Genomic DNA, 83759 nt, shown 5'->3' with positions numbered 1-83759 from the left:
TCGAACAGTAACAAAAGGATATGAGAAAATAACGACTCTATCCAGAGTCGTTATTTTCTTCCTATCTACTGAACAGCAATATATAGAGATATAGAAATATAGAGGAAAAACGATATACAAGGTATTAGGAGGAGAGAAATGAAAACACTTAGAAAAACGTGGCCGTTCCATGTGATGTTGCTACCATCTATGATTTTCTTGCTTATTTTTAGTTATGTACCGATGGCTGGGATTGTAATGGCATTTCAAGATTATAAGCCATGGTTAGGATTTACAGGTTCCGAATGGGTAGGACTGGCTAACTTCCGTTATTTATTTGAACGACAAGATAGCATACAGGTCATCTGGAATACATTAGTTATTGCAGTGTTAAAATTAATCTTTAATTTATTTGTGCCCTTTATTTTTGCGATCTTGTTAAATGAGATTCGTCGTGTGAAATTGCAACGTACGATTCAGACATTAGTATACTTACCGCATTTTCTTTCATGGGTTATTTTAGGTGGTATTTTAATTGATTTGCTAGCAACAGATGGATTTGCTAACCGTATTCTTAGCACATTCGGTGTACAACCGATCTTCTTTCTCGGGGATAATGACTGGTTCCGGTTCACAGTCATTGCATCTGATGTATGGAAGGAATTTGGATACAATACGATCATTTTCCTGGCAACATTAGCAGGTATTAATCCTTCTCTTTATGAAGCAGCAGAGATGGATGGAGCGACTCGATTCAAACAAACATTGTACGTAACGATCCCTTCAATGATTCCTATGGTAGCGGTAGTTGGTACGCTGGCACTTGGTAATGTATTGAACGCTGGATTCGATCAGATATTTAACTTATACAATCCGCTTGTTTATGCGAAAGGCGATATTATCGATACCTTCGTATATCGGACAGCGATTTTGAATGGTGAAATGGGCTTTGGTACAGCGATTGGATTATTCAAATCAGTTATCAGTATGATTCTTATTCTCCTGTCTTACCGTTTGGCATACAAATGGGCGAATTACCGTATATTCTAAAGGTTATGCAGTAACCTTCGTACCACATCAACGGATCATTTAAAAAGCGAAACGTAAAGGAAAGAGGGAGAATATGTATTTCAAAACTAAAGGATATCGCGTTTTTAATGTATTTAATACTATTTTGCTTATCCTATTATCGATTATGTGTATCATACCTTTAGTGCATGTACTGGCTATTTCACTTAGTTCCAAAGCGGCAGCAGATGCGAATCTAGTCGCTTTGTGGCCGATTCAATTTTCATTAGAAGCATACAAAAAGACCATGTTTAATCCAGTATTTTTGCATTCGATCTGGATATCGGTATTACGTACAGTTATCGGTACAGCGATCACATTATGTCTAACCTTTCTAGCTGCTTATCCATTGTCTAAAGACAACTCGGTATTCAAAGGACGTAATATTTACTCTTGGATTTTTGTATTCAGCATGGTATTTACAGGTGGATTGGTGCCATTCTATATCGTTATTCAGAAATTAGGCTTGATTGATTCATTCTGGGTACTGGTATTGCCTGGTGCTGTCAATACATTCCTTGTGATTCTAATGCTTAACTTTTTCCGCGGAATTCCTAAAGAACTGGAAGAAGCCGCATTTATCGATGGAGCAGGCCCTTTCCGTACATTGTTTACAATCTACTTACCGATCTCATTACCATCGATCGCAACGATTACATTATTCAGCATGGTATTCCACTGGAACTCGTGGTTCGATGGACTATTATATCTAAACAATGCGAGCCAATTCCCGCTAGCAACTTTCTTGCAAACCGTTATTATTCAACAAGATATGAGTTCAATGAGCTCAAGCCCGAAAGAAATGGAATTGATCTCTCAAACAACCGTCAAAGCCGCTCAAATCTTTATCGGCGCAGCACCAATCTTAATCGTATATCCGTTCCTACAAAAATTCTTTGTTAAAGGAATGACTTTAGGTTCAGTAAAAGAATAGTAACCAAAATCTTTTAAGCATCTATCCTTACCCTTGCCACCACCATGCAAAGGGCGCACTTTATCTTTTAAAAAGTTGCTCCCTTATCAGAGCGCAGGGAACAAAATCAATTCTGAAAGAGCGAAGCGTTCGCCTTTAAAGTCAGATATCGACTGCCTAGCAGTCAATCAAGATATCTGACTTTACCAACGACGACAAGAATGATTTTGTTCCCGGAGCGGTCTAACTAAGGCAAATATTTAACCATTAAAGGAGCCTATCATGACAACTATTGAACCAACGTGGAACCAAATGCTTCATGGAGCTGATTATAATCCTGAACAATGGCAACATCGTCCCGATATTTTAGAAGAAGATATTCGCTTAATGAAATTAGCCAAATGTAATGTAATGTCTGTAGGCATTTTTTCTTGGGTAGCGTTAGAACCAGAAGAAGGTGTGTATAACTTTGAGTGGTTAGATCGCATTTTAGATAATTTTGCAGCAAATGGCATCTCAGCATTATTGGCTACACCAAGTGGAGCACGTCCAGCATGGATGTCTGCGAAATATCCTGAAGTATTGCGTGTAGAAGCGAATCGTGTGCGTAATCTGCATGGTTTCCGTCATAATCACTGTTTTACTTCTCCAGTCTACCGCGAAAAAGTAGAAACAATGAATACCAAATTAGCAGAACGTTATGGAGAACATCCGGCAGTCATCGGCTGGCATATCTCTAATGAATACGGTGGCGAATGTCATTGTCATTATTGTCAGGATGCGTTCCGCACATGGGTACAGGACAAATACACTACACTGGATAATCTTAATGAAGCATGGTGGACTAATTTCTGGAGCCATACTTATACTGATTGGTCTCAAGTTGAATCGCCTGCACCGCATGGTGAGACTCAAGTGCATGGTATGAATTTGGATTGGCGTCGTTTTGTTACCGATCAAACAGTAGATTTTTGCCGTCATGAAATAGAGCCTTTGCGTAAAATCAATCGTCTATTGCCTGTAACGACTAACTTTATGTTTACTGGTAATTTTGATGGACTCAATTATTGGAAGTTCGCTGATCTACTGGATGTATTGTCATGGGATAGTTATCCAACATGGCATGATCAAGCAGGAGATGCTGTACAAGGCGCAAGTATTGCATTTATGCATGATATCGTTCGTTCGATCAAGCAAAAGCCATTCTTATTGATGGAAAGTACTCCAAGCTTAACCAACTGGCAAGAAGTCAGTAAAAATAAACGTCCGAATATGCATATGTTGTCTTCATTACAAGCTGTTGCACATGGATCAGATTCTGTACAGTATTTCCAATGGCGCAAAAGTCGCGGTTCAAGCGAAAAATTTCATGGCGCTGTTGTAGATCATGTAGGTCATGAGCATACACGCGTATTTCAAGATGTGCAGGATGTGGGACAAGCATTGTCCAGTATGCAAGATATCGTAGGTAGTCATGTGAATGCAGAAGTGGCTGTTATCTATGATTGGGAAAATCGCTGGGCGATTAAGGACAGTCAAGGCCCTCGTAATATCGGGATGAAATACGATGAGACTGTACTCAATTGCTATCGTCCTTTCTGGGAACGTGGTATTCCTGTTGATGTGATCGATATGGATCAAGATTTGTCTAAATACAAAATCGTTGTAGCTCCTATGCTGTATCTGGTACGTGATGGTGTAGGCGAGCGAATGGAGAAGTTTGTAGAAGCAGGCGGAACACTCGTAAGTACGTATTGGTCAGGTATCGTAAATGAGACAGATTTATGTTTCCTTGGCGGATTCCCGGGTCCATTGCGTAATGTATTGGGCATCTGGTCAGAAGAAATTGATGGATTGCATGATCATGATCGTAACCAATTGAAAATGAAAGATCATAATGCATTACAATTGCAGGGTACGTATGAAGTGAAAGAACTTTGTGATTTGATTCATTTGGAAAATGCACAAGCATTAGCTGTATATGGAGATGACTTTTATGCAGATCGTCCGGCACTGACGGTAAACGCATTTGGTCAAGGGGAAGCTTATTATATTGCTGCTCGTACAGAGTATTCTTTCTTACAAGAATTCATTGGAAAATTAACAGAACGTCAAGAAATCAAGCGCACATTAGCGGTCGATTTACCTGAAGGCGTAACTGCTCACTCACGTACAAACGGCAAAGATGAATTTCTGTTTATTCAGAATTACACATCAACTTCCCAACAGATTGTATTGGATCAACATACCTATTACGATCTGTTGGAAGAAGGAGATAACAATGGAATATCCAGTAAATTAGAGGTTCCAGCTTATGGTATTCGTGTTCTCAAAAGAAGTGTATAAATCATAAAAGCAAGGAAGGAATGGAACGTTCATTCCTTCCTTATTTTTATATACGATTCAATTTTAATCTTTATTTTGATATAGATTGGCTATAAATATCACCTTCAGATAAATTATATGTCGAAACAATTAAAATAACATTGAATATTGTTGTACTTTCATATATATTGAAATCTGAAAGAAACGTATATTGCTATATAGAGAAAGTTAAACCGTTTACATTTATTGTTTATTATTCAAATTATCAAGAGGGGGAGAGACATGCCGACCATACATGATGTCGCCAAACATGCTGGCGTCACTCCAACAACAGTATCCCGGGTATTAAATAACAGGGGCTATATCAGTGATAAGACTCGCAAAAAAGTATATTCTTCGATGGAAGAGTTGAACTACCAACCGAACGAAATTGCACGTTCACTCAAAAATAAGCAATCCAATATTATTGGGTTGATCGTACCGGATGTGTCGCATCCTTTTTTTGCTTCATTTGCTAGTCATATTGAGTATTTTGCTTATGAAAAAGGAATGAAGGTCTTACTATGTAACTCGCATCTTGATCCGATCAAAGAAAAAGAATATATCGATATGATGCGTGGTAATCGAGTCGATGGCATTATTATGAGTAGCCATACACTGGAAACAGAACAATATCTAAATGTGCAAAGCCCTATTGTTACATTTGATCGTCAAATAGGGGATATTCCTTTTATTTCTTCGGATAACTATATGGGAGGCAAGCTGGCAACCGAATTGCTAATTCGTAAAGGATGCCGTAAGATTGCTCATATTTGTGGAAACTTACAGTTGAATCTACTTGCCAATGAGCGAAGTAAAGCTTTTTTGGATGTGGTCAATGTACATAATGTTGAACATATTGTAATCGAAACAGATATCAATGTTTTCCATACGCGAGAATATCAGCAATTGATTCGCGATATGTTATTAGATCATCCAGATCTCGATGGAATATTTGCGACAAGTGATATTATTGCAGCTTATGTAATCAAAGAATGTATGGAAATGGGAATTAGTGTCCCTGAACAAATCAAAGTCGTTGGTTATGACGATGTAAGTGTTGCTCCCTGGATTACACCATCCCTTACAACGATTCGTCAGCCGATTGAAGAAATAGGAAAGTTGTCGATCACATTATTGAGCCAACAAATTAATAATGAAGACTATGTCATCCAAAATCAGCTAGATGTCACTTTGATTGAGAGAGCTTCCACCATGTAGTGTGGAGGTTTTTTTATAAAAGATATGTTAACCGATTGATACGCAATAAGGGATAATGACTACCTTGATATGACACCTTGTCACTTTGCCAGTATTTTATATAGAATACACAAGCCGTAATGTGTATGATTTACTTCAATAATAAAAAACTTTCTTATTCAATCAAAGAAGGGGAAGATTACTGATGAGCTACAGTATTGAGCGAGCTAATTCATTTATTGCTGAATCCAAGCATTTATTAGTAGATCAATATCGTTTACATTATCATTTTATGGGCGAGTTTGGTTGGATCAATGATCCGAATGGCTTTATTCAATACAATGGAGAATATCATTTATTTTATCAATATCATCCGTATCAACCGGTGTGGGGGCCGATGCATTGGGGACATGCGGTAAGTAAAGATTTAGTAGAATGGAGACATCTCCCTGTTGCTTTGGCGCCGGATCAACCATATGATCGTGACGGTTGCTTTTCAGGAAGTGCGATAGAACATAATGAAAATCTTTATCTATTATATACAGGTCATATTATGACAGGGCCTGATATCACTAAAGACTATTACCAAGTTCAGAATATAGCCGTATCTCAAGATGGTATTCTTTTTGCAAAAGATGCTCATAATCCGGTTATTAATACAGATCAGATTCCGGCTCATACCAGTCAAAAAGATTTTCGCGATCCTAAAGTATTTGTACGGGATGGACAATTCTATATGGTACTCGGCTCTAATGATGATCAAGGCAAAGGATTGATTTTGTTATATCGTTCTGCTGATTTGCATACATGGGAATATGTCAATGTAATGGCGCAAAGCGATGGTACACTGGGCGATAACTGGGAATGCCCTGATGTATTTGAATTAGATGGGGTAGATGTATTAATGATGTCCCCGCAACGAATGGCACCTCAAGGCAATAATTATCATAATTTGCATTCTACCGTCTATATGATCGGTAAGCTAAATACCGATACAGGTGTTTTTGATTATCATCAGTATATTCCAATCGATTATGGTTTTGACTTTTATGCTTGTCAGACGACCTTAGATGATCAGGGTAGACGTATTATGATCGGTTGGATGGATAGCTGGGAAGCATCGATGCCTACACAAAATGGGCATCATTGGGCAGGGGCTATGACATTACCGCGTGAAGTGATTCGTGAAGGCGAACACTTATTGTTCCGTCCTGTAGCAGAGTTAGAACAATATCGCTTAGATGGATTACATGCCGAATCATTTGAAGTTCAAGGACAACAAGTACTTGAATACACAGGTGAAAGTTACGAGATCGAACTGAACGTTGATGTTACCAAAGCCGAAGAATTTGCTATCCATTTACGTACAGGCGAAACAGAAACAACAGTACTTAGTTACTCACCGTTAGAGCAATTATTCCGTTTCAATCGTGATCAATCCGGTATCGGACCCGGTGGCGAACGTATTACTTCATTAGCCACACCAGCAGGAAAGCTACACTTACGTATTTTTGTAGACTTGTCTTCTGTCGAAGTGTTTTTACAAAATGGTGAAAAAGTAATGACCGGACGCATTTACCCACAACCAGAATCACAAGGAATAGCTTTATATTCCAACGGCATCACGCAAGTACAATCTTTACACATCTGGAACCTAGCCAAACCCGAACAGATATAATCTATTTTATCTAAAAAAAAGAGCTATTGTGCTGTCAACAACACAGCCTCAATAGCTCTTTTTCCTTTGTCCACATGATGTCTGCTCAATAGATTACTTCCATCCAAATGTACCTCATTATACAATCGGAAAGGAAAGTATAGTCCTGAACAAGCGAAGCGCTCGCCTTTGAAAAAAAAGCCGACTGCCTGGCAGCTATTCAAAGCATTCTTTTTCAACAGCGACGACAAGCATATTACTGCTCCTGAAGCGACTTCTCTTTTCAGCACTAACCTAATGATCATTCAAGCTTTTAGTTCAAAAACGCATCCAAAGCAATCGTTACTTTTCCTTTAGAATCAAAAGCGCCTTTAGTGTAAGCGTACCATGTACCATAAGATTCAGGTTCCCAGTAGAATACGCCTAACCCTTTACCACCGGACACCGAACGTGTTTTGTTCAAAATATCAGTCAAAAATGCTTTGGAAGTCGTAGGATCGCTTGCATCCATACCTACTTCACAGACCATAACTTCTTTGCCATAACGAGCAACCATATCATTCATATTGGTCAACGTCTGTTGATTCAAAGTTTGCCAATTATTTTTCTCTGGGTAAAGCGACATTCCGATGACATCATATTTAGCACCATTAGCTTTGAGCCCGTCAAACATCCAGCGGTATAACGAATTATCATATCCATTTGATAAATGCACGATCACTTTTGTGCTACTATTTACCGCTTTGGTAGCATCATAACCTGAATTAATCAACCATGCGAAATTTTTCATATTGGCTGAAGCGCGTCCTTCTTCCCACAACATACCATTGTTCGTTTCGTTACCTACTTGTACCCATTCTGGAGTCACACCTTGAGCTTTGAGAGCGGTTAGAACATCATACGTATGATCATAGACAGCTTTCATTAATCCGTTAAAATCTTTATTCGCCCAATCTTTTGGTTTGGTCTGATTAGCAGGATCAGCCCATACATCGCTATAATGGAAATCGATCATAATGCGGAAGCCCATTTGTTTAGCACGAACAGCTTGCTTGATCACATCTGCTTTATTAGAAAAGTTTTTAGCTGGATTCACCCATACACGTAGGCGAATCGAGTTCATCCCATGATCTTTTAAAATTTGCAGAGCATCTTGTTTGACACCAGCATCATTATAAAAAGCCCAGTTGTACGATTCCATCTCAGATAACCAGCCCACATCAGCACCTTTAGCAAAAGTCGCTGCATCGACTGTAGGAGTAAGCGGAGCGACACTATAACTTAACCCTGTAAGAATCGAAAGACTAAGTACAACCCCGGATATACGCTTCATGATTTTACCAGACCACTTGAACATAAATAACCTCCTAGAATTTTATTGTATGCGTTTACATTTAACTTCTAAAAATTATTCCTTTCAGCAAGGAACATCATTTATTGTAGCTTGACTGTCTTTCCAATGTAACCTATAAAAATTCAATATTTTAGCACTTTTGACAATAGAGATTCGCAAATTACGTTTTGTATACTTAGGTATACGTTGTAGCAATATGTAGGATATCAAGATAGCTAGTATACAATACGTTAAAAATTACACTGATGATTTACAATGCAACAGATACGCTTTATGATATAACTGTTGTTACATAGTAAAGATTACGTATAACCAAGTTGATTTTGCTGACAAAGTTGTTTTTTTAAATAAACGATTTTTCTTTTTAAAAGGAGTTGTATATGTAATTGGCGAAATAAATAACAAGAATGTTATAAAAATGTTGCAATCGCTTAAAGGTTACGTCTGAACTTACCGATAAATAAGGTATTCAGTCTTTCCTTTTGACTACACAATGGAGCTTTTTGACATGCAGTTGTATCACAATAATGACTGGGACATCGCATCATACATAATGTGAACCAGGGAATGGTAGGGATAACATGAAAAAAACAGGTTTGTGGATGCTAACTTTAATAATGATTTTAATGATAGTATTGCCTTCTACAGGACATGCTGCAATTACAGAAAGCACTCATATTAATTTGGATGGGCAAGAGTTAGCTTTACCAGCAAGCGGGCAAGTGGAGACGGTTAATGGCACAGTCATGGTACCGTTACGTGTCATTGTTGAACAATTGGGCTATAAAGTAAGCTGGTCGAACCGTACACAAACAGCCACAATTAAGCAAAACAAAACGACATTACAACTGGCGGCTGGAAGTCATACAGCTACAGTAGATGATAAAGCGATTGATTTGCCAGAAGCTCCTTTATTGCAAAATGGAACAACACTTGTACCTCTTCGATTTATAAGTGAAAATACAGGAACTACTGTGAAATGGGACAATACAGCCAAAACGGTATACTTGACTACTCCCAAAAAAGTAGTAACTCCTGCTAAAGGTAACACTACAGACACAACAACACCGGCAGATACGACCGATCAATCTGCTTTGCAAGCGATTAGCTTTAGTGACAGTCGTTTAACCGTCACTTTAAATGGAACAGCATCACCTAAATACAGTGCTTTGACCAATCCTAATCGAATCGTGCTTGATTTGCCAAAAACAGCGTTCTCGGAATCATTTTTAGATGGTAAAGTAATGAACTTGGGAAATGTAGGTAAAGTAGATGTAACAGGTGATCCCGATGTAGCTGGTATCCGATATTCATTATTTAGCAATCAACCTTCTACAGTACGTGTGGTCATGGATCTGAACAATGCACAGAAATACAAAGTGATTAACAATAACAAAGGTGTAGTGATTGTAGAATTAGACGGGGCAGTGAAGCCAGCTTCTACGATTACGAATGGAAATGGTACAGCTAATAATGGCAATACACAAGTCTCAGGTAATCCTAATACGTCAACAGATCCAGTAGTCGTAACCAATCCAGATGGTTCACCATCTACTGATCCGAATAGTGATCCTACTACAACACCAACCGATACCCCTTCCAAAGCAGTACCAGTTACACCAGGTTCTGGGCCTGGTAAAGATGGCAAAAAATTAGTAGTGATTGATGCGGGTCATGGTGGCAAAGATTCAGGAGCCATTAGTATTACAGGCAAATATGAAAAAGACTTTACATTACCTGTGGTGCTCAAAATTCAAGCGTTACTCGAACAAGAGCCCAATATTGATTTTGTATTAACACGTAGTGATGATAGTTATCCTACTTTGCCGGATCGCGTGAAAGTTGCTAATGATCTGAATGCAGATGTATTTGTATCGATTCATGGAAATAGTACGACTTCTGCGGTTTCTCCAAGTGGTACAGAAATGTATTATAGCCGTGCAAGCAGCTTAACACTCGCGCAAATTGTGCATAAGCATGTAGTAGCTGCGCTAGGATTATCTGATCGTGGTATTCATCAGAAGAGTCTTCATGTGACAAGAGAAACAACGATGCCTGCGATATTAATCGAAGCTGGATATTTGAGTAATCCAACCGATGAAGCGTTGATGTATACAGATGCTTTTCAAGAACAATTGGCGGAAGCTGTTGTAGCTGGAATTAAAGAATATTTAGGTGTTTCCTAAACAGGTTGTAGGATCGCGATGAAACATTAATGTTTCATTTTAAAGAGTGTGTGGTAATGAACCACGGTAAACTAATGACGAACTTGTCATTTTTGGTGGTTCATACATAACTCTACATATCAGACAGAAGGCAACAGCATTTTCAAGGAGGGCATCTATGAAACGAAATCTCATTACTCTGGTAACCGCAGCGCTGTTACTTACTTCTACGCCTCAAATGATAGAAGCAGCAACTACAACAGTACCTGTTGGTAAAGTCAATCTTCCTGTTAACTTCCGTTCAGGCCCTACAGCAGATAGTACAGTGTATGGCACACTTCAGCCTGGTACGAATATTAAGATTCTGCGCGAAGTTAACAGTTACTGGTTACGGGTAAAAGTAGGAGTAAAAACAGGCTATGTATCGGCAAGCTATATTAATTATACGCCTACGCCAAAAGAAGCTAATCCGGTGAGTACACCATCCACATCGAATACAGTTTCTAGTCAAGAACAGTCTTCAAAATTGCAGACTGCCAAAGATACACCAACTGCTCCAACAATTACTCAAGCAAGTGCACCGACACCTGCAAGCACACCACCGGTCACACCTGTACCACGCAACAATGATCCTGGTACAGGTATTGTAGAACGCGGAGTTAACTTTCGTGCACAACCTACAACAGGAAGTGATGTGTTACGAGTATTGCCTGTTGGCGAGACGTTCAAAGCGTTAGAACAGCCAAGTGTATCATGGATCAAAATCAAAGATAGCACTGGAACGGTAGGATATGTATCTACAGATTATGTTTCCTATACATTGCCTGCATCAGCGACTCCTGTTTTAACAAGTTTACCTGTAGATGCTATTCCAGAAGTGGATGATGTGCCTTTTCAACCACCTGTAACAGTTACACCTCCGCCTACACTTGCAACAGGTTCACCGTTAAATGAAGCAACGGCTGATCTTATTTTAGGTAGTGCATTAGCATTACAAGGTATTACACATTATGGATATGGTAAAAATGAAGCACCTACGTTATTCGATTGTTCTTCATTTACACGATATGTATTTGGACAAGCAGGGATTGATCTTGCCTGGGGTACACAATACCAGAAAAATGTAGGTATTGAAGTAGAACGTGGACAATGGCAAAAAGGAGACTTACTCTTTTTCTCAGGTGGCGACCCTAATGTGATTTCTCATGTAGGCATATACGCTGGCGATAATAAGCTAGTTCATAATAGTGTGAGTTTGGACGGCGTTGCGATCTCTAATCTCGATTTAGATTATTGGGTGAAGCATTATGTAACAGCTCGTCGCGTTTTACAATAAATAACAACAGTGTTAAATCACTGGAAACGATAAAAGCAAATCGTTATTTTCTTTACAAAATGTAGAGAAAGTAGCGGATTGCTTTTTTTTATAAAACTATTGTAAGCGTTATCAAAAATGTGTATACTACACATCATATAAAGGATTGTTACTGCGCTTAGCAGGCAAAACCTAATTTAGCTATAGAAGGGCACATTACTGTGTACCTCTAAGTGCTGAGTTAGGTTTTTTTATGTTCATTTGTGATGAATATAGCTCAAGCATGTACCTTTCTTTGTATATTCACTTGATGTGATTTTTTGCTTTACATAATGAAGGAGGTAGTCAAATGAAAATGAACAAAAAAAGAATGTGGTTGTGGTTGCTCATATTAATATGTGTATTGTCTAGCAACAGTATTGCTGAAGCAGCCGCTCCATCTAACCAGACAAAGAGTGATACGATAAACTATAAATATCAAAATAATGTGAAGCAACCAACAAGTGTTGGTATATTTACAGGGTTACAAACAGGTAACAATAATACATTAGTCTGGTCAGGTATTCCTTATGCACAAGCTCCTGTAGGTGATTTGCGCTGGAAAGCTCCTCAACCACTATCCTCGTCTGCTACTGAAAATTATAACGCACGTCAGGCAGGTAATATCTGTACTCAATTAGCAGCCGGCAAAGTAGTAGGTGATGAAGATTGTCTCTATCTTAATATTTATCGTCCACATACTACAGCTACAGATCTGCCTGTGCTTGTATTTTTACATGGTGGAGGTAATGTTACCGGTAGCTCTGCCGCTTTGGAAGCAGAGTCATTAGCGACCAGTACCCAATCGGTTGTAGTCACTGTGAATTACCGCTTAGGATTGTTGGGATGGCTTAACAATACTGCTATCAAAAGTGGTAATCGGTTAGAAGATTCAGGCAATTTTGCACTGTTAGATCAGATTGCAGCATTGAAATGGGTACAACAACAGATTGGTAGTTTTGGCGGTGATCCAGACAATGTTACACTTGGCGGTCAATCTGCGGGTGCACGTGATGTATTAGCATTGGTTATTTCACCGCTGTCTAAAGGACTATTCGCTAAAGCAATGCCTTTGAGTGGCGGGATGACTACAGCTACACCGGCGGAAGGACAAGCTTATTCTGATAGCAAATTAGCCGGAGTACTGGTTCAAGCAGGTAAAGCCAGTACGACAGCAGAAGCATTGAGCTATCTTAAACAAAACGATGCTTCAACTTTACAGCACACGCTTCGTTCATTAGATAGCAAACAATTGGTACAAGCAGTAGGAAGCGTTATGATTCGGATGTCTGAATTTCCACATTTATTTGCCGATGGTTATGTATTACCGAAAAATGGATTTGACGTTGTGCAGAGCGGAAAATACAATCGTGTTCCGATGTTGATCGGTAGTATGAAAAACGAATTTAATGCATTTGCTGCATATGATCCACAGTTTAGCGAGCATTTCGCTTCCAATTCATGGACAACAGCAAAACAAAAGCAGTTCTGGCAAGCCACGCAGTATGGCAGTCAGCTATATTCTGCTTTTAATGCAGATCAAGTAGCAGATACATTTACAAAAGATACACAAGCGTTACCGATCTATGTGTACCGTTTTGCATGGGGCACCAAAGTAGACGGTCTACAAGCACCGGCTAAATATTTAGCTGCTACGCATGGGGTAGATATGGACTTTTTGAGCGGTCATTTTGCTGAAAGTAATTACGCATCACTATTTAAAAATCAATTTTACAAAAACGATAACGAAGCAGGAAGAATACAACTAATGCATCGTTATCGTCAATATATTCGTCATTTTTTACATGATCAATCGATGAAAACAAGTGCTACACTTGCCTGGACATCATGGCAACAATCACGTAAACTGCTACAATTCGATGCTACCAATACAGAAGCAACATTGAAAATGATTGAGCCAGCACCGACTTCAGCCCAAATGATGTCTACCATTCAATCCTCATTATCTAAGACTTCAACGTCTGTAGTATGGGATAAGGTATTAAAAGGTAGATTTTTTATGGATGCTCAATATTAAAAAAGATACATTTTTTTGTAAAAGTACTGGATTAGTGAGTGATTTTCACTTATTCAGTACTTTTTATTATAGATTTGTTATAGAAATTCGTTTAAATCATCATATACTTGTTTAAATTTAGCTATAATTATATGATAGATATAACTAATGGTTAAGGTTGATATTAATATTTGGGAGGCACCATGAATATAGATCCTAAAATAGCAGCAGTCGATTGGGAATATGTAGTGCAAAACTTAAAATCGTCGGTAACGATTGCTGATGCAAGAAGAAAGGATTTTCCGCTTGTTTTTGTAAATAGCCATTTTACCGAGTTGACAGGTTATACTAAAAATGAAGCGATCGGATATAATTGTCGTTTTCTTCAAGGTGTAGATACCGATCCAGGAGCTGTTAAAAAGATTCGCGAAGCTTTAGCTAAGCAAGAATCTGCTGTGATCGAGATTTTGAATTATACCAAAGAAGGAACTCCTTTTTGGAATGAGATTAATTTAGATCCTATTTTTGACCGGAATGGTGAGTGTCATTATTTTGTAGGTATTCAATTTGATATCACAGATCGCAAAACAGCGGAGCAACAAGCCAAGCGCGCAGCAGAATTAGCAGAAGCAGCTAATCGCGCGAAAAGCCGTTTTATTGCCAATATGAGTCATGAGTTCAGAACACCATTGAACGGAATTATTGGAATGACTGAATTGATCTTGTTAAGTGAGATCGATCAAGAACAACGTGATAATATGAAGATTGTCCAAAATAGTGCGGAAACGTTGTTAACGTTAATTAATGATGTACTTGATTTCTCCAAAATCGAAGCGGAAAAAATGAATCTTGAAAATATAGAATACAATATTCATGAATTGATGGATATTACAATCAAAGCGCATCGTCCATTAGCTTTGGAGAAAAAGATTGATCTATTATTGCATATCGGTAAGCGCGTACCCAAAGTAGTTGTTGGTGATCCGCATCGCCTAAAGCAAGTGCTGAATAACTTGATTGGTAATGCAATCAAATTTACAACTCAAGGTTCGGTTAAGATTTCGATTGAAGGGCAGGAATTGTCCGAAGATAAGTTAATGCTTCATTTCAAAGTAAAAGATACAGGAATCGGTATTGCAGACAAAGATATGCCCAAACTATTTAAAAGTTTCAGTCAGGTTGATGATTCGCAGACACGCGAATTTGGCGGTACTGGTCTAGGGCTTGTGATCAGTCAGCAGATTGTTGAGTTAATGGGTGGACATATTACAGTAGATAGTGATGTGGGCATAGGTTCTATTTTCCAATTCACGATTCCTATGGATTATGCTCATATTTCAACAAGTGACGGAGTAGATCAAGAATATGCTCCTTCTTACCAGCAGATAGAACCACCTGTAGAAATAGCAGATGAATCTAATGCTAGTGGATTGAAGGTATTATTGGCAGATGATGATCGTATTAGTCGTTTGATTACGATGCGTATGCTAGAAAAATTAGGTCATCGGGCAGAGTTTGTCGAAAATGGTCTGGAAGCTGTTCGCAGATTAGAAAAAGATTCTAGCTATGATCTGATACTGATGGATATTCAAATGCCTGTGATGGATGGACTTCAAGCTACAGATGAAATACGTAACTCGGGCAAAGTGAATCATAATCGTATTCCGATTATTGCATTGACAGCTCATGCATTCAAAGATGATCAAAAGCAAATTTTGGCTTCTGGTATGAATGGTGCATTATCTAAGCCATTGCCTATTCAAAAGCTTGCGGAAATGATTGATTCGATTAAACAAGAGCAACACAAATAAAACGATATCACTTATAGATATATAGCATAGTAAAAAGCCGCCTTTGATCTACAAGGGCGGCTTTTTGGCGATCACAAATGAAATACATATGGAAAGTTAATCTTCTATTGTAGAAAGATCACCTGTAGGAAGTTCCAATTCCCATGCTTTCAGTACACGACGCATAATTTTACCACTACGTGTTTTGGGAAGCTTGTCTTTAAATTCAATCTCACGTGGAGCAGCATGAGCAGATAATCCTTCTTTGACAAAACGAGTAATCTCTTGCTTCAATTCTTCGGTAGCCGTATATCCTTCTCGCAAAGAGATAAACGCTTTGATCACTTCACCACGTACAGGATCAGGCTTACCGATAACACCTGCTTCGGCGACAGCGGGATGTTCTACTAATTTACTTTCTACTTCAAACGGCCCTACACGCTCACCAGATGTATTGATTACATCATCTATTCGACCCTGGAACCAGAAGTATCCATCCTCATCCATATAAGCAGAATCTCCTGAAATATACCAACCTGGAATACGTGTATATTCTTCAAATTTGGCAGGATTGTTCCAAATTTTGTACATCATCGATGGCCACGGTGTTTTAATCGCCAGATTACCCATCCGTAGAGGTGGAAGTACATTACCAGCATCATCGATAATAGCAGCTTCTACACCCGGAATAGGACGTCCCATAGAGCCAGGACGAATATCCATGCGCGGATAGTTACAGATAAGCTGTGCGCCTGTCTCAGTCATCCACCATGTATCATGAATCCGTTGTCCATAGACACGATAACCCCAACGAATAACTTCAGGATTGAGCGGTTCTCCGACACTTAATACATGACGAAGGGAAGAGAGGTCATATTGCTGAACCACTTCATCGCCAGCTCCCATCAACATCCGAAAAGCTGTCGGAGCGCTATACCAGACAGTCACTTGATAGCGTCCAATCGTCTCATACCAATCTTGCGGGCTAAATCGCCCTCCACGTACAACATTAGTGACTCCATTTAACCAGGGTGCAAAAATACCATAAGATGTCCCTGTCACCCATCCAGGGTCAGCAGTACACCAATAAATATCATTCTCTTGAAGATCCAATACAATTCTTCCAGTATACTCTTGTTGAATCATCGCCCGGTGGACATGATAGACCCCTTTAGGCTTGCCTGTAGAGCCTGAAGTATAGTGAAGGATCAGACCATCATCGAGATCGACCCATTCAATATCTGCTTCTGTAGAAGCTTCTTGCATTTCTTGTGCAAAATGAATATAAGGAGCTGTAATTTCTTGTTCATCTCCAACAAGAATAACATGCTGAAGTTCAGGTAATTCATGACTAGGCACTCGTTCGACTAATTTGGGTGTAGTAATTATAGCGACAGCACCACTATCTGCCAAGCGATCTTTAACAGCCGTTTCCATAAAGGCTTCAAATAATGGGCCAGCGATAGCACCAATTTTAATAATACCAAGTAGTGTGAAATACAGTTCAGGAGTACGAGGCATAAAGATAAACACACGATCTCCTTTGCCTATGCCTAGCTTGCGTAACATATTAGCAGCACGATTCGATTGTTGGCGCAATTGTTCAAATGTATACGACTCACTACGTACAGGATCACTATAATGCAAAGCGATATGATCACGACGTTCTGAAGCAGCATGACGATCGATCGCTTCGTAAGCAAGATTAACCTTACCTGTTTCATGCCAGGAAAATCGTTTTTCTACATCTGCCCAGTCAAAAGAACGACTAGCTTCCTCATAATCCATCATATTGGCTTGTGTAGCTTCTACAGCAATGATTTCCACGTTATCTTTTCCCATAATGACCTCCATGATTATTGAGATACGATCTTGTGTTTCGATTACCATATATAGCGCTTACAAAAAACAATACTACGATTTCACAAATTGTTCAATTTTATATTTTCCTGTAGTATAGCATAGCGAAATATTATTTTTTTTACAATTCATTTTGCATCATAATTATGAAAAAAATCATGAATTTACATTTTGACTATAAATTATGACAACTTTGTAGTAATATATAACGAATGAAAATGATTCAAAGTGAATAATTAAACTGTTTTATAAAAACATAGTAATTCAAAATGAATAATAACCTATCATTGATATCTTCTTTTTGAGCAATATCGCTATGTCTAATATTACAGTAGAACAGAAAGTAAGGAGAGATGCAAAGCCCTATTGTACAGCATTGTATAAATGATGAATTGAAGAGGAGGTTGTTAACGAAATGAGTTTAAACGCTATGTCTGCGAAAAAAACGATCAGCGAAGTAGGATTGATTCGTGCGATCGCTTGTATGAGCGTTGTATTATTGCATTCGATTAAATTTACAACAGGGGAAAGCACAGAAGGTGCTATTCAATTTGGACTGTGGACGCTAGCAGGCTTGCTTTCTTTTGGAACATCGACTTTTGTTTTTATTTCAGCGCTTGTGCTGGCTTACTCGTATCCCAATAAGTTACCCAAGCAATTTTATAGCAAGCGTATTAAGTTTCTTTTGATTCCTTTTGCATGTATGGCTGTATTTTATGCGGTAATGTCAGGGATATTGAATGGGTGGTCGATTCCCAAGCTAGTGGTCTACAATCTGCTAGGAGCTTATCATGGCTGGTTTGTATTGGTTATTTTTCAATTTTATATTCTTCATCAATTGTTTAATAAGTATATTGACCGTTTTGATGTACGATGGGTTCTAGGTATTGCTCTTATCATTAATGTAGCTTATCTTGCTTTCTTTAATCTGGTAGCACCGCCAAGTAATAATCAATATATTACTTATATTTGGGATCGCGGATACTGGATGCCATTTACAGGGTGGGTATTTTATTTTGCTCTAGCGTATTATTGTGGTAAACATTATCAAACCTTTATGCAGTATATCGAAAAATATAAAGTATGGATTTATGCTGCTTTGCCTGTATCGTTAGCAATCATTATATATAACAATATGTATGCCAGCTTTGGATTTGGATCGAAGCGAATGGATATGATTTTGTTTACAGTTTTGTTAATTTTCGTATTGTTTTTAGCTTTTCGTAATGTGACAAAAATGCCGGCTATACTGTCTATCGTTAGTCAGTATTCATTCGGAATCTATTTATTACATTGGTTCTATCTACAAATGATGGATATAGCAGTTGAGACATTTGCTGTATCACTTGGCTATTTTGAGATTCCTTTACTATTTGTAGGAGGATTGGTCTGCTCTTACGTTACAATCAATTTGCTAAATCGTATAAAGATTGGTAAATACATTGTAGGAAGAGTGAATGTACCTAAATCTTCTGCTCCAGCATCTAGTCGTAGCTTGGTCACTGAAAACTAATTCATAATTTTAGAAAATAAAATAGTAGATTTGTCTATAGAAATCAAAACCTTCTTGCGTGATAAGAGAAGGTTTTTTTCTTGTTTTATTACACATACATTTATCTCAAAAATCAGTATACTAAAAACAGAAGGAAAGCGTTATCATAAAAATGATTATGTTTAATTACAGTATTGAATACTTCTATAAAGAAAGGAATCCCAGTATGGAGCATTTGAAAATTCCACAATCGGAAACACTTGTGTCTTCTCGGTGCACATTACTATTAGAAGGGCCTGTATCACCAGCATATATTCGTACCAAAAAAATGCATCCTCAATTAGACGCATTTCGTCGTCCGGCAGAACAATGGGAAGCACTGATCGAAATTGCTGAATTGGACGAAGGACGCATTATTATGGCCTGTGATGGCGAAGTTATTGTCGGCTACGTAACATTTCATTATGCAGATGAATATGAACGCTGGTCAGAAGGCAATATGGAGGATCTGATTGAACTTGGAGCGGTTGAAGTCGCCAACGAGTACCGGGGACTGGGTCTAGCCAAAAAGTTGATTCAACTATCATTTCGTGAAGAGCAACTTGATCGAATGATTGTATTTACAACAGAGTATTACTGGCATTGGGATCTTGAGAATACAGGGCTTAGTGTGTGGGACTATCGCAAAATGATGGAACAGTTAATGAAAAATGTCGATATGGTCTGGTTTGCAACCGATGATCCTGAAATCTGTTCTCATCCTGCCAATTGCTTAATGGTGCGTGTAGGAAAATATGTACCTCAATCTTCAGTAGAAGCATTTGATCGACTTCGATTCCGGCAACGATTTATGTACTAAATTTGAGTGATAGAAAGGAGAATTGATGTATGGATAAAGCAATATATGTATATCATCCTGATAGCTTGAAGTATGTATTTCATCAAAATCATCCATTTGACCAGCGTAGATTAACGCTTACTCGTGATCTACTACAACAAGTAAATGCTTTATCTGTAGATCAAATCTTTGTGCCTAGTGAATTGCCAGATTCTCATTTGTTGCAACAAGTGCATATTCCTGAATATGTAGAAACTGTGAAACAATTGAGTCTGGAGCATCCATCACAGCAAGCTATTGATCGTGCACTGCAATACGGTCTTCATCAAGGAGATACCCCATATTTTGCAGGTATGCACCAGAGTGCATTGTCGATTGCTGCTGGATCGGTTACTGCTGCGCACATGGTGATGGAAGGTCAGACGACCCATGCTCTTCATTTAGGCGGCGGGCTACATCACGCGATGCCACAAAAAGGAGCCGGATTCTGCATCTATAATGATGCCGCACTTGCTATCGCTCATGTGCGCGAAACGTATGGAGCGAAAGTGCTCTATATCGATACCGATGTGCATCATGGAGATGGCGTAGAAATGTGTTTTTACACCGATCCGAATGTATTTACGTATTCGATTCATGAGACGGGTAAATATTTATTTCCAGGTACAGGACGGGTAGAAGAGCGTGGAGCGGGTGAAGGATTTGGGTACACTGTAAATTTACCTTTAGAACCGTATACCGAAGATGACTCATGGCTAGAGTGTTTTGAGACGACGTTGAATCAAGTGATCGAGCGCGCTCGACCAGATCTTATTATTAGTCAACATGGATGTGATGCTCATGCGCTTGATCCGTTGTCTCATGTGCATTGTTCTATGCGCATCTATCAGGAGATGCCCCGTATGATTCATCAGGCGGCTCATCAATGGTGTGAGGGAAGATGGGTCGCTCTGGGAGGCGGAGGATATGATATCTGGCGCGTCGTACCACGAGCATGGTCGTTATTATGGCTTGAAATGAGCAATCATCCTTTACTGCAACAACTAGATACCTATCCGTTGTTACCTTTACCGCAAGAATGGTTGGATCATTGGCAGACAGAAAGTCCGGTATCTTTACCGCAAACATGGTTAGACGATGTGAAGCGCTGGGAACCGATCCCAAGACGAGAAGAGATCACCCGTAGCAATCGTGTAATGAGTGAAATAGCAGCAACTTATTTGAAATAAAGCATACGTTTATTTGCTAGTATCCAATTGGAGCAAAATTGGTATAAAATAAATGCTATGCCAGTCTGTAACAAAATCGTAATGACTCAAAAGGGACGAAATAGACATTTTCGGGTATATATATTTTGCCGGGAGATTGGCAGATAAGAGATTTTCACATACAAAGCATAAATGGGTAAGTTAATATGAGTGGTAAGCAGGGACAACAGCTACGTATGTAGAAATAGATACTATAATCAAGGAATGAGTATATTTATCATTCATTACTATAGTATGGAATGGTCTGCCAATCCCGAAAGGAAGAGATATGTATGTGCTATATCCTGTCACCAGCGAATGTATATCCGGATCGTTACTGGTTTAAGTACAATTTCAATGATTCACCGGATCATCTGAGCTTCAAAAAAGGCACACCTCAACGAGATTGGGCGAAGACGCCAAAGTTCCATTTGCAAGGAGATATCGATCTTAATCATTTAATGCATTTTGATTGGTTTATGAGCGATGGACCTGATTTGGTGGGACCCCGACTTGCTAGTGTTATCCGACAATATGCTGACAAAGATGTACAATTAGTCGATGCAGAAGTTACTGTTAACGGCAAACCACTTAATGGATTTCAAGTCCTTAATATTTTGACTGTTATCAACTGTCTGGATGTAGAAGAATCGGTTCATGTTCCTTTACTTCCAGGTATTCATGGAAGCCCTGTTCATTATATCTCGGTTGCTTTTCAACCGGATGGACTCAAAGGTCATGGGCTTGTGCGTTCCAATGAAGATATCAGTTTGATTGTAGCATCTTCTGAGTTTGTAGAAGCTTGTCGGATACAAAATATAGCAGGTATTGTTTTTAAGGAAAATCTCTAAGTGTTATCTTGTGCAACATATCCTGATGGACGGTCTCCTTCCTTTTATCAATAGCAATCTTATTGATAAATTATTTATTGTATGGCATCGTCTCTCGGCGCTACATGTCTCTACAAATTATATGACAATCACATGAAGGGGGCTTTTCCATGAGTAAGAAAGAAGTAGTAGCTATGTTGCTTGCCGGAGGTCAAGGCAAAAGACTCAAAGGTTTAACAAGATTCCTGGCAAAGCCAGCCGTCTATTTTGGTGGTACTTATCGCATTATCGATTTTCCTCTTAGTAATTGCGCCAATTCACGTATTGATACTGTAGGTGTATTAACGCAATATGAACCCATGGTCCTTCATGCATACATAGGTGTTGGTAACGATTGGGATATGGATCGTAAAAATGGTGGAGTATTCGTATTGCCACCGCACGAACGCGAAGAAGGCAGTAGCTGGTATCAAGGAACAGCAGATGCGATCTATCGCAACCTGAATTTCGTGGAAAGATTCGATCCTGAACATGTACTTATTTTATCCGGTGACCATATTTACAAAATGGATTATGGAAAAATGCTGGATTACCATAAAGAAAAAGACGCAGATTGCACGATCTCTGTTGTCAATGTCACGCTGGAAGAAGCTAGCCGTTTTGGTATGCTGAATACAGATGATGATCTTAAAATTTACGAGTTTGATGAAAAACCAGAACATCCAAAAAGCACCCTTGCTTCTATGGGTATTTATTTGTTCAAATGGGATGTTCTAAAATCTTATCTTATTCAAGATGAGACTAATCCGACCTCTTCTTATGACTTTGGTAAAGATATTATCCCGTTATTGTTAGATCATGATAAAACACTATATGCGTATCCATTTGAAGGATACTGGAGAGACGTAGGTACTATCCAGAGTCTATGGGAGTCCAATATGGATATGTTGTCCGAACATCCACAATTGGATTTGAATGATCCGAACTGGCGCATTTTTACACGTAGCCCGAATCAACCTGCTCAATATATTTCTCCAGAAGCTAAAGTCAGCGATAGCATCATTAACGAAGGCTGTATTGTTCATGGAGAAGTCAATCATTCTGTTCTATTCTTCGGAGTGGAAGTAGGCGAAGGCAGCGTAATTACAGATTCCGTTATTATGCCTAATGTTAAAATCGGTAAAAATGTTCGTATCCATCGTGCGATTATTGATGATGGTATGGTATTACCGGATGGTACGCAAATCGGTGTGGATCGTGAAGATGAGAGCGAAATCTTACTAATAACGAATGAGTCATTATAAATAAAGAGGACGGTGATGGGAATGAAGGGCTTCGTAGGAGTTATTAATCTCGATCATGAACTAGACCAATTAAATGAATTAACATATTTCCGTTGCGGTGCAGCCGTTCCATTTGGTGGACGCTATCGTCTCATCGATTTTGCTTTGTCAAATATGATGTATGCAGGTATGGAAGATATTGCTTTGTTTGTGCGTCGTAAATATCGTTCTTTAATGGATCATTTGGGTGAAGGTCGCCCGTGGGATTTGGATCGTAAACGTGGCGGATTATTCATCTTGCCACCGGATTGGCATGATCCGACTGATACTTCACTTGGAGATCTGCAACATATTCATAACAACATGGACTATTTCCATCGCAGTTCTGGAGATATTGTAGTGAATAGCGGTACGCAACATGTAAACAAAGTTGATTTCAACGATGTATACAAGTATCACCAAGAAAAAGGCGCAGATGTTACTGTTGTATACAAAAAAGTAACAGAACTTGAGCAAGAACATGGCCCTTGCCGTCGCGTAGAAGTAGATGAAAATGGTTATGTATCCGGTATTCACCATGAGCGCGATCATAACAATATTTATCTAGAAATATTTATTATGGATAAAGCACTGTATTTGGATCAAGTTCGTTACTCTATTGCTCATGGCAAAAGCTATTTCTTCCGTGATGTGATTCAACATAATCCGAATGGTCTCAAAATCGCAGCTTATGAATATACGGGCTACAATGCAGTGATCAATTCAGTGGAAAGCTACTACAAAAATAGTCTAGCTTTACTTAACCCTGATAACTATATGAAGTTATTTCATGAAAAACCTGTTCAAACAAAAATCAAATACGAAGCACCGACTAAGTATCTGGAAAGTGCTCAAGTTACAAATTCACTTTTAGCTAATGGATGTATTATTGGTGGAGAAGTGGAAAACAGCATTTTGTTCCGCGGAGTCAAAGTTGAAAAAGGCGCACGCGTAGTCAATTCAGTCATTTTGCAAAAATGCACAATTGAAGCTGGTGCTGTGCTAGAAAACGTTATTTTGGATAAAGATGTTCGTATTTCAGGAGATCGTACATTAATTGGTGATGTCAAAAAACCATATGTTACAGCGAAGAGTACTTCCATCTAAATGTAGATCAGAATTAGAATAGAGGAGGAACGCCCTTTTGTTTACAAGCAAAGAGTCATTCAAAAGCATATTTCAGAATAATGTAGTTTCCAAGTTGGGAAAACCGTTGGAAGAAGTATCAAGTGAAGATGTATATACGATTTTAAGTCGAATGATCCGAGAATTTGCCGGTAAAGAGTGGGCTGCAACCAACCGCGAATTTCGAGATAATGAGGAAAAACAAGTCTATTATCTATCTCTTGAATTTCTAATAGGTCGTCTACTAGGTAACAATCTACTCAATATGGGTGTTCTTGAAATTGTGCAAGAAGGTCTGGAAGACTTAGGCGTATCTCTTTCTGAAATAGAAGAACAAGAAGCAGACGCGGGACTAGGGAATGGTGGTCTTGGTCGTCTAGCTGCTTGTTTTATGGATTCATTGGCTTCTCTTGGATATGCAGGTCATGGTTGCGGGATCCGTTACAAATACGGTCTATTTGAACAAAAAATAGTCGATGGCAATCAAGTCGAATTACCGGATAACTGGCTGCAAAAAGGAAATGAATGGGAAGTTCGTCGTGATGATCGCAAAGTGGAAGTTCGCTTTGGTGGTAATGTAGAAGTTCAGGAAGAAGCAGGAGAGCTTACGTTTTCACTTCATGATTATGAAGGTGTATGGGCGATTCCTTACGATGTTCCTGTTATTGGATACAAAGGGAATAGAGATTCTTCGCACATGAATACCCTTCGTCTATGGAGCGCAGAACCAATGCGTGAAATGGCAAGTCGTGGTTCTTCTTCAGGAGGTAACTATTATAGCTATCTCGACTACAATCGTTCTGTTGAATCGATTTCGGAGTTTTTATACCCGGATGATTCTCAATATGAAGGGCGATTATTGCGATTGAAGCAACAGTATTTCTTGTGTTCTGCTGGTCTACAAAGTATTCTGCGTACGTATGATAAATTAGGACTTAGCTATGAAGAGTTACCAAAAAAGATAGCAATTCATATCAACGATACGCATCCTACACTGGTTATTCCTGAATTAATGCGTATTTTGCTTGATGAAAAAGGTTACGGATGGGATACAGCATGGGAGATTGTAACCAAGACAGTATCCTATACCAACCATACTATTTTGAGCGAAGCATTAGAAAAATGGCCAACTCATATGGTGCGCGAGCTGTTACCACGTGTGTATATGATTATTGAAGAGATCAATGCTCGTTTTTGCCGTTTGTTGATGGATAAATATCCAGATGATCCCGATCGTGTAGCGCATATGGCTATTATTTTCGACGATCAAGTAAAAATGGCACATCTCGCCATAGCAGGTAGTCACAGTATCAACGGTGTAGCTGCGTTGCATACCGATATTTTAAAACATCGTGAAATGAAAAATTTCTACGAATTGTATCCAGATCGGTTCAATAACAAAACGAACGGTATTACTCATCGTCGCTGGTTGATGCATGCGAATCCTGAGTTATCGCAGTTGGTCAGTGAGTCGATTGGTACTCGTTGGATCACACATCCACAGGAAATGGTTGGCATTTTGAAATACAGTGAAGATGCAAGCTTTCAAGAGCGTGCTGCACAGATTAAGCTGAATAATAAGCAAAAATTGGCGACCTATATTGAACAAAAATATGATGTCAAAGTGAATACCGATTCGATCTTTGATGTACAGGTCAAGCGCCTACACGCGTATAAACGACAATTTTTGAATATTCTTCATATTATCCATCTGTATCATCAGATCAAAGAAATGCCATCACTGGATATGGTGCCACGTACTTTTATCTTTGGAGCCAAAGCGGCACCAAGTTATTACCTTGCAAAAAGTACGATCAAACTGATTAACAGTGTAGCTAATGTAGTGAATAACGACCCTGATGTCAAAGATAAGCTGAATGTTTTTTTCTTAGAAAATTATTCTGTATCTTTGGCTGAAAAGATTATTCCTGCTGCGGATGTGAGTGAACAAATCTCTACCGCCAGTAAAGAAGCATCCGGTACAGGTAATATGAAATTTATGATGAATGGTGCTCTAACTGTAGGTACAATGGATGGTGCTAACGTAGAGATGCATGAAATGTTAGGCGATAATAACATGTTTATTTTCGGATTGAATGCAGATCAAGTGATGGACTATTATCAACATGGCGGTTACAATGCACGCGATATTTACAACAGTGATTCCCGGATTCAAGAAGTGATGAATCAACTGATTGAGCGCGGGCCATTTACTAATCATAATAATGAATTTGATATTTTATACCGTTCGATTCTTGATATGAATGATGAGTATTTTGTACTCAAAGATTTCTCGGCATACACAGAAGCTCATGTTCAGATCGATCTCGCTTATCGTAATCGTAAAGAATGGCTGAAGAAATCGATTCATAATATCGGACACTCCGGTAAATTCTCTAGTGATCTGACGATAGGGCAATATGCGTCAGAAATTTGGAAAATCAAACCTGTGGATCGTACTTGAGTATTGGTCAATGAAGTATGTGAGTATAGAGTGTGAATAAAGGGAATCCTTCTTGGTATTGTGATTGTCTTCGGATGATTACGATAATGGGGAGGGTTCTTTTTCTTTTTTTGAGCGTGGAGGGACATCGCTACGTCAAAGGATTATCCTGCCGATCGCTGTTAAGAATGGATATTTTGAACAACAGCTATCGCAGTAAATATCCATTCTTAAAGGCGAACGCTACGCTTCTTACGGATAATTCCTTTTCCTTCGCTGAGTCGATTTCTGCATCTGATTAAAATCTATTATTAAATAAAAGAATACTAATACAAATAATAGTTAACTATTCTACTATAATGGCAAAGTTACATGCGAATAGATATGATATTAGTGATATATTCTGAAAATATTGAATAATATCAGTGAAAAAGCAAATGCCTGCTATTAATAGAAAAAAAAATTATAAATAATTGAGTTGTATACTCTCATTTAATAGATAGAAATAGCGAACAATAGTCTGGATTGAGGATGAAAATACATAATCAAACCAGTAATATAAATTAAGCACAAGAAGAAAGAATTACTTAATGCAAAATTATTGGAATAGATCATTATAGTAGAATACTGAAAATAAGAAATGCGCATTACTTATGACTATAATGATGAGTATATTTTTTGCTCAAGGTAATGAATATAATTCAGCTTTATTTTAAAAAGATCCAATGTATCTAATGATAAAGTTATACAACTGCACTGAGCGCAGGGAGCGATATTGTTCTGAAAGAGCGAAGCGCTCGCCTTTGTAAATGGATACCTACCGCAAAGCGGTTAATCAAGGTATCTATTTACAACAAGCGACGGCAAGAACAATATCGCACCCGGAGCGCTGTAACTCTAAAACACCCCCACACCCATCCGTTCCCCACCCGTACGATTCTTCTGATACTGCTTCGGCGTAACGCCAGTATACCTTTTAAAAATCTTCGTGAAATAACTCTGATCATGAAACTGCAACAACGTCGAAATTTCAGCTAACGAATAATGAGAAAGACTGATCAGTTTTTTCGCTTCATCAATACGTTGTTGCTGAATATAGACAATAGGCGAACAACCGATTTCTTTTTTAAATAACTGAGATAAATAATCAGCATTCAGTTTGGTTTCTTTTGCTAGATCTTGCAGATGAATCGGTTCATACAGATGGCTGAAAATGTAATGACGTGTCAGATTGACTTCATGGGAATATCGTTGCTTCTGACCTTCCAGTACTCGATCGACAAAGTCAGCATTGCATCGCTGAGTAGTCATATGCACTTGCGCAGGATTTTCACATTCTTCGACTGCTTGAATATAAAAATCACTTAATGTATAAGCAATTTCAGCGTTGACTCCGCCGTCCATTGCCGCGCGTGTGACCAGTGTCACCGAGCAAATGCCTAGATTTTTTTCGTTCCGTAATAGACTTTTCTTGGATAGTACTCCTAATTTCTCTGTTGGAAATCCTAGCTCCCATTGAATCAAATCTTCTTTACGACCTTCTCTGATGTATTGTAAAAAGATACGTTCCATTTCAGGATTATGATGATAACGATCTGGTGTATATTCGGCTTCATCATGACGAGACAATGCGTTAGACGAAGCCAGATGTGGAATCGAATCCAGATGCACACGATGAATAGAAGCGGCTGGAATATGCAAATTATGTTGAATCAATTCTGCCATGTCCAACTCTTTGTGGTAAAGCATAAAATAAATCATAACTGCTGCATTATATATGCGTTCTTTCGAGATCAGCGGAACGTTTTTGTAAAATGCCCATACTTCATCTTGCTGACGAAAAGACAATTGATGATCGACAATAATACCTTTAATTAACTCTTCCGGTACAATCGCATTAAAAAAAGGACCTGCGATTAGAGCGCCTTCGATATCGATGTCAGTATTTTCTTGCGTCTGCAAGCGATCAAGTGAAGAATAGTCGATAGTTTCAGTGACATTTGCTTGATCAGTAGACTGAGCAGGTAAAGGCACAATTAGATATTGTTCTACAAAATTAGTAGCATGAATAAGTGGATAGTTGCCTTGAATATATTGGGTTAAGAACGCAAGCCCTTCGCTTTTACTAGCGTATAAAGGATTGAAATTCTGGGAAGGATATTCTTCAATAAGCGACCCTTGCTGATCGACTATATAGAGTGGAATCTGATATTCAATATGCAAGCATTTCATTATAAATTTGAGGGTATTAAGCCAGGTTGTATTCATATGGTTGTGTAACTCCTATCATTTCAAAGTCCAGCATACCTAATAAGTGAATAAGTATGTATTTATTATTTTACTAAAAAAATAGGAATAATACCATAAATATAATGTCATAACGCTTACATTAAAGCAGTAGACAAAAGCGATCATAATAAAATATAGATATGATCGAAGTACTACACAAACAGAGAATAGTATTGGGAAACGAGGGCATACGAATGATAGGAATATGGAATAGTACATCACAATTACAATCATCAAAATGGAAATTTTTATTTGAGGTTCAGCAAGAGTCTCCTAAGCCAACCCCACAGGACTATTCCTTAACGGTGCAAATGGAGCCACTACCGCTTGCTTTGGATATCAAGCATATACATGTAGAAGGCAATACGCTAAAAGCAACAGGAAGTGTAGTTGTTTTGCCACATGGTGAAGGCGAAGCTACGATTGAAATGGTTTTTGAAGAAGATTGCTTTACAGGTTTTATCTCATTGCCTTTTACAGGTGTAATGAAATTAGATGGTACAAGAGGAAGAGGGCAATCGTTGAGTGAAGAATTGATCAATGTGGTTGCTCCTTATCATAAAAATAATGTTGTCGAACGCACAGCAGAAGATATTAAAGCTCAAGTCGAGCAATTAATTGGACAGATGACAGTTGCCGAGAAAATCGGGCAAATGAGTCAGTGTATGGCTTCTGATTTTGCTTTTGGTGGCGATATCGAAGCAGAATCGGCAGACGTTCTGGTGGAACAAGGACGTACAGGTTCGATTTTGGGTGCTTTTAATAGTAGTCGTGTATTTGAATTGCAAAAAACAGCCGTAGAGAAATCTCGTTTGGGTATTCCATTGATGTTTAATGCCGATGTAATTCATGGTTTTCAGACGATCTTTCCTGTACCGCTGGCATGGTCTTGCAGTTGGGATATCGAAGCGATTCGTGAAGCTTGTGCGATTGCCGCCAAAGAAGCAACAGCTACAGGGATTACGTACAATCATGCTCCAATGGTTGATATTGCGCGTGATGCTCGTTGGGGACGTGTAGTAGAAGGTTCAGGCGAAGATCCTTATCTAGGTTCGTTAATTGCTAGAGCGCAAGTCGAAGGTTTTCAAGGGGCAAGTTTATTTGATAAAGAGACATTGATTGCATGTCTCAAACATTTTATCGCTTATGGTGCTTCCGAATCTGGTCGTGATTACAACACTGTTGATATCTCAGAATGGATGTTGCGTAATCTGTATTTGCCTCCTTTTCAGGCTGGACTTGAAGCAGGTGCGGCGTCAGTAATGAACGCATTTAACTTTTATCAGGGGATTCCGATTGCAGCAAGTGAATTTATTTTGAAAGATTTGCTACGTGATGAATTAGGATTCGATGGTATTCTGATCTCTGATTACGGTGCAGTCGAAGAAATTTATATACATGGTGTTGCTAAAGATCGTAGTGAAGCCGCTCGTTTATCGTTAAATGCAACAATGGATATCGAAATGGTATCTCAGACGTATGAGCAATTTTTGCCACAACTTGTAGCCGACGGTAAGATTCAAGAGCAACAATTGGATGATGCAGTACGACGCATTTTGACCTATAAATATCAGATTGGTATTATGGATGATCCTTTCCGTTATGTACGTCCAGACAAAGAAGTAGAATATCACTTTAACGAAAATCATCTACAAGCAAGTCGAGAATTGGCGCAGAAATCAATTGTACTTCTCAAAAATGAAGCTCAAACGTTACCGTTACATGTGGCTGAATCCAGCGCACGTATTGCTGTCATTGGCCCATTTGGTGATAGCAAAGATTTGTTAGGCCCTTGGCAGTTTTCTAAATATGGAGCAGATACCGTTACTTTATTAGAAGGGTTACAAGCTAAAGGCATACAAGAAGATCGTTTATTATACAGTGAAGGTTCTAAAGTAAACGAACCGATTGCAGGTGGAATCGAACGAGCACTTGAAGTAGCCGGACATGCAGATGTTATTTTGTTAGCATTAGGTGAAAATAGTGAAATGTCTGGTGAAGCTGCTTCACGTATGAATATTACAATCCCTGAGCCACAGCAACAACTGGCTGAAGCTATTGTAGAATTAGCGAAGCAATCCGGTAAAGCGGTTGTACTTGTGCTAACCAATGGTCGACCATTGGTACTGGATTGGTATGAACAGCATATGGATAGTATTGTAGAAACATGGTTTTTAGGTTCACAAGCAGGACATGCGATAGCGGACGTATTAGTCGGCGATTATAATCCATCTGCGAAGCTAACAATGAGCTTTCCGAAGCAATTGGGTCAAGTACCGATCTATTACAACCATTTTAATACCGGTAGACCTGTCACAGCCGAAAATGAACATGAAAAATATATTTCTAAATATTTAGATGGCCCGAACGATCCATTATATCCGTTTGGATATGGTCTTAGTTATAGCCAGTTTGAATATTCAGAGATAACATTAGATCGTCAAGCGATGCAACGTACCGAATCGATAACAGCAACTATTCAAGTGACTAACACAAGTTCTGTATCAGGCGAAGAAATTGTCCAACTGTATATTCAAGACCTATACGGAAGTACTGTCCGACCTGTGAAAGAACTGAAAGGATTCCAAAAAGTGACGTTAGCTGGAGGAGAGACTGCTCAAGTACAGTTTGAAATTACAGAAGAAATGCTCAAATATTGTAATTCACGCTTGCAATGGGTAGCTGATATTGGAGAATTTAAAGTATATATCGGTTCAAACGCCAAAGCTGTACAAACAGCAGAGTTTGAATTGATCGAAAAGTAAGCTCTAAAAAAATTCCCGTTTATATCACCAAAAAGTAAGTGCTTACAAAAAAATGTTGCTAACGTTTTAAGGCTATGTTACTATGGATTCACAGAAAACCAAAAACACACGGATTGTTACTGTTTACTCAGGCAAAACCGAAATTGACGTTCCAAGTCATTTTTGGTTTTGCCTTTTTGACTATTTTGATAGCAAAAGGTGATGGGAATGAAAATAGCACAAGTTCTGAATAATAATGTCGTGACTGTCATCAATCCTGCGGAACAGGAAATGGTTGTTATGGGGCGAGGTATTGGTTTTAAAAAGCACCCTGGCGATCTGGTGGATGAGACAAAAGTAGAAAAAGTATTCAAACTCGAAAATAGGGAAGTCTCACAAAAGTTGATGACATTATTATCAGACATTCCTATCGAATACGTAGATTGTTCAGATGAGATTATTCGTTATGCGCAGACAATATTAGGTAGTAAATTGCATGATAGTATTTATATTTCGTTAACCGATCATATTCACTTCGCAATAGAACGTTATCGGCAAGGGATAGAGATTCGGAACGCGATTCTTTGGGAAATCAAAAAGTTATACCGCAAAGAATATGTGATCGGGATGAAAGCTCTGCAAATGATTGAAGATAAATTAGGTGTAGAACTGACTGAAGATGAAGGTGGATTTATTGCATTGCATTTCGTCAACTCGCAACTAAACGGCGAGATGAGTGAAACGATCAGCATGACCAATATTGTCAAAGACGTGCTACGCATAGTCACCAGACATTACGTATTTGAAATGGATGAAGAATCGCTAAGCTATTTCCGCTTTCTTACACATCTGAAGTTTTTTGCGCAGCGTGTACTTCATGATACGGTTAGTGATTCTGGTGAGAATCCTCTACATGATATGGTCAAAGTCCAATATCCTAATGCTTATGCTTGTGCACAAAAGATTCAATCATATACAAGCAAAATTCATCAGCGTACTCTTTCCAAAGACGAACTATTATATCTGACAATTCATATCGAACGTATTACCAAAGCTGAACAAGCAGAAAGATCAGAAGGGTAGATCATTGAACCGACTGATACAAATAAATACACCAATGAATGGGATTGTGACTTTAATTAGGCAAAACCTGAATGTGGATAGATGACCATGCAATATGCTGTACACGTATTGTATGTACTGTCAGTATAGACTGACTCATTTATAAGCATTTAGGTTTTTTTGTATCTTAATCGTTCTAGTCGCCCTATATAAAAAGGAGAAAGACAACATGGATAAAGAGAAATTATCGCAAGACATACTGGATTTGGTAGGCGGTACAAGTAATATTGATCAAGTGACTCATTGTATGACAAGACTTCGTTTTAACCTGAATGACGATAATCTAGCTAACAAAGCTCAATTGGAAAAAACGCCAGGCGTTATGGGTGTTATGAAAAATGGAGGACAATTTCAAGTTATTATCGGAAATGAAGTAGCAAACGTATACAAAGAATTAGTGAAAAAGATTCCAGGAGCCGGTCAACTAGAAGAGACATCTTCTTCTAAGCCGAAAAAGAAACAAAATCCGATCAGTACACTATTTGATTTTATTTCAGGAATGTTTACACCGATCTTACCAGCGATTACAGGCGCAGGGATGATTAAAGGGATTGTAGCAATCCTTGTGGCATTAGGCTGGATGTCTAATACCAGTTCTACGTATATTATTTTATCCGCTATCGGAGATGGTGCATTTTACTTCTTGCCGATTATTTTAGCGATTAGTGCTTCTCGTAAGCTAGGCAGTAATATGTATATCGGGGCAGCATTAGGAGCAGCTATTATGCATCCTACGATTACGGCGTTATTGGCTTCAGGTCAAAGTGTGACTTTCGCCAGTATCCCGGTAGTTGCAGCAACATATTCTTCTACAGTTATTCCGATCGTTATTGCAATCTGGATCGCTTCATATGTAGAGAAAGCAGTAGATCGTTATACGCATGTCTCACTAAAACTGCTAGTCGTACCTACGATTACGTTACTTGTAATGGTTCCACTTACATTGATTGCGATCGGGCCGTTAGGTTCTATTATTGGTAGTGGCTTATCTGGAGGTATTGCATGGTTATTTGAAAATATGTCGATTGTAGCGAGTATTCTAATCGGCGGCACTATGTCTTTGCTTATTATCACAGGTATGCATTATGCACTAACTCCAATCGTGATCGGTTCGATCACTGCATTAGGATACGATTTTATTATTCCATTGATGTTCGCGGCTAACTGGGCACAAGCAGGTGGAGCATTAGGCGTAGGACTTCGTTCCAAAAACGCTCAAACCAAATCGCTTGGTTTCTCTACAGGCTTAACTGCAATTATGGGTATTACAGAACCTGCTATGTATGGTATCAATATGAAATTCAAAAAGCCATTTATTGCTGCTCTTATCGGTGGAGCAATTGGTGGAGCATTTATGGGTATTTTCCATGTGAAATCGTATGTTATTACAGGTTTAGTAGGTCTACCAAGTGTAGCTGCATTTATTAGTCCATCGATCAGCACATTAATCTATGCTATATTGGGTGGTCTGGTGGCATTAGTATCTGCGACAGCAATCACTTATTTTGTAGGCGTTAAAGAAAGTACAGAAGAGACTGAACCGGCTCCATCCACAGCAAATGAAGGAAGCAACACTTCGGTTGCATCGAATCCGGTTGTAGCATCCAATGTCATTGATATTCATCAACCTGCTGTACAACAAGTGATCGCTGCTGATATTTTCAGTCCGGTTGCCGGCGAAGTGAAGCCACTAAGTGCTGTCAATGATCCTGCTTTTTCGCAAGAAATTATGGGTAAAGGGGTAGCGATCGAACCGACAGAAGGGCGAATCGTTTCTCCGGTCAATGGAACGGTATTCTCTGTTTCCAAAAGCGGACATGCGATCGGGCTTGTCAGCGATACAGGAACAGAAATGTTAATTCATATCGGAATTGATACCGTCAAATTAAAAGGTAAACATTTCACACCTCATGCCAAAGCAGGAGAAACAGTGAAGATCGGTGACCTATTGATGGAATTCGATCTCCAAGCAGTACAAGCAGAAGGATATGAGACTATTACACCTGTAATCGTAACGAATATTAATGATTACAATGATCTTCAATCATCTGCACAGTCCAATACACGTTCCGGTGAATTATTATATAAATTAAGTTAAAATCTATCAAGTTATACGCACACAAAGTGAACAATAGTAGGCTAAGTCTACGCATGTAGTAAATCTGGAGTAATAACCTGCAAGCTAACCGTATGTACTATGTATAAGCAAACGGATATGCTATCTATAAGCAAAAAGAGCTTGAACAATGTCGTGGGTGATCGCTCACTGGCATCGTTTAAGCTCTTTTTATGGTGTTACCATCTTGCTGGCATTACGCCGTTATTGTTGAGTTCAGATTACAAATCTCCGCTGAATGCTTTAATTACAAAAATACCGCCAAATACAATAGCAATACCCAGTACCGCGTACCAGCGTTCTTTCACTACATTGTTCACGAGTAGACTCCTTTAAATCGTTATCGAAATAATTTAGAATAGCTCACATAACCAATCCATATTGTACCAAAATCTGTTGTGAATTCAACCCCTTTAATAAATTTACAAAATTATATAGAAAGCAGAATTTTTTTGATTTATTATAATTAATATAGATTTCTATGCATAAACTGTATGAAAGGGCAATCTATCTTTACCTTCAGATCATGATGCTAGTAAATTAAATATGCTTTTAACTCATTATAGTGATATAAATATGTTAAACAGAGTAAAATTTAGGTTTGAAAATCCACTAGACTAGGGGAAAAAATGAAAATTTGGAAAATAACTAGTAGTGAAAAAAATATTGTGTTGACTATAAGTGAATGGATTGATTTTTTAGATAATATTAGAGGTCAATCTCTCATTAAAGAGTGGATACCATTTGAGGTTTTTATTGAGGGAAGTAAAAAAAAGTATAAAGACTTTCCATCATTTCTTCCTGGTGCACCTGTAATAAACATAGAAGCAAAGAAAAAAATTGAAAGTTTTTTGGAAGGAAAAGTAGAATTTTTATCTCTTATTCATGAGAACTATTCATTTTTTCTTCTTAATATTACTAATGTGATTGACTGTGTAGACCAAAATAAATCAATTGCAGAGTTTTCAAAAAAAGGTAAAAAAACAAATTACAAAAAAATATATTTTAATAAAGAGCTTATCAATACAAATGATAAAATATTTAAAATTCCTGAATTTCCAAGTAAGTATTGTTTTGTATCTGATGAATTTAAAGAGTTTATTGAAAATTCTAGTTTACATGGTCCTGATTTTGATTTGGTATGGGACTCTGAACTAGATGAAGAAACTGAACTTTATCAACAACAGATTTATGATGAATATATTTATAGTATTAATAACAGCGTTGATCTTAGTATGTCTTGGGAAGAGGCTATGAACCATATAAACCAAAACAAGGCTGTGGTCAGTGATCGATGGAAATTAAAATTAGATCAAGATCGTAATATTTTACTTGGACAATTAAATATGGATTTGCAATATGATTTTGTCAGTTCAAAGTATATTCCACCTATTCTTTTAGATCTAAAATGGAAAAAGGCTTAGATGTTGAATAAGGAACTTTAGCAGTTATATAGATCAACAAAAGTATTTTTTGAAAAAGTATGTGATATAGAATGTAGTATTAGTAATTTTCTCTAAATAATTAAAAATCAAAAAGCCTTTCAGCATAACAGACTGAAAGGCTTGTTTGATATTCTATGATATATAAATACAACAACTTATATCTTTCTGATAACGCTTACTAATAACGCTTACATATACTGCTTATCAAGCTACATTATACTTTAGGTACAGCTACCATTCGTTCTTTATTTTGCTTTGGTGTAACGCTTCCTACAGGCTCACGTTTGTTTTTATCATTGGATAGTCCAAAGATCGAAATTACTGTAATCAGTAAGACGATAGCACTCAAGAAGTAATACGTATTTTGAAAACCAATACTGGTGTACATATTACCGGCAATACTTGAGAAAACAACAATCGCAGCTTGCTTGGCAAAGTTAAACGCTAATAAATAGATCGTAGCAGACAATCTAATATCGAATACACCTGTAATGTATTTGAAAATGGATACTAACAACAACGGCATTTCAACTGCAGCAATCAAACGTAGCAATGATAAGCTAACAGTATCGGTTGCGATAGCGGTTCCAAAAATACGGACAAATGTAAGTAATCCGAAAAGTAACAGACCGTTTTTAGCTCCAATTTTGTTAATAATAAATGGCATAAAGATCATTAAGATTGCTTCAATCGCTGTTTGTAAGGACACCAGTTCACTAAAGCGCTGTGTACCCAAAGCAGGAGAAGCAAAGAATTGATTGTAATAGTTCGGGAACTGTTGATCGAATACATCGTACACACTGGCTGTACCAACAATCAGCAGAGACAAGAACCAGAAGTTTTTAAGTTTGAAAATCGAAAATACACGTTCTTTGGTAATCTCGCTAGAAGCTTCATTAGAATCCGCAGGTACACCTGCTGCACTGGCAGAAGGATCAACTTTGGCTGTATGCAATAGAATCCCCAATACAGCGGCAGAACAAGAAGCGAACCAGAAAATACTAATCGGATTGTACAGATACATCATACCGCCGATTAGAGTTGCCGTAGCACCAGCAATTGAACCGAAAAGACGTACACGACCATACTCAATCGAGCTCGCACGACTCGCACGCTCAATATAGGCTTCGACAACACCAACGCCACCCTGGAACACAGCACTCAGGTAAATACCACCAATAATAGCGCCTACCCAAATATTATATTGAAGAAGTGGAATAAACAAAAAGGTGAAGAATGGGCCCATAAATAAAGCAACAATCACAACAAACCAGAATAGATTTTTGCGGAATCCTAGTTTATCCGAGATCACTCCGAAAAACGGTTGATAACATAAAGCAATTAATGAAATTGCTGAAAATACAAGTCCAGTATGGCTAGCATCAAGCCCTGCTTCTTCTTTTAACCAGATCGGTAAGAAAGCAAGTACAACCGCCCAGATTAAAAAGTAGAAAAAGAACAATCCACCGAAATTCCAAAAATTCCATTTTGGTAATTTGATATTGTTTAACTTCATGATTCATTCATCTCCGTATCCATATCGTTGTCTCTATTTATAAAAGAACAAAATCTGTGTTTAAGAACAGTTGTATTTAAGATCAGACAAAGTCTTTACTTAGGAACGAACAAATCCTGCATCTGGAACAGGTTTACCAAAATTAGGTGTACCATCTTCATTCCATGTAATCACTTGTGCACGTGTATGACGGTTAGGATCGTACAATGGATCGCCTGTAATTTCAGTGTAATTACGTCCATGATAGACCAATACATCATGTTGATCGTCTTCTGTGCGCGTAAAGCTGTTATGCCCTGGACCATATTGTCCATTTTCAGCAGCACTTGTAAATACAGGTTGTGTTGATTTGTGCCATGAGTTGATATCTAATAGATCGCTATTCTCGTCAGCAGTCAGTAATCCCATGCAATAATTCTCATCGGTAGCGCTTGCAGAATACGTAATAAAGATTTTGCCATTGCGTTTAAGAACGGCTGGCCCTTCATTAACAAGGAAACCAATAACTTCCCAATCCAGTTCAGGTTTGGTTAACATCGTTTGTTTCCCTGTAAGAGTCCATGGATTTTCCATTTCTGAAATGTACAGATTGGAGTTCCCTGGAATATCATAATCACGTTGTGCCCATACATAATATAATGTGCCATTATGTTGGAAAGTTGTTGCATCCAGTGCAAAAGATTCCCACGCGGTAACAATTTGTCCTTTTTCTACCCATTGACCTTCTAAAGGATTAGCAGCATCGGTCTCAATCACATACATACGGTGATTAAACGTACCATTGACCGGTTCAGGAACATCAGCAGCAGCAAAGTAGATATACCATTTTTCATTAATATAATGAAGTTCTGGCGCCCAGATTAAGTTGCTAAGCGGGCCTTGATCAGGCTTGCGCCATACCGTTACCGCAGGAGCATCTGCTAGTCCCTGTATAGTCTGTGAACGTCTTACGTCCAATCTGTCATACTCCGGTACAGAAGCGGTGAAATAGTAATATCCATCTGTATGTTTGTAGATCCATGGATCAGCACGTTGTTCCACAATCGGATTTTTGAATTCAGGTAAGTTGGTCATGATATCGTCTCCTTGAAATGAGGTATAGCATTGTCCTGATGTATTTTCAGGTAACGCTTACAAATTTAATATTAAAAATATGTACGTACATTTATAGTTTATATAAATATTAATAATAAACTGATACATACACTAATTTTCTAAATAGTAGCACTTATTTAAATATATTTCAAGAATATTGATCAAATTAGATCATATACTTGTCTATAATCATTATTTTTTGTCACGAAATGTACGTACATGTAGAGCGGTATAGAAAGTAGTAAAGAATATGAACCATTTGGTCGATAAAGTATATATATAGGCAAATGTCAGATTATATTGTTCGAGGAGCTAATTATAATGAAAATCGAATTAATTGTATTTTATGTAGCAGGTCAAGCGTACGCTATTAACTTTAATGAAATTGATGAAATTCAAACTGCTAAAAAAGGAACACCATTGCCATTTTCAGAAGATTGGCATGAAGGATTAATTACGATTCGTGGAGCATTGTATCCGCTAGTGAATCTGCGTAAAGTATTAGCTGTGTCTTATGAAGAACCGAAAGAAACAGACAAAATGATTTTGCTTCGTCGTACTCGTGTTGCTTTGCTTGTAGATGAGCTAGACAATACAGCGACTGTAGAAGAATCAGAATTAAAAGAAAACCCAGAAGCAAACAGTCGCGATATTTTACCAAATGCTTTTGAAGTGAATGGCAAAATTATACCGATCGTTAATGTAGAATCGTTGTTGTCTTATACACGTAACGCTTACGTATAAACAGGTGTTTAGTTCACGTTTCATCATAGCTTGTATATAAAAGTAAATACAAAAAACGCCTTATGTATATCACAAGGCGTTTTTTGTATTAAGATAGCTATAATTCTACTATATCTAAATACATTTCAGTACTGCTAATGTGAGAAGCTTCATTTGAAAATAAGAAAGAAAAGATTAGCAAACGGTTCAGATATCTCTAATTCACCATGTATAGCAAAATAGAGACGATAAACTAAAGAAATGTGTCTTCTGTTAATATCGTTTTGAATACATAGGTTCTTCATATGTACCGAGTTCATTGTGAAAAATAAAATTTGTAAAAGAAGGTATGATTATTATGAATAAAATATTATTTGTGACAGATTTATATTATCCGGCAAAAGGAAGAAACTATTATGAAGAAGATTTATTTTTAACTTCAAAATTAAGAGAAACTTTTAATCTGGTTATTTGCCACCCTGAAGATATTGAAGCATTTGAAGATCAGGTAGATTTAATCGTTTTTAGAAATGCAGGCCCAGTTGCCAATTTCAAAATTAAATATGAAGAATTTTGTCAACGAGTGACTTCTAAAAATTTAAATACCTATAATTCGTTTGATGGAAAAGCGGATATGAAAGGGAAAGAATACTTAATTGAATTAACAGATGCTCAATACCCTGTTATACCGACCATTGATACTATCGATCATTTGGACAAACTTCCTGATGTACATATGTATATTATAAAGCCTAAAGATGGAGCAGATTCTGTTGGATTGAAATTTGTTGAAAAAGATAAACTGATTAAAGAAGTTAATTCTAACTCAAATAATACTTTAATACAGCCGTTAATCGATTTTGAATATGAAGTTTCTTTTTATTTTATTGATAAACAATTTCAATATGCGCTTTATGCACCAGATAAAGACAAGCGATGGGAGTTAAAAGAATATACACCCACTGATCAAGACTTGCATTTTGCCAAACGTTTTATTGATTGGAATGACATCAATTGGGGGATTCAACGAATAGATGCTTGTCGAAATGAACAAGGAGAACTCTTATTAGTAGAATTAGAGGACTTAAATCCTTATCTTTCTTTGCTTGAGTTGTCTGAAGAAAAGCGAACCAGCTTTGTAGAAGCGATGATTGACTCTTTACAAAAGGTTTTGAAAAGGTAAAAAAATTATATACTTAGCTTGATATGGAATAGAGATTCGCTATAGAAAACTCTGTTCCTTATTGAGGTTAAGTTGCAATTATATTTTTAATATGTCATTTTGTAAGCGTATACTTTAATTAAATATACAGTGAGGTTATGATAGAAGTAGAAATGAACACGTTAACAAAATAGATTACAGGAGGAAATAACAGATGACCTTGCAGATGAACAAACTCTTTTATAATAATCCTATTATTCATGAAGATTACTCTGATCCTGATGCAATAGCAGTAGGCGACGATTTCTATATGGTTGCTTCTAGTTTTGCTCATGTGCCTGGATTACCTTTACTTCATTCAACTGATCTGGTGCACTGGAAGTTGCTCCATTATATTTTGCCAGAACTCCAATTTCTAGAAGGATCTTCTGATTATGATCAGCCCAGACATGGAGAAGGTGTATGGGCACCTAGCCTTCGTTATCAGAATGGACGCTTTTGGGTATTTTTTAGCACACCGGATGAAGGCATCTTTATGTGTTCCGCCAAAGAACCAACAGGGCCGTGGACAGCACCTCATCTAGTGAAAAAAGTAAAAGGATGGATCGATCCATGTCCATTTTGGGATGAAGATGGGCAAGCTTATCTTGTGCATGCTTTTGCTCATAGTCGTACAGGAATCCGTAGTAAATTACAAGCATTCCGTATGAGCGCAGATGGTCGTGAACTTCAAGGGGAAGGGCAGATTATTTATGATGGCGGATTAGTTCATCCTGTGATGGAAGGGCCCAAATGGTACAAACGAGATGGCATGTATTACATATTTGCTCCTGCCGGTGGAGTCAGTCATGGGTGGCAAGTTGTTTTACGTTCTAAACATATTTTGGGCCCTTATGAAGATCGAATCGTACTTTAGCAAGGTAATAGTCCTATCAACGGTCCTCATCAAGGAAGCTGGGTAGAGACAGCCGCAGGAGAGTCATGGTTTTTACATTTTCAAGATAAATATGCGTATGGACGGATTACGCATCTTCAACCGATGGAATGGAGCGATGGCTGGCCTATAATCGGGCAATACCAACAAGGAGACACAGTAGGCGAGCCTGTGGAGACGTGGCGTATGCCTGTTGTCCCTCAGTCGATAGAATCTGGAGATCACTTGAGTTCCCGTCATTCATTATATGATGAACAGATCGAACTGATAGATGGAATAGACGGAGCATTCGGATTACAGTGGCAATGGGAAGCCAATATTCAAGCAGACTGGTATGCTACCGATTATGAACATCAAGAAATCCGATTATATGCATGTTCATTTCCTTCTCATTTAGAAAATGTAACCGATAAAGCGTTGTTGTATGAAGCACCTCAATTATTATTGCAAAAGCTTCCTTCTACCCATTTTACAGCAACGACCTGCCTACACATCTATCCTCAATCTGTTACCGAACGATTCGGAATTACGTTATTTGGACGAACATATACGTATTTAGCGATAGAGAAGAATGCGGAGCAACAATATCGATTATCTTTGATCCGAGGTTATACCTATCAAGATGAGGATGGACAAGAGCTAGAGCATCCTGTAGAACAAGAAGTCTGGCACACTATACTTGATGATCTGGAAGTCATTTCTTCCCAACCATATATGCCTAATCCTATCTATATGCGTGTATCGGTATGGTTAGACAACGAATCAGCACATCATTTGTCACCGATCAGTGAAGCGAGGGAAGATCAGATTCCTGTTTCTATTCTGCATGCAGCTCAATCTCAATTTAGCTATAGTCTAGATGGAACGAATTTTATAGATATTCCATATGTAGCATCGGTTCATCCGGGGCATTGGGTAGGTGCCAAAGTAGGGATATTTGCTGTTGATCTGAACAGAGTCAGTGAACGAATCGAATTAACGGATCAAGATCAAGGAACGATAGGCTATGCGGAGTATAGTAGTTTTGTAGTGGAGCAGCAGAGTCAATCTATATGACAGATATATAGTATTATTTGATTTCTTATTGTATAGTCATACGCCCAACTTCTTGAACTTGTCATAAGAAGTTGGGCATATGGCTTATTTGTACTCTGATTTAATTGGTATATATCATATGCTATCTTGATTAGATAATAAGAGCAGATTGCCTATTGAAAGGCAGAAGGAGAAATATTGCGAAAAGCATGATCAAATCCACGCTGTGAGCGCTCCCATAATGACGCTATCGAATCTGTGGGTGATTCTTTAGAGAGAATTTCTTGTGCGACCACTCCTGTATAACCGATATCTTGCAAAGCTTGAAGAAAAGCTGGCAAATCAATCACACCTTCAGCAGGATAAAGTCGATCATTATCGAGAACTTGATCAAGCGGTACGTCTCTGGCATCGTTAATATGTACATGTACAATTTGATCTGCGCGCAATTGACGAAGATCATCAGCGGTAAAGTCAGTAGTATAACAATGATAAGCATCGACCAATAAGCCAACATTACTGCGATCGATCCCATCAATCATTGTCAGTGTATCTGCAACGGTATGAATAAATGGATATTTCCATGCGGTACGCAAATGATAAGGCCCTACAAATTCAAGTCCCAATCTAATACCATAAGCATCTAAAATAGATGCAATCTGGCGCAGACGTACAATACTTTGTGCCATATAGGCAGCCGGAGATTCATCAGTAGCAGGTAAAATATATGTACAACAACGTTGGCATCCAAGCAAAGAAGCATGATGAGCTGTGACAGCGAGTGATGTTAATTGTTCACGAAAAGTAGAGTCGGACTGACGCCATTCTACAGGTAGACCGATCGACCCTATAATCACCTGATGATCTTCCAGCAATTGACGCGTTCCTTCTATACCATGATCAGCAATCAGTGTATCGGTATTGATATCTACAGCACCGAATCCATATTGACGTGCAGAACGTACTAATTCCTCTGTTGAAATATGACCTAGCCCAGCCTGACTTATTCCTCTAATCATTGTATGATCATCTCCAAATTGTCCATGATGGTTATACTATTCGTGCCCAAAGGATTGAACTCCTGTATGATATCCAAATTATGGTGTATATTTTTGCACAATTTTGATTACAAAGATCATTCGTTTATAATAGAATGTATTCATTTATTGGCAAATTGCGGTGAAAGCTTTTTCCTTGGTGCCAATTATAAGAATAAGCTCATAAGTACAATATTAGATATGAGCGCAGAATGAATTGGTTTTACAAAGAAAGGGTTTTGCAAATATGACTATATTACGTCACAAACTCAGTCTGATAGGTCTTCTTCTAGTGAGTACAGTGTTGGTAGTAAGCGCATGTTCCAATACTTCAAAAACGACCTCTCCTGAAGTCTATTCGGTTCCTATCCATAAGAACTCCGATGTCTCTTCTACTACTATCCAATCGTCTCCATCTGCTTCTAAAGATACAAACCAAAAGGCAGATACAACGATTGATTATGTATTTACATCAGAAGGACAGAAGCCTGATCAGTTGATTATAAAGCTGATCAATGAATCACAATCTACACTGGATGTCGCGATTTATAATTTGTCACGTGAATCGATTATTCAAGCATTAGTAGAAGCGCAAAAACGTGGTGTACAAGTGCATATTTTGACAGACAAAACAAAAGTAGAAAAAAAATCTCAGATCAAAGCATTACAAGCTTTAATTGATGCAGGAGCAGTAATCAAAATCAATACATTTGAAGGCAAAATTCATGAAAAAATGTTGATTGCTGATCGTAAAATAGCAACTGTAGGATCATTTAATTATACCGATGAATCCAGTGAAGATAATGATGAAGTATTAGTTGCTATTCATGATCTTAATCTGGCAGAACAATGGTCTACTATTTTCAATACTATGTGGAATGATGATCAAAAATACGAGCTATGGACTGCGGATCAATAATATTTGCAGATCGGGAACTGATTACTAATCTAGTTAAAAACACATCTAAATATGATAGTCGTTGTAGACAAATCTTTAGTAAGCGAAATATTCCTTTTATTGTATATTTGACTTAAAAAATGGTTTTTACTACAATAAGAAAATATACTTCCTATGCAGGGAGTATATTTTTATTGATTTTTGTAAGCGTATACAAAATAAAAGGAGGCAACGTTATGAATCTATGGTTTAGAAGGGGAAAATGGTTACCGCTTGTGTGCGGATCAGTATTATTGTCTTCGCTAGTTATGCCTGTACCTATTTCTAATGCGGCAAATTCTAGTATTCCATCAGCAATAAATATAACTGCTAATACATCATTTACTCCTGGTGCTGTCTGGAATGATACCAATGGTGTACCTATTCAAGCACATGGTGGAGGAGTACTGTATAACCAACAAGATCAGACGTACTACTGGTATGGAGAAGATAAAACCAATGGATATCTACCTGCTCGTGGTGTTCATGTGTATGCTTCCAAAGACCTTTACAATTGGGAAGATAAAGGTCTAGCGTTGACAGCAATTGAATCTGAAGATGATTTTAAAAATGATCCATTGATTTCTAAGCTCTATGCCGGACGCAAAGATACGGCTAATATCCTGAATGATATTGGAACGAACCGAATTATAGAACGTCCTAAAGTGATTTATAATGAGCATACTGGCAAATATGTGATGTGGATGCATACTGATGGGCCGAGTGCGACATCGACAGCAAACTATGCTAAAGCTCAAGCAGGATACGCACTATCTGATTCACCGACAGGGCCTTTTGTCTATGGAGAAGGGCATCGCATGGATCGTGCTCCCAAAGATGCAGAATATAATGGACAACCCGATCAACCCGGTATGGCAAGAGATATGACTCTTTTTAAAGATGATGATGGAACAGCATACCTCGTCTATTCTAGTGAAGAGAATTTAACTATTTATATTTCCAAATTAAATGATACTTACACTGATATTACAGGCTGGCACAAAGAAGGCAAAGTAGAGCGTGATCAAGAATATCAAGCTGTATATGGTGAAGATTATGTGCGTGTATTCCCGGGTGCACAACGTGAAGCACCTGCCATGTTCAAGCATAATGGCAAATATTATATGGTGACATCAGGAGCAACAGGCTGGGATCCGAATGTTGCCAAATATACAGTAGCAGATCATATTTTTGGCCCGTGGGCGCCTTTGAAAAATTTTGCACCTGCAAGTCAGACGACATTTGATTCTCAAAGTACACATATTATTCCGGTAGAAGGCGCACCAGATACTTTTATTTATATGGGAGATCGCTGGAAAAAAGATAATCTCAAAGACTCCCGTTATATCTGGTTACCGATTGAGATTGCCGATGATGGGTCTATTGTGCTCAAATGGCGTGATCAGTGGACATTAAACGATCAATAACGTGATAGTGCAGGGGATGATTTACATCTATTTCACATGATTCGTTATCGCCTTTAATCTTAGAAGAGTAGGATAAAGTATAAGCTCTTATTACAGAAAGAAGGCGATAGATCATGATTAGTCAGATGCTGAAGCCCTTGCTGAAACCAATCAAAAAATATGAAGTCACTCCTGTTCAGACAGCTACTATGCCTGATCCTCTTTATCCGCCAGAAGAAATAATAACACTTACCGATCTTCTTCGCAGTGCTCCGCATGTTACGACCAAGCAGACATGTGAACAAACGCTCAAAGTTATGTTCAGTTACCCAGAAGCTGAAAGTATTGTAGTATGTGATAAGTTGCATCGTCCGGTAGGATTGATTATGTGCGGTCGCTTTTTCTTTCGAGTGAATGGACGAGCAGGAATGGATGGATTCTATATGCAACGTATAGTCAAATTAATGACTCAAAAACCTCTTATAGTGGATGTCAGTTCTAGCGTCTCTAATGTACAACAGCAAGCAGAAGAGCGTGCAGAATATTTCCGCAATGATAGTATTATTGTTACCGAGCAAGAACGTGTATTAGGCATTATTACAGCCACTGATCTACGACAAGGATATCGAAGTTAATTAAGATTCGTACTAACTGTAAAGTTGATAAAAGCTGTCCTCAAGGGCGGTTTTTTTTGTATATTATTGTTCATGATTTGGTAGCAACGTTGGAAGCGCATATATGGTAAAATACATATAACCTATTTCAATCAAAGGAGCAGATACATATGAAAATTGAAGATATTTTTGGAGAACTGCCTGTATTGGAAACGGAAAGAATGATTTTGCGCCCGATTACGATGGATGATGTAGAAGACATGTATGCTTATGCTTCTGATCCAGAAGTTACTCGGTATGTCACTTGGCATGCGCATCAATCGATAGAAGAAACAAAGCAATTTATTTCATTTTTGTTAGGGAAATATGCAGAAGGTGCTGTTTCTCAATGGGGTATTGAACATAAAGAATCCGGTCGCTTGATAGGTACAATGGGATTTATTAATTGGAATACCAAGCATTTCAAAGCAGAAGTAGGATATGCGTTATCCAGAGAATTTTGGAATCGCGGCTATACATCAGAAGCGATGGAAGCGATTATTAATTTTGGTTGGAATGAGATGAAGTTAGTACGTATTGAAGCACGCTGTATGCCTGATAATATCAATTCTGCTCGTGTAATGGAGAAAGTGGGTATGAAGTACGAAGGCTTAATGCGCAAAAACTTATATGTTAAAGGTAGATTTCATGATGCCAAAATCTATGCGATTGTTGCTGATTAAGTGACTGGACAGATCAAAGGAGTTGATTCTATGACTATTTCTTCTACAGTAGAGTTAACATTATACCGTCCTGAACACAAGGCAGATCTGACTTTATTTCATTTGCCAGAAGAGCAACTTCAATTTACAGCTTTACCTGTTGATTCACTTGAAGAAGCGCTGACTGATCCTCAGCGTTATCCGATTGTGATTATAGCTGAATATCAAGTTGTTGGATTTTTTGTGTTGCATACAGGACAGGGTATTTTGGAGTACGATCTTTATACAGATACTCCACTTGCTGAAGTGATGCTAATTCGAGCACCACTGATCGATTCCGGGCATCAAGGCAAAGGATATGCAAGTAAAGCGATGCAATTATTACCAGCATGGGTGAAATACCATTTTCCATTTATACATGAATTAATACTAGCAGTTAATGAACGCAATCTAGCAGCGCAACACACCTATACTGTAGCAGGATTTGAAGATTTGGGTCATCGTCCGATCGGATTAGCAGGACCTCAACGAATCATGCATTATTTTGTATAAATAGAGGAGTACGCCTATATGACTATCGTTCGATTTGAACCGATTGCAGAAGAACATTTACCTGAAGTGCTGTCGATTTATAATCATTATGTCGAACACACAACAGTTTCTTTTCATACAGAGACATTATCGCTAGAACAGATGCGTGCGCAGATTATGAATGTACCTGCTCACTACAAATCATATGTGATTGTCGAAGAACCATTTCACGAAACGGAATCAGCGCTTTCGTTATCTGCATCATCTACATCAAGTATTGCCGGATACATATTAATGACTCAACACAAAAATAAGCAAGCTTATGATGTGACGGCAGAAGTAACGGTATATCTCAAACCGGGGCAGACAGGACGAGGGTTAGGTGGCAAATCTCTTTCTTTTCTTGAGCAAGCAGGTATTGAAAGTGGATTTCATGTACTGATAGCCACAGTATGTACAGAAAATGTAAACAGTATTGCTTTATTTGAACGCTACGGTTATGAGAAATGTGCACATTTTCGTGAAGTAGGGTATAAATTTGGTCGCCGTCTGGATATTGCAAGTTACCAGAAAATTATTGGATAATGACGTTTGAAAAAGATAATAAAACTCTCCAGTAAATGTTCATACGATTGATTTGATAAAAGTACCTGATGGATTGAGGTACTTTTATTGTATACTGTAGTCCCTAACTTGTAGTCCTAAAATGAAAGGAATTTGGATTATGTTTTTGAAAAAGCAAAGCGTACACAAGCAAGGTCAACTGTATACTTACTATCGTATTGTAGAATCTTATCGAGATGAGCAAGGTAAAAATAAACATCGTACTATCCAATACATAGGCAGACTGTCAGATGAAGAAGTAGTTACGATCACCCGTCAACTCAAAGAACATTCGTATCCTTTTTTAGAAGGGAGCAGATCATCCAAGCTGGAGAATAAGCAACAAACTCGTCTATTATCGAGTAAAGTGTGGGTTCCTTTATCATTGACTATCGTGACTTATTTACCTGCTCATCTTAAAGAATGGATAGTAGCTGAACACGATACGCTTATGATTGTAAAAGAAGGGCAAGCAGAAGCTCAAATTCAAGGCAGTCGATTATTAATACATGCCAATCAAGTTTTATTTTGTCCTGCGGGTAGTGGAGTATTTCTGTATAATGCTTCTGCTCAACCACTGCAAGTGTTCAAAGTAATGTTTACATCTAATGATTCAACTCTTACTTCTAGCAGGTCGGCTATGAATTTACCTGCTATCATTTCTACTCATTCCCCTTTGGAAATTCAGCGTTTGTGCAAAGAATGGTTAGAGATTACGGAGTATGCGACAGAACTGTCTATGGAAAAGCAGATCTATAGTCAGTTACTATTTTATCAATTGTTACATCTGATCTGGAATGATCAGTCAGTCGCTACCGAAGCAAGTCATCTGACACTGATCGAGCAAGCTGTTCATTATGTAAAAACGCATTATCGTGAAGAGATTCGTCGTGACGTCATAGCTGCTCAATTAGGAATTACACCTGAACATTTTTCAAGAATATTTCGCAAGTATAAAGATTGTTCTTTTACAGAGTATGTGTACCGCTGGCGTATGAACATGGCTAAAAAAGATTTGCAGTCTTCTAGCGCAAGTATCAGTGAGATTGCCAAGCGTAATGCATACCCGGATGATCACTATTTTAGTCGGCGTTTTAAACAATCATTTTCATTGTCACCCAAGCAGTATCAATCTTCTAAAAAGCAGTATGCTGCATGGAATTATCCATTTACAGCAATGCTGTTACATCTGGATATCGTTCCTCAGGCAGGTTACCTAGAATCATGGAAATGGGATATCTATCATCGTAAGCTTGATCTCAGTACGATGAATATTCTTCATACAGATCTAGATCAATCGATCCAGCTTATGAATAAGTTACAACCTGATCTTGTATTTGCTTATCAAGATAATGCAGGTAAAGAAATGCTCGAAGAATATGTACCTTTACAAACGATTGAGATCGACGATTATGACTGGAAACAGCAGTGGCTATGGTTAGCAGAACAAGTAGGAGAAGTAAGGCAAGCAGAGCAGTGGTTACACAATTGGAATACTCAAGTAGAGCAGGCAAGAAAACAATTATTGCAACAGATTCCATCTCATCAGACTGTCGGTATTTACAAAATCGTTTCTGAAAAAATATATGTATACGGTGATCAGCGCAGTATGGGCGGGCCACTGATTTATCAAGAGTTAGGTCATCAGCCACCTGTAATCGTTCAAGAGCGTATTATTGATCAGCATTTCATTTGTCAGCAAATTGAAATATCAGAGCTGAATCTATACGCAGCCGATCATATGATTGTGATTCATTATCCTGTAGAGGGTGAAACAGCGACTCTGATTGAACCTGTGATGGAATCAGAAGCATGGTCTCAATTGCAAGCTGTACAGAATAAGCAGGTATATATGATGGATCGCAATATCTTTTATGGATTCGATCCCTGTTCACTTGAAGCGCAATTACACTTGTGGTTACAACAGTTTCGATCATGATTGTGATAACAAATGATCATATTTGTGCATAGACGTGCTATAGTAAACTTGTTATGATTCCAACTGATAATGATTATCAATTAAATATCAGGGGGAAATTATGAATTATTGGATAAAGAGAAGAAAAAGTATGTTGTCGTATATGATATTGCTACTATCAGTGGTGATTCTTGCAGCTTGTAATAACAATAATAACGTGTCATCTGTAGATGCTAATACCACAGCGACATCAGCTTCAGAGTCAACAAGAACTGTGGAGACTGCTAAAGGGTCTGTAACTATTCCAGCCAATCCACAGCGAGTGGTATCTACTTATTATCATGGTACATTGATTGCTCTTGGCATTACTCCAGTAGGTGCTAACAAAGAATGGTGGATGGGTAGTCCATTTTTGAAAGAGCAAGAAAAAGGAATACAAGATATTGGTACACCTACATCGTTAGAAAAAGTAGTTGAGCTAAATCCTGATTTAATTATTATTAATGATTTTGATGTCGAGAAGTATGATGAATATTCCAAAATTGCGCCAACGATCTATATTCCTTATACGGCATATCACAATCCTCAAGAAGAGATTCAACTATTAGGAAAATTATTAGATCGTCAACAACAAGCACAAGCATGGTTAGATCGTTACCAGCAGACAGCAACCGCTGCTCGCGAAGAAATCAAAAATATAATAAAACCCGGACAAACAGCAACATTGTTAAATGTACGTGGCAAAAAATTATCTGTATTGGGTGAAAATTATGGGCGTGGTGGATATGCAATTTATGACGCTTTGCAATTAAAACCGTTAGATATCGTAAAAAAAGAAGTGATTGATAGCGATGCTCAAATTAAAGAAATTTCATTAGAAGCATTACCTGAATATGCTAACTCTGATTATATTTTTATCTGTTTTAACAATGAAACAGAGCAAGCAGATATTAGCTCAGTGCTAGATAACTCACTCTGGAAAAACTTACCGGCAGTGAAAAAAGGTCATGTCTACACATTACCTTATAACGTATTCTCTTATTACGATCCTGAATCGATTGTTGGTCAGATCGGATTAATCAAAGATATGCTTCTAACTCAAAAATAATTTGACTTTCAGATCATTATCAAAAAAAAAGAACGACAGGATACTTACTATAGCAATAGAGAATGATTTCTATTGTTATAGCAAAGTATCCTTTTTTATTGTGTATTAGTTAGCGCAACAAATGAATTTCGTGAACATCGCATGGTCTGTTATGATAAAGGATAAGTGAAAAAAAGAGTACATGCAGTAACAAGGAGGAACAGAGATTGAAAGAACATATTTTAATTGTAGAAGATGAACATAAAATTTCTCGACTGCTACAGATTGAGCTGGAAGCAGAAGGGTACGATATTTCGCAAGCTTATAATGGAGCGCAAGCATGGGATTTGTATCAAGAACATACGTATGATCTTGTATTATTAGATGTAATGCTTCCTGAAATGAATGGAATAGAAATCCTTAGACGTATTCGCGATATGGGCGGATTGACACCGGTTATTTTATTAACTGCCAAAAGTTCTGTTGAAGATAAAGTATCCGGCTTAGACTTGGGAGCGAACGATTATATTACCAAGCCTTTTCAGATCGAAGAGTTATTAGCTCGTGTACGAGCAGCGCTGCGTCAGCGTCCGCAGACTTCTGCTATAACAGATACCAGTGAGGATGGTACATGGTTAACCGTAGCCGATTTAAGACTAAATGAAGGAACAAGAGAAGTGATAAGAGGAGAACAACAGATTGAACTCACTCCGCGTGAATTTGATTTACTGGCTTATTTGCTCAAAAATAAACGTCAAGTGCTTAACCGCGATCAGATTGTGACTGCTGTGTGGGGGTATGATTATTATGGGGATACCAATGTAGTGGATGTCTATATTCGTTATGTTCGCAAAAAAATAGATCAAGATCCTGAGCGGGAACTTATTCATACTGTTCGCGGAGTAGGTTATGTGATTAAGGATAATAGTTAGAAGAAAGGATACCCGATGAAGTTAAGAAGTAAAATACATTTGTATTCTTCTGTATTGTTTGCGTTGTTATTTATTTTGACTAATTTGCTTGTCTATATCGTATTTAGCCGTCTATCGATTAACGAACAATTGGTAAGAGTAGAATCGCAAACCAATAAAACAGCCGATAATATTAGACAAATCGCAGGCTCAATGACGACTGCTGAATTGCTTCGTGCATATGTTCCTGTTGACGGCATGATTCGTATTGTCACTGAAAAAGGAAATAACTCATTAGTCGTAACGTCTTCTTCAGAACAAGAATTAAGCAAACGTACGGTTACCTATAGCAAAGAAGTACAAGCTGAAAAGATTACGTATCAAGCGAATGGCTATGTATTTGTATCTATTCCTGTCATCTGGACAGACGGTTCTGTCGTCAATGTACAGGTAACAGAAAGCTTGCATCAGACAGAAAATTATTTACAGGTATTAAGGATTGTATTGATTACTGTGACAGGAATAGCAATGATTCCAGTTATTTTGTCCGGTCATATTTTGGGAAGAATTATTATGCGTCCAATCGGAGCTATGACATCGACGATGAGTGATATTAAGCGCAGTGGACGATTCAAGCGATTAGAATTAGATCTTAAATCCAAAGATGAATTGTTAGAAATGGGTCAAACATTTAACGCGATGATTGATTTACTGGAAACCAATTATGATAAACAAAAACAATTCGTATCTAATGCTTCTCATGAACTCAAAACACCGCTCACGATTATAGAAAGTTACGCCAGTCTACTCAAACGTAGAGGGATGGATCGCCCGGAGCTGTTCCACGAATCTGTAGATGCAATTCATTCAGAAGCGGTACGGATGAAAGAAATGACCGAGCAATTATTGTTATTAGCCAAGCACAAAGAACAGTGGAATTTATCAATAGAACCTCTTAATCTAGCAACAGAAATGGATGAATTGGTCAAACGATTCCATAATGCGTATCAGCGTCCGATTGAAGTAAACGTAGCTCCAGAATTGCTAGCTACACCTTCTTCATTACTGATTCAAAATGATGCTGGTAAACTGCGACAATTGTTATTTATTTTGTTAGACAATGCTCGTAAATATAGTGAGGATCGTATTGTAATTGAACTTGAAGAAGATCAGCCGACTTCAGATCATTCAGGTACAGTGAAGATACAGCGTAGATGTATTCGAATTATCGATCAAGGAATAGGGATTCCAGAAGCAGAATTGTCCAAAGTATTTGACCGCTTTTATCGAGTCGATGAAGCACGTAGTCGTACTGATGTAGGTGGTTCAGGGCTAGGTCTGACATTAGCTTTAGAAATAGCAGATGCAATCGGAGCTACGATACGTCTGGAAAGTGTAGAGAAGAAGGGCACAACAGCAATCGTGTCATTACCGACTATTTTTGTACCGGCAACTACAGTATTCTCAGCAAATTCTAATAAAGATTCTGTACAATAACAATGCAATTAGAAATTATATTGGGGGAAGTGATCCTTAGATGCGACGCAGAGAGATGCATAGAACAGTAGCACCGTCATCTACGAATACTTTATCTGCTGTAATTAAAGATAAACGATGGTGGATAGCTGGAGCAGTCGTCATTTTATTAATTCTGATGTTTGTTATGACATTATGGTGGAAGTCTATCGCACAAGCAAGTCCCGCGCTAACCTCTACACAAGCCAAAAATGTAGTGCTCAAGCAATATCCGGGTAAAGTAACTGAAACTGCATTAAATAATGGAATCTATACAGTGCAATTACAATCAGATCAAGGCATGTATCAAGTTCAAGTAAACGGCAATAGTGGAGCCATTCAATCGATTCAACAGATTGGGCAGTCCGCAGTAGCGACAACAACACCAAATAGCACTACCAATACAGATTCATCTAACTCAAGTAACTCAAGTGCAACAAATGATTCTAATTCATCAAGCTCGGCAGTAACAGAGCCAACAACTGCTACCAATCGAACAGAATCAACCAATGATAGCAGTAGTAATAGCAGTTCATCAGTTTCTGAAGATTCGACAGACACTAATAATAATCCACCTGCGTCTACCGATTCTTCACCATCTGCTACCACAAATGAAAATGATGATCGTAACAATAGCAGTAACAGTGGATCAGACAACAATCAACCACAGGTTAATGAGCAACCGGGTGATATAACACCTGATGCTAATGTACCGCCAGCAGGTTCTCCTGTACCGCCTGTAGATAATCGCGATCATAAAGATGATCGTAAAGGCAAAGATAAAGACAAAGATAAAGACAAAAATAATTCACCCCGACCTGCACCTGTATTAATATTGAAAGAAAAAGATGCAGAAAGAATTGCGCTTACTCAAGTACCGGGTAAAGTAGACGATACCGACTATGAAGATGATGAAGATAAAGGTCAATCTTATTATTTAGTCGACATTGATACTCCTGATGAACGAGAAGCAACTGTACAGATCAATGCTGTGTCTGGAGCAGTGATGTCGGTAACATGGGATGATGTAGACGATTCAGATAACGAAAAATAACAGTATTTATAAAGATATCGCTTTTCTCATCAAATTCTAATCTTATTGTCATCGACATCTCATTTGTAAGCTTTATATTAATAACAGAGGCAAGAACAAATGAAATTTAATAACAATATTACTAGGAGGAACTATCACATGATGAACAAAAAACTAGGTATCGGTGTATTATCAGCAGCAATCGCTTTGGGAACAATGGGAACAGTTGCAGCAGCTACAACAACTAATTCAAGTGACTCCATCAGTACAACAGCAACAACAAGCAAGTTAATTGGTGAAAAAAAAGCGAAGCAAATCGCATTAACTAAAGTACCTGGTGGTACAATTGATGGTGTGGATTTGGAACGTACAAATAATGGGAAACTGTATTATGAAGTAGATGTGGACAAAGCAAATTCAAATAAAGATGTAGATGTTCATATTGATGCGGTAAGCGGTACTGTATTAAAAGTAGTCAATGATGATAATGACGATGATGATAACAACAGTCAAGCTACCAATACTGCCAACAATAAAGTAAAAACTGCTGCACAAGCTAAAGCGATTGCTTTAAAAGCAGTTAAAGGAACAGTAACTAAAGTAGATCGTGATAGCGATGATGGTAGAATAACTTATGAAGTAGAACTGAACATTACAGGTGGCGAAGCTACAGTAGAGATTGATGCAGCTACAGGTAAAGTACTATCTGTTGATAAAGACTATGACAACGATAGTGACGACTACGATAACGATTAATCTAATCGATCATAAGGTAATATAAATATTATAGATACTACATTTAAAAGCTCTTATTCTGTAAGTAATCTTAGGATTATTTTACAGAGTAAGAGCTTTTTGCTACACTATAATACATAATTTACTTAACTATCTAATGTAAAAATAGATACTTTAAAAGGGTTTTATTCAAAAAAATAGATGACCACCTAAAATTTATAACTAATAAAACGTTAAATAATTACTTAATAGGTTAATAAATAGATATCTGTTATTGTAAAGGAATAAAAAGATAGTGCCTATGGGAAGGAAGAAAGAGTACTCATGCATAAAATTAGAAGAGAAAAAACAATAGAAGGAACAACTATTCCTGGCTTTATTCGCAATGGACAGTATTTTTATATCAATGTGGACATCTATGAAGATGGCATGGTGAATTGCTGGGAACTGGCTGATCTTAAAGGTGTTCGTGAAAAGATTGATTTGGAATGGTTGACGCCCAAAGTTCCTGATGGAGAATCTATTTCTATTTTTGGCTTAGGAGATTATCAGACAATTGGTGGTACATGGAATTATGATGCACATAGCTACTATGACTACATAACTCAAATGGTGCAGCAATTGAATCCTGGTATGGATAACATCTACGAAATTTCGTTTGCCGAAAAAATGAAAAATGAAAAATATAAAATAGTCCAATCTCCGTATGCACAAGATTTTTATGTGACATCAGAAGTAGGCTATAAAACCGTTACAGGCGAAGGCTTTTTTATTTTTATGCACTATGAAGATGCTAATTATCTAGTGTACTTAACGGTATACAAAGATGGAACAATAGAATGTCAAAATGCGAGCTTTCAAAAAATGCTCAGGTTGGAAGAGTTGGAGGAATTATTTAGCAACGGAACTTTTTTTACGACATTAACAGCACCTACGAACATTACTTTAGATCATCTGGGCGATGTAGTGATGACAAATGGAAGTTATATTATAGATATTACCGATAAATACAAGCAAGTACTCGATATTTATCAAAAGTTAAATAAACATCCGGGATTATTAGATATTTGTCGTAAGCGTTATTATAAATATTTAGAACATCCGATAGAAGAGCATAAAGAAAATCTGCGTATCGCTTATGAAGCGATTCCTGAACACGAGCGTATGTATTTAGGGGATATGGATATTCGAGACGAAGACTATATCCGTATTTTGTATACGGAAGAGAAGAGACAGGTCTAAACATAATAAACCCCTTTTCCCATATATAGTGGAAAAAGGGGTTTATATTATGAACGAATCATCCCTACGGTGAGATCGTTCAATCGTTAGATTGAATGTATTCATAGTCCATCCTTTATTATAGCGTGTGATGTTCAAGCAGATCATACCGATTGCGAAGCTCTAAGTGAAAACGGATGCTTTGCAGCAGAACTGGATTATTCTCAATCTCTGCTTGTTCAATACGTTCTTCTTTCACTGGATCGGGACTGCACAGAAATTGGGTCATCCATAGAGATAAGCTGTTATCATTATTCATTGTAAACCCTCCTCGGATGAAATAGTTGGATCAAATTATTGATATAACACAACAGAAACAATGTTGAGATACTATTGTTATCGCTTCTGTATAGTTATTATATCGTGTCTACTTTAACAAAATGTGATGCGTAGCTTAAAATAACATTAAATTCTAAAATTATTTCATAAAATAAAAGTAAATTTTAATATAAAAACTAAATATTTCCTTTTTGTAGCGACCTGATACTCTATCTATTTTATATTCGCATCATCTATTGTTTTGGATGTATACAGGTATAGTTATTTTTAATCAAAAAAGCGACTCGCCAGATAAAGATTATCCGGTGTAGTCGCTTTTTTGTGCTTATATCATATTATTTATTCTGAATGAGAAGGAGAGAACATAGACGATTCACGTACAATTAGACGATGAGGTACAATATGACGCTGGGAAAGTAGACTATGATCATCACCACGAATCGCTTGAATCAATGCTTGAGAAGCGGTATATCCTAGATGATAAATACCGATATCAATACTGCTTAATGGTGGAGTAGATAACTCGGACAAAGCAATATTATTAAAACTAACGATAGAGATATCTTCAGGAACTTTATACCCTAATTCATGCAATCCGCGCAAAATTCCAAAGCTCACAATATCATCTACCACGACTAATGCGGTTGGGCGTTCTGGCAAATTCATAAAAAAGGACATGGCTCGATAGCCACTTTCTTGTAAAAATTCACCTTCAACGATCCAATCGTCCCGCAGTGGAAGTCCCGCTTCTTGTAATGCTTGTTGATACCCACGCATACGATCAATCGATACCACTAATTCAGAAGGGCCGCTTACAAAACCAATCCGCCGATGCCCTAACTGGATTAGGTGCCGGGTAGCATCTGCTGCTGCTTCTATATTGTTGGTATCAACAGAAAGGACATTTGCATGTTGCTCACTACGTCCAATCAATACAGTCGGGAACTCTTTTTCACTAAGAAAATCAACTACAGGATCATTTTGGCGAGAGTAGAGCAAAATAGCACCATCGATCCGTCCACCAAATACTAACCGGGATACCGCTTCCACTTCTTCTTTTTCACTAGCGCCTGAAGTTAACACTACATCGTACCCACTTCGATTGGCTTGTGTCACAATACCGCGTATTAATTCCATAAAAAAAGTATTCAAAAACAACTCTTCCGCAGGTTTGGGCAAAATTACACCCAGACTTTTGGTTGTTTTGGATACCAGACTTTTTGCCATCATATTTGGATGGTAGCCCATCTCCTCCATGATCTCTCTCACTTTTTCTGAGGTAGCATGGCTGATTCGCGGATGATTAGACAAGACACGCGAAACGGTAGAAGGAGATACGCCCGCTCTTTTAGCGACATCTTTGATCGTAACCGACATGTGTACCTCCCTGGTCATGGTTTTTGAAATATGAAATCACCATCACTATCTGTGTTATCTATGTTAAAACATATGCTATACAGATGTAAACTGCAAAATATACATACTATAAAAGAAAATAGGCGATATTTTATGATTTTCAGAGAAATAGATAGGATATAAGCAATTATACCAGTAAAAAGCCAGAATATGACGTTAAATTGTTTGTGCAAACGTTTTTACAATTTCCATATTTCAGTTATGATGGATTTGCTGGATAAAGCGCTTACTTATAACATCATTTACCTTTAGTGGTGATTATTAGAGTTTTATGGCTGGAGTAAGGGGTATCATATGCTAATATGAACAAACGTTTGCGCAAATGATATAATCAAAGTACATAGGCAACATAACCCTGGATAACAGTACATAATCATAGCGCTCGCCATCATACTATAGAGCGGAGGACAATAAGAATGATGAATCGCAAAAAGTGGGGAATCATGAGTTGCTTGTTAATCATGATGTTACTGGTATCGGCATGTAATAGTGGGGGCGCAGGAACAACACCAGGAACAGCAGCCGATACTCAAGTTCCAGCGGATCAGCAAGAAATGGTACCCGAAGAAGGCGCTAAGCTGACAGTATGGGATAGTGGCGATCAGAAAACATTTATCGAAGAAGCAGCTAAAGCATTTAAAGAAAAATATAATGTAGAAGTAAGCTTTGCTGAAGTAGGCCCGGACAAATCTATGGGACAAATGGTAACCGATGGCCCTGCTGGTGTAGGTGGCGATGTATTCGCTGGTGTCCATGACCAGATCGGTCAAGGGGTATCCGCAGGAGTCGTATTGCCAAATGATTGGTTTGAAGAAGATACCAAGTCACGTAATAGTGAAATTGCGATCAAAGCATTAACGTATGACAACATGTTATATGGCTATCCAAAGTCTGTTGAGACAACAGCCGTTTTTTATAACAAAGATCTGATCAAAGAAGTACCGCAAGATTGGAATGGTGTAATCGATTTTGCCAAAATATTTAACGATACCAAAGCTAACAAATTTGCGATTATGTGGGAAGTGGGTAACGGCTACTATGTATTCCCATTTATCGGTGGATACGGTTCTTATGTATTCGGTAGTGATGGTACAGATGCCAAAGATATCGGTCTGAACAATCCAGCAGCAGTAGAAGCAGCTACTTTTATTCAAGGATTGAACAAAATTCTTCCACTCAAAACATCAGATATTAACGCAGATATCAAAAAATCACTTTTTACTTCTAACAAATTAGCCATGAATATCAGTGGGCCGTGGGATACAGGTTCTCTGAAAGAATCGGTTAAAAATATCGGTGTAGGTATGTATCCAAATCTGCCAAATGGTAAACCGATGACACCTTTCTCCGGCGTGAAAGCTTATTTTGTAAACGCTTATACGAAATATCCAAATGCGTCTAAACTATTTGCAGACTTTATTACTTCAGAAGAATGGCAGACCAAGAACTTTGAAATGAATGGAGCTCTTCCATCCAATACCAAAGCGGCTGCAAGTGAGCAAGTACAAAGTGACCCAATTGCAACGGTATTTTTAAAACAATTTGAAAATTCAGTTCCGATGCCTTCGATTCCAGCAATGGCGCAATTCTGGTCTCCGATGGAAGCAGCAATGTCTTCAATCTGGAATGACAACAAAGATCCAAAAGCAGCATTGGATAATCTAGTTAGTCAAATGAAGAGTAATATTGAGACAGGGCAATAACAATGGGAAAAGTATTAATCCATCCTGAGCGAACAACGGGCGTAGGTAGTGGTCTTATCGCAGCGATCTTATCGGCGCTGATTATGGGACTCGGGCAAATGTATAATCGCCAGTGGGCGAAAGGCATTATTTTTCTTATCGCTGAACTGGTCAGTGTCTATCTCATTGTGACCAGTCTGGCGAATAACATCTGGGGGTTGATCACGCTTGGTGATCAGCCTTCCCGTATGGAGAAAGTCGGTCGACTATATCAAAATGTACCCGGAGATCATTCGATTTTTATGATGATCTATGGACTGGTCGCACTATTGTATATTGGTTTATTGTTATGCTTTTATATTGCGAATATTAAAGACGCTTATCGTATCGGTAAAAAGCGCGAACGTGGCGAAGTAGCCAATACATTCCGTCAGACATGGAAAATGATCGGTAATCAGGGATTCCCATATTTGCTACTGACTTTACCAGCAATAGGCGTACTGGTATTTACCATCGTTCCAATTATTTTTATGGTACTAATGGCATTTACCAATTACTCTGCGCCGGATCATATTCCAGCTAAAAATCTAGTCGATTGGGTAGGCTTTCGTACGTTTACCAATCTATTAACACTCAAATCATGGAGTCATACGTTTATCGGTGTACTCACATGGACGATTATCTGGGCAGTTGTGGCAACAGTGACTACATATTTTGGCGGTATTCTAGTTGCATTACTGATTGAGCAAAAAGGAATTAAATTTAAAGGTATGTGGCGTACACTGTTTATTTTACCGTATGCGATTCCTCAATTTATTTCTCTATTGATTATGCGTAATCTACTTAACTTTCAATTTGGCCCGATCAACCAATACTTGCGTATGATGGGTCTGGGTTCAGTACCGTGGCTCAATGATCCGTTCTGGGCGAAAGTAACCGTTATTCTAGTGAATATGTGGATTGGTATTCCAGTGTCGATGATTCTTGTACTGGGTGTACTGACAGCGATTCCGCGTGATCTATACGAAGCGGCAGAAGTGGATGGAGCGACAGGATTTCAGAAGTTCCGCAATATTACGATGCCATTTGTATTGTTCCAGACAGCACCGATCTTAATTATGCAATTTGCAGGCAATATCAATAACTTTAACGTGATATTCTTGTTAACAAATGGATTACCAGCCAATGGAGATTATGCGTTTGCAGGTAGTACGGATCTGTTAGTTACATGGCTGTATAAGCTAACTCTTGAAAATCAACGGTATAACTTTGCATCAGCGATCGGCATTATTATCTTTATTATTATTGCGGCATTCTCGCTCTATAACTATCGACGTAGCCGTTCCTTTAAAGAGGAGGATATGATCCAATGAGAAAACAACAACGCATCAAATTGGTGTTCAGTTACATCTTGCTTGTACTGATCGCGATTGGCTGTATTTATCCAGCACTCTGGATCATTTTATCCTCACTCAAAGAAGGCGATTCGCTCTATAGTGAGACATTGATTCCGCAGAAGTTAACATTAGAGCATTATATGGACTTGTTCCGTTCGCAATCGGACAAAGACTTGCCTTATCTGAAATGGTATTGGAACACGCTCAAAATTGCGATTACGAGTATGATTCTAGGAACACTGTTCCAAGTACTGACAGCATATGCGATGTCACGCTTCCGCTTCAAAGGCAGACAAACGATGATGTCACTGGTACTGATTCTAGGTATGTTCCCGGGATTTATGAGTATGATTGCAGTGTATGTCATTTTGCTACAAATGAACTTACTGAATTCGCCGTGGGCGCTTGTATTGGTGTATACGTCAGGCGCGGCACTAGGAATGTTTGTCGCTAAAGGCTTTTTCGATACGATTCCTAGAGCGTTAGAAGAATCGGCTTTGCTGGATGGCGCGAGTCACTTTCAAATCTTCAGTCGGATTATTCTACCATTGTCGATGCCGATCATTACGTATATCGCACTGACCACATTTGCTGGTGCATGGGTCGACTTTATCTTTGCCCGCTTGATCTTGCGTTCAAGGGAGAACTGGACGTTGGCGGTGGGTTTGTATGAGTTGGTCAATACGTATTCGAGTACAGAGTTTACCCTATTCGCCGCAGGTTCGGTGTTAGTGGCTTTGCCGATTACGTTGTTGTATATGTTCTTGCAGAGGTTCTTAGTACATGGATTGACAGCAGGGGCGACGAAGGGGTAATTAGGAGTGACAGAATCAGGCTTATCTCGTGGTGTTGAGATAGGTCTGTTTTTGTATTTTTAATTTCAAAAAAAGAATCTGACGCTTGCTCCTTTTTATAAAATAAGACAATACATTATTCGATAAACGCATTGCATCCAATCCTAGAATGCGATATATTGCATATACATGCAATATTTAAAGAGGAGATTGCTTATGCCAGTACCCCACAATTTTTCTTCACCCACTCGAATATCTGCTAAAGAACGAGCATTAACGCAAATCCAAAGATGGATCATAGAGGGTACACTCGTACCGGGTGAGAAATTAATTGATGCTGAACTAGCGGAGTCTTTGGCTGTTAGTAGAACTCCAATCAGAGAGGCTTTTCAGCTTTTAGAAATGCAAGGATTGGTCTCGATGTTTCCTGGTAAAGAAACGAGAGTAACCAGTATAGAAAAAGAAGATATTCTTAAAATGTACCCGACGCTCGCTGCGCTCTATTCTTTGGCTGCTGAATACGCAGCAAAACTCATTTCACTGGAACAAATTGAAGCCTTAAAAGAAATAAATAAGCAATTCGCTCAAGCGATCCAGAGTGGACAGACTTACCAAGCTATGGAACTTGATGAGCAGTTTCATAATTTAATTGTAGATGTATCGGATAACGCATATATCGCCTCATTTAGTACATCTCTCCAAATTCATATAAGAAGGTTTAAATATGTCTTTCTTAAGCAACCAGTTGCAGGAACACTTACCTCTGTGGAAGATCACCTATCTATCATATTGGCTTTGGAGCAGAAAGACTCTGAACAAGCTTCGGCACATATGAAAGAAAATTTAATAAGACCTATGCATGAACTGTATTCCCTAATCTAATAGTGAAAGGATGAATGAGTATGTCTGGTCATAAAGATTTAAGAATTCGGAGCAAAGTTATAAGTGAGGGAGTTAATCGCGTACCTAATCGCGCTATGCTGAGGGCTGTCGGTTTTAAAGACGAGGATTTCAAGAAGCCGATGATTGGTGTAGCGAGTACGTGGAGTGAAGTAACCCCGTGCAACATGCATATTGATTCTTTAGCGCTTGCAGCGAAAAAAGGAATTCAGCTTCATGGCGGTGCTCCTCTGATTTTTAATACTATTACAGTTTCAGATGGAATTTCGATGGGGCATGACGGAATGTTGTACTCACTACCAAGCCGTGAAGCTATAGCAGACTCTATTGAGATTGTTACGAACGCAGAGCGTTTCGATGCGCTTGTTGCTGTAGGTGGATGCGATAAAAATACACCAGCATGTTTAATGGCTATCGGGCGACTGAATTTGCCAGCAGTATATGTATATGGCGGAACTATTCAACCAGGGAAGTTAGACGGTAAAGACGTAGATATTGTCAGTGCTTTTGAAGCAGTAGGGCTGTATCATGATGGTAAAATAAGTGATGAGGAGCTTCACAAGGTGGAGTGCAACGCTTGTCCTGGAGCTGGTGCTTGCGGAGGAATGTATACCGCCAACACAATGGCATCTGCTGCAGAAGCATTGGGCATGAGTATTCCTGGTTCATCCTCTACCTCAGCGATATCACCTCAAAAAGCATTGGAATGTGAAGAAGCAGGTGAGCGAGTACTTGAACTATTGGAGAAGGAAATTTATCCACGCGATATTATGACAAAGAAAGCATTTGAGAATGCGATTACACTTGTAATGGCATTGGGCGGCTCTACTAATGCCTTCCTGCATCTAATTGCGATTGCACACTCTGTCGAAGTAGAGTTAACCTATGATGATTTCGAACGCATTCGTGTAAAAGTACCACATATTGCAGATCTTAAGCCAAGTGGAAAATATGTTATGCAGGATCTAAGTGATATTGGTGGGGTTCCCGGTGTGATGAAGCTTCTTCTTGAGCAAGGTCTTCTCCACGGTGATTGTATGACGATTACCGGTAAAACTTTAGCAGAAAATTTGGCAGTATCAGAACCGTTGCTTGAAAATCAAGACATTATTCGCCCGTTTGATAATCCTTTAAAAACGAGTGGGCCGTTAGTCGTTCTAAAAGGAAATCTGGCTCCAGAAGGCGCAATTGCCAAAATGTCAGGGATGAAAAAGTCTCGTTTCACTGGGACTGCACGTGTATATGATAGCGAGGTAGAGGCTACTGAGGCAATATTACAAAACCAGATCCGCAAAGGAGATGTGTTAGTGATTCGGTATTGCGGACCGAAGGGCGGGCCAGGCATGCCAGAAATGCTTTCAGTTACCGCTTTAATCGTCGGAAAAGGGTTGGGCGGAGAAGTGGCTCTCATAACGGATGGCAGATTTTCAGGTGGCTCACATGGTTTTGTGGTTGGTCATGTTGCACCAGAAGCACAAGTAGGTGGCCCAATAGCTCTTCTGCAAGAGGGTGACATTGTTACTATTGATAGTGAAACGCAAGAAATTGGCTTTGAAGTTTCGGAAGTAGAGTTAGCGAAGAGAAAAAATGAATGGGTTCAACCACCATTGAAATTTACTACAGGTGTGCTTAGTAAATACGCGAGATTAGTTTCATCTGCTTCCAAAGGGGCCGTTACAGATTTATTTGAGTAAGTTGTAAACTCCGTTATGACAAATCAATGATTGAGAAGTGTTATGAAGCTAACGGGAAACATTAGCTTCATAACACTTAAAAGGCATCAGAGTGATTAGCTACTGATTTCAACTAGCGGACTGACTATAGGGATCGTTGCATAATGCAGACGATCCTTTTTGGTATGCTTTTAGGTACATGTTATAAATACGGAGTTTTATGATATCTTATCAGGTATTCAAAATAGGGATTTCTGCAAGTAAATTTTTCAAATTAATCGCATCCCACGGCGTATGTTCGGTTATCCCTAAGCCGACTACCTCTGTTTCCGCAGAAAGTTCTTTCAACAAATGGAGCAATTGAGGGAATTGCATTGTACCGGAAGGTGAGACTAGATAAGGTTCGTAAGGCTTCGCAAATAACAAAGAACGAAATGCTTGAGGATCAAGCACATCAAGATCCAGATGAATGGCTAAGTGCTTAATGCCTTTTTCCTGAATCCACGTTTTGATAGAGTCTAAGCTATTTGCTAGCTCTGCTGTTCCTGCTGTGCGAATACCTAATCGTTCGATCATTTCGGTATCATGTTCCGTTACAGTGATACCTTGTGCTTCAAATGCTTCTGCAATCAATTCGTTTTCCTCTTCTGTCGCAACAGAGAGTCCTGCAATAAAGACATTTTCAGGTTTGAGAGGAACTTTTACATGCTTGGCAAATTCCTGATCACCTTCGCCCAGAAGATTGCCGAGTGGCAGAGTATGTCCGTTATCGTATCCGATATATCTAACCAGATCACTGTGAGCATCAATCCATATCAAGCCTAATTCACCATCGTATTTTTCATTCAAATAAGCAAAAGGGGCTTGTTCGACCAGGCAATCTCCTCCAAACATAATAATACGATCAGGTTGATGTGCTTGAATAAGGTGTTCAGCCGCTTCTAATTGTTGTATCAATTGTGTTCGTCCATACATGCCATCCTCGTTTTGAAGAGGAGTGCCGTCAAAGGATTGAACTGGAACTTGAATAAGAGGTTGATCATTATTAGGAGCGAGCCACGCTAGCAGTTCAGCCCCGAAAGCATAATTTGGATTATTTCCACCTTGCCATTGTGGCATTAAAAGACGTATTGTTTTGGTAGTCATGTTGGATCTCCTTTACTTCAAAGTAAGGCTAGTATAAACTGAACGCAAACATAAAAGTAGTACGCACTATTTAGATAGGTACTACCCGAAAGGATAGTGGTATAGATGAGTATGACTGAATATTATGGCAAAATTAAAAATATTCAAGATACTCCGTTCGGCTACACCTTGTCAATCATTGGCGGGAAATGGAAGATGGTAATTATTTATCTTTTGGCTGAAAATGAAACGGTTCGTTTTAATGAATTAAAAAGAAAAATTGGAGCTATCACATACAAAACGTTAAGTGCTCAATTGAAAGAATTAGAAGCAGATGGAATCATAAAGCGAGAAGAATATCCGCAGATTCCACCAAAAGTTGAATACAGTCTTACACCTAAAGGTGCATCTCTTTTGCCAGGTTTGGAAGAGTTATGCGAGTGGGGAGTCAAGAACCAAACGATGTAATATGAGGTAGTATTGTCATTTGATAAAGTCAGTTTGTATTGCACCTCAATTATATGTTTAAAGTTTAAAATTGATGAAGTGTATACTAAATATAAATGATATAATTATAAGTATAATTATTGTTAAGATAAGGAGGATTTATGATGAAAAAATTCAATCAAGAAGAAGCGAATAGAGCCCTTGAAAATGCAAAAGCAAGTTTGGCAGTAGAAGGCTTGTATCTTCCTGAGAGTGAACAGCAATTAATTAAATTGAAGCTGACAGGCCAGATCACGGAGTTGGAATTTAAGAAAATGGCATTGGAGTTGGCAAAAGTTGTCTCGATATAATCATCAGCAATCCTCTTACTGTTATCAAGGCACAGATATACTGAAAAACAAAGAGAATATTCGTGATTCTGTAATACTAGAACGTTATGAACGTATGATGAGTAGTTTGCGTAATGCTGAATTATATAAGTATCCAGTTGCAGGTCACTTTAATGTTAAGCATATGCAGAATATCCATCTTTATTTGTTTAGAGATATATATTTATTTGCTGGTAAGTTTAGAACCGAGGATATTTCTAAAGATGGATTTGTTTTTGCACTTTCACAATATATTCCTGAACAAACAAAACAATTATTTCAACAACTGAAAGAAGAACAATATTTAACAGATAAATCACTAGATTTTTTTGTTATTCGGGCTGCTCATTATATGGCTGAAATAAATGTGATTCATCCTTTCAGAGAAGGAAATGGACGTATGCAACGAGAATTTATTCGCTGTTTGGCTCGCTATAATGGTTATATACTAGACTGGAATCGTACTGATCCGCAACAGCTACTTCAAGCATCAATCAATTCTGTTATACATATTGACGATCTTAGTCAGCAAATACATAGTTGTTTAGAAAATAAAGAACCTGATTTTGATGTGGCTAGACAATACAAATCTCATATGTAGTGAGAGCATATTAATAAAGACCCGATAGACGAGTTATTAGTCTATCGGGTCTTTATTTTTTAACTCCTAATTTTTTACCTACACTCTAGCCACAACCTGATCGACCAACCCGTAAGTCACTGCTTCTTCAGCCGTTAGAAAATAATCCCGATCGGAATCTTGCGCTACCTTTTCCAGAGGTTGACCGGTACGATCTGCGATGATTTCATTTAATTTGGCTCGACTGCGAAGCAAGCGATCAGCATAAAGGATCACATCTGAAGCCTGACCTTTAGCACCACCAAGAGGTTGATGAATCATAATTTCACTATTGGGCAACGCCATCCGCTTTCCAATTGTGCCACCGACTAGCAGAATCGCACCAAAGCTTGCCGCCATGCCTGTACAGATTGTCGACACATCTGGCTTGATAAATTGCATCGTGTCATAGATAGCGAACCCGGCCGATACCGAACCGCCCGGGCAATTGATATACATTTGAATATCTTTTTGTTCATCTTCGGCAGCCAGATGGAGCAGTTGAGCAACAATAATATTTGCCATCTGATCTTCCACTTCGCCAGACACCATAATGATCCGATCTTTCAATAATCTAGAATAAATATCGTAACTGCGTTCACCGCGATCCGTTTGTTCTACTACATAAGGGATTGTTGTCATATCAAGCACTCCTTGTTAAGCAGCCTTACCTATCTGTAGAAACGGTGATTTGTAAGACTGCTTGTGATATAGCGCAAAGGAATGCACAGTGTTAGAGATGACAGGGGGCGAGCTGTGATGATCGTACGTTACCTGCGAAGGTAACAAGTTGGTCGCAACAGCATGAACATGTTGCGTAGCTTTATTCATCCTCATCAATGTTAACTGCACGATTTTATCTGCATCGCCTGTATAGAGAGCATGTACATAATGATGTAATACCATTAATAACTCTGCATCTTCAGATAACTGGATAGATTCATCATTATTATTTACATTTTTGGCAAGTAGGGTTCTTGCTCGATATAAAGCAGCTTTTACCGCTCCTTCAGTCGTCTCTAACCACTGTGCTGTCTCTGCCGCTGAATAGCCAAATAAATCGCGCAACATAAATACGGCTTGTTGCCAGGGAGATAATAGATGTGTTAATTGCTGTACCGCCAGTTCAATATCTTGTGGACATGGTGGTGCTGAAGATTCATATTCATGTAGTAATAATGCTTGCTGGTCGATATAATCGTTAAAATAATTTCTTCTACGCATCGTATCTACCCACGTATTGCGAGCTGTTCGAATCATATACGCTTCTTGTTGTGAAAAGGTCAAGCCTTGTTGACAGGCAGAAAAGATTTTGAGACAAGTCTCTTGCATAAGATCTTCAGCATCTGCAACATGTCCGGTCAATGATAAACAGTACTTATATAGAGACAGAAGTTTCTGACTCCCATATTCCTCTGTCTGGTAGATAGGTTTTTCCGAGCCATCTGCCCGATGATGCGAAATGTGTACCAGTGTCATTAGTGGGGCGCCCCCTTTATGATCAGAAATCGTCTTGCTACAACGTTGTATATCTTGTAAACGAATAAAGTGATTCAAAAGATACGCAAATCGTCTAACAATAATAAAGAATAAGAATGAGTTTGCCTAAGATCATACAAGAACTTGGCATTTTTTTAAAGGTTTCTTCTAACGATTGATGCTAAACCTATGCTAGTATAGTAAATAATACATAAGTGCGAAATGGGCGGCTATCGAGCGAATAGGAGTGAAAGTAGATGACACCAAGGAAGATACATATTATTGGCGCTCATGCAAGCGGAAAAACCCATCTGGCACGTCGATTATCTCGCAGATTGGGTATTCCTCATTATGTATTGGAAAATTTAGTGTGGAACGGTACAGGGGAAAAGAAACGCAGAAATATACCTGCCCTGCGAGAGCAATTATTATTAGATATTGTCTCGCAAGACTCGTGGATTGTAGAAGGGCAGGATTATGAATGGTTAACATTTAGCTTTGCGATGGCAGAGCAGATCATTTTTCTGACACCGTCTCCATTGGTGCGAGATGGGCGAATGATTTTACGATTTATACGCCAGAAAATAGGAACCGAAGTCGATCAGGATCGCTTTTCATTTGGCACATTGATGAATATGATCGAATGGAATCACCATTTTGAACGACATACTAAAAAGAATATTATCGAAGCATTAGAGCCATACAAGCACAAATTGATTATTACAAAATATGTTCAGTAGATATAGACTATGATGCTTGTCATTTTGAGATAAGCATATAGTTATTGATACTTTTTCAAAACGATAACCGCATTATGACCACCAAAGCCGAATGAGTTGGATAATCCAATCTGAAGATCGGCTTTTCGTGCGACATCAGGTACATAATCCAGATCACAGTCTTCATCAGGATGTTGCAAATTGATAGTAGGTGGAATTATGCCTTCCTGTAACATCTGTACAAGTGCGATAGCTTCTGCACCACCAGCCGCACCAAGCATATGTCCTAACATCGATTTGTTAGCAGTGACTGGAATCTGATAAGCATGTTCGCCGAATAATTGCTTTATCGCATAGGTTTCTGAACGATCGCCTACTCCGGTGCTGGTCGCGTGGGCACTGATCACATCGACTTGTTCAGGAGTAATGCCTGCATTTCGTAGAGCAGATTTCATCGCTTGATGAGCACCACGGCCTTCAGGATGTGTCGCTACCATATGGTAAGCATCTGAACTGGCTCCATAGCCGATTACTTCAGCATAAATGGTCGCTTTTCTTGCCAAAGCATGAGATAGCGATTCCAATACGACAATACCTGCTCCTTCTGCCATAACAAATCCATCGCGTGATTGATCAAATGGACGACTAGCGGCGGCTGGATCGTTATTGCGTGTAGATAATGCTGTCGCATTACCGAAGCTAGCAAGAGCCACTTCATTGATTGCCGCTTCTGCTCCTCCTGCAAGAATCACATCTGCATCTCCATACGCAATCATTCGCATGGCTTCACCAATAGCTGTATTGCCGATTGAACACGCTGTGACAGGCGAAAGCGTCGGGCCCCACGTACCCAGACGAATACTGATCATCGCTGCTGCACTGTTAGCGATCATCATCGGCACAAGTGTAGGACTCACCCGCTCCGGGCCACGTTCTAATAAAATATGATCTTGATCAAGCAGGGATTGGATTCCACCTGTACCCGAACCAACATACACTCCGATACGTTCGCGATCACTTTCTTCTATATTTAAGCCTGCATGAGAGACGGCTTGTTCAGCCGCTGCAATTGCAAATTGAACAAACCGATCCATACGTCTAGCTTCTTTGCGTCCGAATAAAGCATCGCCATCAAAATCACGAACAACTCCAGCGATTTTGGCTTTGTGACGTGAGGTATCAAAAGTATCAATTGCAGTAATTCCCGATTGTCCTTCAACTAAATTTCTCCAAAATGTATCAATATCATTTCCTAAAGGGGACACAATCCCCATTCCTGTAATAACAACTCGTTCCATTCTTTTTATCCTCCTAAGTGTTTGGCAATCAAATGCGATTTATGATAATCAAAAGTAATTTTTGTAAAACAAAATATCCTACCCTCAGCATCTGCAATACTAAAACGTATCGTAAGATATTCTTATTTTGTCATGCGAAATATCCTATTACAAGTTACCGTTTATCCTAGTATAATAAGTAATAGGTTAGCGTTATTTCTGTGAATCATATAGCCAATAATAGATAGATATTAGTATTACAATAGTCATTAGGAGGGGATCAAGTGAATCAACAGCATCGTTTACAAGCATTATCTTCTTTTCTCAAAGCACAGCGTGCCAAGATTCTGCCTCAACAAGTAGGCTTGATGGTAGGGATTCGGCGACGTACGCCAGGCTTACGAAGAGAAGAAGTAGCTCAATTGGCAGGAGTGAGTACAACGTGGTATACATGGTTAGAGCAGGGTAGAGATATTCAAGTATCGGCTTCTGTGTTGGAAAATATAGCTTCGGCGTTATTGTTAACAGCCGATGAACGTAAATATTTGTTTTCGTTAGCATTGGATAAAAGTGCATCGATTGTGCCTTTGTCCGAGGAACTTCCTGCGATTACGCCTGCACTATACAAAATTCTACAACAGCTTCAATACTGTCCTACTATTATTTCCGATCGTCATTGTCATATTGTCGGATGGAATGATGCCGCCAAACATGTTTTTCTCGATTTTGAAAGTATTCCTGAACCCGGGCGTAATATGATTCGGTTGTTGTTTTCGCGTAAAGAATTTCGCCGTTTAGCAGTCAACTGGGATGATTTTGTCGGCGGATTTTTGGCGATTTTTCGTGCGTATTACGGGCAATATGTAGATGATGAATGGTATGAGCAGTTTATCGCTGAGATGAGTGAGTTATATCCTGACTTTTATCATTTATGGGAACAAAGCAAAGTTAGTTCTGCACCGGAAGTGGTGATTGAATTTAGACATGCCAAAGCAGGCAAAATGTTATTTGATCTCACTTCATTACAGGTACAGGGCAACACCGATTTGCGCTGTAGTATTTATACTCCTTTGGAAGATTCAGCAACCGAAGTGAAGCTAAGAACATTAATGGAACGTAGTAAAGAAATTTCATCTGAACAGTAAACAACTTTTGTAATTTTCTGATCGCTATACTATAATTTTCATGTATTCTACAAATGATTGGATTGATCCAAAGATGTGAAAGAGGTGCTATATTGCTAGACTATTTTCCTTTAATTTGCTCATCCTGTATCGTTGTCTTATTGATTTTTCGTTCTGTGTATCATCGATTCCAGAAATATAATCGCGAAAATGCAGGCTTATCTTTTTTAAGTATTCTTGTCTTAATTCTATTTCTATCAATGGATGGACATGCTTCCTGGGAAAAAGACACAGCTTATATATTAATCATTATCAGTTCATGTTTGTTTATACGCTTTTTGAATTATTGGGTTGTACAACGTAAATGGAGTAAATAACAAAAATTTTGAATAAACTCATTATAGGATATTGGATCATTTCTAGTAGCAGAATAGGAGGTTAACAGCATGGATTCAGCGCAAGCGCAACAAGAGCAGGAAGTAACATATGCTTCTTTGCAAAAAAGACTGTCCGAGTGTAGTGAGCAAGATGCTTTACAGTTGATGCGTAGCTTTGATCGCCAGATTACTTTTTGGAATAAGCAAAAAACAAAAAAAGAAGAATATCGTTCTTTTTGGAAAACACCATATCCTTATGTAGGCATCGGCGTAGGTATTGTAGTACCTGTGACTGGATTCGTACTATTTATGTTATTGCCTTAACAATGTAAATAAAAATAATAGCTATACAGAAAGGAAGAGTTATTATGAAATCTATACCAAAAGCATTTCAAGGTGATTATATTCAATCGTTATTAGCTAAAAAGCAGATGTCTGCATTAGAGCCTTACTTGCAAGCACATCACCATCCTGTGGTTCATTTGGAACGCGGACAACAAGGAAGTCAGCAATTAGGAGCGTCACGAATAGGAGGTTACCCTGATCTACCCAAGCATATGAAGTGGCCTCTTACTCAAGATGGTGAGTATATGACTTCAGTGGCTCAATTAAATCTCGCTCAAATCGCCAAAGAAGTAGGAGAAGATCGATTACCTGATTACTTTCCACGTCAGGGATTGCTTTATTTCTTTGTAGGATTGGATGAGCCATCTTATCAAATTGAACATCAGATCATCTATATTTCGGAGCCTGAGATAGCATCGATAGCCTATCGCGAACCAGAAGCAACTACGATTTTGGAAGAAGAGGCTGAACAAGCATTTGTACCGTATGAAGTACATGCTCAAGGTAATATCGAATTTCCTACCTATAGTTATGTCGATTATGATCAGTTAGCGAATTATGATATCTCGGATGAGCAATATTTAGAATGGAAAGAACAAGTTAATGCTGAACCCGATGACATGGTTGGAAAAATATTTGGTTATCCCGTATCCTCACATGGAGATGACTATATGGAAGCCGCTACAGCGATTTTTACCGGTAAGCATACATATGATATGGATAAGCGGCGTAAATGGTTAGTGAAGCAGTGTGACGGAAATGAGCAACAAGCAGATCGAGAAATTGAAGATACGCTGATGCTCTTAGAAATAGAGAGTGATGATGATATCGGGTATATGTGGTGGGATGCTGGCGTTATTCATTTTTTTATCCGCAAAGAAGATTTGATTCAATTAAACTTTGACCGAACCTATTGTTCTGTCTATTCAAGCTAAAATAGATCTATTCACTCTACAAGCTACTTGAGTATAGATGTACATCGCTGAATAATGGATCAATGATAGAAAATGTAAAATAGGCGCCATATACACATAACGTAAATAGACTATTCTGCTCCTTATCATCTTTAAGGAATAGAATAGTCTATATTTGTATTCTGTGAGTTATGAGTCTAATTGATTATGCGTTTGTTTATTTTTGATCGGATAAGGAGATTGTACAGTGATCGCTTGAAAAACATGGAGCTTCCCATTTTCTACTTGTCGCATACGCGGGCCTTTGAATCCACGTTTGACTAATTGCTTACGCATATACAGCATTAATGCCCAGTGACTAACCACCAGAATGTGTTCTTCTTCTGAAGATAAAATAACATCTAATGCTCGATTAATACGTGCTTCGACTTCCCGGATCATACGGCGATATCTTCGACTAAGCAATGGAGCCATTTTGAAAAGAACGCCCCATCCGATAAAAGGAATACGTATATTCGTATTAAAACTTGGAGGTGTAAGCTCACGTAACTCGGGCATTACTGTAATCTCGCCATCATAAATCGAACGTGCCGTTTTGATAGCACGCGGGAGATCACTGGCAAAGCATTTTTCCCAATTAAAACCACGCAAATCAGTTGTGCCATCGTGGATATCAGCAAGATCATACTCTTCAAGCCAGGCGATCAGTTCGCTCACTGTCACAAATTGGCGAAGAGGAAATTCTTTATTTACTTTAAAATGGCGGACAAGTCCGATTGTCTTCGTCATGAGTCTTGTATAATTCCTCCACAATAGTATGGTCGTGCTGTTCCTGTACAAAAAATAAGTAGATAATTTAAGTTTAACATAGTCGTGCAATGAAGGGACACTATTCGCTATTTATTTTAAAATAAAAGTATACTACTTTAAGATGACGTTTTGAAACCTAACACGTAATCGTGTATATTTAGTCGTAAGCTTACAATGAAAGATGAATTTAGGGATGAAAGGAAGAATATAATGAGTCAATGGGAATATCGTACAGTCAAATTACACACCGGAGGCTTTCTCGGTGGCAAAGTAGATGATGCAGAACTACAGGAGCAATTAAATGCCTATGGATTTGATGGATGGGAGCTTGTATCGACATTTGACACCAGTCTTGCACAGGGCAGTTCACGAGAAATCATTTTAATATTCAAACGAAGTGCATTGCTCGATTAATGTCATCATTATACGTATATCTAGAGTACATACTGGGTGATGCCTTTTTTTGCAAATAAAGATCAGTACCTTTAATATCGGTCAATACATGGTATATATGGGGGGATAATGTTTGCATGAAATTAGGTATACGCCATAAGGAACGGTATACTTTAACATAGAACGATGATCATGAGCATAAAGAAAGCCTCATGGAACAGGAGGAAACAACAATGATCGGAACATGGTTGGAAGAAATCAAATCCATATTACGACCAGAATTGAACAGTCTTGAAGAAGCGTTAAAAGCTTCTGCTGGAGATGAAGAAATAGAACAAGCTGAACAGATTATCGGTGTCTCTTTCCCGGATGATCTTAAAGAACTGTATCATATACACAATGGGGAGTCTCGTAGTGGCCCGGGGTTCTTTTTTGGTTTGCAATTTTTGAGTTTGGAAGAAATGATTAGCGAGTGGAAAATATGGTCTGAGCTTGAGCCTGAATATCAGACGATGGGAGATCATTATTCGATTCCATCGGGTTGGATCAAAGAGCAGTATATCAACCGCAACTGGATCCCTTTTTGTCATGATGGCGGAGGCAATCATCTAGGGATTGATCTGTCTCCAGCAGAACATGGGGTAGTTGGACAGGTGATTAATTTTGGTCGTGACGAAGAAATGAAGTATGTGATTGCCCGTAGTCTGGGTGAATTTATTCATTTTATGCGAGATACGGTTCGTCATGGCAATTATACTGTCGAAGAAGAGGATGGATTCAAATATTGGATGTACGGTCGTAACGAACAATCGCGTATGCTCAAAGATGCACAGGCATATGCTTTAGCCGATCTACCCAAAAACAATACATCTTCTGATGAACCAGAGATTCCATTACAACAATGGTTTCAGCAATTAGATCCAGATTGGCAAGAACGAATTATAACTAAATCGAATACGGTCGAAGAGTTTGTCCATGCTCATCAAATCTTTTTGATTCGTGAACAGCTAACAGATATCACGCCGCTTGAACGTTGTCATGAAGTACGTGAATTAATTTTAAGTGTAAATGAGATTCAAGATATTCGTCCGCTTGCGAATTGTAGAGAACTCAAAAAGCTATATCTTGTTCGCAATCCGATTCGTGATCTCACGCCATTACGTGGATTGCCTTATTTGCAAATTGTTAATCTAGAAGGTACGTTGATTGAAGATTTAGATCCGTTAGCAACGTTACCACATCTGTATAATTTGGATTGTACAGATACACGTATTCAAGATTATGCTCCTTTAGCGCAAATGCAACAGTTGACTACACTTGCTCTTTCTTCGCCTTCTCGCGAAGCTGTAGAAGCCTTATCTGCTATTTCAGGGCTACGAGAATTGAAAATATGCTCGCCTAATGCATGGACACCTGAAGACTGGCAACAAATCAGTCAGTCTTTGTCTTTACGCAAACTGCATATCGAAGATGCTTATTTTGCTGATATGAGTTGTCTACAAGCATGTGAACAATTGGAAATGCTGACGATTCATGATACGCGTATTTCTGACATTTCAGCGATTGCGGATCTGCCCAACCTGAAGCAATTGGAATTGAATAGTGGTTGCCAAATCAGCAATATAGAAACGATCTCCAAGTCTGTATCGCTAGAGCAATTTAGCGGTTCGTTTGCTCAATTTCAATTGCTCAAAAATTCGTTCGCTCAATACGTGAAATTCCATAAAATTGTCGGCGAAATGACAGATGAAGAAGAAGAAATCTGGCATAGCCATATACGTTAATACGATATTATAGTTATTTTCAATCATGTCTAAAGACTCTGTACAGCTCAAAAGCGACAGAGTCTTTTTTATGTTTTTTATTATTTTTTACCTAAAATCACAAAAATATAGTTGACTATCAATTTTCTTATTAGGTATAATTTACTAATAAATAACATATTTTTGAAAAAGGAGTGGTATTTTGAAAACAAAATTAGTAGGTATTACGGCGTTACTTGTGACATTAGGCATAGGTTGGGGTGGGGTACAGACGCATGCGCAAACTTTAGCAGTACATAAAGATTTGGGCAATACTACAGCTCTTGTTCAATCTGTTGCGCCAAACAAGGAGCTGACCAGCTCTAAAGATTATTTTGCTAGTAAAACGAAAGAATTGCCACAGTCTATCACTTTGCCATCTTCCACACTTAAACGCAGTACCATTGCAGAAGATACGTATGGTACCAACACCACACCAGATGAAGCTTTATTTATTCAGACAGGACAAGCGTATCAGGGTTATATCACTACAGAAGGGGAAAGTCGCTGGTTTTATACGCAAGTCACGACTCCTGCCAAATTAACTTCTTTTTTGAGTGTAGTAAATTCGGCTGCTATCGATTATGATCTTTCACTGTATTACTTAAATGAAGAGACTTCCCAGATTCAACAAGTCGCTTTTTCTACTAAAGGACCTACACAATATGAACAGCTTAGTCACATTGCCAAAGCAGGTTATTATTTTATTAGAGTTAGTTCGTATCAAGGTGCAGATACCACTAATCCATTTACCGTATTTGCAGTAACATCGGATAGTTATGATGCGAATGAGCCGGACGATAACCCGTGGCTAGCTAAAGATCGCGGAGCTGCTCCTTTTGTCAGTACACAGAATATTGATAATAGTTTTGATGAAGATTGGACAAAAGTAACTTTGACAGCTCAGTCTAAAATGAATTTACGGTTAGACAATACATCGACCTATGGAACGTATCAGTTGCAGTTATTTAATGCTAATCTTGTAAGTCAGGGTACACTGGCACAAAATACAAATGGTCAGGTTACATTACCGGCTGGAACGTATTATATTCAAGTGTTAGCTCCTTCCACATTCGATTTAACGACTCCATACAAATTATCTGTTAATTATCAGACAGCAGATGTATCAAGAGTTGTTATTAGTGATATTACAACAGATGGCGGTGTCTACGGATTTATTAACTATGGTCAAGGCAATAAATGGCGTGTGAAAAATAATATTGTAATCACAGGTCGTGCATTAGATGCAACAGGTAATCCTGTAGGGAATGCGATAGTCACAACCAATATCACTACCATTTTAAATAACAAAGTGATTTCTGGTACAGCGACTACAGATGCTACAGGTCATTTTACAATGCCGGTCTCTATCAATAATCCGGGAGTAGGACAATATACGTTCCAATCGTCCAGATACAGACATTATTATGATATTGTCAGAATTCAATTTTTCAACAATGGAAAACAACTAAATTCAGACATTAGCACGTTGTACCATTTTGCTTACGAAATTTATACAGGTTAACATAACGTAGCAAAATGATAGGATGTTGCGTAATAAATGACATAATCGTTTTCAGAATCTACTGCAAATCAATGATAAATATCATGTAACAAAAATAAAAAAGTAGATAAACGATGAAAAAGAGAGAAAATAGAAGCCTGAGATAGATAAGTTTTCAATAGTTATCTGAAAATGAAAGCTGTGATGATTCACAGCTTTTTTTGCGTTTTTTCTCAGCTTTACAGTTGACAGGTACAGGCGTATTATTCATTGCAGGCAGTTGATGAATAGGATTCAGCAACTGATATAAATGAAGTTTCCAATGTTTTTGATCGCTGAGTTTTCGGTACTAACCGAAAAACGGGGGAACCAAATTGCGACTTCACAAAACGGTGTGAGAGCCGGAATGTGAATCGTTGGGGTGAATCTGCATACTGACTTAACCATGGTACAGTCAGACAATGCAGTAGGGCGACTCTCACCGCCCGAATCCGACAGCTAACCTCGTAAGCGTGGATTAGGAGAGAAGTGTGAAGCTTGTGCCGATCTGACACAGTGTAATACGACTCTGTGTTTTTTGATATGTTAACAATGTCACGACGCTTAATTTTCATATGCATATGAAAAGCGGGGGAACCAATCGTTGATGAAAATAACTGATAGAAGAGTCAGTTACTACACAACATGGGGTGAATTCCGGTATCTACCGGAACGGGCAATCTTCCAGCCCGAATCCGACAGCTAACTCCGTAAGCGTATAGGGGAGAACTCCTAACCAGCAACTTGGCAGGTACACGATAAGTGTGCGTGTTTGTAGAGGGCTGGGGAAAAGTTCTGCTTTTCTCCAGGCTTCTTTTTTTATGCCTTTTTTAGCAAATATTACTTACAAAACGAATGCAGGGAGTCTTATACCTATGATGGATATACTGATGATTGGATTATTATTGATAATGACTTTGGGATTGAGCGGGTTGCTGCAATGGGCATCTGTAGCTATCGGAGAAAGAAGGAATGAGCGATGACTTGGCTGCTGTGGATTATTATTGGTGGGTTAACCATCTATCTATGTTACGCATTGATTTATCCAGAAAAATTCTAAAGGGTCAGGGGAGAACATCGTGAGTATCTTTTCATATATCGGAATTGCAGTCACTTTTATTATCGCTTTAATTATCGCTCGTCCAACCGGACATTATATTGCATATGCTTTTGAAAATAAACCGAATCGCTTAGATCGTTGGTTTTATCCAATTGAGAAATGGATATACAGGTTCGGCGGTATCAAAAATGAAAATCAAACCTGGAAGCAGTATGCAGGCGCTGTTCTTATCAGTAATGCAGTGATCTTGCTGATAGCATATCTGATCTTTCGTTTCCAACACATTTTACCAATGAATCCAGCAGGGATTACCAGTATGAGCCCTGATCTAGCATTCAATACAGCGATCAGCTTTATTACAAATACGAATTTACAGCATTACAGCGGTGAAAGTGGTTTATCTTTATTCTCACAAATGACAGCAATTATCTTTATGATGTTTGTCTCACCGGCAACAGGGATTGCAGTCGCAATTGCATTTATTAGAGGATTGACCGGTAAGCCGCTGGGTAATTTCTTTACGGACTTGGTACGGGCAATCACACGAATTTTGTTACCTCTTACTTTTATTATGGCGCTTGTGTTTGTTGGATTAGGTATGCCGCAGACCTTGCATACAGTCATAACAGCTCAGACTTTACAAGGAACAGAGCAACAGATTGGTACCGGTCCAATAGGATCATTTCTAGCAATCAAAGAATTAGGGAATAACGGTGGTGGATATTTCGGAGCCAACTCTGCACACCCTTTTGAAAATCCAGGCGGATTCAGTAATATGTTGCAAATGTTGATGATGTTATTGGTTCCAATGTCACTGCCATTTACGTACGGCAAAATGGTCGGCAACTCCAAACAAGGTAGAGTATTATTTGTTTCGATGGTCATGATGTTTGTCGTGATGCTTAGTGTATCACTTGTCAGTGAATTTCAAGGAAATCCGTTGATTAACCAATTAGGTATTCAACATCAGTCGGGATCAATGGAAGGGAAAGAAGTACGATTAGGCGAAGCGCAATCTTCATTCTACTCTGTGGTAACAACAGCTTCAGAGACAGGTGCTGTTAATACGATGCATGATACGTTAACACCTATTGGCGGATTGATTTCACTTGGAAATATGATGCTGAATACGGTATTTGGCGGTTCAGGAGTAGGATTGTTAAACATTTTAATGTATGCGATTATTGCTGTGTTCTTATCGGGTCTGATGGTTGGACGTACACCAGAATTTCTCGGTCGCAAAATTGAAGGCAAAGAAATGAAGTTGATTGCAGTAACATTACTTATTCAACCATTATTGGTATTAGCACCTACAGCTATTGCTCTTATGACCCAAGCCGATACGATTTCTAATCCAGGTTATCATGGATTAACACAAGCGCTGTATGAATTTACCTCATCAGCTGCAAATAACGGATCAGGATTTGAAGGGCTAGGCGATAATACGCCGTTTTGGAATATTATGACCGGTGTAGTGATGTTTATCAGTCGTTATTTCTCAATGGTAACGTTGTTAGCTGTGGCAGGGTCATTAATGGCGAAAAAACCTGTTCCAGAAACAAGCGGAACATTACGCACAGATCAAGCATTGTTCGGTGGTATGTTTATTATTTCTGTTATTTTAGTCGGTGCACTTACCTTTTTCCCGGTGGTTGTACTTGGGCCGATTGCAGAGATGCTAACATTGTAAAAAGAAACAGCTACACGTATCTACTATTATAAAATGTGAAAACATAGATAATGGCTACAAAACGAAATATGGATAGAAATAGAATATATAGCATTTATACTGATAAATGCTAAGTGGAGGAACAATGTAATGAAAAGTAAATCATCAATGATGAGCCGGGACTTGATCTCCAAAGCGTTACAGCAGTCTGTGATCAAATTAAATCCTAAACAGATGGCACGTAATCCAGTAATGTTTGTAGTTGAGGTTGGTTTAATTATCAGTTTGTTGTTAATTTTTGTACCTAATGCTTTTGGCGAATCGGTTTCAACAGGTTTTAATATCGCTGTAGCTATTATTCTGTTATTCACTATCCTTTTTGCCAACTTTGCTGAAGCATTAGCAGAAGGTCGAGGCAAAGCACAAGCTGACTCGATGAAAAATACACAAAAAGAAATTATTGCCAATCGAATCGAAGGCGAGCAAATAGTAGCTGTATCGTCTACACAACTTCGTAAAGGGGATACTGTTAAAGTCGTACAAGGCGAAATGATCCCTGGTGATGGTGAAGTGATCAAAGGTTTGGCATCTGTTGATGAATCTGCGATCACAGGGGAATCTGCTCCAGTAATCAAAGAAGCCGGTGGAGACTTCAGTTCGGTAACCGGTGGAACAATGGTTATTAGTGATGAGATTATTGTTCGCATCACAAGCGATCCTGGTGAATCATTTATGGATCGGATGATTAGTCTGGTCGAAGGAGCAGAACGCCAGAAGACACCTAATGAAATTGCGTTAAACACAGTATTGATAAGCTTAACTATTATCTTTTTAATGGTTGTTGTGACATTGCCTTTTATGGCAAATTACTTAAATATTGTTCTTTCGGTTCCTGTATTGATTGCTTTGCTCGTCTGCTTGATTCCAACTACTATTGGTGGATTGTTATCTGCGATTGGGATTGCAGGGATGGATCGGGTAACACGTTTTAATGTATTGGCGATGTCCGGTAAAGCGGTCGAAGCTTCCGGTGATATCAATACGATTATTTTAGATAAAACAGGTACGATCACGTACGGTAATCGGATGGCAAGTGAATTTGTACCGACAGAAGGGCACTCACCACAAGAAGTAGGGGAATGGGCAGCGATTAGTTCTGCTTTTGATGAGACACCTGAAGGACGTTCTGTTCTAGAATTGATGAAAAAGCAAAATTGGGAATACTCGCAATCATTAAGTGAAGGTGCAGAAATCATAGAGTTTCGCGCTGAGACACGTATGAGTGGATTGGATCTGGCAGATGGACGCAAAGTTCGTAAAGGTGCTGTCGATGCAATAAAAAAATGGGTTAGTTCTCAAGGTGGAAATATTCCTAGTAATCTACAAGCGAATAATGATGCTATTGCTTCTGCCGGGGGAACACCGCTTGCTGTAGCTGTAGATCAAGAAATCTATGGATTGATCTATCTCAAAGATACCGTCAAAGCCGGAATGAAAGAGCGTTTTGAACAAATGCGTAGTATGGGGATCAAAACGATTATGTGTACAGGTGATAATCCATTAACAGCAGCAACGATAGCCAAAGAAGCTGGAGTAGATGATTATATCGCTGAAAGTACACCAGAAGATAAAATAGCTGTTATTCGCCGTGAACAAGCAGAAGGTAAATTAGTTGCGATGACAGGAGATGGTACCAATGATGCTCCTGCACTTGCACAAGCAGATGTAGGGATTGCGATGAATAGTGGTACTGTTGCTGCCAAAGAAGCAGCTAACATGATCGATCTAGATTCCGATCCATCCAAAATTATCGAAGTAGTATCGATTGGTAAGCAGTTATTAATGACTCGCGGTAGCTTAACGACATTCAGTATTGCTAACGATATTGCCAAATATTTTGCTATTATTCCAGCGATGTTTATGGTAGCTATTCCGCAGATGCAAGTGCTAAATATTATGAATCTACATTCACCTATGTCTGCTATTTTATCGGCACTAATCTTTAATGCGATTATTATTCCAATTCTGATTCCTCTGGC

68 protein-coding genes and 2 riboswitches (1 of these 70 running past the window's edge) are annotated in these 83759 nt (G+C 38.5%); of the genes, 55 read left to right on the top strand and 13 right to left on the bottom strand.

Translation table 11 applies throughout. The annotated features are described in order from the left end of the window. The first annotated feature begins 138 nt into the window (after window positions 1-138). The 5 genes from ACFSGI_RS12000 (at window position 139) to ACFSGI_RS11980 (ending at window position 7202) form a co-directional block, all read left to right on the top strand. Window positions 139-1029, top strand: coding sequence for an ABC transporter permease (locus ACFSGI_RS12000; RefSeq protein WP_204824359.1), 891 nt, complete (start codon window positions 139-141; stop codon window positions 1027-1029). Window positions 1030-1102: 73 nt separating this feature from the next. Further along, the gene (locus ACFSGI_RS11995; protein ID WP_204824358.1) at window positions 1103-1981 is read left to right on the top strand and encodes a carbohydrate ABC transporter permease; all 879 of its coding nucleotides are present in this window, start codon (window positions 1103-1105) and stop codon (window positions 1979-1981) included. A 261-nt stretch (window positions 1982-2242) separates the two neighbouring features. Then, window positions 2243-4306 (top strand): beta-galactosidase, encoded by a 2064-nt coding sequence (locus ACFSGI_RS11990; RefSeq protein ID WP_204824357.1) that lies wholly within the window; start codon window positions 2243-2245, stop codon window positions 4304-4306. Between the two features lie 261 nt (window positions 4307-4567). Further along, the gene (locus ACFSGI_RS11985) at window positions 4568-5545 is read left to right on the top strand and encodes a LacI family DNA-binding transcriptional regulator (RefSeq protein ID WP_204824356.1); all 978 of its coding nucleotides are present in this window, start codon (window positions 4568-4570) and stop codon (window positions 5543-5545) included. A gap of 184 nt (window positions 5546-5729) precedes the next feature. Further along, entirely contained in the window at window positions 5730-7202 is a 1473-nt protein-coding gene (locus ACFSGI_RS11980) for a glycoside hydrolase family 32 protein (protein WP_204824355.1), read from the top strand. A gap of 292 nt (window positions 7203-7494) precedes the next feature. Here ACFSGI_RS11980 and ACFSGI_RS11975 read toward each other — a convergent pair whose 3' ends face one another. After that, window positions 7495-8538, bottom strand: a complete 1044-nt coding sequence (locus ACFSGI_RS11975) for a glycoside hydrolase family 53 protein (protein WP_379283292.1) — start codon at window positions 8536-8538, stop codon at window positions 7495-7497. A 578-nt stretch (window positions 8539-9116) separates the two neighbouring features. On the opposite strand from ACFSGI_RS11975, the gene ACFSGI_RS11970 reads away from it, so the two are divergent. The 4 genes from ACFSGI_RS11970 (at window position 9117) to ACFSGI_RS11955 (ending at window position 15882) form a co-directional block, all read left to right on the top strand. Next, complete coding sequence (locus ACFSGI_RS11970; protein WP_379283290.1) at window positions 9117-10721, top strand: N-acetylmuramoyl-L-alanine amidase; 1605 nt, start codon at window positions 9117-9119, stop codon at window positions 10719-10721. A 157-nt stretch (window positions 10722-10878) separates the two neighbouring features. Continuing rightward, the gene (locus tag ACFSGI_RS11965; RefSeq protein ID WP_204824353.1) at window positions 10879-12036 is read left to right on the top strand and encodes a C40 family peptidase; all 1158 of its coding nucleotides are present in this window, start codon (window positions 10879-10881) and stop codon (window positions 12034-12036) included. Between the two features lie 328 nt (window positions 12037-12364). Then, entirely contained in the window at window positions 12365-14092 is a 1728-nt protein-coding gene (locus ACFSGI_RS11960; protein ID WP_204824352.1) for a carboxylesterase family protein, read from the top strand. A gap of 182 nt (window positions 14093-14274) precedes the next feature. Further along, complete coding sequence (locus tag ACFSGI_RS11955) at window positions 14275-15882, top strand: ATP-binding protein (protein WP_204824351.1); 1608 nt, start codon at window positions 14275-14277, stop codon at window positions 15880-15882. 96 nt (window positions 15883-15978) lie between these two features. On the opposite strand, the gene acsA is transcribed toward ACFSGI_RS11955, so the two are convergent. After that, entirely contained in the window at window positions 15979-17703 is a 1725-nt protein-coding gene (gene acsA / locus ACFSGI_RS11950) for an acetate--CoA ligase (RefSeq protein ID WP_204824350.1), read from the bottom strand. Between the two features lie 433 nt (window positions 17704-18136). Here acsA and ACFSGI_RS11945 point away from each other — a divergent pair, with 433 nt between their 5' ends. The 7 genes from ACFSGI_RS11945 to ACFSGI_RS11915 all read left to right on the top strand — a co-directional run bounded on the left by ACFSGI_RS11945 (window position 18137) and on the right by ACFSGI_RS11915 (window position 27039). Beyond that, window positions 18137-19234 (top strand): acyltransferase family protein, encoded by a 1098-nt coding sequence (locus ACFSGI_RS11945; protein ID WP_204824349.1) that lies wholly within the window; start codon window positions 18137-18139, stop codon window positions 19232-19234. 205 nt (window positions 19235-19439) lie between these two features. Continuing rightward, window positions 19440-20072 carry a GNAT family N-acetyltransferase gene (locus ACFSGI_RS11940; protein ID WP_204824348.1) on the top strand — a complete coding sequence of 211 codons (633 nt, stop codon included), beginning with the start codon at window positions 19440-19442 and terminating at the stop codon, window positions 20070-20072. A gap of 29 nt (window positions 20073-20101) precedes the next feature. Continuing rightward, complete coding sequence (locus ACFSGI_RS11935; RefSeq protein WP_204824347.1) at window positions 20102-21280, top strand: acetoin utilization protein AcuC; 1179 nt, start codon at window positions 20102-20104, stop codon at window positions 21278-21280. A 311-nt stretch (window positions 21281-21591) separates the two neighbouring features. After that, entirely contained in the window at window positions 21592-22149 is a 558-nt protein-coding gene (locus tag ACFSGI_RS11930) for an imm11 family protein (protein WP_204824346.1), read from the top strand. Between the two features lie 149 nt (window positions 22150-22298). After that, window positions 22299-23432 carry a glucose-1-phosphate adenylyltransferase gene (locus tag ACFSGI_RS11925; protein WP_204824345.1) on the top strand — a complete coding sequence of 378 codons (1134 nt, stop codon included), beginning with the start codon at window positions 22299-22301 and terminating at the stop codon, window positions 23430-23432. Window positions 23433-23453: 21 nt separating this feature from the next. After that, complete coding sequence (gene glgD / locus ACFSGI_RS11920; RefSeq protein ID WP_204825002.1) at window positions 23454-24557, top strand: glucose-1-phosphate adenylyltransferase subunit GlgD; 1104 nt, start codon at window positions 23454-23456, stop codon at window positions 24555-24557. 37 nt (window positions 24558-24594) lie between these two features. Further along, complete coding sequence (locus ACFSGI_RS11915) at window positions 24595-27039, top strand: glycogen/starch/alpha-glucan phosphorylase (RefSeq protein WP_204824344.1); 2445 nt, start codon at window positions 24595-24597, stop codon at window positions 27037-27039. Window positions 27040-27915: 876 nt separating this feature from the next. Here the strand turns inward: ACFSGI_RS11915 and ACFSGI_RS11910 are convergent. Continuing rightward, window positions 27916-29286 carry a helix-turn-helix domain-containing protein gene (locus tag ACFSGI_RS11910; RefSeq protein WP_204824343.1) on the bottom strand — a complete coding sequence of 457 codons (1371 nt, stop codon included), beginning with the start codon at window positions 29284-29286 and terminating at the stop codon, window positions 27916-27918. A gap of 215 nt (window positions 29287-29501) precedes the next feature. Between ACFSGI_RS11910 and ACFSGI_RS11905 the strand changes: the two genes are divergently transcribed. The 4 genes from ACFSGI_RS11905 (at window position 29502) to ACFSGI_RS11890 (ending at window position 36713) form a co-directional block, all read left to right on the top strand. Beyond that, window positions 29502-32072: a glycoside hydrolase family 3 N-terminal domain-containing protein gene (locus ACFSGI_RS11905; protein WP_204824342.1), complete on the top strand. Its 2571-nt coding sequence runs from the start codon at window positions 29502-29504 to the stop codon at window positions 32070-32072. Window positions 32073-32279: 207 nt separating this feature from the next. Then, window positions 32280-33134 (top strand): BglG family transcription antiterminator LicT, encoded by an 855-nt coding sequence (licT, locus tag ACFSGI_RS11900; RefSeq protein WP_204824341.1) that lies wholly within the window; start codon window positions 32280-32282, stop codon window positions 33132-33134. Between the two features lie 208 nt (window positions 33135-33342). Beyond that, window positions 33343-35271: a beta-glucoside-specific PTS transporter subunit IIABC gene (locus ACFSGI_RS11895; RefSeq protein WP_204824340.1), complete on the top strand. Its 1929-nt coding sequence runs from the start codon at window positions 33343-33345 to the stop codon at window positions 35269-35271. 647 nt (window positions 35272-35918) lie between these two features. Continuing rightward, window positions 35919-36713 carry an imm11 family protein gene (locus ACFSGI_RS11890; RefSeq protein ID WP_204824339.1) on the top strand — a complete coding sequence of 265 codons (795 nt, stop codon included), beginning with the start codon at window positions 35919-35921 and terminating at the stop codon, window positions 36711-36713. A 235-nt stretch (window positions 36714-36948) separates the two neighbouring features. Here the strand turns inward: ACFSGI_RS11890 and ACFSGI_RS11885 are convergent, their stop codons facing one another. Continuing rightward, the gene (locus ACFSGI_RS11885; protein WP_379283282.1) at window positions 36949-38250 is read right to left on the bottom strand and encodes an MFS transporter; all 1302 of its coding nucleotides are present in this window, start codon (window positions 38248-38250) and stop codon (window positions 36949-36951) included. A 99-nt stretch (window positions 38251-38349) separates the two neighbouring features. Beyond that, complete coding sequence (locus tag ACFSGI_RS11880) at window positions 38350-39324, bottom strand: glycoside hydrolase family 43 protein (RefSeq protein ID WP_204824338.1); 975 nt, start codon at window positions 39322-39324, stop codon at window positions 38350-38352. Between the two features lie 342 nt (window positions 39325-39666). Between ACFSGI_RS11880 and ACFSGI_RS11875 the strand changes: the two genes are divergently transcribed. From ACFSGI_RS11875 to ACFSGI_RS11860, 4 genes are all read left to right on the top strand, one after another. Then, window positions 39667-40089: a chemotaxis protein CheW gene (locus ACFSGI_RS11875; protein ID WP_204824337.1), complete on the top strand. Its 423-nt coding sequence runs from the start codon at window positions 39667-39669 to the stop codon at window positions 40087-40089. A gap of 337 nt (window positions 40090-40426) precedes the next feature. Next, window positions 40427-41251, top strand: coding sequence for an ATP-grasp domain-containing protein (locus tag ACFSGI_RS11870; RefSeq protein WP_204824336.1), 825 nt, complete (start codon window positions 40427-40429; stop codon window positions 41249-41251). A gap of 193 nt (window positions 41252-41444) precedes the next feature. Further along, entirely contained in the window at window positions 41445-42146 is a 702-nt protein-coding gene (locus ACFSGI_RS11865) for a glycoside hydrolase 43 family protein (RefSeq protein WP_204824335.1), read from the top strand. Between the two features lie 123 nt (window positions 42147-42269). Further along, entirely contained in the window at window positions 42270-43220 is a 951-nt protein-coding gene (locus tag ACFSGI_RS11860; RefSeq protein ID WP_204824334.1) for a beta-xylosidase family glycoside hydrolase, read from the top strand. Between the two features lie 152 nt (window positions 43221-43372). On the opposite strand, the gene ACFSGI_RS11855 is transcribed toward ACFSGI_RS11860, so the two are convergent. After that, entirely contained in the window at window positions 43373-44218 is an 846-nt protein-coding gene (locus ACFSGI_RS11855; protein ID WP_204824333.1) for a sugar phosphate isomerase/epimerase family protein, read from the bottom strand. A 265-nt stretch (window positions 44219-44483) separates the two neighbouring features. Here ACFSGI_RS11855 and ACFSGI_RS11850 point away from each other — a divergent pair, with 265 nt between their 5' ends. The 13 genes from ACFSGI_RS11850 to ACFSGI_RS11790 all read left to right on the top strand — a co-directional run bounded on the left by ACFSGI_RS11850 (window position 44484) and on the right by ACFSGI_RS11790 (window position 57469). Beyond that, on the top strand, window positions 44484-45155 hold the full coding sequence (locus ACFSGI_RS11850) for a phospholipase D-like domain-containing protein (protein WP_204824332.1): 672 nt from the start codon (window positions 44484-44486) through the stop codon (window positions 45153-45155). A gap of 215 nt (window positions 45156-45370) precedes the next feature. Then, on the top strand, window positions 45371-46600 hold the full coding sequence (locus ACFSGI_RS11845) for a glycoside hydrolase family 43 protein (protein ID WP_379283278.1): 1230 nt from the start codon (window positions 45371-45373) through the stop codon (window positions 46598-46600). 125 nt (window positions 46601-46725) lie between these two features. Beyond that, window positions 46726-47214, top strand: coding sequence for a CBS domain-containing protein (locus ACFSGI_RS11840; protein WP_379283275.1), 489 nt, complete (start codon window positions 46726-46728; stop codon window positions 47212-47214). Between the two features lie 149 nt (window positions 47215-47363). Then, window positions 47364-47915 (top strand): GNAT family N-acetyltransferase, encoded by a 552-nt coding sequence (locus tag ACFSGI_RS11835; protein WP_204824329.1) that lies wholly within the window; start codon window positions 47364-47366, stop codon window positions 47913-47915. A gap of 30 nt (window positions 47916-47945) precedes the next feature. Next, entirely contained in the window at window positions 47946-48446 is a 501-nt protein-coding gene (locus tag ACFSGI_RS11830) for a GNAT family N-acetyltransferase (protein ID WP_204824328.1), read from the top strand. Between the two features lie 18 nt (window positions 48447-48464). Then, window positions 48465-49010 (top strand): GNAT family N-acetyltransferase, encoded by a 546-nt coding sequence (locus tag ACFSGI_RS11825; RefSeq protein WP_204824327.1) that lies wholly within the window; start codon window positions 48465-48467, stop codon window positions 49008-49010. 145 nt (window positions 49011-49155) lie between these two features. Next, complete coding sequence (locus ACFSGI_RS11820) at window positions 49156-50967, top strand: helix-turn-helix domain-containing protein (protein WP_204824326.1); 1812 nt, start codon at window positions 49156-49158, stop codon at window positions 50965-50967. A 100-nt stretch (window positions 50968-51067) separates the two neighbouring features. Beyond that, entirely contained in the window at window positions 51068-52054 is a 987-nt protein-coding gene (locus ACFSGI_RS11815; protein ID WP_204824325.1) for an ABC transporter substrate-binding protein, read from the top strand. A gap of 206 nt (window positions 52055-52260) precedes the next feature. Further along, entirely contained in the window at window positions 52261-52965 is a 705-nt protein-coding gene (locus tag ACFSGI_RS11810) for a response regulator transcription factor (protein ID WP_204824324.1), read from the top strand. A gap of 15 nt (window positions 52966-52980) precedes the next feature. After that, a complete protein-coding gene (locus tag ACFSGI_RS11805) occupies window positions 52981-54441 on the top strand; it encodes a sensor histidine kinase (protein ID WP_204824323.1) in 1461 nt (486 codons plus the stop codon). A 55-nt stretch (window positions 54442-54496) separates the two neighbouring features. Further along, window positions 54497-55513 carry a PepSY domain-containing protein gene (locus ACFSGI_RS11800; protein WP_379283269.1) on the top strand — a complete coding sequence of 339 codons (1017 nt, stop codon included), beginning with the start codon at window positions 54497-54499 and terminating at the stop codon, window positions 55511-55513. Window positions 55514-55651: 138 nt separating this feature from the next. After that, entirely contained in the window at window positions 55652-56248 is a 597-nt protein-coding gene (locus ACFSGI_RS11795) for a PepSY domain-containing protein (RefSeq protein WP_204824321.1), read from the top strand. 303 nt (window positions 56249-56551) lie between these two features. Continuing rightward, complete coding sequence (locus ACFSGI_RS11790; protein ID WP_204824320.1) at window positions 56552-57469, top strand: DUF7638 domain-containing protein; 918 nt, start codon at window positions 56552-56554, stop codon at window positions 57467-57469. Window positions 57470-57587: 118 nt separating this feature from the next. Here ACFSGI_RS11790 and ACFSGI_RS11785 read toward each other — a convergent pair whose 3' ends face one another. Then, window positions 57588-57767 carry a hypothetical protein gene (locus ACFSGI_RS11785; protein WP_204824319.1) on the bottom strand — a complete coding sequence of 60 codons (180 nt, stop codon included), beginning with the start codon at window positions 57765-57767 and terminating at the stop codon, window positions 57588-57590. Window positions 57768-58126: 359 nt separating this feature from the next. Next, window positions 58127-59164 carry a LacI family DNA-binding transcriptional regulator gene (locus ACFSGI_RS11780; RefSeq protein WP_204824318.1) on the bottom strand — a complete coding sequence of 346 codons (1038 nt, stop codon included), beginning with the start codon at window positions 59162-59164 and terminating at the stop codon, window positions 58127-58129. A 455-nt stretch (window positions 59165-59619) separates the two neighbouring features. Here ACFSGI_RS11780 and ACFSGI_RS11775 point away from each other — a divergent pair, with 455 nt between their 5' ends. The 5 genes from ACFSGI_RS11775 to ilvD all read left to right on the top strand — a co-directional run bounded on the left by ACFSGI_RS11775 (window position 59620) and on the right by ilvD (window position 65670). Then, a complete protein-coding gene (locus ACFSGI_RS11775; protein ID WP_204824317.1) occupies window positions 59620-60906 on the top strand; it encodes a sugar ABC transporter substrate-binding protein in 1287 nt (428 codons plus the stop codon). A gap of 2 nt (window positions 60907-60908) precedes the next feature. Then, the gene (locus ACFSGI_RS11770; protein WP_204824316.1) at window positions 60909-62258 is read left to right on the top strand and encodes a carbohydrate ABC transporter permease; all 1350 of its coding nucleotides are present in this window, start codon (window positions 60909-60911) and stop codon (window positions 62256-62258) included. After that, window positions 62255-63097: a sugar ABC transporter permease gene (locus ACFSGI_RS11765; protein WP_204824315.1), complete on the top strand. Its 843-nt coding sequence runs from the start codon at window positions 62255-62257 to the stop codon at window positions 63095-63097. Before ACFSGI_RS11770 ends, ACFSGI_RS11765 begins: the two co-directional genes overlap by 4 nt. Window positions 63098-63292: 195 nt before the next feature. Next, entirely contained in the window at window positions 63293-63958 is a 666-nt protein-coding gene (locus ACFSGI_RS11760) for a GntR family transcriptional regulator (protein ID WP_204824314.1), read from the top strand. A 20-nt stretch (window positions 63959-63978) separates the two neighbouring features. Beyond that, window positions 63979-65670 (top strand): dihydroxy-acid dehydratase, encoded by a 1692-nt coding sequence (ilvD, locus tag ACFSGI_RS11755; RefSeq protein WP_204824313.1) that lies wholly within the window; start codon window positions 63979-63981, stop codon window positions 65668-65670. A gap of 210 nt (window positions 65671-65880) precedes the next feature. Here the strand turns inward: ilvD and ACFSGI_RS11750 are convergent, their stop codons facing one another. Continuing rightward, on the bottom strand, window positions 65881-66795 hold the full coding sequence (locus ACFSGI_RS11750) for an arginase family protein (protein WP_204824312.1): 915 nt from the start codon (window positions 66793-66795) through the stop codon (window positions 65881-65883). Between the two features lie 105 nt (window positions 66796-66900). On the opposite strand from ACFSGI_RS11750, the gene ACFSGI_RS11745 reads away from it, so the two are divergent. The 3 genes from ACFSGI_RS11745 (at window position 66901) to ACFSGI_RS11735 (ending at window position 68190) form a co-directional block, all read left to right on the top strand. Further along, a complete protein-coding gene (locus ACFSGI_RS11745) occupies window positions 66901-67242 on the top strand; it encodes a winged helix-turn-helix transcriptional regulator (RefSeq protein ID WP_204824311.1) in 342 nt (113 codons plus the stop codon). Window positions 67243-67385: 143 nt separating this feature from the next. Then, on the top strand, window positions 67386-67571 hold the full coding sequence (locus ACFSGI_RS11740) for a hypothetical protein (protein WP_204824310.1): 186 nt from the start codon (window positions 67386-67388) through the stop codon (window positions 67569-67571). After that, window positions 67558-68190: a Fic/DOC family protein gene (locus tag ACFSGI_RS11735; protein WP_204824309.1), complete on the top strand. Its 633-nt coding sequence runs from the start codon at window positions 67558-67560 to the stop codon at window positions 68188-68190. The genes ACFSGI_RS11740 and ACFSGI_RS11735 overlap by 14 nt, the downstream gene beginning before the upstream one ends. A 78-nt stretch (window positions 68191-68268) precedes the next feature. Here the strand turns inward: ACFSGI_RS11735 and clpP are convergent, their stop codons facing one another. Together clpP and ACFSGI_RS11725 are read right to left on the bottom strand one after the other, a co-directional pair. Continuing rightward, on the bottom strand, window positions 68269-68850 hold the full coding sequence (gene clpP, locus ACFSGI_RS11730) for an ATP-dependent Clp endopeptidase proteolytic subunit ClpP (RefSeq protein ID WP_204824308.1): 582 nt from the start codon (window positions 68848-68850) through the stop codon (window positions 68269-68271). Between the two features lie 15 nt (window positions 68851-68865). Continuing rightward, on the bottom strand, window positions 68866-69687 hold the full coding sequence (locus ACFSGI_RS11725) for an RNA polymerase sigma factor (protein ID WP_204824307.1): 822 nt from the start codon (window positions 69685-69687) through the stop codon (window positions 68866-68868). 257 nt (window positions 69688-69944) lie between these two features. Here ACFSGI_RS11725 and ACFSGI_RS11720 point away from each other — a divergent pair, with 257 nt between their 5' ends. Continuing rightward, on the top strand, window positions 69945-70427 hold the full coding sequence (locus ACFSGI_RS11720) for a P-loop NTPase family protein (RefSeq protein WP_204824306.1): 483 nt from the start codon (window positions 69945-69947) through the stop codon (window positions 70425-70427). Between the two features lie 41 nt (window positions 70428-70468). Here the strand turns inward: ACFSGI_RS11720 and fabF are convergent, their stop codons facing one another. Continuing rightward, window positions 70469-71704 (bottom strand): beta-ketoacyl-ACP synthase II, encoded by a 1236-nt coding sequence (gene fabF / locus ACFSGI_RS11715; RefSeq protein ID WP_204824305.1) that lies wholly within the window; start codon window positions 71702-71704, stop codon window positions 70469-70471. Window positions 71705-71967: 263 nt separating this feature from the next. Here fabF and ACFSGI_RS11710 point away from each other — a divergent pair, with 263 nt between their 5' ends. The 3 genes from ACFSGI_RS11710 to ACFSGI_RS11700 all read left to right on the top strand — a co-directional run bounded on the left by ACFSGI_RS11710 (window position 71968) and on the right by ACFSGI_RS11700 (window position 74464). Further along, a complete protein-coding gene (locus tag ACFSGI_RS11710; protein ID WP_204824304.1) occupies window positions 71968-72828 on the top strand; it encodes a helix-turn-helix transcriptional regulator in 861 nt (286 codons plus the stop codon). A gap of 425 nt (window positions 72829-73253) precedes the next feature. Continuing rightward, window positions 73254-73508, top strand: coding sequence for a hypothetical protein (locus ACFSGI_RS11705; protein WP_204824303.1), 255 nt, complete (start codon window positions 73254-73256; stop codon window positions 73506-73508). 44 nt (window positions 73509-73552) lie between these two features. Then, window positions 73553-74464 carry a YwqG family protein gene (locus ACFSGI_RS11700; protein ID WP_204824302.1) on the top strand — a complete coding sequence of 304 codons (912 nt, stop codon included), beginning with the start codon at window positions 73553-73555 and terminating at the stop codon, window positions 74462-74464. Between the two features lie 168 nt (window positions 74465-74632). Here the strand turns inward: ACFSGI_RS11700 and ACFSGI_RS11695 are convergent, their stop codons facing one another. After that, window positions 74633-75232: a histidine phosphatase family protein gene (locus ACFSGI_RS11695; protein ID WP_204824301.1), complete on the bottom strand. Its 600-nt coding sequence runs from the start codon at window positions 75230-75232 to the stop codon at window positions 74633-74635. A gap of 231 nt (window positions 75233-75463) precedes the next feature. On the opposite strand from ACFSGI_RS11695, the gene ACFSGI_RS11690 reads away from it, so the two are divergent. From ACFSGI_RS11690 to kdpB, 6 genes are all read left to right on the top strand, one after another. Beyond that, complete coding sequence (locus ACFSGI_RS11690) at window positions 75464-75667, top strand: DUF4177 domain-containing protein (RefSeq protein WP_204824300.1); 204 nt, start codon at window positions 75464-75466, stop codon at window positions 75665-75667. 212 nt (window positions 75668-75879) lie between these two features. Next, a complete protein-coding gene (locus ACFSGI_RS11685) occupies window positions 75880-77430 on the top strand; it encodes an SMI1/KNR4 family protein (RefSeq protein ID WP_204824299.1) in 1551 nt (516 codons plus the stop codon). A 181-nt stretch (window positions 77431-77611) separates the two neighbouring features. Further along, the gene (locus tag ACFSGI_RS11680) at window positions 77612-78973 is read left to right on the top strand and encodes a carboxypeptidase-like regulatory domain-containing protein (RefSeq protein WP_204824298.1); all 1362 of its coding nucleotides are present in this window, start codon (window positions 77612-77614) and stop codon (window positions 78971-78973) included. Between the two features lie 302 nt (window positions 78974-79275). Next, a riboswitch (cyclic di-AMP (ydaO/yuaA leader) is annotated at window positions 79276-79480 on the top strand. A 62-nt stretch (window positions 79481-79542) separates the two neighbouring features. Beyond that, window positions 79543-79723: riboswitch (cyclic di-AMP (ydaO/yuaA leader) on the top strand. 247 nt (window positions 79724-79970) lie between these two features. After that, the gene (kdpF, locus tag ACFSGI_RS11675; RefSeq protein ID WP_083243537.1) at window positions 79971-80051 is read left to right on the top strand and encodes a K(+)-transporting ATPase subunit F; all 81 of its coding nucleotides are present in this window, start codon (window positions 79971-79973) and stop codon (window positions 80049-80051) included. 19 nt (window positions 80052-80070) lie between these two features. Continuing rightward, window positions 80071-81741, top strand: a complete 1671-nt coding sequence (kdpA, locus tag ACFSGI_RS11670) for a potassium-transporting ATPase subunit KdpA (protein WP_204824297.1) — start codon at window positions 80071-80073, stop codon at window positions 81739-81741. 129 nt (window positions 81742-81870) lie between these two features. After that, window positions 81871-83759, top strand: partial view of a potassium-transporting ATPase subunit KdpB gene (gene kdpB, locus ACFSGI_RS11665; RefSeq protein WP_204824296.1) — the 5' portion only. It continues 139 nt past the right edge of the window; the window shows 1889 of its 2028 coding nt (coding positions 1-1889); its start codon is at window positions 81871-81873; its stop codon lies off the right edge, out of view.

Origin of the sequence: Paenibacillus nicotianae, from assembly GCF_042681745.1 — a bacterium.
GTDB classification, from domain to species: Bacteria; Bacillota; Bacilli; order Paenibacillales; family Paenibacillaceae; genus Saccharibacillus; species Saccharibacillus nicotianae.
Note: the sequence above shows the minus strand (reverse complement) of the source record. Positions and strands in the feature narration are given on the sequence as shown.

Excerpts from the sequence above, each read along its gene's own strand:
- ACFSGI_RS12000 (WP_204824359.1), top strand. The coding sequence starts at position 139 with ATGAAAACACTTAGAAAAACGTGGCCGTTCCATGTGATGTTGCTACCA.
- ACFSGI_RS11995 (WP_204824358.1), top strand. The coding sequence starts at position 1,103 with ATGTATTTCAAAACTAAAGGATATCGCGTTTTTAATGTATTTAATACT.
- ACFSGI_RS11990 (WP_204824357.1), top strand. The coding sequence starts at position 2,243 with ATGACAACTATTGAACCAACGTGGAACCAAATGCTTCATGGAGCTGAT.
- ACFSGI_RS11985 (WP_204824356.1), top strand. The coding sequence starts at position 4,568 with ATGCCGACCATACATGATGTCGCCAAACATGCTGGCGTCACTCCAACA.
- ACFSGI_RS11980 (WP_204824355.1), top strand. The coding sequence starts at position 5,730 with ATGAGCTACAGTATTGAGCGAGCTAATTCATTTATTGCTGAATCCAAG.
- ACFSGI_RS11975 (WP_379283292.1), bottom strand. The coding sequence starts at position 8,538 with ATGTTCAAGTGGTCTGGTAAAATCATGAAGCGTATATCCGGGGTTGTA.
- ACFSGI_RS11970 (WP_379283290.1), top strand. The coding sequence starts at position 9,117 with ATGAAAAAAACAGGTTTGTGGATGCTAACTTTAATAATGATTTTAATG.
- ACFSGI_RS11965 (WP_204824353.1), top strand. The coding sequence starts at position 10,879 with ATGAAACGAAATCTCATTACTCTGGTAACCGCAGCGCTGTTACTTACT.
- ACFSGI_RS11960 (WP_204824352.1), top strand. The coding sequence starts at position 12,365 with ATGAAAATGAACAAAAAAAGAATGTGGTTGTGGTTGCTCATATTAATA.
- ACFSGI_RS11955 (WP_204824351.1), top strand. The coding sequence starts at position 14,275 with ATGAATATAGATCCTAAAATAGCAGCAGTCGATTGGGAATATGTAGTG.
- acsA (WP_204824350.1), bottom strand. The coding sequence starts at position 17,703 with ATGGGAAAAGATAACGTGGAAATCATTGCTGTAGAAGCTACACAAGCC.
- ACFSGI_RS11945 (WP_204824349.1), top strand. The coding sequence starts at position 18,137 with ATGAGTTTAAACGCTATGTCTGCGAAAAAAACGATCAGCGAAGTAGGA.
- ACFSGI_RS11940 (WP_204824348.1), top strand. The coding sequence starts at position 19,440 with ATGGAGCATTTGAAAATTCCACAATCGGAAACACTTGTGTCTTCTCGG.
- ACFSGI_RS11935 (WP_204824347.1), top strand. The coding sequence starts at position 20,102 with ATGGATAAAGCAATATATGTATATCATCCTGATAGCTTGAAGTATGTA.
- ACFSGI_RS11930 (WP_204824346.1), top strand. The coding sequence starts at position 21,592 with ATGTGCTATATCCTGTCACCAGCGAATGTATATCCGGATCGTTACTGG.
- ACFSGI_RS11925 (WP_204824345.1), top strand. The coding sequence starts at position 22,299 with ATGAGTAAGAAAGAAGTAGTAGCTATGTTGCTTGCCGGAGGTCAAGGC.
- glgD (WP_204825002.1), top strand. The coding sequence starts at position 23,454 with ATGAAGGGCTTCGTAGGAGTTATTAATCTCGATCATGAACTAGACCAA.
- ACFSGI_RS11910 (WP_204824343.1), bottom strand. The coding sequence starts at position 29,286 with ATGAATACAACCTGGCTTAATACCCTCAAATTTATAATGAAATGCTTG.
- ACFSGI_RS11905 (WP_204824342.1), top strand. The coding sequence starts at position 29,502 with ATGATAGGAATATGGAATAGTACATCACAATTACAATCATCAAAATGG.
- licT (WP_204824341.1), top strand. The coding sequence starts at position 32,280 with ATGAAAATAGCACAAGTTCTGAATAATAATGTCGTGACTGTCATCAAT.
- ACFSGI_RS11895 (WP_204824340.1), top strand. The coding sequence starts at position 33,343 with ATGGATAAAGAGAAATTATCGCAAGACATACTGGATTTGGTAGGCGGT.
- ACFSGI_RS11890 (WP_204824339.1), top strand. The coding sequence starts at position 35,919 with ATGAAAATTTGGAAAATAACTAGTAGTGAAAAAAATATTGTGTTGACT.
- ACFSGI_RS11885 (WP_379283282.1), bottom strand. The coding sequence starts at position 38,250 with ATGAAGTTAAACAATATCAAATTACCAAAATGGAATTTTTGGAATTTC.
- ACFSGI_RS11880 (WP_204824338.1), bottom strand. The coding sequence starts at position 39,324 with ATGACCAACTTACCTGAATTCAAAAATCCGATTGTGGAACAACGTGCT.
- ACFSGI_RS11875 (WP_204824337.1), top strand. The coding sequence starts at position 39,667 with ATGAAAATCGAATTAATTGTATTTTATGTAGCAGGTCAAGCGTACGCT.
- ACFSGI_RS11870 (WP_204824336.1), top strand. The coding sequence starts at position 40,427 with ATGAATAAAATATTATTTGTGACAGATTTATATTATCCGGCAAAAGGA.
- ACFSGI_RS11865 (WP_204824335.1), top strand. The coding sequence starts at position 41,445 with ATGACCTTGCAGATGAACAAACTCTTTTATAATAATCCTATTATTCAT.
- ACFSGI_RS11860 (WP_204824334.1), top strand. The coding sequence starts at position 42,270 with ATGGAATGGAGCGATGGCTGGCCTATAATCGGGCAATACCAACAAGGA.
- ACFSGI_RS11855 (WP_204824333.1), bottom strand. The coding sequence starts at position 44,218 with ATGATTAGAGGAATAAGTCAGGCTGGGCTAGGTCATATTTCAACAGAG.
- ACFSGI_RS11850 (WP_204824332.1), top strand. The coding sequence starts at position 44,484 with ATGACTATATTACGTCACAAACTCAGTCTGATAGGTCTTCTTCTAGTG.
- ACFSGI_RS11845 (WP_379283278.1), top strand. The coding sequence starts at position 45,371 with ATGAATCTATGGTTTAGAAGGGGAAAATGGTTACCGCTTGTGTGCGGA.
- ACFSGI_RS11840 (WP_379283275.1), top strand. The coding sequence starts at position 46,726 with ATGCTGAAGCCCTTGCTGAAACCAATCAAAAAATATGAAGTCACTCCT.
- ACFSGI_RS11835 (WP_204824329.1), top strand. The coding sequence starts at position 47,364 with ATGAAAATTGAAGATATTTTTGGAGAACTGCCTGTATTGGAAACGGAA.
- ACFSGI_RS11830 (WP_204824328.1), top strand. The coding sequence starts at position 47,946 with ATGACTATTTCTTCTACAGTAGAGTTAACATTATACCGTCCTGAACAC.
- ACFSGI_RS11825 (WP_204824327.1), top strand. The coding sequence starts at position 48,465 with ATGACTATCGTTCGATTTGAACCGATTGCAGAAGAACATTTACCTGAA.
- ACFSGI_RS11815 (WP_204824325.1), top strand. The coding sequence starts at position 51,068 with ATGAATTATTGGATAAAGAGAAGAAAAAGTATGTTGTCGTATATGATA.
- ACFSGI_RS11805 (WP_204824323.1), top strand. The coding sequence starts at position 52,981 with ATGAAGTTAAGAAGTAAAATACATTTGTATTCTTCTGTATTGTTTGCG.
- ACFSGI_RS11800 (WP_379283269.1), top strand. The coding sequence starts at position 54,497 with ATGCATAGAACAGTAGCACCGTCATCTACGAATACTTTATCTGCTGTA.
- ACFSGI_RS11795 (WP_204824321.1), top strand. The coding sequence starts at position 55,652 with ATGATGAACAAAAAACTAGGTATCGGTGTATTATCAGCAGCAATCGCT.
- ACFSGI_RS11790 (WP_204824320.1), top strand. The coding sequence starts at position 56,552 with ATGCATAAAATTAGAAGAGAAAAAACAATAGAAGGAACAACTATTCCT.
- ACFSGI_RS11785 (WP_204824319.1), bottom strand. The coding sequence starts at position 57,767 with ATGAATAATGATAACAGCTTATCTCTATGGATGACCCAATTTCTGTGC.
- ACFSGI_RS11780 (WP_204824318.1), bottom strand. The coding sequence starts at position 59,164 with ATGTCGGTTACGATCAAAGATGTCGCTAAAAGAGCGGGCGTATCTCCT.
- ACFSGI_RS11775 (WP_204824317.1), top strand. The coding sequence starts at position 59,620 with ATGATGAATCGCAAAAAGTGGGGAATCATGAGTTGCTTGTTAATCATG.
- ACFSGI_RS11770 (WP_204824316.1), top strand. The coding sequence starts at position 60,909 with ATGGGAAAAGTATTAATCCATCCTGAGCGAACAACGGGCGTAGGTAGT.
- ACFSGI_RS11765 (WP_204824315.1), top strand. The coding sequence starts at position 62,255 with ATGAGAAAACAACAACGCATCAAATTGGTGTTCAGTTACATCTTGCTT.
- ACFSGI_RS11760 (WP_204824314.1), top strand. The coding sequence starts at position 63,293 with ATGCCAGTACCCCACAATTTTTCTTCACCCACTCGAATATCTGCTAAA.
- ilvD (WP_204824313.1), top strand. The coding sequence starts at position 63,979 with ATGTCTGGTCATAAAGATTTAAGAATTCGGAGCAAAGTTATAAGTGAG.
- ACFSGI_RS11750 (WP_204824312.1), bottom strand. The coding sequence starts at position 66,795 with ATGACTACCAAAACAATACGTCTTTTAATGCCACAATGGCAAGGTGGA.
- ACFSGI_RS11745 (WP_204824311.1), top strand. The coding sequence starts at position 66,901 with ATGAGTATGACTGAATATTATGGCAAAATTAAAAATATTCAAGATACT.
- ACFSGI_RS11740 (WP_204824310.1), top strand. The coding sequence starts at position 67,386 with ATGAAAAAATTCAATCAAGAAGAAGCGAATAGAGCCCTTGAAAATGCA.
- clpP (WP_204824308.1), bottom strand. The coding sequence starts at position 68,850 with ATGACAACAATCCCTTATGTAGTAGAACAAACGGATCGCGGTGAACGC.
- ACFSGI_RS11725 (WP_204824307.1), bottom strand. The coding sequence starts at position 69,687 with ATGACACTGGTACACATTTCGCATCATCGGGCAGATGGCTCGGAAAAA.
- ACFSGI_RS11720 (WP_204824306.1), top strand. The coding sequence starts at position 69,945 with ATGACACCAAGGAAGATACATATTATTGGCGCTCATGCAAGCGGAAAA.
- fabF (WP_204824305.1), bottom strand. The coding sequence starts at position 71,704 with ATGGAACGAGTTGTTATTACAGGAATGGGGATTGTGTCCCCTTTAGGA.
- ACFSGI_RS11705 (WP_204824303.1), top strand. The coding sequence starts at position 73,254 with ATGGATTCAGCGCAAGCGCAACAAGAGCAGGAAGTAACATATGCTTCT.
- ACFSGI_RS11700 (WP_204824302.1), top strand. The coding sequence starts at position 73,553 with ATGAAATCTATACCAAAAGCATTTCAAGGTGATTATATTCAATCGTTA.
- ACFSGI_RS11695 (WP_204824301.1), bottom strand. The coding sequence starts at position 75,232 with ATGACGAAGACAATCGGACTTGTCCGCCATTTTAAAGTAAATAAAGAA.
- ACFSGI_RS11690 (WP_204824300.1), top strand. The coding sequence starts at position 75,464 with ATGAGTCAATGGGAATATCGTACAGTCAAATTACACACCGGAGGCTTT.
- ACFSGI_RS11685 (WP_204824299.1), top strand. The coding sequence starts at position 75,880 with ATGATCGGAACATGGTTGGAAGAAATCAAATCCATATTACGACCAGAA.
- kdpF (WP_083243537.1), top strand. The coding sequence starts at position 79,971 with ATGACTTGGCTGCTGTGGATTATTATTGGTGGGTTAACCATCTATCTA.